Source organism: Methylibium sp. Root1272 (assembly GCF_001425905.1).
Lineage (GTDB): Bacteria > Pseudomonadota > Gammaproteobacteria > Burkholderiales > Burkholderiaceae_C > Methylibium.
Genome location: NZ_LMDY01000013.1, coordinates 384396 through 494693, shown reverse-complemented (window position 1 = coordinate 494693; position 110298 = coordinate 384396). Strand labels below are relative to the sequence as shown.

Here is a 110298-nt window from a genome sequence, read left to right as displayed (position 1 = left end):
GTGAACACCAGCCACTGCACGCCCACCACCCAGGCCGTCAGCAGCGCGGCGACGCCGAACAGCCCGGCGGCGTTCAGCAGCTTCGGCCCGATCGCGCTGACCGAGCCCGGCTGCGTGCGCTGCGACAGCTGCAACAGCGGTTGCGCGAAGCTGCGCAGCACCAGCACGACCAGGCCGCCGAGTCCGATGCCGCCGAGCACCCAGCGCTCGCCGCTCTGGATCTCGACCAGCAGCCACCAGCTCAGCAGGTCGAGCGCACCGAGCAGCAAGCCGCCCGCGGCCGCCAGCGTGACGATCCGCAGCGTGAAGGTATAGCGGTGGCGCAGCCGCGCCACCGCCAGCGAGCGCGTCTCGCGCGTCGTGACCAGCCGCACGTGAGCCCAGGCCAGACCCGCGGCACAGGAAGAGAACGCCAGCAGCGCCAGCACCGAGGCCTTCAGCGACGCCGTCAACCCCGGCAGGGGCGGGCGGGCCACCAGCCACATCAGTGCGACCACCGCGCACAGCAGCAGCACGAAGACGATGTCGCGCCACGGCACCGGCACGCGCTTCTCGCCGGGGTCGGCGCTCTCGCGCGCGACCCAGTAGCCGGTCATCAGGCCGGGCGCGGTGGCCGCCCACCACGCCGCGGCGAGCGGCCACCACAGCGTGCCCCAGGGCCGCCATGCGGTCGCGCTCGCGGCGCCGTCGCTGCCGGCCGACAGCGTGCTGACGGTGTGCCACAGGTGCGGGCCGATCACCAGCAGCGCGAATGGCAGGCTCACCGCCACGAACTCGCCGTGGATCGCGAGGAAGGCGCGCAGGTAGGTCACCACCGCGATGCCGATGTCGCGCGAGCCCGACGGCGTGAGGTAGCGGCCGTTGCGGCGCAGCCAGGCCAGCACCGGCGAGTCGTTGGCGCTCAGCAGCGCCTGGGCGCGCGCGATGCCGACCATCGCCACCAGCCGGCCGAACATCGCGCCGATGTAGCCCCCGCCGGACACCGTGGACAGATAGTCGACGCGCGGCAGCTGACCGCGCTGCGCCAGGCCGCGCAGCAGGCCGAGGCCGAAGGTCGCGCTGCGCACGCCGCCGCCCGACAGCGCGAGCCCGACGGTCGGCGCGTCGTCCGGCACGCCGGCCAGCACGCGGCGGCGCTGCAGCAGCACGCGCTCGGTGTCGGCCAGCGGCCGGGGCTCTTGCGGAGCCGTTGCGGGATCTGGCATGCAGTGGTCTCCCTGCGGCGCAGCCGCGCAGCGATCGTGCGCCGAACCGGGTCGCCGCCCCATCCCACGTCCCGCGTGTCCCCCCTCACCCCCGCCCTCTCCCCCCGTGGCCGGTGGAGAGGGAGCCAGCCCATCGACACCGCGCAGCGCCGTCCCCCTCTCCCGCCTGCGGGAGAGGGCCGGGGTGAGGGCCACCTCCCGACAGCCGCGCCCCGCTCAGGGGCCGATGCTGACCGTCACGACCGCGCTGTCGCCACGCTGTCCGCCGCCGTCGACCGCGCGGGCGAAGTACTGCACGCTGCCCGCGGCATTGGCGGGCACCGTCGTGTCGAGCTGGTAGGGCGGCAGGCCGTCGAAGCCCAGCAGCGTGGAACCGCTGCCGTCGATCCGGTAGAACTCGACCAAATCGACGCCGTAGTCGTCACTCGCCGCGGCCACCAGCCGCAGCGTGTCGCCGGGCGACGCGCTGGTGGGCGACACGGCCAGCGATGCGCTGGGCCGATCGTCGTCGCCGAAACCGAAGCCCAGCGAGACGCTGCCGCCGCAACCGGCGAGCGCCAGGACCGCGAGCAGGGCGGCGGCGCGGCGCCTCGCACACGCCGAGAGGAAGGAGACCATGCCGCAGCCTAGCGCGAGGCCCGGAGCCGATCAACCCGAAGGGTCGTCGGGCGTCCGTCGTCAAGCGGCCGGCCGCCGCGCCAGCTCTTCCCGCACCAGCCGCACCACCAGCCGGTCGAGCGACTCGACAGAGTAGTTGCCCACGTCGTGCGCCGTCTCGCGGCCCGGGCCGCTGGACGGTTCGTCGGCCTTCGCATAGGTGAGGAACACGAAGCGACCGCCGGTGTACTGCGCAGCCTGGCGGAACACGTACTCGCCGGTCGGGTCGAGGCCGCTGGCGCCGACCGCGAACAGCTTGATGCCGCGCGCCAGCGCGCCCTGCATGTCGTCGTCATACCAGGGTGCGCCGTGGTCGAGGTGGGGCGGCGCGTCGGCCACCAGCACCACCAGCCGCGTGGCACCGTCGCCGCGCCAGGACAACCGGTGCACGGTGGTGTGCAGCGCCTCGTTCAGCGCCTCGGGGTAGTCGCCACCGCCACCGGCCTGCAAGGCACCGAGGCTGCGCTGGAAGGCGTCGAGGTCCTTGCCGAAGTCGTGCGCGCGCACGAAGAACGCGTCGCCGCGGTCGCGGTAGGCCACCAGCGCGAAGCAGGTGTCGGGGCGGCTCGGCAGGCGGGCGATCTGGTCGGCCATCGACCGCATCGAGCGCTTGAGCTTGTCGATCTCGTCGGCCATCGAGCCGGTGGCGTCGACCAGGAACACGAGGTCGAGACGGGCGCGCTGCACCGGCAGGTCGCGGTCCAGCCGCACCTGCAGCGCATCGCGCTGGCCGCGCTGGAGCAGCGCGCGGCCCACGGTGCCGCCCTTGCGCACCTGCACTTCCATCAGCGACGGCGCGCCGCCCTGCATCACGCCCGGATGCAGCCACACCTGGCCACCGGCGTCGGTGCGGGCCCACAGCGGCAGCGAGCGGCCGTCGGCGTGCAGGCTGACCTGCGCATCGGCGACCGGCCGGCCGGCGGCGTCGTGCACCGTGAGCCGGTAGCGCTCCTGCACGTCGCGGGCGCGCACCGGCAGGTGCTCGTTGCGCGCGCGGTAGGCGAGGTAGGCGCCGAAATCGGCGTTGTCGTCGACGACGCCGGCCGAGACCGGCTCGTCGCGCGGCCGACGCGGCGTGGGTCCGGCCGGCGAACGCTCGTCGGCCTGCGCCACCGGCGGCGTGGCCGGCGCGCTGTTGCGCACCGCCGCCACGCTCTCCGAAGGCGCACCGCCGGTCGCCGCCGCCGATTCGGCCGCGGACTTGGCGGCGCCATGGCGGTCGGCTCGGCGGTCGCTGTCGTCGCGCTCCGCGTCGCCGCGGTAGCGCTCGCGCCGCTCGCGGCGGGCGGCCTGGCCGTCGCCCGGGCCGTCGAGCTCGATCGCCTGCGGCGAGCGGTCGCAGTCGCGCGCGTCCGGGCTCGCCGGTGGCCCGGACTGCGGGCCGGCCCACAGCGCGGAGGCCCAGCCGGGGCCGGTCGGTCGGGGCAGCGGACGCACAACCTCGGAGCGCGCCGGCGCGGGCGACACCCAGTCGTGCGCCTCGCTCCAGCCGACGCTGCAGGCGCTCAGCAGGCTGACGGCGGCCAGACCGGCCGGCCGCAGCCAGCCCGGGTAGAAAGTGGAAAGCAGGAACATCGACGACTCCAGTCGGTGAACAGAAAGAGGCCCGCGATCCGTCGCGCACCCAGGCTGGCTGATACGGCCGAGCCGCGCGAACGGGGTCAACGAAAGGGATCGAGCCGACCGTTCAACCCCGTTCGGTCCCGTCGCACGTAGAAGCCCCACCCGCCGCGATGGCAGACTGAGCAGGCCCATGTCCGACCCCACGCCCGAGCCCTCCGACGACACGCTGATGCAGGCCTTCGCCGGCGGCGACGCGCGCGCCTTCGAGCGGCTGTACGCGCGCCACCACGTCGCGCTCTACCGCTTCGTGCGCCGGCTGCTCGGCGGCGCCTGCGCGGCGCAGACCGACGAGGTGTTCCAGGACACCTGGCTGCGCGTGATCGATGCGCGCACCCGCTGGGCCCCGCGGGGTGCGAGCTTTCGCACCTGGCTGTTCACGCTGGGCCACCACCGCGCGATCGACTGCCTGCGCAAGAGCGGCCGCGAGGTGTCGGTCGATGCGCCGGGGCCCGACCCTTGGGAACCCGAGGGCGAGCCCTGGACCCGCTGGCCGGCCGCCCATGGTGCCGACGCACAGGGCGTCGACGAACTGGCCTTCTGGCGCGCCGCCGGCCAACGCCTGCTGGACTGCCTGGACGGTCTGCCGGCCGCGCAGAAGGCGGTGTTCCTGCTGCACCACGAGGACGGTCTGTCGTTGGCCGAACTCGCCGCAGCGCTGGAGCTGGGCTTCGAGACCGCCAAGAGCCGGCTGCGCTACGCGATGAGCAAGCTGCGCACCTGCATGGGCGCCTACCTGCCCGGTGCCGGCGTCGGCGCAGTGACCGTGCGCGAGGGGAGCGCATGAACCACCCGCATCCGCCCGAGCCGGCCGGCCACGACGACGACCTGGCGCGCGACGCCCACCTGCGCGCGGCCCTGCGGCATGCGCCGGACCGCGACGCCCGCCCGCCGGCCGAGCTGAGCCGGCGCATCCTCGACGCCGCGCGGGCCGCCGCGCTGTCCTCGGCGAAGACGACGGCGCGACCGGCCACCGGCTCGTGGGCGCGTGCGCGCGCCTGGCTGGCCTCCGGCATCGAAGGGCTGCGCCATCCGGGCGCGACGGCGGCGTTCGCGAGCCTGATGCTCGCCACCGTGATCGGCGTGATGTGGCGCGACGGCCCGCCGTCCGAGATCGAACCGGTCCACGACAGAGCCGCCCCTGCGGCGCCGTCGACCGAATCGCCGGCCTCCCAGGCGCACGCCGTCGCGCCGCCCGCTGAGCCGACAGCGGAAGCCCGCGACGCATCGGCCGCAGCGGCCCGGCGCGACGACGAGGCCCGGCGCGAGGCGGCCCCTCCACGGCCGCGCGCGACGGCCCCCAGACCGGCCGTCGCCCCCGCCGCGAAGGCGACGGCCGAAGTGGCCGGCCCCCCGCCCCCCGTCGCGCCGCCGGCACCTTCGATCGCGGCACCGGCAGCCGCACCCACCGCGCCCTCGGACCGGGCTCGCGCCACGGCGCAGAACCAGGCGGCCGCGCCGGCCGGGGGTGCCGCCGCAGAACGCGGGGCCGCCGACGAGCGGCGGCTCTCCACCGCGGCGCCCGAACACGATCCGCTGGCTGCGCCGATCGCCGCGCTGCGCGGCAGCAGCGGCGCAGGTGCGCCGGCACGGCTGGCGCGCCGCGCCGAGGCCGACGCGGCGGCGCCGTCGTCCGCGGCAGCGGTGCTACCGAGCGCCCTCGCGTGGTTCGGCGAAGCGCAGGCACTGACGCGCGGCCAGTGGCGTCCGGTGACCGCCGACACGTCGGCGGCCCGGCCGGCGGCCTGGACCGAGGCGCTATCGGCCGACGGCCACCCGCTGGGCCTCGTGGCGATCCTGGACGGCGCGCTGTGGTGGCAGCCCGCCGGCGAGGACGGCCGCACCTGGCGGGCGCCGCTGCCGGCCGGCAGCGCGGCGCAACGCCTGGGCGAGGCGCTGACCTCGGGCGCCCTGGACCGGCTGCCGCCCCGACCCTGAGCGCCTGCGCGCGAACGGTCGGCCCCGCATAATGGCGGGTTGCCCTGCACGCCTGCGGGGCTAGGGCCTGTTAACGCTACCGGAGGGCTCGCGTGACCCATGAAACGGACGCCATCAAGGCGCACAGCGCAGCCGGGGTCGGCCCCCGGCGAGCGTGGGCAACGCCGAGGGCGCCCGTTTCCTGGGATCACCCTTCGGGCCCGTGCTGCGCAGACCGCAGGGAGGCGTTGCTCAGTCGTTGCGTGCAACAGCACGCCGCCTCCTTCGCGCCTACCCCTGCGGCCTGCGCAGCACGGGCGCGAGCCCTCCGGTAGCGTTAACAGGCCCTAACCCACCATGCTGGACACGCCCCCACCCGATCGCGCTGCCGCAGCCTCAGCCGCCGACGAGCACGAGGCCCCGTCGCGCCGCCTGCCGGCCGCCGAGCCGGCCGCGATGATCCGCGTGCGCGGCGCACGCACGCACAACCTGAAGAACATCGACCTCGACATCCCGCGACTGCAGCTGGTGGTGATCACCGGCCTGTCGGGCTCGGGCAAGTCGAGCCTGGCGTTCGATACGCTGTATGCCGAGGGCCAGCGCCGCTACGTCGAGAGCCTCAGCGCCTACGCGCGGCAGTTCCTGCAACTGATGGACAAGCCCGATGTCGACGTGATCGAGGGCTTGTCGCCGGCCATCAGCATCGAGCAGAAGGCCACATCGCACAACCCGCGCTCCACCGTCGGCACCGTCACCGAGATCCACGACTACCTGCGCCTGCTGTACGCCCGCGCCGGCACGCCGTTCTGCCCCGACCACGAGCTGCCGCTGCAGGCCCAGAGCGTGAGCCAGATGGTCGACGCGGTGCTCGCGCTGCCCGCGGACACGCGGCTGATGATCCTGGCGCCGGTGCTGCGCGAGCGCAAGGGCGAGCACGGCGAGCTGTTCGAGGACATGCAGGCGCGCGGCTACGTGCGCTTCCGGATCGACGGCACGGTGCACGAGATCACCGACCTGCCCAAGCTGAAGAAGAACGAGAAGCACGACATCGACGTGGTGATCGACCGGCTCAAGGTGCGGCCCGAGATGGGGCAGCGCCTGGCCGAGAGCTTCGAGGCGGCGCTGCGCTTCGCCGACGGGCGAGCGATCGCGTGGGAGATGGACTCTGGCCAGGAGCATCTGTTCTCCGCCAAGTTCGCCTGCCCGATCTGCAGCTACTCGCTGGCCGAGCTGGAGCCGCGGCTGTTCTCGTTCAACTCGCCGGTCGGCGCCTGCCCGAGCTGCGACGGCCTCGGCGAGGTGACGGTGTTCGACCCGGAGCGCGTGGTCGCCTTCCCGTCGCTCAGCCTCGCCAGCGGCGCGATCAAGGGCTGGGACCGGCGCAACGCCTACACGCACTCGATCCTGGAGAGCGTGGCGCGGCACTACGGCTTCGACACCGACACGCCATTCGAGCAGCTGTCGGCCGAGCATCGGCAAGTGCTGCTGCACGGCTCGGGCGAGACCGAGATCGCCTTCGTCTACGCCAGCGAGGCCGCGAGCGGCAAGAAGCGCAGCGTGAAGCGCTCGCATCCGTTCGAAGGCATCATCCCGAGCTTCGAGCGGCGCTACCGCGAGACCGATTCGGTCGCGGTGCGCGAGGACCTGGCGCGCTACCAGGCCGCCAAGCCCTGCCCCGACTGCCACGGCACCCGGCTGCGGCGCGAAGCGCGCCACGTGAAGCTGGTCGACGTGGCGAGCGGCACGGCGCGGCCGATCTACGAGATCGCGCACGCGACGCTGCGCGAGGCGCAGCAGGTGTTCGACGGCCTGCGGCTGCAGGGCGCCAAGGCCGAGATCGCCGACAAGGTGGTGCGCGAGATCTCGTCGCGGCTCAAGTTCCTGAACGACGTGGGGCTCAACTACCTGAGCCTGGACCGCAGCGCCGACACGCTGTCGGGCGGCGAGGCGCAGCGCATCCGCCTGGCCAGCCAGATCGGCTCCGGCCTGACCGGCGTGATGTACGTGCTCGACGAGCCCAGCATCGGCCTGCACCAGCGCGACAACGACCGGCTGATCGCAACGCTGAAGCACCTGCGCGACATCGGCAACAGCGTGCTGGTGGTCGAGCACGACGAGGACATGATCCGCGCCGCCGACCACGTGATCGACATGGGCCCCGGCGCCGGCGTGCACGGCGGGCGCGTGATCGCGCAAGGCCGCTTCGCCGACGTGTGCGCGGCGCCGGAATCGCTGACCGGCCAGTACCTCGGCCGCGCGCTGCGCATCGCGGTGCCGCGGCATCGCACGCCATGGCGCAGCGACGCGGCACCGCGCACCGACGGCGACGCCGCCGCGCCTGGCGTGCCGCCACGCAAGGCCGGCAAGAATGAACCCACGCCCGGCCAGCGCGCCTGGGCCGAGCGTGGCGCGATCACCGCGCTGCGCATCGCCGGCGCGCGCGGCAACAACCTCCGGGGCGTGAGCGTCGAGATCCCGGTCGGCCTGCTGACCTGCGTGACCGGCGTGTCGGGTTCCGGCAAGAGCACGCTGGTCAACGACACGCTGTACGCCGCGGTGGCGCGCAAGCTCTACCAGAGCCACCTCGACCCGGCACCGCACGACGAGATCGACGGCATCGAGCACTTCGACAAGGTGATCAACGTCGACCAGAGCCCGATCGGCCGCACGCCGCGCTCCAACCCGGCCACCTACACCGGCCTGTTCACGCCGATCCGCGAACTGTTCGCCGAGGTGCCGGCGGCGCGCGAGCGCGGCTACGGACCGGGCCGCTTCAGCTTCAACGTGGCCGGCGGGCGCTGCGAGGCCTGCCAGGGCGACGGCGTGCTGAAGGTCGAGATGCACTTCCTGCCCGACGTCTACGTGCCCTGCGATGTCTGCCATGGCAAGCGCTACAACCGAGAGACGCTCGAGGTGCTCTACAAGGGCAAGAACATCACCGAGGTGCTGAACCTCACGGTGGAGGACGCGCACGCCTACTTCAGCGCCGTGCCGAGCATCGCGCGCAAGCTGCAGACGCTGCTCGACGTGGGCCTGGGCTACATCACGCTGGGCCAGAGTGCCACCACGCTGTCGGGCGGCGAGGCCCAGCGGGTGAAGCTCGCGCTCGAGCTGAGCAAGCGCGACACCGGCCGCACGCTCTACATCCTCGACGAGCCGACCACCGGCCTGCACTTCGCCGACATCGACCTGCTGCTGAAGGTGCTGCACCAGCTGCGCGACGCCGGCAACACCATCGTCGTGATCGAGCACAACCTCGACGTCATCAAGACCGCCGACTGGCTGATCGACATGGGCCCCGAAGGCGGTGCCGGCGGCGGCCAGGTGGTCGCGGTGGGCACGCCCGAGGAGGTGGCCGCCAACCCGGCGAGCCACACCGGGCGCTACCTGCGGCCGCTGCTGGGCGAATAGCGCTCCGTATGCGGCCCCCTCTCCTGCACGCGGGAGAGGGCCGGGGTGAGGGTCTCCCCAGAATCACTCCACCAACCGGATCTCCACGCGACGCGCCTCCGGCGCGGCACCGTCGCCCAAGGTCACGTCGGGCTTGCGCAGCGCGATGCGCGCGGCGTCCACGCCCTCGGCCACCAGCGCCGCACGCACGGTCTTCGCACGCTCCTTGGCGAGCTCGGCGTTCAGTGCCGCGGCACCGCTCGCGTCATGGAAGCCCGACAGCACGACGCGGCGCTTCGGCTCGTCCTTCACGGCCTGGATCGCCTTGTCCAGTGCGACGAGCGCGCCATCCGGCAGCACCGACTGGCCCACCGCGAAATAGACCGTGCCGACCACGTCGCCTTCGAGCGGGCCGTCGACGAAGGTCAGCGCTTCCGCGCCCGCCGTCGCACCGGCTTGCACGCTGCCGCCGCCCGCGGCGGCATTCATCGCCCGGATCGACAGCCCGCCGATCAGGCCGGCCACCACCAGGAACACCACGGCCAGGGCCGTCCAGACGCCGATGCGCGTGCCTTCGTCTTCTTGATCGAACATGTTCGTCCTGCCTTGCGTGTAAGTTGTTGAGCGACGCGCGATTCTAAGAAGCGAAGGTGACACGCCCTGCGCGACGCCCAGAATCCCGCAAACGGCAACACCGCGACGAAGGGCCACTCGCACATCCCTCCGCAGGGATCCGAGGCTGCCTCTAGACTCGAACCACAGGCGCCCGAGCGCCGGCCCATTCCTTCTCGAGCGGAGACCCCCATGCGCCCCACCATCGACTACTACCTGGCGCCGCAGTCGCCGTACACCTACCTCGGCCACCTGCGCTTCTGGGACATTGCCCGCAAGGCCGGCGCAACGATCCGCGTGATGCCGGTCGACCTGGGCGGCAAGGTGTTCCCGGTCTCGGGCGGCCTGCCGCTGGGCAAGCGCGCGCCGCAGCGTCAGGCCTACCGGCTGGTGGAGCTCAAGCGCTTCAGCGAGTGGCTGCATGCACCGATGAACCTGGAGCCGAAGTACTTTCCGGTCAACGGTGACGATGCGGCTCGGCTGATCATCGCGGTCGACCTGCACGACGGCGCCGATGCCGCGATGGCCATCGCCGACAGCATCCTGCGCGCGGTGTGGGTCCACGACCGCAACATCGCCGACGAGGCGGTGCTCGCGTCGCTGCTGGTCGAGCGCGAACTGCCCGCGGCGCGGCTCGAAGCCGCTCACTCGCAGGCGGTGCAGGAGCGCTACGAGGCCGATTCGCAGGCGGCGGTCGATGCAGGCGTGTTCGGCGCGCCGAGCTACGTGGTGCAGGGCGAGATCTTCTGGGGCCAGGACCGGCTCGATTTCTTCGAGCGGCGGCTGAAGGCCGGCTGAACGCCGCGCCGACGGCCGAAGCTGCGGCGACGACGCCACAATACGCGGGCCCGCCCCGCGACACCATGCCGATCCCCTTCCATCCCCGAGAGGCGCAGCGCCTGGCGCTGCTGCGCGAGCTCGGGGTGCTCGGCAGCCCGGCAGGTGCCGGCCTCGACGCGCTGACCGCTTGCGCGGCGCGGCTCACCGGAGCGCCGCTGGCAGCGATCTCGCTGGTCGACGAAGACGCGCAGTGGTTCCTGTCACGCAGCGGCTTCGAGCTCGCCCAGATCCCGCGCAGCCAGGGCTTCTGCTCGCACGCGATCCTCGGCGAGGGCCTGTTCACCGTGCCGGACCTGGCCCGCGACCCACGCTTTCGCGACAGCCCACTGGTCACCGACGGCCCGCGCGTGCGCTTCTACGCCGGGCAGCCTTTGACCATCGACGGGCTGGCGGTCGGCACGCTGTGCGTGCTCGATCTGCAGCCCCGCACGCTCGGCGCCGGCGAACGCGAAGCACTGGCGCAGCTGGGCCGTGCCGCGGTCGAACTGCTGCAGTCGCAGCAGCGCCTGCGAGACGCCTCTCGACTGCGCGAGCGCCTGTTCGACTTCGCGCGCGCCGGCGGTGACTGGATGTGGGAGAGCGATGCGCAGCATCGCTACCGCTGGCTGTCCGAAGCCTTCCAGCCGATCACCGGCATCGACCCGCGCCAGCAGCTCGGTGAACCGATCACCGATGCCCAGTTGCTCGACGCCGACGGCAGCCCGCGGGTCCCGGCGCAGTACTACCGGGCGCTGCTCGGCCGCCAGGAGCCGTTCGCACGGGTGCTGACCGCCAAGCACACTCCGCGCGGGCTGCTCTACCTGTCGCGCAGCGCGGTGCCGGTGTTCGACACGGCTGGCCGCTTCGAGGGCTATCGCGGCACGGTGCGCGACGTCACGTCGACGCTGGCCGCTGCCAATGAGGCACGCCGCGGCGAGGTGACGCTGCGCGAGCTGGCGGCGCAGGTGCCGGGCATGCTGTTCACCTTCGAGGAACATCCCGACGGCCGGGCCGGCTACCCCTTCGTCAGCGACGGCGCCGAACGCGTGCTGGGCATGCCGGCAGCGACACTGCAGGCCGATGCGCTGACCTTCTTCCGCCACGTTCACCCGCCTGATCTCGCGCCGCTCGGCAAGGCCCTGGCCGAGGGCGCGGCGCGGCTGACACGGTTGGAGCACAGCTTCCGGATGGCCTTGCCCGATGGCTCGCTGCGCTGGTTCGAGATGCGTGCGGCGCCGACGCGCCTGGGTGACGGCGGCACGCTGTGGCACGGCTTCACCGCCGACGTGACTGCGCGCAAGGCGATCGAGGAAGCGCTGCAGGCACATGAGGAGCGCTGGCAGATCGCCGCCGACGCGGCGCGCATCGGCATCGCCGAGTTCGTGCTGGCCACCGGCCTCGTCAGCCTCGATCGCCGCGCCTGCGTCAATCACGGCCTTCCGTTCCCGCACGGCCGGGTGACGCTCGACGACTGGATGGCACAGATTGATCCCGCCGATCGCGACGCCGTGATGGCCGGCATCGGCGAGGCGCTGGCCGGCGAACGGCCCTTCGAGGGCCGTTACCGGATCCGCCGGCCCGACGGCAGCGTGCGCTGGCTCGAGTTCGTGGTGCGTGCCACGCGCGACGAGGCCGGCGCACCGACCGGCGTCATCGGCACCTGCCGCGACGTGCACGAGCAGCAGCTGGCCGACGAGTTGTCGCGCGGCATGCAGGAGGCCGAACGGGCGAGCCGCGCCAAGAGCGAATTCCTGTCGCGGGTGAGCCACGAACTGCGCACGCCGCTGAACGGCATCCTCGGCTTCACGCAGCTGATGGCACTGGACGAGGACCACCCGCTGGCGGCCCCGCAGGCGCAGCGCCTCGCGAGCGTGCAGCGCGCCGGCAACCGGCTGCTGAACCTGATCAACGACGTGCTGGAGATCAGCCGCATCGAAAGCGCCGAGGTCGCAGTGCGTACGCTGGCGGTCGATCTCGACGCCGCGCTGCACGCCAGCCTGAGCCTGGTGCAGTCGCTGGCGCGCGGGCGTTCGATCACCATCGAGCCGACGCCGCCGAGCGGGATGTGGGTCAGCGGCGACGAACGCGCGCTCGAGCAGGTGCTGGTGAACCTGCTGTCCAACGCCATCAAGTACAGCGGCGAACAGAGCCCGGTGGTGTTGGGCCTGCAGCGCCGGGACGGGACAGTGAGCATCGCGGTGCGCGACCGGGGCGTCGGCCTGACGACCGAGCAGCAGGCGCGGCTGTTCCAGCCTTTCGACCGACTGGGCGCCGAACGGCGCCGCATCGAGGGCAGCGGCCTCGGCCTGGTGATCGCACGCCAGTTGGCCGAGGCGATGGGCGGCCGCATCGATGTCGTCAGCGTGCCGGGTGCCGGATCGACCTTCACCTTGCAATTGCCCGAGGCAGAGGAACCGAGCGGCAGCGCCTACCTCGCCACGCAGCCCGCGGCGCTGCTGCATGAGCCGCCCGCGCCGCGGCGCACGCAGCGGCAGGTGGTCTACATCGAGGACGAGCTGCTCAACCAGGTGCTGCTGCAGGAGGTGTTCCGCGCCCGCCCGGACTGGCAGCTGCACATCGCCGACGACGGCGCCAGCGGCCTGCGGCTGGCGCGCGAGCTCTCGCCGCACCTGATGCTGATCGACATGAACCTGCCCGACACCAACGGCCTGGCGTTGGTGCAGGCGCTGCGCGCCGATCCGTCGACGCGGGCGCTGCGCTGCATCGCACTGTCGGCCGACGCCATGAACGAGCAGATCGTGGCAGCGCGCCGCGCCGGCTTCGACGATTACTGGACCAAGCCGATCGACGTGGCGCAGGTGCTGGCCGGGCTCGACGCCGTGCTGGACGGCGCGGCTTAGGGCCTCTTCACGCCGCGTCACGGCTCCGGTCTCGCCCCACGGGGGCCCTCGGCCCGGTGCCCCCGCGGGGCCGACCTCGGGGCGATGGTCGCTGCGCCCGGCCGCGACGACATTGAAGGCACACGCTCAACGGAGGCCTTCATGATGCTCAGCTTCAACTTCACCCCCCGCCTGTTCGCCCGCAAGACCTCGGCGCTGGCCCTGGTGCGGGCGCGCCGCGCCGCGCTCGAGGACGACGGTGCAACGGCCGCCGAGGATGGCCTGCCGGCCTGCGGCTGGTTCGATTCGAGCTACGAGTTGCGGCGCGGCCTCGCGGTCACCGAGCACGGCGGCCTGGAAGACGGCGCGACGGTGGCACTGGCCGTCGCGGTGTGGTTGCACTGAAGGCGCCGGACGGCCCCCCGACAGGCATGATGCGCGCCGAGGAGTTCATCGCATGAGTCCATCGCTTCCCGCCGGCCTGTTCGACACCGCGACCGACGGCGCGCCGCGCTGCACCTGGTGCGCGGCCACGCCGGCCTACCAGCACTACCACGACCACGAATGGGGCTTCCCGGTCATCGACGACCGGCGGCTGTTCGAGAAGCTCTGCCTCGAAGGCTTCCAGGCCGGCCTGAGCTGGCTCACCATCTTGAACAAGCGCGAGAACTTCCGCGCCGCGTTCGCCGACTTCGACGCCGAGCGGTTGTCTCTTTACACCGAGCGCGATGTCGAGCGGTTGCTGGGCGACGCCGGCATCGTGCGCCACCGCGGCAAGATCGAGTCGACCCTCAACAACGCCCGCCGCGTGATCGAACTGCGGGCCGAGTTCGGTTCACTGGCGGCCTATGCCTGGCGCCACGAACCGGCACCCGCCTCGCGCCCCCGCCGCATGACGCTCGAGGCGCTGAAGACGCAGACCACCTCGCCCGAATCGGTGGCGATGAGCAAGGACCTGAAGCGGCGCGGCTGGAGCTTCGTCGGCCCGACCACGGTCTACGCGTTCATGCAAGCGATGGGGCTGGTCAACGACCACCTCGACGGCTGCCACGTGCGCGAACGGGCGCTGCAGTCGCGGCGCGCGCTGCAGCTGCCGCGCTGACGGGCCCTGACCCGCTCAGCCGGGCTGCCGCAGCCGGTGCAGATCGGCCCGGGTGTAGAGGGCGTCGCGATCCGACAGCGCCTTGGCCAGCCGCTGCACCATGCCATGCGTCCCCGAAGGCGCGGCGACCACCGGCATCAGCGTGAGCCAGCCGGCCAGCGCCAGCACCAACCAGTGCTTCGGCAGCGGCGGCGGATGGCGGGTCTCGAGCATCAACGCGACCGCGCTCGCCGCCCCACCCACCGCAAACCCCAGCACGACCTCGGACACCGAGTGCGCGCCGATGACGACCCGCGACAGCGAGATCACCACGGCCAGCGCATAGCCAGCGGCGATCGCCCAGCGGGGCGGCACTGCGGCCGGGCTGGCCAGCGTGCGCGCCAGCACCGGGTAGATCGCGGCGGCCAGCATCGCATGCCCCGACAGGCCGGTGAAGTCGAGGGCCACGATGCCCAGACCCCATCCCATGAACGCGACCTTGGTCACCAGAGTCAGAAAGGCCGCGGAGCCCAGCAGCAGCAGCCACGCGAACAAGGGCCGCCGGCTCGGCGTCGCCCACCACCACCACGCCGCGGCCAGCAGCGCCATCGGAATCACGATGCCGGATTCGCCGAATCGGGTGAGCCAGTGCCAGGAAGCGTATGCGAATGTCATCGAGGAGCAGGTGAGGATCGATCGAGCGGCGCCGGTGCGAGGTTCCACGAAAAACAAACGGGCCGTACCGCAAGGCACGGCCCGCTCGAGACGCGACGCAAGGATCGCGCCGCGCTCAGATGCCGAGAATCTTCTTCGCGTCGCCCAGCGCCTTCATCGATTCGTCGTGCTTGCCGGCCTTGTGTGCGGCCTCGCCGTCACTGCGCAGCGCCTTGACCTTGGCGAGGTCGGCCTCGCCGAGCTTCGGTGAACTGGCGAGCTTGGCGTCGATCGCCTTCATCTCGTTCGGACAATTGTGGGCCATGGCGGCACCGGCCGCGATGACCAGCACCAGGGGGAGCAGCTTCTTCATCGTCGGGTCTCCTTTGAATGAGCAATAGGCCACGGTCGAGGCCTGCCGGCACTTTAGTCCTGCCGTGGTATCCGTGCCGACAGCCGGGAGACGGCACGGCAGGGGTCCTCCCTAGAATGCCCGCAATGACCGCCGTGCCTCCCGTTGCGCCCGTTTCGACGACGGCCCGCCCTGCCTACCGGCGCAAACTGTTCTGGGTGGCCCTGCTGTACTTCAGCGAAGGCCTGCCGCTGGGGGTGTTCTTCGATCTGTTCCCGGTCTACTTCCGCCAGCAGGGCGTGAATCTCGCCGACATCGGACTGCTGTCGCTGCTGGGCCTGGCCTGGACGGTGAAGTTCCTGTGGGCGCCGATGGTCGACTGGGCGCGCCGGCACCGCTGGTGGGTCGCTGCCGCCAACCTCGGCATGGCCGCCGTGATGACCACCTTCGCCGTGTTCGGGCTCGCGCTCGGGCCGTGGGTGTGGGTGGCGATCGGCTGCTTCACGGTGCTGTCGGCCACCAACGACATCGCGACCGACGGCTACACGATCGAGCTGCTGGATCAGCGCGAGTACGGCCTGGCGAACGGCCTGCGCATCGGCTTCTACCGCGCCGGCATGCTGACGGCCGGGGTGCTGCTGATGGTGTCGGGCGCGCTCGGCTGGAGTGCGGCCTATGCGCTCGGGGCGGTCGTGTTCGGCCTCAACGCCGGCATGGCGCTGCTGGCCCCGGCGGAGCGGCCGCGCGTCGGCGCGCCGCCCAGCAGCGTCGGCAAGGAGCTCGGCCTGCTGCGCACCCAACCGGGTTTCCTGGTCGCGCTGGCGTTGGTGCTCATCGGCCTGCTCTGGCCGGTGCTGGGGCCGCTGTCCCGGGCGCTGCAGTGGAGCGCCGTGGAAGCGGTGAGCGCGACCTGGTGGTTCCGCGGCGCGCTGCCGGTCGGACTGATGTTCGCCGGCTCGGCGTTGCTGGTGCGCGCGGCGCGCGCGCCGCAGGCGCTGGCGCTGCGCGACGGGCCGGTGTTCGGCGCCTGGGTCGAGCTGCTGCTGCGGCCCGGCATGGTGGCGGTGCTGGCCTTCATCCTGCTCTTCAAGCTCGGCGACGCGGCGATGGGCTTCATGGTCAAGCCGTTCTGGGTCGACGCAGGCTTCACGGCCGGGCAGATCGGCTTCGTGAGCGTGAATCTCGGGCTGGCGCTGTCGATCGCCGGCGGGCTGGTCGGCGGGTGGTATGTCGACAAGCGCGGCATCTTCCGCGGCCTGTGGGTGCTGGGTCTGTGGCAGGCACTGTCCAACCTCGGCTACGCCGGCGCCGCCTGGGCGGTGCCGCTGCTGACACCGGGTGCGGCGGCGACGATCGGTGTCGAGCCGCTGCACCAGGCCATCGTCTACTCGGCCAGTGCGCTCGAGAGCTTCACCGGCGGGCTGGGCACCGGCGCCTTCCTGGCCTTCCTGATGGGCATCACCAGCAAGGCGCGCGCGACCACGGAGTACGCCATCCTGTCGAGCATCTTCGCCTTCAGCCGCGCGGTGGCCGGCTGGGCCGGCGGCATCGGAGCCCAGGAGCTGGGGTATGCCGTCTATTTCTTCCTGACGTTCTGGCTGTCGTTCCCGGCCTACCTGCTGTTGCCGTCGGTGCGCCGGATGCTGGAACGCGAAGCGGCCCCCGGAGTCTCAGTGCCATGAGCCCGTTCATCTCGCCCCCCCGCTACCACTGCAGCCTGTGCGCCGCCTTCGCGAGGCTGAGCGCGCCGGAGGACGCCGTGGACACCGCCCCGCCCCGCCCCGGGCGTCGCCGCTTCAACGCCGCGCTGGCCGGCGCCGGCGCCGCGCTGCTGCTGCCGGCCGCCGGCGCGCGCGAGGGCGTGGATGTGGGCAAGCAGTCGAGCTTCTCGAAGCTGGTGCCGGCCGAGCAGGTCGAGCAGGCCGCGACGCAGCAGTACGCGCAACTGCTGCAGGAGGCCCGCAACAAGAACGCGCTGGTGGGCGCCGACGACACGCAGACGGTGCGACTGCGCGCCATCGCGCGGCGCATCATCCCGTTCACGCCCGAATGGAACGGGCGCGCGCCCGGCTGGAAATGGGAAGTGAACCTGCTGGCCAGCAAGCAGATCAATGCCTTCTGCATGCCGGGCGGCAAGATCGCCTTCTACACGGGCCTGATCGAGCAGCTCAAGCTGACCGACGACGAGGTCTCGATGGTGATGGGCCACGAGGTGGCGCACGCGCTGCGCGAGCATGCCCGCGAGCGCATGGGCAAGTCGACCGCCACCAACATCGGCCTGGAAATCGGCGCGGCGCTGCTCGGGCTGGGCAATGCCAGCCGCACCATCGCCGGCATGGGCGCGCAGCTGCTGCAGCTCAAGTTCAGCCGCGACGACGAGTCCGAAGCCGACCTGGTGGGCATGGAACTGGCCGCACGCGCCGGCTACGACCCGCGCTCCGGCGTGAGCCTGTGGACCAAGATGGGCCAGGCTACCGGCGGTGGCGGTGGTGGCGGCGGCAACAAGCTGGCCGAGTACGGCTCCACCCACCCGCAGGGGCCGACCCGCATCCGCGACATCGAGGTCAACCTGCCGAAGGTGCTGCCGCTGTACGAACGCGCGCCCAAGCCCTCGCAACGCTGGGACGCCGGCCTGACCGACAGTGGCGACCGCAAGGCGACCAAGCCCGCCACGCCGCCGCGCGAGCAGTCGCGCTGAGCGCAGGGGCCCGACCGCGGGCGCTCAGACGTCGCGCACGTAGGGGTTGTGGCGCCGCTCGCGGCCGAAGCTGCTCTCCGGCCCGTGGCCGGGGATGAATACCACGTCGTCGCCGAAAGGCCAGAGCTGCGTGCGGATCGCAGCCACCAGCGTGTCGTGGTCGCCCTGCGGAAAATCGGTGCGCCCGATGCCGCCGGCGAACAGCACGTCGCCGACGAAGGCCCGCTGCGCCTCGCGCGAGACGAACACCACGTGTCCCGGCGTGTGGCCGGGACAGTGCCGCACCTCGAACTCGCAGTCACCCAGCGTCACGCGGTCGTCCGCGCCGTCGGGGCAGAGCCAGCGGGTCGGCGTGAACGGCTCGCTGGGGGGAAAACCGAACATCCGGCTCTGCTGCGCCAACCCGTCGATCCAGAATTGGTCGGCCACGTGCGGCCCGATGATCGGCAGCGCGTCCTCGCGGGCGAGCTGCGCGGTGCCGCCCGCATGGTCGATGTGCGCATGGGTCAGCCAGATCGCCTCGAGCGCGAGCCCCAGTCGCTGCACCTCGGCCCGCAGCCGCGGCAGCTCGCCGCCGGGATCGATGATGGCCGCGCGGCGCGTGGCGTCGCACCACACGATGGAGCAGTTCTGCTGGAAGGCGGTGACGGGGACGGTGAGGTAGCGCAGCATGCCGCGTCGGCTCTCACTTCCTGCCGACCAGACCAGCCACGAGCACCAGCCCGCCCACGCCGAGCAGCAGGTAACCCACCACCGGCGCAGGCTTCTTGTGGTCGGTGGTGGTGATCTCCAGCGGGCCGAGCTTGGCCACGGTTTCCTCCCTGTCGAAGCTCAGGATGCCGGCCGAGATCAGCCCGCCCGCCACGAGCAACAGAACGCCGACGATCAGGGCAGTGGTGCGCATGAGCAATCTCCTGGGAAAACGCCGTGCAAGCTCACAGCGAAAGTTCGTATTCGACGGTCAACGGAGCGTGGTCGGAAAAGCGCTGCGCCTTGTAGACCGACGCCGTGCGCGCCAGCGCGGCGAGCGCCGGGGTCGCCAGGTGGTAGTCGATGCGCCAGCCGACGTTGTTGGCCCAGGCCTGGCCGCGGTTGCTCCACCAGGTGTAGGCCTCGCCGGTGTCGTCGGGCCGCAGCATGCGGTGCACGTCGACCAGGCCCAGCTCGTCGAGCGCCCGGCTCATCCACGCACGCTCCTCGGGCAGGAAGCCGCTGTTCTTCTGGTTGCTCTTCCAGTTCTTCAGGTCGATTTCCCGGTGTGCGATGTTCACGTCGCCCACCAGGATGAACTCGCGGGTGGCCTTCAGCAGCTCGAGGTAGGGGTAGAACAAGGCCAGGAAACGGAATTTGGCCTGCTGCCGCTCGTCGGAGCTGGAGCCGCTGGGGAAGTAGCAACTGATGATCGACAGCTTGCGCTGCGGCGTGTCGAAGCGGGCCTCGACATAGCGCCCTTCGGCATCGAACTCGGGCTCGCCGATGCCGGTGATCACGTCGCTCGGCGTGCGGCGCGTGTACAAGCCGACACCGGAGTAGCCCTTCTTGTCGGCGTAGTGGAAGTGGCCTTGAAGGCCGGCCACCTGGTCGAAGCGCCCGCCCAGGTCGGCCGCCTGGGCCTTGAGCTCCTGCACGCCCATACAATCGACGGCGCTTTTCTCGGCCCATTCGACCCAGCCCTTGTTGGCCGCGGAACGGATGCCGTTGAGATTGAGCGAGACCAGACGCAACACGACGCACCTTCCTATTCCAGATGTCCAGATGAGCACGATCGGCGGCCCGAGCACTGCGGCGCGAGACGACCTCGCACAGGACTTCGTGGCCTTCGCGGTCGAGGCCGGCGTGCTGCGCTTCGGCGAGTTCAAGACCAAGGCCGGGCGCCTGTCCCCGTATTTCTTCAACGCCGGGCTGTTCGACGACGGCGCCAAGCTGGGCCGCCTCGCCGAATTCTATGCACGCCGGATGCAGGCGTCCGGTCTGGCGTTCGACATGATCTTCGGCCCGGCCTACAAGGGCATCACGCTGGCCGCCGCCGTGGCGATCGAGCTGGCTCGGCTCGGCCGCAACCTGCCGTATGCGTACAACCGCAAGGAAGCCAAGGATCACGGTGAGGGCGGCAACCTTGTCGGCGCAAAGCTGCACGGCCGCGTTGTGATCATCGACGACGTGATTTCGGCCGGCACCTCGGTGCGCGAGTCGGTCGCGATGATCCGGGCCGCCGGTGCCGAGCCGTGCGGCGTGGCCATCGCGCTCGACCGCCAGGAGCGGGCCACCGAAACCACTCAAGACGGCGTCCGCGATGCCGATCACTCCGCGGTGCAGTTCGTGCAGCGCGAGCTCGGACTGGAGGTCTGTGCGATTGCGACGCTGTCGGACTTGCTGCAGTATCTGGCGCGCCAGGCCGACCCGGCGCTGGCCCAGCATCTGCCACGGGTGCAGGCCTACCGGGATCGCTACGGCGTCTGAGACATGAAGGAACGGGGAGCGGGCGGGATGAGGATCTGTCATGTGCGCGGACTGAATGCGGCCCTGCTGCTCGGCGTGCTGGGGTCGCTGCCGGTGAACGCCTCTTCGCAGGAGGTCAAGCAGGGGAGTGCCATCTACACCTGCACCAACGCCGCCGGTCGCACGCTCACCCGCGACCGCCCGATCGCCGAATGCCTGGACCGCGAACAGCGCGTCCTCAACAGCGATGGTTCGCTGCGCACCGTGCTGCAGCCCAGCCTCACGTCCGACGAACGCGCAGCGCAGGAAGAAGCCGACCGCCGCAAGGCGCAGGAACGCGCGAACAAGCAGGAAGCGATCCGTCGCGACCGCAACCTGCTGGCGCGCTTCCCGAACGAGGCCGCGCACAACAAGGCCCGGGACGCCGCCCTGAACGCGACGCGCAGCGGCATCCAGACGTCGGAGCAGCGCCTGGCCGACCTGCAGAAGGAACGCAAGCCGCTGCTCGACGAGGCGGAGTTCTACAAGGGCAAGAACCTGCCGGGCAAGCTCAAGGGCCAGATCGAGTCGGTCGACGTGAGCATCGAGGCGCAGCGCGCGCTGATCGTCAACCAGCAGGCCGAGGTCGGGCGCGTCACGGCGCTGTTCGACGCCGAACTGGCCCGGCTCAAGCGGCTGTGGGGCGGCGCCGATCCGGGGTCGCTCGGCCCGCTGCCGCAGTCGGCGCTGGCCGGTCAGGCCGCGCCGCCGCCCAAGCCCTGAGCCGCGGCGGCCCCCGGCCGCCGATTGCCGTCAACCGAGCTTCTTCTTCAGCAGCTCGCTGAGCTGCGTGGGGTTCGCCTTGCCCTTGCTCGCCTTCATGGCCTGCCCGACCAGCGCGTTGAAGGCCTTGTCCTTGCCGGCGCGGTACTCGTCCACCGACTTCGGATTCGCGGCGAGCACGGCGTCGACGATGGCGGAGAGTTCACCGCTGTCGGACATCTGCTTCAGGCCCTTGGCGGCGATGACCGCGTCGACATCCGTCTCGCCGCTCCACAGCGCATCGAACACCTGCTTCGCGCCGTTGTTGGAGATCGTGCCGTCGGCGATGCGGGCGATCAGCGCTGCCAGCGTCGCCGGGCTCACCGGGCTCGCGTCGATGCCGCGCTCCTCGGCGTTGAGCCGCCGCGACAGCTCGCCCATCAGCCAGTTCGCCGCCAGCTTGGCCGGCGCACCGGCCGCCTTCGTGGCCTCGTAGAAACGCGCCACCGCCAGGCTCTGCGTCATCATCGAGGCGTCGTAAGGGGCCAGGCCATCGTCGCGCTCGAAGCGTGCCGCCATCACGCGCGGCAGCTCCGGCATCTCGCCCGTCACGCGCGCGATCCACTCCGGCGCGATCACCAGCGGCGGCAGGTCGGGGTCGGGGAAGTAGCGGTAATCGTGCGCATCTTCCTTCGTGCGCATCGCTCGCGTCTCGCCGCTGTCTGCATCGAACAGCACGGTGGCCTGCCGAATCGCGAGCCCGTCTTCGACCTGGTCGATCTGCCACTGGATCTCGTAGTCGATCGCCTGCTGCAGGAAGCGAAAGCTGTTGAGGTTCTTGATCTCGCGCCGCGTGCCGAACGGCGCGCCGGGCCGGCGCACCGAGACGTTGGCGTCACAGCGGAAACTGCCTTCCTGCATGTTGCCGTCGCAGATGCCCAGCCACACTACCAGCGCGTGCAGCGCCTTCGCGTACTCGACCGCCTCCTTGCTGGAGCGCATGTCGGGCTCCGACACGATCTCCAGCAGCGGCGTGCCAGCCCGGTTGAGGTCGATGCCGCTCAGACCGTCGAAGGCATCGTGCACCGACTTGCCGGCGTCTTCCTCAAGATGGGCCCGCGTCAGCCGCACCTGGTGGGGCACGTCGGCCAGATAGAACTCCACCGTGCCGCCCTGGACCACCGGCAGCTCGTACTGGCTGATCTGGTAGCCCTTGGGCAGGTCGGGATAGAAGTAGTTCTTGCGCGCGAAGATCGACAGCGGCGCGATCTGGCCACCCACGGCCAGGCCGAAACGGATCGCGCGCTCGACCGCGCCGCGGTTCATCACCGGCAGGCTGCCGGGCAGCGCCAGATCGACCGCGCAGGCCTGGGTGTTCGGCGCCGCACCGAAGGCGGTGGGAGCGCCGGAGAAGATCTTCGACGCGGTGGACAGCTGGGTGTGGGTCTCGAGGCCGATGACGACTTCGTAGCCGCGGATCAGCGCGGGAGCGACGTTCATGTCAGACCTCCCGCCGGGCCGCCCCAAGGGAGGTCTGCGCCCCCTTGGGGGGCAGCGAACAACGTGAGCGTGGGGGTCGTCATGCGTAGCCCTCCGGCGTGCGGAGGTGGAAATCGGTGGCCTGCTGGAAGCTGTGGGCGGCGTGCAGCAACTGCGCCTCCTGCCAGTAGTTGCCGATCAGCTGAAGGCCGACCGGCAGGCCGCCGACGTTGTCGGTGTAAGCGAAGCCGGCCGGCAGGCTCATGCCTGGCAGGCCCGCCAGGCTGGCCGGCAGCGTGAAGATGTCGGCCAGGTACTCGGCGACCGGATCGGTCTGCGAGCCCAGCCGGCGCGCGACGGTCGGCGCCACCGGGCCGGCGATCAGGTCGCAGTGGGCGAACGCGGCCTGGAAGTCGTCGGCGATCATCCGGCGCAGCTTCTGCGCCTGCAGGTAGTAGGCGTCGTAGTAGCCATGGCTCAGCACGTAGGTGCCGATCATGATGCGGCGCTTGACCTCGGCGCCGAAGCCTTCGCTGCGGCTCTTGCGGTACATGTCGAGCAGGTCGCCGTACTGCGCGGCGCGGTGCCCGTAGCGCACGCCGTCGAAGCGCCCCAGGTTGGAACTCGCCTCGGCGGGGGCGATGATGTAGTAGACCGGGATCGACAGCTCGGTGCGCGGCAGGCTCACGTCGACCAGCGTGGCGCCGAGCTTCTCGACCTCGGCCAGCGCGGCACGCACCGCCTGCGTCACGTCGCCGGCCACGCCGGCGCCGAAGAACTCCCGCGGCAGGCCGATGCGCACGCCGTTCAAAGGCCGGCCGGCACTTGCACCGTCGCGCGGGGCCCTCAGCAGCGCGGCGAAGTCGGGCACCGGCTGCTGCGCCGAGGTGGCGTCGCGCTCGTCGAAGCCGCTCATCGCACCCAGCAGCAGCGCGCAGTCCTCGGCACTCTTGGCGATCGGGCCGGCCTGGTCGAGGCTGGATGCGAAGGCGATCATCCCGTAGCGCGAGCAGCGCCCGTAGGTCGGCTTGATGCCGGTCACGCCGGACAGCGAGGCCGGCTGGCGCACCGAGCCGCCGGTATCGGTGCCGGTGGTCGCGGGCACCAGCCGCGCCGCCACCGCCACCGCCGAGCCGCCCGACGACCCGCCCGGGATGCGCTCCGTGTCCCAGGGGTTGCGGACCGGCCGGATCGCCGAGTTCTCGTTGCTGCCGCCCATCGCGAACTCGTCGCAGTTGAGCTTGCCCAAGGTCACGGTGCCGGCCGCTTTGAGCTTCGCGACGACCGTCGCATCGAAGGGCGAGCGGTAGCCGGCCAGCATCTTCGAGGCCGCGGTGCTGGGAAAGTCGGTCGTGACGAAGATGTCCTTGTGGGCCAGCGGCACGCCGTCGAGCGCGCCGAGCGCCTCGCCGCGGGCGCGCCGCTCGTCGGCCGCGCGGGCCTGCTGCAGCGCCAGCTCGGCGTCGGTGCACAGGAACGCCCCCAGGTGTTCATGCGCGGCAACGCGCGCAAGCAGGTGTGACGTGACTTCCGCGCTCGATACCGCCTTGGCGGCGAGCAGGGTCGACAGGTCGGCCACGCCGAGCTGATGCAACTCAGCGCTCATTCGATCACCTTGGGAACGAGGTACAGCCCGGCCTCGACAGCCGGCGCGCTGCACTGGTTGGCCTGGCGCTGGTCGACCTCGGTGACCGCGTCCTCGCGCAGGCGCAGCGCGACCTCCTGCACCGCCGACAGCGGCGTGTACAGCGGCGCGACGCCGGTGGTGTCGACGGCGCGCATGCGCTCGACGATGTCGAAGAAGCCGTTCAGCTGGCTGAGCATCGCGGACTGCTCCGCCTCGCTGAGTTCGAGCCGGGCCAGCAGGGCGATGCGGCTCACGTCGGTGGGGGTCAGGGCCATGGGAGGGGCGAAATGGAGGGGGCGCAACGGCTCTGCGCCCGAGAACTGCCGCGTTTCGGCACCGCTTTTCGCAGGTGCCGCGCTGGGACCGTGCGGTATTATCTTCGGAGTTCCTCACCCGGACGGGATGGAGGCGTTCACTACGCGACAAGCGCAGTGTGGGCGCAGACATCACGACCGGCCTGCTGGCCCAGATCGCCTCGAACACCGCCCCTCCCCATACCCAGGCGGCGCAGCCCTCGTAGCCCCCGGCTTCCTTGCTGCGGCGCCCTGCAGAAACGCCAAGACATGTTCGCCTCCCTGCGACGCTATTTCTCCACCGACCTCGCGATCGACCTCGGCACCGCCAACACGCTGATCTACGTGCGTGGCAAGGGCATCGTGCTCGACGAGCCCTCCGTCGTCGCGATCCGCCACGAAGGCGGCCCCAACGGCAAGAAGACCATCCAGGCCGTCGGTGCCGAGGCCAAGGCCATGCTCGGCAAGGTGCCGGGCAACATCGAGGCCATCCGCCCGATGAAGGACGGCGTGATCGCCGACTTCACCGTCACCGAGCAGATGCTCAAGCAGTTCATCAAGATGGTGCATCCGCGCTCGGTGCTCAAGCCGAGCCCGCGCATCATCATCTGCGTGCCCTGCGGCTCGACGCAGGTGGAGCGCCGCGCGATCCGCGAGTCGGCGCTCGGCGCCGGCGCCTCCGAGGTCTACCTGATCGAGGAACCGATGGCCGCGGCCATCGGCGCGGGCCTGCCGGTCAGCGAGGCCACCGGCTCGATGGTGGTCGACATCGGCGGCGGCACCACCGAGGTCGGCGTGATCTCGCTCGGCGGCATGGTCTACAAAGGCAGCATCCGGGTCGGCGGCGACAAGTTTGACGAATCCATCATCAACTACATCCGCCGCAACTACGGCATGCTGATCGGCGACCCGACCGCCGAGGCCATCAAGAAGCAGATCGGCTCGGCCTTCCCGGGCTCCGAGGTGCGCGAGATGGAGGTCAAGGGCCGCAATCTCAGCGAAGGCGTGCCGCGCAGCTTCACGATCAGCAGCAACGAGATCCTCGAGGCGCTGACCGACCCGCTGAACAACATCGTCTCCAGCGTCAAGAACGCACTGGAACAGACACCGCCGGAACTCGGCGCCGACATCTCCGAGCGCGGCATGATGTTGACCGGCGGCGGCGCGCTGCTGCGCGACCTGGATCGCCTGCTGGCCGAGGAGACCGGCCTGCCCGTGCTGGTGGCCGAGGACCCGCTGACCTGCGTGGTGCGCGGTTGCGGCATGGCACTGGAGCGCATGGAGCGCCTGGGCAGCATCTTCACCTCCGAGTGATCCCGCCCCGGCTCGCGTCACCGATGCAGTCCCGAAGCCGGCGCGTGCCCCACGTGGCCGGCTTCTTCGTTCACCGCCGAGCGCCATGCCTCTAGGCACCCTCGATCGCACCCCGCCGCCGTTCTTCAAGCAGGGCATGTCGGCCCTGACGAAGCTGGTGTTCTTCTCCGCGTTCGCCCTGTTCCTGATGGTGGCCGACACGCGCTTCAAGCTCACGCTGCCGCTGCGGGCGGCACTGGCCACCGCGCTGCACCCGGTCGAGCGCGTGCTGCTGGTGCCGGTCCGTGCCTGGGACACGGTGCACGACTACTTCACCGGCATCGCCGACGCGCGCGAGCGCGAGACGGCAGCGCTGGTGCGGCTGGCCGCCCAGGCCGAAGTGGCGGCGCGCGTCGGCCCGCTGACCGAGGAAAACCAGCGACTGCGCGAACTGCTGGCGCTGCGCCCGCAGTTCACGGTGAACACCGAGGCGGCCGAGGTGCTGTACGAGGCCGCCGACCCTTACACGCGCAAGATCGTCATCGACCGCGGCGCGACACACGGCGTGGCACCTGCCTCGCCGGTGATCGACGCCGCCGGCGTGTTGGGCCAGGTCACGCGCGTCTACCCGCTCGCATCCGAGGTGACGCTGCTGACCGACAAGGACGCCGCGATCCCGGTGCTGAACGTCCGCACACAGGCCCGCGCGGCCGCCTACGGCGATCCGTCCACCGTGGCCGCCGGCGCCGGCATGGAGCTGCGCTTCCTCGCCAGCAATGCCGACATCGAGCCGGGCGACGTGCTGAACACCTCGGGCGTCGATGGCGTCTACCCGCCCGGCCTGTCGGTGGCGAAGGTCGTCTCGGTCGACCGGCGCGCCGGCACCACCTTCGCGAAGGTCACGCTGGCACCGGCGGCACGGCCCGACAGCGTGCGCCACGTGCTGGTACTGCAGCCGCTCGGCCTGCAACTGCCGCCCCGCCCCACGGAGCCGGCGGCCAGCGAAGCCGCGTCACGCCGCCGGCCGGGAGCGCGCCGATGATCATGCCGCGCAGTTCCGACCAGCTGCTGCTGCCGGTCAACCCGGTGTTCATGTGGGGTTCGCTGCTGCTGGCCCTCACCTTCAATCTCATCCCCTTCGGTCGCGTCAACGCGATGCCCGACGTGCTGGCGCTGGCGCTGGTGTTCTGGAACGTGCACCAACCACGCCGTGTGGGCATCGGCGCGGCCTTCGTGTTCGGCCTGCTGATGGACGTGCACCAGGGCGCGCTGCTGGGCCAGCACGCGCTGGCCTACACCCTGCTGAGCTTCTTCGCCACCACCATCCACCGCCGTCTGCTGTGGTTTTCGGTGCTCGGGCAGGCGCTGCAGGTGCTGCCGCTGTTCGTCGCGGCGCACGCGGTCTCGGTGCTGGTGAGGCTGGCGGCCGGCGGCGTGTTTCCCGGATGGAACCTGGTGTTCGCCCCGGTGATCGAAGCGCTGCTGTGGCCGGTGGCCGCCGTGCTGCTGCTGGCACCGCAGCGCCGCGCGCCGGACCGGGACGAGAATCGGCCGCTGTGACCGCAGCGCGGCATCGCCGGACAGGACCGTGACCGAACTCAAGAACGTCGATCAGGAGCTGGGACGCTTCCGGCTGCGCCTGATTGCCGCCGGCGCGCTGGTGCTGTTCGGCTTCGGGCTGGTGACTGCGCGCCTGGTCACCCTGCAGGTGCTGCGCCACGACGAGCTGTCGACGCGCGCCGAGAGCAACCGCATCACCGTGCTGCCGATCACGCCGAACCGCGGCCTGATCCTCGACCGCAACGGCGTCGTGCTGGCGAACAACTACTCGGCCTACACGCTGGAACTCACGCCGTCGAAGATCGACGACCTGGAAGGCACCATCGACGCCCTGCAGGAAGTGATGGACATCACGACACGCGACCGTCGCCGCTTCAAGCGCATGATGGACGACGCCAAGAGCTTCGAGTCTCTGCCGATCCGCACCAAGCTCAGCGACGAGGAGGTGGCGCGCTTCACCGCGCAGCGCTTCCGCTTCCCTGGCGTCGACATCAAGGCGCGGCTGTTCCGCAACTACCCCTACGGCGAGCTCGGCAGCCATGTGCTGGGCTACATCGGCCGCATCAACCAGGCCGAGAAGGACGCGATCGACGAGACCGACGACGCGGCCAACTACAAGGGCACCGACTACATCGGCAAACTCGGCATCGAGCAGAAGTACGAGGCGGAGCTGCACGGCGCCACCGGATTCGAGGAGGTCGAGACCAGCGCCTCGGGCCGCGCGGTGCGGCGCCTGCGGGCCAGCCCGCCGACGCCGGGCAACACGGTCCGGCTGTCCATCGACATCAAGCTGCAGGCGATGGTCGAGCAGCTGTTCGGCGACCGGCGCGGCGCGCTGGTCGCGATCGACCCGCGCTCCGGCGAGGTGCTGGCCTTCGTCAGCAAGCCGACCTTCGACCCGAACCTGTTCGTCGACGGCATCGATTCGGAGAGCTGGAAGGAGCTCAACGAGTCGCTCGACAAGCCGCTGCTGAACCGCGCGCTGCGCGGCACCTACCCGCCGGGTTCGACCTTCAAGCCCTTCATGGCGATCGCGGCGCTGGAATCCGGCAAGCGCACGCCGCAGCAGACCACCTATGACAACGGGGTCTTCATGTTCGGCAACCACCGCTTCCGCAGCCATGGCGACGGCGGGCTGGGCGTGGTCGACATGAACCGCTCGATCGTCAAGTCGAGCAACGTCTACTACTACCAGCTGGCCGCCGACATGGGCGTGGATCTGATCCACGAGCAGCTCGAGCCCTTCGGCTTCGGCCGCCGGACCGGCATCGACATCAACGGCGAGGTCTCCGGCGTGCTGCCCTCGACCGAGTGGAAGCGCAAGTACTACAAGAAGCCGGAGCTGCAGAAGTGGTACGCCGGCGAGACCATCTCGCTCGGCATCGGCCAAGGCTACAACAATTTCACGATGCTGCAGCTCGCCGCCGCCACGGCTACGCTGGTGTCGGGCGGGCAGCGCTACGTGCCGCGGCTGGTGCGCGAGATCGAGGACGTGGCGACCCGCGAGACCCGGCTGGTATCGGCCGAGGCGCTGAGCCCGCTGCCACTGCAGCCCGATCACGTGGAGGTGGTCCGCAAGGCGCTGCACGGCGTGACGCAGGAAGGCACCTCGACGCGCGTCTTCCTCGGCGCGAGCTACCCGAGCGGCGGCAAGACCGGGACGGCGCAGGCCGTCGGCATCCGCCAGGACCAGAAATACGACAAGAGCAAGATGGCCGACTACCTGCGCGACCATTCGCTCTACACCGCCTTCGCGCCGGTCGACAACCCGCAGGTGGCGCTGGCGGTCATCGTCGAGAACTCCGGCTTCGGTGCCGAGGCGGCCGCACCGATCGCGCGGCGCGTGCTCGACTTCGTGCTGACGGGACGCTATCCGAATGCCGAGGACATCGCGCTCGTGCAGAAGGGCCAGGCCGGTCCGCCGGTCGGCACGCCGCGGCTCGCCGCCGAAGTGCCGCTGATGCCGTTCACTCCCGGCGCCGTCACGACCGCGGGCGACGCCGCCGCAGCGCCTGCCGCCCCTGCCGCCCCTGCCTCCCAGCCCGCTCCGGCGGCGTCAGCGCCCGGGGGCGCGACGGCGGCCCCGCCCGCGAAGATCGCCCAGGCGCCGGCGCCGGCGGCACCGACCGAAGCCGCGAATCGATGAGCACCGTGTTCGACAAGCGCCCGTGGTGGCAACGTGCCGCCACCGTGTTCATGGGCTTCGACGGGCCGCTCGCGCTGGCCATCGTGCTGCTGGCGGCCGCCGGCCTGCTGACCATGTACTCGGCCGGTTACGACCACGGGACGCGCTTCGTCGACCACGGCCGCAACATGCTGCTGGCCGCCGGCGTGATGTTCGTCGTGGCGCAGCTCTCGCCGCAGCGCCTGGCCCAGCTGGCGGTGCCGCTCTACGTGCTGGGCGTTGCGCTGCTGATCGGCGTCGAGCTGTTCGGCGTGACGAAGAAGGGCGCCACGCGCTGGCTCGACCTGCAGGTGCTGGTGATCCAGCCCAGCGAGCTCCTGAAGATCGCCACGCCGCTGATGCTGGCGTGGTGGTTCCAGCGCCGCGAGGGCCAGTTGCAGGCGCCGGACTTCGTGGTGGCCTTCGTGCTGCTGGTGGTGCCGGTGGCGCTGATCGTCAAGCAGCCCGACCTGGGGACCGCGATCCTGGTGCTGTCCGGCGGGCTGTACGTGATGTTCTTCGCGGGCCTGAGCTGGGCACTGATCCTGCCAGTGTTGGGGCTGGGGGCCATGGGCGTCGCAGGACTGGTGTGGTTCCAGACGCAGATCTGCGAGCCCGGCGTCGACTGGGTGCTGCTGCACGAGTACCAGAAGCACCGCGTGTGCACGCTGCTCGACCCGACGACCGACCCCCTGGGCAAGGGCTTCCACATCATCCAGGGCATGATCGCCATCGGCTCCGGCGGCGTCACCGGCAAGGGCTTCATGAACGGCACCCAGACCCATCTGGAGTTCATCCCCGAACGCACCACCGACTTCATCTTCGCGGCCTTCTCGGAGGAGTTCGGCCTGGCCGGCTGCATCGCGCTGCTGCTGGGCTTCACCTTCCTGATCTTCCGCGGCCTGATGATCGCGTCGGACGCGCCGACGCTGTTCTCGCGGCTGCTGGCCGGCGCGATCACGCTGAGCTTCTTCACCTATGGCATGGTGAACATGGGCATGGTGACCGGCATCCTGCCGGTGGTCGGTATCCCGCTGCCCTTCATCAGCTACGGCGGCACGGCGATGGTCACGCTGGGCCTCGCACTGGGCATCCTGATGTCGGTGGCACGCAGCAAGCGGCTGATGCAGAGCTGAACGGAAGACGGCCGGCTCAGCGCGGCGGATCGCGGTGGCGCGAGCGCTTCATCCAGCGCGACAGAAGAGACGGCAACCGGCGCCGCGCCGCGGTGGACGGTGCGGGCACCGATGGCAGCGCGTCCGGCAATGCCTCGGCTGTCGCCACCGACTCGTCGACCAAGAGCACCGGCGCCGCGTCGGCGGGGGGATGCGCAGCGCGCGCTCGCGCAGTTCGCCGCTGACCATTGCGGGTCGGTTTCTCGAGGAAGCTGCGCTCCACGTCAAGCGTCGAGCGCACGCCGATGTCGTCGCGGTGCTTCTTCAGCCACTGGGCGGCGGCTTGGCGCCCGAGCTCGAACAGGCCGTCGAGAAATACCCGGTCGGTGTTGAACTTGCTGCTCGCGTTGAACGGCGCCAGGCCTTCGTCGTCGGCGATCATGTGCAGGCGCAGGTCCTTGTAGCGGCCGGCATCCAGCCGGCCTTCGCGGACCAGCCGCGACACGAAGGCGATCGCGCGCATCTCGGCCACCAGGCTGGCGTTGAAGGTGATCTCGGACAGGCGGTCGATGATCTCGACGCTGCGGGTCGGAGTGCCCTCGTGCTGCAGCGGGTTGATCTTCACCAGCAGGATGTCGAGCGTTTCGGTGTTGTAGATCAGCGGGTAGATCGCCGGGTTGCCGGTGTAGCCGCCGTCCCAGTAGGCCTCGCCGTCGATCGTCACGGCCTGGAAGATGAACGGCAGGCAGGCCGAGGCCAGCAGCGCATCGATCGACAGGTCCTTGCCGGTGAAGACGTGCGCCTGGCCGCTGCGCACGCTGGTGGCCGTGATGAACAGCGGGATGTCGCAGCGGCGCAGCGCGTCCTCGTCGACATGCCGCCGGGCCACGTCGCGCAGCGGGTTCAGGTTCAGCGGGTTGAACTCGTAGGGACTGAAGGCACGAAAGAAGCTGTTGAGCCACTGGTAGCTCGGCAGCTTGTCGAAGTTGAAGCTGCTGCCGGCCGCGCTGGTCTGGCTCAGCGAGAACGGCGAGAAGATCTGGCTGCTGGTGCTGACGTCGTGCCAGAAGGCCGTGAGCGCCGCGCGCGCGCCGGCGCGTCCGCCACGGGCATGCCCGGTCGCCAGCACGGCGGCGTTGAGCGCGCCGGCACTGGTGCCCGAGATCGCGGAAATCTCGACGGCATCGTCCTCGAGCAGGCGATCGAGCACGCCCCAGGTGAAGGCGCCGTGGGACCCTCCGCCCTGCAGTGCAAGATCGACACGGCGCGGCGCGACCGACGGGCGGGCTTTCGGGTGTGACGGAGTCTCTGGCATGGCATCTCCCGGCTGAGGGCCAGTCTACGCCGGAGCCTCCATGAATGCTGCATTGCAGCAAACAACCCTTCCGGGCTTCGGCCGCTAGGTCGGGCCGGAGAACTCGGTGGCGACGGGGCCCGCGTGCGGCTGGCGGTCGGTCGGCCAGGCGGCGAAGCGCACCGTGAAGCGTGCGCCGGGACTGCCGCCTTCGGACACGGGGCCTTCGCGGGTGTCGCCCAGCGTCAGCGAGGCGCCATGCTGGCGTGCGATCTCGGCGACGATCGCCAGGCCCAGCCCGGAGCCGTCGACATTGGTCCCCAGGGCGCGGTAGAAGGGCTGGAACACCAGTTCGCGCTCGGCCGCAGGGATGCCGGGACCGGAATCCTCGACCTGCAGCACCACCACCTGGCCGAAGGGGTCGCCGACCACTCGCACCGTCACCGTGCCGCCGGCCGGCGTGTAGTGCAAGGCGTTGTCGACCAGGTTGCGGATCATCTCGCGCAGCAGCAGCGCGTGACCGAGCACGCTGCTGCGCTGCGGCTCGGTCGTCTCTCCGTCGGCGCCCGGCCCCTCGTAGCCGAGGTCGATTCGCTTCTCCAGCGCGCGCGGCACGAAGTCGCGCACGGTCTCCGTCGCCAGGCGCGCCAGCCGGACCTCGGCGACGCGGGCGGCCAGTTCGCGGTCTTCGGCACGCGCCATCGCCAGCAACTGGTTGACCATGTGCGCGGCACGCTGACTCGCCAGCGCGATCTGCTGCAACGAGCGCTTCAGGGCCTCCGGTTCGCGCTCACCCGCATCGATCTCGCGCTGCGCGATCTCGGCCTGGGTGCGCAGGCCGGCCAGCGGCGTCTTGAGCTGGTGGGCCGCATCAGCCAGAAAACGCCGCTGGGTCGCCAGCGAGCGATCGAGCCGCTCCAGCAGGTCGTTGATCGCGCGCACCAGCGGCGACACCTCCTCCGGCGCCTCCATTTCGTCGATGGGGCTCAGGTCGTCGGCCGCGCGGCGGCGGATGCGCTGCTGCAGCTCGTTGAGCGGCGCGATGCCGCGCGCCAGCGCCAGCCACACCAGCAGCACCGCGAGCGGCAGGATCACGAACTGCGGCAGGATTACGCCCTTGATGATCTCGGTGGCCAGCTGCGAGCGCTTGCCCAGCGTCTCGGCCACCTGCACCAACGCCGGCGATGCGGCGCCCGGATTCAGCGGCACGCCAGGCATCGCGACCCACAGATAGGCCACGCGCACGGCCTCGTTGTGCACCTCGTCGTCGCGGTAGCGCACATCGCCGACCGCGGGCACGTCGTCTTCGCGCGGGACCGGCAGCGTGTGATCGCCGCCGACGTACTCGCCGCGCGCGCCCAGCACCTGGAAATAGATCTGATCGGCTTCGTCGGCCCGCAGCACCTGGTCAGCGCCGGGCAGCAGCGAGAAGGTGACGCGGCCCTGGTCGACGCTGACCTGCTGCGACAGCGCCCGCGCCATCTCGCCCAGCGCCCGGTCGTAGGGACGGTTGGCGATGTTCTGCGCCACCAGCCAGGTCAGCGCGACGCTCATCGGCCACAGCAACAGCAGCGGCGCGAGCATCCAGTCGAGGATCTCGCCGAACAGCGAGCGTTGACCGCGCAGCGTGTTCATGCCCGGGGGCGCGCGCCGCGCAGCATGCCGGGTCAGCCCGCGATCTTCTCGAGACAGTAGCCCAGGCCACGCACGGTGGCGATGCGCACCGGGCCCTGCTCGATCTTCTTGCGCAGCCGGTGGATGTAGACCTCGATCGCGTTGTTGCTGACCTCGTCGCCCCACTCGCACAGGCGCTCGACCAGCTGGTCCTTGCTGACCAGCCGGCCGGCGCGCTGCAGCAGCACCTCGAGCAGCGAAAGCTCGCGCGCCGACAGCTCGATCATCTGGTCGTTCAGGTAGGCCACACGGCCGGTCGCGTCGAAGGACAGCGGGCCGTGCTTGATGATGGCCGAGGCGGTGCCGAGGCCGCGCCGCGTCAAGGCCCGCACGCGCGCCTCCAGCTCCTGCAGCGCGAAGGGCTTGGCCATGTAGTCGTCGGCGCCCAGGTCCAGACCCTTCACGCGCTGTTCCACGCTATCGGCCGCCGTCAGGATCAGCACCGGCGTGACGGTGCCGCGTGCGCGCATCTTGCGCAGCACCTCCAGTCCGTGCAGCTTGGGCAGGCCGAGATCGAGGATCACCAGATCGAACTCGTGGTCGGCCAGTGCCGCATCGGCTTCGCTGCCGCTGCCGACCTGGTCGACCGCATAGCCGCCCTTGCGCAGGGTGCGCAGCAGGCCATCGGCCAGCACCTGGTCGTCTTCGGCGATGAGGATCCTCATGGACGTGTCTCCCTCGGCGGCGTCCTGGGTTTCGTTGTCGTCGACGCCGGCTTCATTGTAGGGAGAGCCTTTGGAACGCCCACAAACTACTGTACAAATAACCAGTTTCGACCATAATCCCGACCAACCCGGAGGCTCAGCATGGATGCAAGCGTCAAGACATTGAACACCGAAAAGGCCAAGGCCCTGCAGGCTGCGCTCGCGCAGATCGAGAAGCAGTTCGGCAAGGGCACGATCATGCGCCTCGGCGAAGGCGAGGTCATCGACGACATCGAGGTGGTGTCCACCGGCTCGCTGGGCCTGGACATCGCGCTCGGCGTCGGCGGCCTGCCGCGCGGACGCGTCATCGAGATCTACGGCCCCGAGTCCTCGGGCAAGACCACACTGACGCTGCAGGTCATCGCCGAAATGCAGAAGCTGGCCGGCACCTGCGCCTTCATCGACGCCGAGCACGCGCTCGACTCCCAGTACGCCCAGAAACTGGGCGTGAGCCTGCAGGAATTGCTGATCTCCCAGCCCGACACCGGCGAGCAGGCGCTCGAGATCGTCGATGCGCTGGTGCGTTCCGGTTCGGTCGACTTGATCGTCGTCGATTCGGTCGCCGCGCTCACGCCCAAGGCCGAACTCGAGGGCGAGATGGGTGACTCGCTGCCTGGTCTGCAGGCGCGCCTGATGAGCCAGGCGCTGCGCAAGCTCACCGCGACGATCAAGAAGTCGAACTGCATGGTGATCTTCATCAACCAGATCCGCATGAAGATCGGCGTGATGTTCGGCTCGCCGGAGACCACCACCGGCGGCAACGCGCTGAAGTTCTACGCCTCGGTGCGGCTCGACATCCGCCGCATCGGCAGCATCAAGCGCGGCGAAGAGGTCATCGGCAACGAGACCAAGGTCAAGGTCGTCAAGAACAAGGTCGCCCCGCCGTTCAAGACCGCCGAGTTCGACATCCTGTTCGGCGAAGGCGTGTCGCGCGAGGGCGAGATCATCGACCTGGGCGTCATCGCCAAGGTGATCGACAAGTCGGGGGCCTGGTACGCCTACAACGGCGAGAAGATCGGCCAGGGCAAGGACAACAGCCGCGAGTTCCTGCGCGAGAACCCCGAACTGGCCCACGAGATCGAGAACAAGATCCGTGCATCGCTGGGCGTGGCCCTGCTGCCCAGCATCGAGGTCGAAGTCCCCAAGGGCAACAAGCAGACGGCCGCCGGCGCCTGAGGCGCGGGAGGCTCCGCGGGCTCGGGGCGGACGGAGGCGCCTCGTGGCCCGTTCCGCGCTCTCCCTCAAGGCCAAGGCGCTGACCTATCTTGCGCAGCGCGAACACAGCCGCATCGAGCTGCGACGCAAGTTGCTGTCCCACATCGATCGCCAGCGCAGGGCGGCTGCGTCATCCCCGTTGTCGGCCGCCGCGCCGGCATCGGCGCTGCCGACCGAGCAGGAGGTCGACGAACTGCTCGACTGGCTCGCTGCGAAGGACCTGCTCAGCGCCGACCGCTTCGTCGAGACCCGCGTGAGCGCCCGTGAGATTCGCTTCGGCAACCTGCGCATCCACCAGGAGCTCGCGCAGCACGGCATGGCTCTCGACGCAGAGACAGCGCAACGGCTCAAGGACAGCGAGCTCGCGCGCGCCCGCGCCGTGTGGGCCAAGCGTTTCGGCACCCCGGCCGTCGATGCCGCCGATCGGGCGCGGCAGATGCGCTTTCTGAGCGCCCGCGGCTTCAGCTCGGAAACCGTGCGTCGCGTGGTGCGGACGGCTGGGATGGACGACTGAGCCGCTCACTTGCGGCGTGGCGTCTCGCAGATCACAGGCCGAGCATGAGCCCGATGTTCTGCACCGCAGCCCCCGACGCGCCCTTGCCCAGGTTGTCGAGCCGCGCCACGAGCACGGCTTGGCCGCGATCCTGGTTGCCGTAGACCCGCAACTCCAGCCGGTTGCTGTCGTTGAGCGCTTCGGCCTCGATCTTGCCGCCCGGCTCCGCCGTCACTACCTGAACCCACTGCTGCCCGGCATAGCGTGACTGCAGCGCCGCCTCCAGATCGGCTGGCTTCGGGTGCCCGTTCAGCAGATCGAGGTGCAGCGCCACCTGCACCAGCATGCCTTGGCGGAAATTACCGACGCTCGGCACGAAGATCGGCCGACGATCCAGACGGCTGTACTGCTGCAGTTCGGGCAAGTGCTTGTGTTCGAGACCGAGGCCGTAGAGCTCGAAGGACGGCGCACTGCCCGCTTCGTAAGCCTCGATCATCGCTCTACCGCCACCGGAGTAACCACTTACAGCGTGCACTGCCACCGGATAGTCTGACGGCAGCAAACCCGCATCGACCAAGGGGCGCAGCAACGCGATGCCACCGGTCGGATAGCAGCCGGGATTGGCAACGCGGCGTGACGCCGCCACGGCCGATGCCTGCTCCGGCACCAACTCCGGAAATCCATAGGCCCAGCCAGGCGCCACGCGATGGGCCGTGCTGGCGTCGACGATCTTCGGCCCCCCGCCCGGCAGACTGTCTGCCAGGGCCACCGATTCGCGCGCGGCGTCGTCGTGCAGGCACAGCACCACCAGGTCCACGCCGGCCATCAGCTCGCGTTTCGCGCCCGCATCCTTGCGGCGAGCGGGGTCGATGCTGACGAGCTCGATCCCGCCCGTCCCGGCCAGTCGTTCGCGGATACCCAGCCCGGTTGTGCCGGCTTCGCCGTCGATGAAGATGCGGGCCGGGCGGGTGCTCATGGTGTGGAAGAAAGGACGGGAAGAGGAACATCGATGGTAGCAACGCCGGGCGTCAGCTGCATGTCATCAAGGGTTCCCGTGGGGTTCTTGGTGCAATGCAGCATGCTAAAGTCGATTGGCTTTTGCCGGCGTGCCACCCGCGCCGTACCGCCCGCGGGCGGGCGCCGATCCGTCCGACTTCTTCGACTCGAACCACCCACCTTCGAACACAGCGCGACCATGAAGATCCACGAATACCAAGGCAAAGAGATCCTGCGCCAGTTCGGCGTCCCGGTGCCTCGCGGCTATCCGGCGTTCACTGTGCAGGAGGCCGTCGAGGCCGCCCAGAAGCTCGGCGGCCCGGTGTGGGTCGTGAAGGCGCAGATTCACGCAGGCGGCCGCGGCAAGGGCGGTGGCGTGAAGCTCGGCCGCAGCCTCGACGACGTCAAGGCGCTGTCCGGCGAGATCCTCGGCATGCAGCTCAAGACCCACCAGACCGGCCCGGACGGCCAGAAGGTGCGTCGCCTGCTGATCGAGGAAGGCGCCGACATCAAGAAGGAATACTACGTCGCCGCCGTCACCGACCGCGCGACGCAGAAGGTCGCCATCATGGCCAGCTCCGAAGGGGGCATGGACATCGAGGAGGTCGCGCACGCGACGCCCGAGAAGATCATCAAGGTCTTCGTCGACCCGGCGACCGGCCTGACCGAGGCGCAAGGCGTCGAGCTGGCCCAGGGCATCGGCGTGCCGGCGGCCAGCCAGGCTCAGGCGATCGACGTGTTCAGGAAGCTCTACCAGTGCTACATGGCCACTGATTCGTCGCTGGCCGAGATCAACCCGCTGATCCTCGAAGGCAACGGCAACATCAAGGCGCTCGACGCGAAGTTCAACTTCGACGCCAATGCGCTGTTCCGCCATCCCGAGATCGTCGCCTACCGCGACCTCGACGAGGAAGATCCCGCCGAGATCGAGGCCAGCAAGTTCGATCTCGCCTACATCCAGCTCGACGGCAACATCGGCTGCCTGGTCAACGGCGCCGGACTGGCGATGGCAACCATGGACACCATCAAGCTGTTCGGCGGTTCGCCGGCCAACTTCCTCGACGTGGGCGGCGGCGCGACCGCCGAGAAGGTGACCGAGGCCTTCAAGATCATGCTGAAGAACCCCGAGGTGAAGGCCATCCTGGTCAACATCTTCGGCGGCATCATGCGCTGCGACACCATCGCCGAGGGCGTGATCACGGCCTGCAAGGCGGTCAACCTGAACGTGCCGCTGGTGGTGCGGATGAAGGGCACCAACGAGCAGATCGGCAAGAAGATGCTGGCCGACAGCGGCCTGCCCATCATCGCCGCCGACACCATGGCCGAGGCCGCGACCGCCGTGGTCGCCGCCATCAAGAAGCAGTGAGCCGAGGAAGAACCGCATCATGAGCATCCTGATCAACAAGGACACCAAGGTCATCACGCAGGGCATCACCGGTAAGACGGGCCAGTTCCACACCCGCGGCTGCCGTGACTATGCCAACGGCAAGAATTGCTTCGTCGCCGGCGTGAACCCGAAGAAGGCCGGGGAAGATTTCGAGGGCATCCCGATCTTCGCCAGCGTGCAGGACGCGGCCCGGAACACCGGCGCGACCGTGAGCGTGGTCTATGTGCCGCCGGCGGGCGCTGCCGCGGCGATCTGGGAGGCCGTCGAGGCCGACCTCGACCTGGTGATCGCGATCACCGAGGGCATTCCGGTCAAGGACATGCTCGAGGTACGCAACAAGATGAAGGCCAAGGAGACCGCCGGCGGCAAGAAGACGCTGCTGCTGGGCCCCAATTGTCCGGGGCTGATCACGCCCGACGAGATCAAGATCGGCATCATGCCGGGCCACATTCACCGCAAGGGCCGCATCGGCGTCGTCAGCCGCTCCGGCACGCTGACCTATGAGGCGGTCGCGCAACTCACCGAACTGGGTCTCGGCCAGTCGAGCGCGGTCGGCATCGGCGGCGACCCGATCAACGGCCTGAAGCACATCGACATCATGAGGGCCTTCAACGACGATCCGGACACCGATGCGGTGATCATGATCGGCGAGATCGGCGGCCCGGACGAGGCCGAAGCGGCCCGCTGGTGCAAGGCGAACATGAAGAAGCCCATCGTCGGCTTCATCGCCGGCGTCACCGCGCCCCCCGGCAAGCGCATGGGCCATGCCGGCGCGCTGATCTCGGGCGGCGCCGACACGGCCGACGCCAAGCTGGCGATCATGGAGGAGTGCGGCTTCACGGTCACGCGCAATCCGTCGGAGATGGGCAAGCTGCTCAAGGGGCTGCTCTGACCCCACGACCCGGCGCGCCGTGGCGCGCCGACCCAGCCACAAGGCCGCCCTCGGGCGGCCTTGTTCGTTCAGCAACGGCCGGCCGTCGAATGCGTAGTCTCCGCAAGCCAAGCTGGGGTGGCGGGCCTCTACACTGCCCGAGGTTCGTGGGCTCTGCCCGCACAGCGCATCAGAAGGAAGCCAGATGGAACAGTTCATGACCCCCGACTTCTGGGTCGCGGTGGGGCAGATCATCCTGATCGACATCGTGCTCGGCGGCGACAACGCCGTGGTCATCGCGCTGGCCTGCCGGCAGCTGCCGCCGGCGCAGCGGACCAAGGGCATCCTGTGGGGCACCGCCGGCGCCATCATCCTGCGCGTCATCCTGATCTTCTTCGCGCTGACGCTGCTGGCGATCCCCTATCTCAAGCTGGTGGGGGCTGCGCTGCTGGTGTGGATCGGCGTGAAGCTGCTCGCGCCGGATCATGAGGACGGCCACGGCAACATCCAGGGCAGCGACAAGCTGTGGAGCGCCGTCAAGACCGTGATCGTCGCCGACCTGGTGATGAGCATCGACAACGTCATCGCGATTGCCGGGGCCGCCGAAAGCGCCGGCGGCGATCACAAGATGCCGCTGGTGATCTTCGGCCTGCTGGTCAGCATCCCCATCATCGTCTGGGGCAGCCAGCTGGTGCTCAAGCTGATGGACCGCTTCCCGATCATCATCACGGTCGGCGGCATGCTGCTGGGCTGGATCGCGGGGACCATGGCGGTCACCGACCCCGCCGTGACGCACCTGATCGCGCAGACCGACACCCTCAAGTACGCCGCCGGCCTCTCCGGCGCGCTGCTGGTGCTGGCGATCGGCAAGTGGGTGGCGCGCGGCCGCACGCCGGCGCCGAGCGCCTGAAGCGGCGCGGGGCCTGCTAACGTTCGGGGATGGCACTGACCATTCCCCCCGCTGAGACGCCTCGTTTCCCCCACCGCGCACCGGGCGGCTGCCTGAAATCAGCCTGCCGGGCGCCTGCCGCGGCGGCACGGGCGGCATGACTGACCTCTTCTGGATGGGGCTGGCGCTGGGTGCGGCGGCCGCGGCCGGCCTGCTGTGGGCTTGGCGCTACCGGCAACGCAAGGCACCGGCGCAACGCCGGTCGGATCGGGCGCCGGGCTTCAACTTCGTCAGCACCCAGCTCGACACGGTGGCCGATACCGTGCTCGACCCGCGCGTCCTGGACGCACAACAGCGCCGCATCGGGCCGTACGTGGTCGAGCGCGACATCGGCCACGGCGCGATGGGCGCCGTGCTGCGGTGCCGTGACGAGCGCACCGGCGAGGCGGTGGCACTGAAGACCATGGCGCTCGGCCGCGAATTCCACGGCGACGCGCTGAAGGACGCCCGCGAGCGTTTCTTCCGCGAAGCCGAGATGGCCGGCCGGCTGCACCACCCCGACATCGTGTCGGTCCGCGAGGCCGGCGAGCAGGACGGTACCGCCTACATCGCGATGGAGCTGCTGAGCGGCCGCGATCTCAGCGAGTTCACCCAGCCCAGCCGGCTGCTGCCGGTACCGGCTGTGCTGGGCATCATCGCCCGCGTGGCTCAGGCGCTGGCTCACGCACACCGCCAGGGCGTGACCCATCGCGACATCAAGCCGGCCAACATCATGGTCGAGCTCAAGAGCGGCATGGTCAAGGTCACCGACTTCGGCATCGCCCGCATCATCGACTCGACGCAGACGCGGACCGGGATCGTGCTGGGAACGCCGTCGTTCATGTCGCCGGAGCAGATGGCGGGCGCCCGCGTCGACGGACGCAGCGACCTCTATGCCCTCGGCGTCACACTGTTCCAGCTGCTGACCGGCACGCTGCCGCACCGACCGGAGTCGATGGCCGAACTGATCCGATCGATCGCCAACGACGTGGCGCCCGACGTGCGCACGCTGCGCCCCGAGCTGCCCGCGGCGCTGGCCGACATCGTGGCCCTGGCGCTGGAGAAGCGCCCGGAGATCCGCTACGCCGACGGCGACGCGATGGCCACCGACCTGCATGCGGTGCTGGCCCAGCTGCGGGAACAGGCACGGGAGCCGGCGGCAGCTGGCGCTGACGTGGCTTCCGGCGGTGCCGGCCCGGCGCCCGCAGCGCCAGAAGCCGGGCACAATCCCTAGTGTTCACGCGCACTGGCGCGCTCAGTTGCTTTCCGATGCCCACGCTCCCGACCCCCCCCGCCCTGCGTTTCGAGTTCGTCAGTGCCACGGACACCGGCCGATCGCGCAACAACAACGAAGACGCGGTGGTGATCGACGAGGCCGCCTGCCTGGCGGTCCTGGCCGACGGCATGGGCGGCTACAACGCCGGCGAGGTGGCCAGCAGCATGGCCACCAGCTTCATCAAGGCCGAACTCGGCCGCTGGCTCAGCGAGGCCAGCGCCCAGGCCACCGATACCGACGTGCGGCGCGCCATGGACATCTGCGTCGACAACGCCAATCGCGCGATCTTCAACGCCGCCAACTCCAACCCGCAGTACGCCGGCATGGGCACCACGCTCGTGGTGGCCGTGCTCAGGGACTCACGACTGCTGCTCGGACACATCGGCGATTCGCGCGGCTACCGCTGGCGCGAGGGCGAGCTGTCGCAGGTCACCCGCGACCATTCCCTGCTGCAGGAGCAGCTCGATGCCGGTCTGATCACGCCCGAACAGGCGGCCGCCTCGAACAACAAGAACCTGGTCACCCGAGCGGTCGGCGTCGAGGACACCGTGCTGCTGGAAACCCATCTGCACCAGACCCAACCCGGCGACTGGATCCTGCTCTGTTCGGACGGGCTGTCGGACATGATCGACGACGAGCAGATCGCCGCCGTGTTGCGCCAGCACGACTCTTTGCCACAGGCCGCTCAGGCGCTGGTGCAGGCTGCCAATGACGCTGGCGGACGGGATAACATCTCGGTCATTCTGGTGCGCGCTTCGGGCACCGCGCCGGTATCGCGGGCCTGGTGGCCGTTCCGCCGCTGAGGGGCAGCGCCCGGACATTCAGGCGCGCAGCAGGTCGTCGGGTTCCACCACATCAGAAGTCAGACGCACGGGGTCACGCATGGGCAAGCTGGTCGTATCGCTGGACGGGGTCGTCATCAAGGAAGTCCAGCTCACCAAGGACAAGACGACACTCGGTCGCCGGCCCTACAACGACATCGTGATCGACAACCTGGCCGTCAGCGGCGAGCACGCGGTGCTGCAGATGGTGGGCCAGGACGTCTTCATCGAAGACCTCAACAGCACCAACGGCACCTACATCAACGGGAAGGCCGTGAAGAAGCAGCTGCTGCAGCACAACGACACCGTCGAGATCGGCAAGTACAAGATCAAGTACCTGAGCGTCGAAAGCTCGGACTACGAGAAGACCATGATCATCAAGCCGGGTGCGGCGGCCACCGCGCCGAACTTCCAGCACACGGCGCCGATGAGCAACACCAACTTCGCAGCGTTGACGGGCACCAGTTCGGCCTTGATCAAGGTGCTCAACGGAGCGGCGGTCGGCCGCGAGGTCGCGCTGACCAAGGTGGTCACGACTGTCGGCAAGCCCGGCGTGCAGGTCGCCTCGATCACCAAGCGCCCGGGCGGCTACGTGTTCGCCCACGTCGAGGGTGGCAGCCGCCCCACCGTCAACGGCAGCGAGGTCGGCAGCGACCCCGTGCACTTGAAGAATGGTGACGTGATCGAACTCGCCGGCACGCAAATGCAATTCGTGCAGAACTGAACGCGAAAGGCCTCGGCGCCTCGGCTGCCCGAGATGCCGCTGCAGGCATTAATGCCGCCGCGCACCCGCTTTGCGACGCGCCCCGTCGCGCCGGCTGCCGGCCCGTGAGGCATCGCACAGCCAGGCGCTTGCCCGCCAATCGGCCCGGCGGCACCATGCGAGTGTGACGTTCCTCGTTTTCCAGATCCTTGCCACCGCGGCGTTGCCGGTGCCGAACCCATGAGCCGCCCCCCGGTGCGCCTGCAGGTGCTCGGCTGCTCCGGCTCCATCGCCTCGGGCAGCCGCACCACTGCCTTCCTGCTCGACGACAACGTGCTGATCGACGCCGGCACCGGCGTCGGCGACATGGCCCTCGACGCGATGGCCCGCGTCGACGACATCCTGGTCTCGCACTCCCATCTCGATCACGTGCTGGCGATCCCGCTGCTCGCCGACAGCGTGATGAAGCTGCGTCTCGCCCAGCCCGAGCGCGGACCGATCCGCGTGCACGGCCTGCCCGAGACGCTGGCGGCGCTGCGCGCCCACCTCTTCAACGGCCAGCTCTGGCCCGACTTCACCAGCATCCCGAGCGCGGCTTATCCGATCCTCCGGTTGCTGCCCTTTGCCATCGGTGACACGCTGCGCTTCGGCCACGGCGATGCCGAGCGGCGCGTGGAGGTGTTGCCCGCATCGCACACCGTGCCGGCCTGCGGCTTCGCCGTCGACAGCGACGAAGGCTGGTGGGTCTACAGCGGCGACACCGGCCCCAACCCCGCGCTGTGGGCAGCCCTGAAGGGCCGGCGCATCGCCCACCTGATCATCGAGACCGCCTTCGGCGACGATGAGCGCTGGCTCGCCGATCTGAGCGGCCACCTCGCGCCGAGCAGCCTGGCCACCGAGCTGGCCCAGCTGGACGGCAGCGTGCCGGTGCACATCACCCACCCCAAGCCCGGCGAGGTGGCGGCGGTGGTGGCGCAGATCCGGGCAATCGACACAGCACACCGGGTGGAGCCGTTGGTGAAGGGGTTGGTGTTCACGCTGTAGCATCTTGCCCTTCAAGATCAGCTGCACGCGCTGAATCGCCGTTGTAGACCAAGCACAAGCTGGCACCTCTCTCCATGGCCGACAAGCTCTCACCGCACGAGGTGGCGTTCCAGATTGACCGCCACGGCGTTCTGCGCGTCCCCGGATTGCTATGGGTTGCACTGGCGCTTCTCGCGCGTCACTGGGTACTGCTTGTGTTGATCGTCGTTTCTGCTCGCCGCGAAGGGTCGTCAGTGCTGCTGCTCGGCGACGGGGGCGTGCCTTGGGTTGCGCTGAGCATGGAAATCCCCATCGTGCTGCTGGCCCTGGCCGCCTTCCACCGACAGCCCTCCGCCGGAACACCGACCCGAATGCTGTGGCGCCGCGGGCGTGAGATCGTGGCGCTGACGGCGGCAGCGAACATCGGCTGGACGGTGAACCTACTGCTAAAGTCGGATTACTGGCTGCCTTGGCCGGAGTTGTTTCTCATCAGCTGTGCCGTGCTGGACGCAGCGATTGCTTTGAGCTTGTACACGACGCCGTACTACCGCCAGCTGTTCAGCGAGTTTCCCGCCCGGCCCGCCGCGAAATCAACGCCAACATGATCCGAGTGTTCATCGGCTTCGACGCTCGAGAGACGGTTGCATGGCACGTGCTGTCGCACAGCATCTTGGCCAGATCATCGGAGCCCGTGAGCATCACCCCGCTGGCGCTGGGCAACCTGAAGAACGTGTTCTGGCGCGAACCAACAGCGCTGCAGTCGACCGACTTCTCGTTCACCCGCTTCCTCACGCCTCACCTGAGCAGCTACGAGGGTTGGTCGCTGTTCATGGATTGCGACATGCTGATGCGCAAGGACGTTGCCAATCTCTGGGCGCTACGCGATGACCGCTATGCAGTGATGTGCGTCAAGCACGACCACCGCCCGTCCGAAAACACCAAGTTTCTCGACAAGCCCCAGACGGCGTACGGCAAGAAGAATTGGTCGAGCGTCATGCTGTTCAACAACGCTCGATGTCGCGCGCTGACTCCGGAGTTCGTCAACACAGCGACCGGCCTTGAGTTGCATCAGTTCAAGTGGCTTGCCAGCGACGACTTGATCGGAGCACTTCCTCACGGATGGAACCACCTTGTGGGCTACGACGCGCCAGAGGCAGACGCATTCAACGTGCATTTCACCATCGGTGGGCCCTATTTCAAAGAGTACGCCGCATGCGAGCATGCGGCGGAGTGGTTCGCGGAGCGGGACGCCATGCTGAGTGTCGACCAACGACCACCGAAAGCGCTCACCTGATTTTGCCCATCGTGTAAGCCGGCGATTCGCACTCAATGAGTCACGGAATTGAGCACTCGAATATTGTTGATCAGTAGCGGCCGATTCACATTGGCACGCATGATCTGCTCTACACCATGAAACGATCGCTCTGTCTTCGGAAATGAAAGCAGCCGATTCGGAAGAAACTCGATCGTGTTGACTCGATCGAAAAATTCCCTCGCATGGTGAGGGCCACCCCAGCAAGTGAATGCGGGATCCTTGGGTCGATAGACCGAAGTACCCAACTCGCGCATGGACGCGTCCTTTGGCAGGTAGAACAGAAAAGTCACCAGTCTGTGCGGCGCATCCGTGTGTGGGCCGATCGCGTAATTGGTCTGGTCGTTCACCAGAAGAGCGTCGCCACGTGCCTTGAGCACGCCATCGGCAGCCATGATGCGATCGAGTCGCGGCTCGAGGTACAACGCAAACTTCTGCACGAAAAAATTCAGAAACTGGTCGCTGTACATCCACCCGGCAAACTCACGCCAAAAACGCTGCTGATCGGGCGTTATGCGGGAGAACTCCTCGTCGGTGAACAACACGACGTTGCGTTCGCGATATGCGTCAACCGGCACACGCTTGGTGTCACCAATCGGACGCAAACTGTCCGGGGTCGGAAAGTGCTCGAGCATCTCTGCGTAGTAGTCTGACGGGAACACGTCGTCGACCACCAAGTACGGAAAAGGCTGTTCCGTCGTGACGGCTTGAGCCACTCTGCCCAAGACATGATTCATCACGAGCCGGCCCTGCTGCTGTCGAGGAACGCCAATCTTGAACGTCTTGTTGAAGTCGATCGTATTCGTCGATCGGCGGCTGAAGACGAACTCGCCAACGCCCTCAAACAGCCCATCCTTTCGCAGAGCACCCCGAACTTGCAAGGGATCGAACGTGAAGCCGACTGATTGCAGCATCTCAATCACGGCGTTGTGCTCTTCCAAGTGGGTGTTCAATTCGACAATAAGCCCCTTAACACCGACATTTGCAAGTGTCTTGCGGGCACCCGCCAGCACCTTGTGCTCGATTCCATCGACATCGAGCTTGATGTAATCCGGAACCGGGATCGCGCCACTGTCCACCAGCTGATCCAGCGTGACGCTGAACGCGCCTTGAGCAAAAGCCGACTTTCGAGGCTTGAGATCGAAGCCCACCTTATCGGCAAACGAGTGGCACGAACCGCCGCCCGAGAACTCGGACAAATACAACCTGTCGAGTTGCATGCTGTCCGACAACGCCAGCGGAAACGCCAGAACTTGCTCCGACAAACCGTTGTCGGCGATGTTGGCGTTCAGTAACGCGTAGTTCTGCGACTCTGGTTCGAAGGCGAAGACCTTTATGTTGCGTACGATCGCCGAGAACACGCTGTACATGCCGACGTTGGCGCCGATGTCCACCAAAGTACTGCCCGGCACCATCTGTTCGATCCAGCGGATCGTGTCGGGCTCCTTCTCGAACAAGGTCTTCACCCGCCAGGCTGTCATTGTGTTCGGCGTATTGAACACGATCCGCTTCCCCTGGTACTTGAGCACCATCTGGGGCGGGCCTGCGTTGGACGAGTCCTTTCCTATCACCGCGGTCGAGGCGCTCTTCGACGACTCGGGTGCGATCAATGCCCTCAGCTTCGATGGGCGCGGCAACTGAGTTGAAGACTGCAACGACCGAACGACAACGACGAAGCCGCTCTGGATCGGCTGCATGTCGTACACCTCGAACCGCTGCTTGAACCGTGGCAGCCACCAGTCCGGCCCTTGCTGGGTGAGGTGCGCGTTTCGCCCATCAGACAGCACCTTCACGGCCGGTCCGGAGTGCACCGTGAAGAATCCGTACGGGTCGCACAACTCGGCCAGATGGTCCAGCACGTTGTCCAGCAACGTCGGTTCTATGTGTTCCAGCACATCGATACAGCAAACCAACTCAGCAGGGAGCGGAGCACCTGCGTAGTCCGGAATGGCCGGGTCATAACCTTCGTACGCAATCGTCTCCGGCGGGTTAAGGGCCTGAAGCAGGCTGCGCTTGCTGCCGCACCCGTAATCGAGAATGGACGTGGCACCCGTGCTGTTCAACAGGCCCCAGACAAGTTGACCGTACTGTAGGGCGGCCGTACCGTAGTTGCCCTTCGCGTGTAGTGCAGCCTGCTCGGCTCGATACTGGTCGGTAATCAACATGCCAAACCTCTTCAGTAGTGCCACGGTTCACAAGCCAGTTTAGCTGTCATCCGTCGATCCAGCGCAGGCTCAGGACAGGCGCTAGATTTCTGCGTAAGCAAGCCGCGAAAACGGCTCGCACCCGCGTCGGCGGCCGCTCGGGCCGCCGCCACGAACTTTCGCTTCTTGCGGCGGGGCTCCGCACTAATTTTTGCAAATGGACAAATCGCTGCGGACGATGCAATAGTTCGTCGCCAGCCCACTCCGGCGCGGATGTAGGGAACTGGGTTCCGAGTTTCGCGTTCGTAGAAGCACTTGATCAGCTTCCCGATTTTTACCCGAACCATCCCATCGCCAATGAAGAAAATTGAGCAGCAATTCGTGCAAGGATCGGCCGGTAAGACCGTGTCAGTCTCGACCGATGCGACGCCTCGCTGGAAGCAGACACCCGGTCTGGTGCAAGCCAGCTCCGAGGAGCTCGAGGCTTCGGCCGCCGCCCGGGTTGAGTTCGATCAGGGACGTGTAGAGGATGCTCGGCGGTTGCTTGTGCCGCATACCGAATCGGCTCGAATTCCGGCTACGCTGGTGACTCTCGGGCGCATCTGTATTGCCGAAGCACAACTGGACGAAGCGGCGCAATGGCTCGCTCGGGCCGAGAAGCATTTTCCTGAAGACCCGCAGGTTTGGAAGGCGTGCGCCGTCCTGTTCAGACTTCTGCAGCGCCCAGAGGATGAGCTTTCTTATCGTCGCAAGCTCGTCTTCCTGGTGCCGCGGCCGAGCGCCGCGGCCCTGCTCGCTTTCGTGCAGGCCTTCGCGAAGGTCCATGCCGGGCCGGTCGACCCTCCCCTCGGCGAACTCCAATTTGTTTCCAGGAAGCTAGAAGAATTGCCGACTGCTCATGCAGCGACGGCACCCATGCGGCAAGAGATTGCCCAGCATTTGTATCAGTTCAAGGCCCTTCAGTCCTACGCCCGCAGGCATCTGGAAGCGGTACAGCCGTGCCCTAGCGGATCGCGCGACGTGAGTGCCGCATGGCTGTCGATGCTTCAGTGGTGCAGCCGCTCGGACATCCCGTGCCGGCGAGCCGTGGAGCTTGGCAAGCCCGGCCGCAGGCCCTTGCTTGCCAAGCTAGCTCGCGTCGCGGTCATGCCCACACTTGGCTGGATTCCTCTGCTCGACGAGGAGAAAGTCATTCTCGACGGCTTCGGCACGCGCCGACCTTTGTTGGACCATGAACTTGCAGGCAGTCCATTCCTGCTGAATCGCGCAGGTCGTCGGACGGAATTGCGCATGCCGCGCGAACTGCCCCTGATCGACACGCCCGCATTGCTGGTCGGGGGCGCGCCGGACTACGACGGCTTTCTCCTCGATAGTCTTGGGGCACTGGCCATCGCCGAGACCCTGGAGGCTTCGGCTGAGTTGCCACTGGTGGTCAATGGCGATCTGACGCCGCAGCAAAACGAGCTGCTCACGATGCTCGGCAAACCCGAGGCGAGCCGTATTCAAGTCAAGCCAGAGCAACCCGTTCGATTTGCCGAACTCTGGGTGCCATCGAAGGCCGTGTCTGCTGGGGGTTGGGTAGATCCTCTTCTGCCGCGATGGTGCCGACAGCGACTCGCTCCGGCGCTGTCGCGCGACGCGCCTCCTAGCAGGATCTGCTTTCTGGGGGGGTCTCTGAAGGGTTGCCAAATCGCGAACGAAACACTCTTGGTGGAGCTATTGACCTCGTGGGGCTACGAAATTATCCGGATGGACAGTCTTGGCCTATCCGAGCAGATCCGACGGATTGTTACGGCCGGCTACATCGTTTCAGCGGCAGGATCAGGCCTCGCCGCGATGATCTTCGCTCCTCCTGGCGCGAAGATCGTGGCACTCGCCGATCAAGTCACCATGCGAAGCGTCACCGACCGACGGTTCGATTCGTTGGCTACTGCTTGCGAGCATGAGCTCAGCTGGCTAGAGTGCGCTCCGAGCGGCCGTTCGGCCATGACCCTGCCATTCGAGGCCACCATCACGGTCGATCTTGCCCAGCTAATTTCGACACTTCGCCGGCAGCACATCGACTCCTGAGGACGGCAGGCCTAGGCTTTCGGTGCTTTTCGACTCACGTGGACGATCACGGCCTCGGTCGCAAAATCGACAAAATCTTTTTGGTACCCCATTTCAGTCAGCTCCCAGCGAAAGCTGTTCCCGAGCTTGGCCTTTCCCAGCCACCCCAGTCTGTTGGCGACCTGGAACTCCACGGCCTTCTGGCAGGCATCCTCCATGATTCGGGTCAACCGATTGACGGAGGGACGCTTGCCCGATTGCTGGTCCAGAGCAGGCGGATAGCGCTTGCCGATGTCTTGGGCTAGTGATCTGGCAAATGCCGTCACCGGAGAATTGGATCGAAGTGCTGAGAAAAGTCCCATGAGGTCACCTGAACGCGATAGTGACAGTGTGCCGAAAAAACAAGAGGCGCCGAAGCGCCTCTTGTAGGGTACGAGACAGCGAGGGCCTGTCAGGTACCGCGGCACGTCGCCGGCATCAGACGCAGCGGAGCGCCCGTACAGCTCCAGTCCGCTGTGTTGCCGTTCCAGCTCGGGGTCAGCGCGACCGAAACACCAGTGGTGCCGACGGCCGTGGTACCGGAGACATTGATGATGCCGGCAGCCGAGATCGCCGAGCTAGCAATGTACTTCGTCGTGCTGATGACGATAGCTGCAGTGTTCAGACCACCACAGCTGTTGGCGTTCTGACAATGCTCGGTGATCGACGTACGGGCGGACGAAGCCCCGAGGATGATCTCCGAAACGCGAGCACGGATCGTGTAGTCTTGATACGCTGGCAGCGCGACCGCCGCCAGGATACCGATGATGGCCACCACGATCATCAGTTCGATGAGCGTGAAGCCTTGTTGGAGGGATCTCTTCATGCAGGGGCTCCTAAGCGGAATGAGAAAGTACGCAGAGCTGCTGGCGCAAGCATCGTGCCGACGCTGAAAGTGACAGGAAACGTCGCTGCCGCGTTACCGGGTGTGAAAGTCATCACATCCAGAGTTCGGAACGACGGCCCACGTTGACCCTGTGCGTCACCTAATAGATGCCGGATTCGACCTTCGGCTTGGCTGGATCACCAACAAAAAGAGGCGCCGAAGCGCCTCTTGTCGGGTACGAGACAGCGAGGGCCTGTCAGGTACCGCGGCAGGTCGCCGGCATCAGACGTAGCGGAGCGCCCGTGCAGCTCCAATCCGCGGTGTTGCCGTTCCAGCTCGGGGTCAGTGCAACCGACACGCCCGTCGTGCCAACGGCCGTGCGGCCCGACACGTTGATGACGCCTGCAGCCGAGATCGCCGCACTGCCGATGTACTTGGTTGTTGAGATCACGATGGCCGCGGTATTCAGGCCGCCGCAGCTATTGGCATTCTGGCAATGCTCTGTGATTGATGTACGGGCAGACGATGCCCCGAGGATGATCTCTGACACGCGAGCGCGGATCGTGTAGTCCTGATACGCCGGCAGCGCGACCGCCGCCAGGATACCGATGATGGCCACCACGATCATCAGCTCGATGAGCGTGAAGCCTTGTTGGAGAGATCTCTTCATGTAGGGGCTCCTCAGAAAGTGACTGTCAGAAACCTGACGCAGTCGTTAATTCAGCAATTGCCGTGCCGTCAAGCTCTGCGACAAAATTTGTCGCAGTCCGAGTTTCATATATAACTTCAGTCGTCCTGCGTGAATCTCGCGAGCTCTTCACTCACCACTTCTAGTACGGACGGCCAGTTCTCGGCCTCGGTCTGACGAAAGATGCGCGAACTCGGATACCAGGGAAGTACCTTCGAATGAAGGCCGTACCGCCACTCTGGCACTTTGGGTGCCATGACCCACACGGGGCGATCCAGAGCGCCTGCGTAGTGCACCGTAGTATTGCAAACCGTTATCACAAGATCGAGCGCCGTGATCAGCGCCGCGAAATCATCGAGATCCTTGATCGATTCGGGCCAATACTGCAATGTCAGTCCGGCTTCGTTGGCCTTCGCGAGGTCAGCCCCCACTTCACCATATTGCAGACAGACCCAGGTGGCAGTGCAACGCTCGGCGAGCGGCGCCAGCCGCTCGACGTCGAGCGTTCGCAAGCCCCGACGGGTGGACTCGATGCCGCCTCGCCACGACAAGCCGATGTATGGGCCTTGTCCTGCTCGTTCCAGCTGGTTGCGCCAATGCTGGACGCGCGCGGGCTCTGCGCAGAGATATCCCCGGTGCGCCGGAAAATCCGCATGGCTGCGGCGAAAAACTCGCGGCAGATCGCCGATTGGTGCAAAGTAGTCAATAGCACCCAGGCCGCGGACCCAGTCGAACGAATTGTCCTGCCGCGTCGGAATGATCTGACATTGCGGAAACGCTCTGGCAATCGTCGGTGCAACCCTATCAACGACTTCCACGATCGTTCGAGCTGGACCCAGTTCAAGCAGATCGGGAAGGCAGGACGCGAACATCACCTGATCGCCAAGCCCCTGCTCGGCCAACAGGAGAATGGTCTTGCCTTCCAGGCGTTCACCGCTCCACATCGGGAACGGCAGCATCCTTAGATGCTTGACCGAACTGAGGGTCCGCAAAGCATAGTCATCCCATCCCTCCGCGTAGCGCTCATTCAGGAGATGAATAGTCGCGCGGGGAAAGCGACGAATGGGCTCGTGAGGATAATCGGCCACCGCCTTGTCCAGGATCGGCAGGGCCTCATCGTGACGCCCGACATTCGTCAGTGCATAGACGCGCAATGCGAGGAACTCGTCGGCCGCTCCGGGAAACTCTTCCAAGATCTCATCGATCCGATCCAGCGCCTCCTGATACCGGTACCGCGTCACCAGACTGGCGATGTATCGCCCCTTGATATTGGGGCTGGGATCAAGCGCATAGGCACGATCGACCAACTCACCCGCTTCTGCAAAGCGATCCTGCTCCTCTCGAATATCGGCCATCGCCAGCAGCAGATTCACGTCGCCCGGGCGCGCGGCCAATGCGGTCTCGACGAACGGCTTTGCCAGACGAAGCTCCCGCTCCTTGACGAGTGCGCAACCTAGCTCCGAAACGACAGCCATGTCAGTCGGGTTGCGCGAATGAAATGCCTGCAGTGCGTCGATCCCGGTCTGCGTGTCTCCTTGCTCCTTGTACAGCCTGAAGAGTTCGATGACAAAGAGACCTTCATCGGGTTCGCAGATGCACAGTTCTTCACAGGCGTCGATGGCCCGGGCAAGACCTTCAGCATGGTAGAGCGAATGCACAACATCCAGGCGAGGATTTCCGCTCACCCTGTCGGATTCAGTCGGCGTACTCACGCCACCGTGGTCGGCGATATCCTGCTCCAGAAGAGCAAGGTTGCTTCGTGCGCTGTCGAACTGTGGGTCGATCTCCAATGCCCGCTTGAAGGCCGTGCGTGCAGCTGGAACATCGCGCCGCGCTCTCGCAACGATGCCAAGATTGTTCCAGGATGCCTTATCCAGCGGATCGAGCCGCGTGGCCCGAGCGAGGGCTGCAGTTGCCATGGCAAAGCTGCCGCGCCGTATGTGACACAAGCCGAGTTGCGCGCTGAACCGCGGCTCGGAGCCCCCGTTCACGGCAAACTGGGCGTGAAGGACAGCCAGTTCGTGCTGGCCTCGTTCGCCGAGCACCAGCGACAACCCATATTGAGCATCGGCCAGCCCCGGGGCCTGCTCCAAGGCTTGGCGAAACATCGCTTCCGCGTCGGCATCGCGATGCTCATGAAAAGCGATCTCACCCTTGAGGCACATAGCGATGAGTTCGCGTTGCGGGGTCGACTCCACCAGCAGGTTGGCCGCGTCGGACGCCTCCCGCAATCTGCCGCGAGAGATCAGTTCCCTGACCTCGGCGGGAGTCCACCGCTGCCGACTTCGGCTACCGGGCCTGAGGTTGCGCAACAAGCTCCCGATCATCCCCATGGCATCTCTTCCGTCGCATCAATGTCGCTTGACACGCGAGCATAGCGGCAGGACTTGCCTGATGGCACTGCCATCAAACAATGCAGCTTTCAGTGCGGCTCACCCTGATGCCAAATCTCGGCGAACACATACGTCGTTAGCATTCGTGCCTCGCCAACAACTTCCTCGTGATGGCACGAACGGATTCGACCATGGCCGCGATTTCGTTGCTTGCCATCTTCCTGCCGCTGTTGTCGGCCACTGCCACCGTTCCCGACTCGGTCTTCTACAACCAAGTGCTTGCCGCCACAGGCTGGGGTCTATGGCTGTTATCGATGCCCTGGACGGCAATGGGAACGGATTCGCAAGCCAAGAGTGCCAGACCGACCCTGCTTGCTGCAACGGCGGCCCTCGCCCTGTGTCCTGTGTTCGCGTTGCTTCGCCTCGACCACGGCCAGGGCGCGCCCGCACTGGTGCTGTGCGCGTCGGTCGCCGTGCTGTGGGCGTCGAGCGGAAAGCTCGGGCGGCACGGCGTACCCGCTATGGCATGGGCCTGGCTGCTTGCCGGACTGGCCTGCGTGCTTGTGGCGATGGTTCAGTACTTCGCCCCCTCGATGGCCGACGGCTGGTTCGTGGCACCCGCGGGTGCCGCCGGCCGCTCCGTCGGCAACATGCGCCAGCCCAATCATCTGGCCACCGCCCTGTTGTGCGCGATCGTCATGACCACGTGGCTCTGGCACGCCGGCCGCCTGCGCGCACCCTGGGCTGCCGTCTCGCTCTTCGCCATGGTGCTGGCGGTGGCGCTCAGCGCCTCGCGGACCGGCGCGCTGTCGCTCGGCGTGCTGCTGCTGTGGGCCGTGGTCGATCGCACGCTGCCACGCGCCGCGCGATGGACGCTCGCGCTGGCACCTGTGGCCTATCTCCTCTGTTGGGCCGGCCTGGCCGAGTACGCCGCGTGGCAGCACGCCCACTTCTACGCTGCAGAACGCCTGCAGGCCAACGGCGACATCAGCAGCTCGCGCTTCGCGATCTGGCGCAACGCGCTGACGCTGATCGCACAGAACCCGTGGGCCGGCGTCGGCTGGGGCAATTTCAACTTCGCCTGGACCTTCACGCCCTTCCCGGACCGGCCTGTCGCGTTCTTCGACCACACGCACAACCTGCCCCTGCAACTGGCGGTCGAGATCGGCCTGCCCGCCACGGCTTTGGTGCTGGGGCTGTTCGGCTGGGCGTTATGGCGGGCGCGTGGCGCCTGGCGGGTGGCGGGTGAACAGCCGGGCCATCCGGCGCGCGCGGTGTTCGTGATGCTCGCGGTATTGGGCGTTCACAGCCTGCTCGAGTATCCGCTCTGGTACGCCTATTTCCTGCTGCCGGCGGCCTGGGCGCTGGGCGTGTTTCTCGGGTCGGCGCCGACGAAGGAGCCTGCCTCCAATCTCCATGCACCGGCGAGCCCGGTGGCCGCCACCGTGGCGCGATGGTCGACCTTCCCTCTGCGTGCAGCCGGTGCGTTGATGATCATCGGCGCCGCGTATGCCGCGTGGGATCACCGCCGCGTCGAGGTGATCTTCGCGCCGCCGGCCGGTGCAGGCTCGTTGGCGGAACGCATCGCCGCCGGACGCGAGAGCGTGCTGTTCGGCCACCACGCCGACTACGCTGCCGTGACCAACGAGCCGAAAGATCAGGCGCTTGCGAGCTTTCGCCGTCCGTTGCACCACCTGGTCGACGCGCGCCTGCTCGTCGCCTACATCGAGGCCCTGAAGGCCAATGGCCATGACGCCGAGGCGCTGTACGCGGCCCAGCGGCTGCGGGAGTTCCGGCGCGACGACGCTCAGGCCTACTTCAAGGAGTGCACCGCCGACAACCCGGCGCCGCCATTCCAGTGCCGCACCGAGCCGGTGGCCTTGACCTGGCGCGACCTGGAGCCGTGAGCCGACGTCACCCGTCAGCCCGCGGCATCGGCAACGAACGAACCCGACTTGCCCCCATGCTTCTCGAGCAGCCTCACCCCCTCGATCACCATGCCCCGGTCGATGGCCTTGCACATGTCGTAGATGGTCAGCAGACCGATTTGCACGGCCGTCAACGCCTCCATCTCCACGCCGGTGGGCCCAAGCGTCTCGGCCGTCACGCGGCAGGCGATGCGAGTGGCGGTCTCATCGATCTCGAACTCTGCGGCCACACGCGTCAGCGGCAGCGGATGACACAGCGGGATCAGTTCCGCCGTGCGCTTCGCCGCCTGGATGGCCGCGATGCGCGCGATGCCGATCACGTCGCCCTTCTTGGCGCCGCCCTGCGCGATGACCTGCAGCGTGGTCGGCAGCATGCGGATCCAGCCCTCGGCCACCGCCATTCGATGCGTCGCCGCCTTGGCGGACACGTCGACCATATGAGCCTGGCCCTGTGCGTCGAAGTGGGTCAGCCCGCTGGCCGGTGAAGATGACTCGGGGGTGACGCTCATGGCTGCGGCAACAATGGGAAACAAGGCTGCGGCATCATAGACGCACGCTTGCTGAACTGCCTTGCTGCGCGAGAGTCACACCCGGGACCCGCCTCCCACCTGCCCGATGGATCAGACTTTCCCTTCTCCCGCTTCGCCGCCTCCTCCAGCGCGCGGCATCGCATTCGGCTCCCGATTGCGCGCGGCCGGCATTCACGCCGGGCTGAGCGCATTGGTGGCGGCCTTGGCGGCCGCGCTGGTGTTCGGGCTCTGGTATCCGACGCCGTTCCGCGAGATCTCCGGGGGCCGCGAATTGTTCTTCATCGTCGTGGCCGTCGACGTGGTCCTGGGCCCGCTGATCACGTTAGCCGTATTCGATCGGCGCAAGCCTTGGCGCGAACTGCGAAGAGACTTGGCCATCGTGGCCCTGCTGCAGCTAGGCGGCTTGTTGTACGGCCTGCACACGGTCTACGAAGCCCGACCGGTCGTGCTGGCGCTCGAGGTGGATCGCCTGCGTGTCGTGCGAGCGATCGACCTGGACGGCACCGAGCTCGCGAAGGCCCCGCCAGAATGGCGGAAGCTTCCATTCTGGGGACAGCAGGTACTGGCCGCTCGGCTACCGCATGCCGACGAAAAATTCGAAGCAATCACCCTGGGGTTGCAAGGCATCGATATCGGCATGCGGCCCCAGTTCTGGCAACCTGCCACCGAGACCAAGGCCGCCTTGCTCCAAGGTGCCAAACCACTCATGGTGCTTCAGCATCGCCTGGGAGCGCGCGCCGCGGAACTACAGCCCTACATCGCGGCGACCGGCCGCAGCGACGAGCAACTGAAGTTCCTGCCCCTGTTCGCGCGCCGTACCGACTGGGTCGCATTACTCGACGCCGGCAGCGGCGAACTGGTGGGCTACGCGCCTTTCGATGGCTTCTGAACGCCACCGCCGCTGGCCGCGCGCCCTGCCGCTGGCCTTGAGCCTGGCCCTTGCCGCACAAGGCCTGGCGCCCGCCGCCCTGGCGCAGCAGGGCAGTCCTGGCTCGCGCAACAACTTGCCGGCCCTGGGCGACAGTGCGTCCGACGACATCTCCGTGCCGAACGAGCGGCGCATCGGCGACCGCATCATGCGCGACATCCGTCGCGATGCGGATTACCTCGACGACCCGATCCTGCTCGAGTATGTGCAGACGATGATGAGCGCGCTGATCGTGTCGTCGCGCGAGCGCGGCAACATCCCGACCGAGCTGGACGAGCGCTTCGCATGGGAGGCCTTCCTCGTGCGCGACCGCACGGTGAACGCCTTCGCGCTGCCGGGCGGCTACATGGGCGTGCACCTGGGCCTGATGGCCATCACGGCGACGCCCGCCGAACTGGCGTCGGTGCTGGCACACGAGCTGTCGCACGTGACGCAGCGCCACATCGCGCGCAGCGTGGGCGCGAACAAGCTCACCTCGCTGGCGGGAATCGCCGGGCTGATCCTCGGCGTGCTCGCGGCCAGCCGCAGCCCGGAGGCTGCCAACGCGCTGATCACCGGCGGGCAGGCCGTGGCCGTGCAGGGGCAATTGAACTACTCGCGCGACGCCGAGCGCGAGGCCGACCGGGTCGGCTTCAACGTGCTGACCGGCGCCGGCTACTCGCCGGCCGGCATGCCGGCGATGTTCGAGAAGCTGCTGCAGGCCTCGCGCCTGAACGACAGCCAGAACTACCCCTACCTGCGCAGCCACCCGCTGACCACCGAGCGCATCGGCGAAGCCCGCTCGCGCCTCGGCGTGGCCAATGCCGCGCCGCCACCCAGGCCGCTGCTGCACGTGTTGATGCAGGCCCGCGCCAGGGTGCTGATGGACACGCGCGACAGTGCGCTCCAGCGCGCCCAGGACTTCGACACCGAGCGTGCCCTGGCCACCGTGGCCACTTCCGCCGACCGGCTGGGTGTGCTGTACGGCAGCGCGCTGGCGTCGATCCTGCGGCGCGATTTCTCGCGTGCCGACGCGGCGCTGAGCGCCGCGCGGCTCTTGGCGGACGGCGACAGGGACGCCACGAACGCCTTGGCGCTGTTGACGCTGCAAGGCCTGCTGGTGCGCAGCGATGGCATGCGCGCCGACGCCGTGCTCGGCAGCCTGCTCGCCGCACCGGGAGGGCAGGACTCACGCACGCTGCTGCTTGCGCAGGCGCAACGCGCGCTGCTGCCGGGCAGCACGCCCGAGATGCAGCGTGCGGCCGTCGACCGTTTGCAGACCTGGGTGGCTGTCCACCGGCAGGACGCGCTGGCCTGGGGCAGCGCCGCGCAACTGTGGGAACGGCTGGGTCAGCGCCTGCGGGCGGTGCGCGCTGACGCCGAGTCGCGCGCCGTGGTCGGCGACGTGCAAGGCGCCGTCGAGCGGCTGCGCGCCGCGCAGAAACTGGCCCGCACGGCGACCGGCAGCGACTTCATCGAAGCGTCAGTGCTCGAGTCTCGGCTGCGCGAGCTCGAGCTGCAGCGCCGGCAGATCATTGCCGAGGAGCGCGGCGAGCTTTGAGGCCGGCAAGTCGGAGCGGCACGCCCCATCGGCGCCTCAGCGGCTGAACAGCCGCTCCATCGCCGCATCGATCACCAGTCCGCACACGCTGTAGATCAGCGAGCCGACCAGGGCGGCACCGAAGCCGCGCACGCTGAAGCCGTCGAGCACGCTGGCGGCGAAATAGAACATCAGCGCGTTGATGACGAACAGGAACAACCCGAGCGTCAGCAGCGTGACCGGCAGGGTCAGCAGCACCAGCAGCGGGCGCAGCACGGCGTTGAACAGGCCGAGCACCAGCGCCGCGATCATCGCGGCGCCGAAGCTCTGCACCACCACGCCCGGGTAGAGATGGGCCACCAGCAGCAGCGCGGCCGCCAGCAGCAGCCATCGGACGAGGATCTTCATGGCGCGCAGGATACACGGCGAGCCGGGGACCCTGCGCGGATGCCGTCCGCGTCAGACCACGCTCAGCCGCACCTCGATGTTGCCGCGCGTGGCATTCGAATACGGGCACACGCCGTGCGCCGCCTCGACCAGCGCCTCGGCGTCGGCCTTGGCCATGCCGGGGATGCTGATCGCCAGGTCGACCTCGATGCCGAAGCCCTGCGGGATCAGGCCGATGCCGACCTTGCCGGTCACCGTGGTGTCGGCCGGCAGTGTCTGCTTCTTCTGGCCGGCCACGAACTTCATCGCACCGAGGAAGCAGGCCGAGTAGCCGGCAGCGAACAGCTGTTCGGGGTTGGTGCCCGGGCCGCCGCCACCGCCCAGTTCCTTCGGCGTGGACAGCTGGATGTCGAGCACCTTGTCCGACGACACGGCGCGGCCTTCGCGGCCGCCGGTGGCGGTGGCCTGGGCACGGTAGAGCACGTTCTCGATCTTGTTCATGGTCAGTCCTTTCAGGAGCGGAGGGTGGAATGCGGCCTTCTGTCGTTCAGGCCGCGGCGGAAACTTCGGTGTCGTCATGGAGTGCCGCGCGCAGTTGTAGCAGCGTCGCGGTCAGCGCCGCCAGCTCGCCGGGCGAGCTGGCGGTGGCCTCGGCCAGCGCAGCCGGGACGCCGAGCGCGCGCCGTCGCAGCGTGCGGCCGGCAGGTGTCAGCGTGACGACGACACGGCGCTCGTCGTCGGTGGCGCGCTCGCGCGTCAGCAACCCGGCGGCCTGCAGCCGCTTGAGCAGCGGCGTCAGCGTGCCGGAGTCGAGGAACAGGCGTTCGCCGAGCGAGGAGACGCTCGATCCGTCGTGCTCCCACAGCGCCAGCATCACCAGGTACTGCGGGTAGGTGAGCCCCAGGGAGCCGAGCATCGGCCGGTAGCGCTTGGTCATCGCCAGCGAGGCGGAGTAGAGCGCGAAGCACAGTTGCGCGTCGAGCGCCAGCGCGGGCCCGGCCGGCGCCGGCGCGGAGCGCGCGCGCCGCACCGGCCGCCGGGCGGTCGCGCGCGCCGCGCTGTCGAGCAGCGGTCTTGACGGGGAACGGTTCGTGACCATGGACGAACTTTAGCGCCGATCTCTCAATTGAATTGCACACAATACAATTGCCAACAGTCTTAAAAGGGGCTTCTCCCAGCGGTGAAAGGGCCTCGTTCCGCGCGGTCGATGCGGCGTTGCATCATGGCTCGCAGCGTCCCAAGTGATGCCCTGCAGCGACAGAACGGCCCGCAGAGCCGCAGCAATGCGCGTTTTCAATGGACAAACTGCTTCTCAATGCAGCACACGCGCAGTACCATCCGCGCCGCAGGGTCGCTGTGAGAATGAGAGCTCATGCGGCTATCGCCCGGGGCCCAGCACATCAACAACTTTTGATGGAGTGATTCAAATGGCAACTGCGAAGAAGGCCGCCGCCAAGAAGGCGCCGGCAAAGAAGGCCGCTCCGGCCAAGAAGGCGGCACCGGCAAAGAAGGCCGCTCCGGCCAAGAAAGCGGCACCCGCCAAGAAGGCTCCTGCGAAGAAGGCCGCTCCGGCCAAGAAGCGCACGCCGAACGCCGCCTTCATGAAGGCCCTGACGCCCAGCGCTGCGCTGGCCGCGATCGTCGGCGACAAGCCGCTGCCGCGCACCGATGTGACCAAGAAGATCTGGGAATACATCAAGAAGCACAAGCTGCAGGACGCCGTTCAGAAGCGCGTGATCGTCGCCGATGCCAAGCTGAAGGAAGTCTTCGGCAAGGCCAAGGCCGACATGTTCGAGATGACCAAGCTCGTCAACAGCCACCTCAAGTGAGCTGCCGGTCCTCGTGACCGCATCGGAAGCCCGGCTCCGGCCGGGCTTTTTTGTGGGCGCCTCACCGAGGCCTCCCACCGCGCCGCGTCAGCCGAACGGCCGCACGCCGATCAACGCGCCGTGGGCCCAGAACGCGAACACCGCCCACGCCACGGTACCGACCACCACGGTGATCGCCGTCGCGCTGGCACGGCCGGGCGGGTAGGACACCCCCGCGGCGCGGTCTCGGCCGCGGGCGGCGCGGAAGCTCAGCGCGGCCCAGACCAGGAAGCCGCCGAACAGCAGCACGTCGGCCAGCGTGCCGTTGGCCAGCAGGTGGGCGAAGGCCCAGACCTTGACGCTCAGCACCATCGGATGGTGCAGCTTCGCCTTGAGGCCGTTACCCGGCACGTAGGCGGCGGCCAGCAGCACGAAGGACAGCAGCGTCAGCAGCGCGGCGATGTGGCGCATCGCGACCGGCGGCGTCCACAGCAGCACCGGCTGCTGCCGGGCCAGGCCGTAGCCCCACGCCAGCAGCACGAAGCCGATCAGCGACACCACCGCATACACGCCCTTCCAGCGCGCCTCACCCGCGCGTGCCAGCGTGCGCGTGCGCCAGGGCTCCGCAAAGATGCGCACCGAGTGCGTGCCGAGAAAGAGAACAAGGCCGAGGATCAGAACGAGCATGACGGGCTCCGGTGGTTGCGCGCGAGCGTAACGCAGCGTCGGCCGCCTGCGTGCCACGGTTAGGATCACCGCGAACCCACCGAAAGCCCCCGATGACGACCCTAGACTGCGTCGAGATCCAGACCACCGACCAACCGACCGCCAGCGTCATCGTGCTGCATGGCCTGGGCGCCGACGGCAACGACTTCGTGCCGATCTGCGAGGAGCTCGACCTCGATGCCATCGGCGGCGCGCGCTTCGTCTTCCCGCACGCGCCGACCCGGCCGGTCACGATCAACGGCGGCTACGTGATGCGCGCCTGGTACGACATCCTCGGCACCGACGGGCCGCACCGCGAGGACGAGGCCGGGCTGCGCGCATCGCTGGAGCTGGTGCGCGCATTGATCGAACGCGAGAACGCGCGCGGCATCCCCAGCTCGCGCATCGTGCTGGCCGGCTTCTCGCAGGGCTGCGCGATGACGCTGCTGAGCGGCCTGCGTCACGGCGAGCGCCTCGCCGGCCTGGCCGGCCTCTCGGGCTACCTGCCGCTGGCGCCGACCACCGCCGCCGAGCGCAGCGCGGCCAATGCCGACGTGCCGATCTTCCTGGCCCACGGCCGCGTGGACCCGGTGATCCCGCTGCAGCGCGCCACCGCCTCGCGCGACGCGCTGCAGGCGCTGGGCTATGCGGTGGAGTGGCACGAGTACCCGATGCCGCACTCGGTGTGCCCGGAGGAGATCGTCGACCTGAACCGCTGGCTGCTGCGCGTGCTGGCCTGAGGCCGCGCGGCGGCGGCGGTTGATGCGCCGGTCAGAACACCTCTTCGGTCGTCACCTCGAAGCGCAGCAGCTGGTTCTGCCCGAAGGCCATCGTGATCGGCACGTCGCCGGCGTCGCGGCCGCGGCCCATCACGATGCGGCCGATGCGCGGCTGGTTGTGGCGGGCGTCGAAGGTGTACCACTGCTCGCCGAGGTAGACCTCGAACCAGGCGCTGAAATCCATCGGATAGGGCACCGGCGGAATGCCGATGTCGCCGAGGTAGCCGGTGACGTAGCGCGCCGGGATGTTCATGCAGCGGCACAGCGTGACGGCCAAGTGGGCGAAGTCGCGGCACACGCCGGTGCCTTCGCGGTAGCCCTCGAGCGCGGTGCGGTTGGCGCGCGCGCGCTGGTAGTCGAAGCGGATGTGCCCGTGCACGAAATCGCAGATCGCCTGCACGCGGGCCCAGCCCAGCGGCGTGTGGCCGAACTGGTTCCACGCGAAGTTCAGCAGCTCGCTGTCGACCTCGCAGTAGCGGCTGGGCAGCAGGAACTGCAGCGTCGCCACCGGCAGGTCGCGCGGGTCGTGCTGCCAGGCGCCGTAGGCCACCGGGTCGGGCAGGCCGGAGTCGCGCACCACCGCGTCGTTGGTGAAGCGCACCGAGCCCACGCCCGGCGGCACGTTGACGCGCCCGCAGTGGTTGCCGTAGCTGTCGATGTATTCGTCGTTGCCGAAGAAGGGCGTGATCCAGAAGTTCTCGGGCGTCACCAGGTCATCGCGCCGCGTCGGGTGCACATGCAGCAGGTGGATGAGCGCCATCGGCGACGCGACGGACAGCTCGATGTCGAACCCGATCTTGATCAGCACGGCGTGGCTCCTGAGGAAGGGACGCCGGGAGATCGAGCGCCTGTCGGTCGAGTGTGCGCCGCATGCAGCGCGCTCACCGCAGTAAATGACGCAAGGCGTTGTGAGACGGCACGCCGCGTCGCTGTCGGACGCGCACCAGAGTGCGACGCTAGGGCGCCTTCGAGGTGCACACCCAACGCTCGACCTGCCGAGCGACCCATGCGCCGTCGTCGAGCGGCAAGTCATGGCCCGCGGTCGGATGCTCGGCGATCGGCAGCGCCCACGCCTGCGCCAGCCGGCGCGAGCACTGCGGATCGACCAGCGCATCGCGTGTGCTCGCGAGCACCAGCAAGGGCACCGGAGGGCGGGGCGGCGGCGCACGAAAGCGTGCGGCGGCGAGCAGTTGCCGCAGCGCATTGGCGCGAGACACAGGACACTGGCGCCGCCACGCCGTCCACGCACCCAGCAGCGCGTCGCGTTCCGCCGTGCCGAACCGGCGCCGGCTGGTCAGCGCCAGGATGCTGCGCTCCCATTCGGCCGCGCCGGGGTCGCTCAGCGCCAGCCGCAGCAGCGTCGCGTACCTCGACGGACGCAGCCGCTGGTGAAAGGCGCCGAAGGGCCGCAGGCTGGTGTTGATCAGCACGGCCGCGGCCAGCTCGCGCGGCTGCGCGTGGGCCCAGGCCACGGCCACCATCGCCCCGAGCGACATCGCCAGCACGCGGTAGGGCGGCGCCACGTCCAGGGCCTGCAGCGCGGCGCGGCAGTGCGCCGCCATCGCCGGCACGCTGGCCGGGCTGCGCTGCGCATGCAACGCACCGTTGCCCGGCAGGTCTAGCGCGATGACCGGCGCGCCGGGCTGCACCGCGCGCAACTGTGCCGGAAAGTCCCCCCAGTGCCGCGTCTCGCGCGTCAGTCCGCGCAGCAGCACCCACGGCAGGGTGTCATCAAGACTCACCGCCGCAGCCCCCGGTACCAGCGTGCCAGCGCCTGCTCCTGGTGCTGCTCGCGCGCTGCACCCTGCGGCAGCCAGGCGGCGTGGCCGCAGGCCGCGCGGGCGATGAAGTCCAGCCAGGCCACGTGCCGCCGCAGCACGCGCTGCTGGCGGTGCTGGATCAGCGGGTTGAACAGGCCGTGCCGCGTGAACAACTGGCGCGGGTTCTTCTTGACCCACAGCCACGAGCCCATCTCCAGCGTCAGCGGCAGGAAGACGCGCTCGGGATGCTGCTCGCCGGCGCGCAGGTAGAGGTGATCCCACAGGTCGCCGTGCGCCAGGTACTGGCGGCTCTGCGGCTCGAACACGTAGCGGTGGTGGGTGTGAGCGTGGTCGAGCAGGGCGTTCAGCGCATGCATCTCCGGCAGGTGCGGAATCGGCCGTGCGGTGTGCGCATAAGGAAACCAGATGCGGTCGTGCAGCCCGAAGCCCGAGTGGCAGTCGACCGCAACGCTGAAGCGTCGCGTCAGCAGCTCCTCCTCCACCACGCGACACAGCGCCTGGCTCTCGGCCTCCATCGCCGCTCCCAGCGCGCCGCGGTACCACGGCAGGCCGGCGCTGAGCCGCTGGCCGCCGACCAGGAAGGGCGCTCGGTCGTCGGCGTCGACCGGCGCATTGCGCATCAGGTCCACGCCTTGCGGGTTGGCGCGCGTTCCGCGCCACAGGCCGCCGGGGTTGACCAGCGGCATGAAAACCAGGCGCAGCATGTCGAGCTGGCGGTGCAGCAGCACGTCCCACGACAGGCGGTTCACCACGCTGCGCAGGCAGGCCAGCACCACCTCGGCACCGATGCGCTCGAGCCCGTGCACGCCGCCGAAGAAGCCGACCGCCGGCAGCGCCGGATCGGGGTTGCCCAGCGTGATGGCGTGGACCGGGAAGCGTCGTTCGCCGACGCTCACCTCGCACACCACACGCTGCTGCAGGTGCGCCCCGCCTTGCTCGACGATGCGCTGCAGTTCGGCGAGTTCGGCCAGCTCGGGAGGCATCACGCGGCACGGTCCGGCATCAGGGGCCCCAGGATAGCGGCGCAGGTCCGTCGGCGCGGCCTTCTTCACGCGCCGCGGCGGGCTTCATCGTGATGCCATCAAGGTGTCACATGTCGTCGCTAGCGTGCATCGACACGGGCCCGTCCCGGGTCTCGCGCAACGCAGGGAGTTCCCATGAACAACGGTCGCACTCGACGCCAGCCTTTCGGCCTTCCGGCGCGCGCCCTCGGCAGCGCGCTGTTGTGGGGGGCGGTGGAGTTCGTCGCGTTGTGCCGCTCGCGCTGGATGGGGCGGGGGTTGCGCAAGGCCTGAGGCGGCAGAGGCGCTCGCCCCGCGGGCGATCTACCAGTCCTTCAACCGCCGCTTGAGCTTCTGCACCACCACCGCGTGCATCTGCGACACGCGCGAGGGGCTGACGCCCAGCGACTCGGCGGCGTCCTGGTGGTCCAGGCCGCGCTCGTAGATCATCTTCATCATCAGCTGCTCGCGCTCTTCGAGCGTGTCGAAGGCGGCGTTGAGGGCCGACGTGCGCTGGCGGCGTTGCAGGGCGGCCAGCGGGTCGGCGTGGTCGTCCGCGGTGGCGTGCAGGTCGTCCTCGGCGCCGTGGGCCGAGGCCTCGTCGGCAAGGCCGTCGAGCGGCGCGTCGCCGGCGCGCTGGCCGGCGGCGCCGGCGTCGACCAGACGCTGGTGCAGGCGGGCCAGCGACCAGCCGAGCTCGCTGGCCACTTCCATGGCGCGCGGCGGGCGCAGCAGGCGGTGCTCGAGCGCCTGCACCGCCGTGCGGATGGCGCGCTGGTGGGCGCGCGCATCGCGCGACAGGGTGTCGGCGGCGCGCAGGCTGTCGAGCATCGCGCCCTCGATGCGGCGCGAGGCATAGGTGTCGAAGCTGGCGCCGAAGCTTTCCTCGAAGCGGGTGATGGCCTCGTTCAGGCCGATCAGGCCGGCCTGCAGCAGGTCGTCCATCTCCACGTTGGCCGGCAGCCGCGCGCGCATGCGCTTGGCGATGCGGCGCACCAGCGCGCCGTGCTCGTGCAACTGCTCGTTGCGCACGGTGGCCGCGGCGTCGGCGGTGGAGGGACTCATGGCCGTGTTGTCGGCCGCGGGTGCAGGAACTTGAGGCCCCGGCTTGCGGGGCTTCACGGGCCGCTCTCCACCAGGCAGCGCCGCAGGGCGCTGCGCTGCGCCCGCTGCAGGCGGGCCAGCAGCGCATGGCTCACCGCACGCTCGGCCAGCTCGGCGGCAAAGCGGGCGCGCAGGTCGTCCTGCATGCGCAGCAGCAGGTGGGCGGTGGTCTCGGCATCGGCGAGCGCGCGGTGGGCGCGGCCGCCGTCGGGCAGCGCGTGCAGCTTCGCGAGCGTGCCCAGCCGGTGGTTCGGCGCCTCGGGGTAGAGGCGGCGCGCCAGCAGCAGGGTGCAGGCAAACGCATGGGCCCGGTCCTCGTCGCGGCCGGCGCGGGCGCGCTCGGCCTGCCAGAAGCCGCGGTCGAAGGCGGCGTTGTGCGCCACCAGCGGGCAGCCGGCGGTGAAGTCGAGCACCTCGCGCATCACCCGCTCGGCCGGCGGCGCGCGCTCCAGCATGCGGTTGCTGATGCCGGTGAGCTGCTCGATGAACGGCGGCACCCAGGCGCCGCTGTTCATCAGGCTCTGGTAGCGGCCGACGATCTGCCCGCCGCGCACCAGCACCGCGGCGATCTCGGTGGCGCGCGCGCCCTGGCCGGGCGAGATGCCGGTGGTTTCGAAGTCGATGACGGCGATGGTTTCCATGCGGTGGCAGCCGCGAGTGTCGCCGGAACCGGCGCCAGCGCCGCCGTCCGTCGGCGGCACGCGCCTTCCTCCTACAGCGCCGGCGCGCGGCGCTCGGTACAACCGAACGTCGTCTTTTCGTTCCCGCCATGAGTTCTGCTGCTGCCGCATCCCCGTTCTCCTTCAAGGTGCTCACCGTGAACACCCACAAGGGCTTCACCTCCTTCAACCGCAAGTTCATGCTGCACGAGCTGCGCGACGCCGTGCGCACCGTCGGCGCCGACGTGGTGTTCCTGCAGGAAGTGCAAGGCACGCACGAGCGCCACACCGCCCGCCTCGCCAACTGGCCGGCGGTGCCGCACTACGAGTTCCTGGCCGATTCGATCTGGCCGCAGTTCGCCTACGGCCGCAACGCGGTCTATCCGCACGGCCACCACGGCAACGCGGTGCTGTCGAAGTTCCCGATCCTTCGGCACGCGAATCTCGACGTGTCGATCAGCGGGCCCGAGCGGCGCGGCCTGTTGCATTGCGTGCTGCAGCTGCCGGGCCGCACCGCCAACGTGCATGCGGTGTGCGTGCACCTGGGCCTGCAGGAGTCGCACCGCAGCCGCCAGCTCGCGCTGCTGTGCGAGCTGGTCGAGCGCGAGGTGCCGGCCGACGCACCGCTGGTGGTGGCCGGCGACTTCAACGACTGGCGGCGCAGCGCGCACCGCGTGCTGGAGCACCGCGCCGGCCTGCGAGAGGTGTTCCTGCACTCGGGCGGCACGTCTGCCCGCACCTTCCCGGCGCGCTTTCCGATGCTGCAGCTCGACCGCATCTACGTGCGCAACGCGGCGGTTCACGCGCCGATGGTGCTGCCGCGCCGGCCGTGGTCGCACCTGTCGGACCATGCGCCGCTGGCCGCGGAGATCTCGCTGTGAGCGCCGCACGCTGGGTCGACGGCAACCGCTTCACGCTGCTGGAGAACGGCGAGGCCTACTTCCCGCGCGTGTTCCAGGCCATCGCCGCGGCGCGCCACGAGGTGCTGCTGGAGACCTTCATCCTGTTCGAGGACAAGGTCGGGCTCGAGCTGCATGCCGCGCTGCTGGCAGCGGCGCGCAACGGCGCCCGGGTCGACATCACGATCGACGGCTTCGGCTCGCCCGACCTCTCGCCGGCCTTCATCGGCGCGCTCACCGAGGCCGGCGTGCGCGTGCACGTCTTCGACCCCGGCACGCGGCTGTTCGGCTGGCGCACCAACCTGTTCCGTCGCATGCACCGCAAGATCGTGGTCGTGGACGGCGAGCGCGCCTTCGTCGGCGGCATCAACTACTCCGCCGATCATCTGGCCGACTTCGGCCCCGAGGCGAAGCAGGACTACGCGGTGGAGCTGGAGGGCCCGCTGGTGGCGCACATCCAGCGCTTCGCGCAGGAGGCCATCGTCCAGGGCCGCCCGGGCCGGCCTTCGGAGCGCCGCTGGTTCCGCCGCCGCGCACCGCAGGCGGCGCTGCCGTCGCAGGCCGCCGTCGGCGATGCGCAGGCGATGTTCGTCACGCGCGACAACCGCGAGCACCCGCAGGACATCGAGCGCCACTACCGCGCGGTGATCCGCGCGGCGCGCCACCGACTGGTGATCGCCAACGCCTACTTCTTTCCCGGCTACCGGCTGCTGAAGGAGCTGCGCCAGGCGGCGCGGCGCGGCGTGGAAGTCACGCTGATCCTGCAGGGCGAGCCCGACATGGCCATCGTCAAGAGCGCCGCGGAGATGCTGTACCACCACCTGCTGCGCGCCGGCGTGCGTATCTACGAGTACTGCGAACGCCCGCTGCACGGCAAGGTGGCAGTGGCCGACGACGAGTGGTCCACCGTGGGCTCCAGCAACCTCGATCCGCTGAGCCTGTCGCTGAACCTCGAGGCCAACGTGATGATCCGCGACCGCGCCTTCAACCGCCAGCTGAGCGAGCGGCTGGAGCACCTGATGGCCCACTGCTGCAAGCGCATCGAGGCGACCGACCTGCAGGAATCCAGCCTGTGGCGGCTGGTGCGCAGTTTCTTCGTCTTCCACTTCCTGCGCCGCTATCCGGCGTGGGCCGGCTGGCTGCCGGCGCATGCACCGCGGCTCACCTCGGTGTCGCACGCGCCGGCCGCCGGCACCGACCGGCTCACCGAGCCGGCCCGGAGCTGACGGCGATGGCGGCCGGGCCGGCCTCCGCAACGATGGCGCGGCGCACCGCAGGCCGGCCGGACCGCGCGACGGGCGGGCGGCGCGGCCTCACGTCGCGGCCCTGGTGGCCGTGGGCGAAACGCGGCCTGACCTTGGCCTTCTTCGCATTCGTCAGCTACCTGCTGGTGACCCAGGCCCGCACGGTGGAGTGGGGCGAGGTGACGGCGTCGGTCAAGAAGCTGCCCGCCGCCAGCCTGTGGATCGCCGCGGCGCTGGCCGCGGCCAGCTACGCGCTCTACAGCTGCTTCGACCTGCTGGGCCGCCACAGCACCGGCCACCCGCTCGGGCCCCGCACGGTGATGGGCGTCAATTTCGTCAGCTATGCCTTCAACCTGAACCTGGGTTCGCTGGTCGGCGGCGTGGCCTTCCGCTACCGCCTGTACGCGAGGCTGGGGCTGGACAACGAGGTGATCACGCGCGTGCTGTCGATCAGCATGCTGACCAACTGGCTCGGCTACCTGCTGCTCGCCGGCACGGTGTTCGTGCTGTGGCCGCTGGCGCCACCACCCGACTGGAAGCTCGATGGCCGGGCATTGAAGGTGCTGGGTGGAGTGCTGTTCGCGGTGGCGATCGCCTACGTGGCGCTGTGCGCGTTCTCTCCGCGGCGCACCTGGACACTGCGCGGCCATTCGCTCGAACTGCCCTCGGGCCGCTTCGCGCTGCTGCAGCTGGCGATGTCCAGCGCCAACTGGCTGCTGATGGCCACGCTGGTGTTCGTATTGCTGCAGCAGCGCATCGACTTCCCCACGGTGCTGGGCGTGCTGCTGGTCGCCGCGATTGCCGGCGTCGTGACGCACGTGCCGGCCGGCCTGGGCGTGCTGGAGGCGGTGTTCGTGGCGCTGCTGTCGCACGAGCTGCCCAAGAACGAGCTGCTCGGTGCACTGCTGGCCTACCGTGCGCTCTATTACTTGACGCCGCTGGCTGTGGCGACGCTGGCCTACGTGGCGATGGAGCTGAAGGCGCGCCGGCTGGCGGCCCAGCGCTGAATCAAAGACGACCCGTGCAATTCGGCGCACCGCAGCGGCAGCGCAGCCGGCCTTCGTGGTGGCTCTCGCCGTAGTCGACGCTGAGTTCCTCGCCCACCGCGATGTCGCGCATGGCGTAGAACTCCACGCGCCCCTGGCGGATGCGCAGCGAGGCGTTCGGTGCACAGGAGTGGTTGGTGAAGCGCAGCGGATCGGCCGACTGAGAGGCATCGATCGCCCGCCGCTCGGACACCTCGACGATCATGATGCGGGCCTGTCCCCTGGCGCGGCGGCGCGCCTCGCGCACGCTGATCGATTCGCCGCGGATCTCACCGATCTTGCGGCGCGCCGGAATGGCCTCGGCGGCGAACGCGCCCTGGCCGTCGATGCGGCTGGGCAGCACGCTGACGGCGAACTTCTGCGGGTCGGCCGGCACGCCCTTGACGCGCGACGGGACGGCGCGGGTTTCGACGGTGGGGGCGTTCGCGCTGATGCGTGGCATGGATCGATTGTCGCGTCAAGTCAGCGCGCTTCCAAAGCACGCGTCGGATGTCACGTTCGCACACAGCGGATGGAGAACTGGCCCGGCGAAAGCCTGCTTTTCCCCTTCATGTCGGGGGTGCGCGGCCGATAAGCTTCGTACCAGTCCCATCGACGTCAGCACACACCATGAGCTACGCATACACCAACACCGCCCGCCATCCTTCCTCGCTGCATGCCCTGCGCAGCCGCGATGCGATCGAATGGGAGGAGCTGCCCTCGTTCGCCGACTCGCTGACCCAGCGGCTCGTCGTGCTCGGTCAGCGCCCGCTGGGCGAACGCATCGACGCCGCATCGCCGCCGTGGGTCGAGACGATGGCCGCCGGCCTCGACCTGCTGCCCCCGTCGGAACCCTTCCGCGAAGCCTTCCAGGGCCTGCACACCCGTGAGGTGCACGAGCCCGAAGTGTTCCGCCTGTTCTTCGGCGACTGAACGAACACCCGACGCGGGGAGCGCGGCGCACGCCGCAGTCCCCGCGCCGTGTCGGACGTTACCGACACGCGCTCGCGCTCCCGCCCGACGGACGCGACACCACCCCCCTCCTATCCTTGCCTCATGACGCGCGCACGCGCGGCCGGCGCATCCGCGCCCCGGCCCGTGCGCAAGGAGCCGCTCATGCTGCGCAAGATCCTCGTGTTCACCCTCACGTCCGGCCTGGCCGTCCAGCTGGTTCGCGGCCTGTCGCGCCGCAAGGCGCAGCGCGACGCGCAGATCGACCGCGAGGCGGTCCGCACCTGGGAAGAGGAGGGCGGGACGGTGCGGCCTGCCGAGCCCGCCGCCCGGCGGCCGCCGCTCGCCACCACCCACTGAGCCACGACGGTGAGGCTGCCGCGCTGGGACCGCGTGGCGATCCGCGCGTGGACACTGTGGGCCGAGCAACGCATCGGCCGCACCGCCGCCGCGCTGGCGTTCTACACGCTGTTCTCGCTCGCGCCCATCCTCGTGATCGCCACGGCCGTGGCGGGCGCGGTGTGGGGTCGCGAGGCGGTGCAGGGTGATCTGGTTGCACAGCTCTCGAGCGTCCTCGGTGCCGAGGGCGGCCGTTTGCTGCAGGAAATGATCGCCAACGCCTACCGCTCGGCGAGCGGGGGCTGGGCCACGCTCGCCGCGGTAGGCGCCACGCTGTTCGGCGCCAGTGCGGTGTTCGCCGAGCTGCGCGCCGCCTTCGAGCAGCTGTGGCGACGCGACGGCACGCCGGATCTGCCGCTCGGCCGGCTGCTGACGGCGCTGGTCAAGGCCCGGCTGCGCGGCGTGGCGGTGGTGATCGGCATCGGCTTCGTGCTGCTCGCGTCGCTGGTGGTGAACTCGCTGCTGGTCTCGCTGGGCGGCTCGTTCGCACCGGTGCTGGCCGGTGGACTGTTGCAGGCCGGCTGGCTGCTGGTGCTGCCGTGGCTGGTGTCCTTCGCCGTCACGGTGACGATGGTGGCGCTGCTGCTGCGCGTGATGCTGCCGGTGCGGCTGCCGCGTCGGCGGCTGGGCGGCGTGGCGGTGTTCGGCGCGCTGGCCTTCGAGGCCGCCAAGGGAGGAGTCAGCTTCTACCTCGGCCACAGCGCGGTGGTGTCGACCTTCGGTGCCGCCGGCTCGGTGGCGATCCTGCTGGTGTGGCTCTATGTCGTGGCCTGTGTGGTGCTGCTGTGCGCGGTGCTGCTGCGCGCGATGTCGCACGATGCCACCCCGAAGTTCGCCGGCGCCGGCACGCCATGACGGCGGCGAGCTGGCACCGCGCCGCGTCTCAGCGCGTCGCCAGCTCGCCGATCGCGCGGGCGATGTCGCCGGACACTGCCGCCAGCGCCTCGACGTGGGCCGCGGCCAGCGCGTCGTAGCTGGCGTCCGCCGGCACCGCGCGACCGCTGCTGCGTCCGGAGCGCAGCTGGCCGTCGGCCACGCGCCGCACGGTCCACAGCAGCTCGTCGTCGACGGCGACGCCGCGCGTCGCGTCGAAGCGCTGCACGTTCAGCGTGACGCGAAAGGCCACGTCGGCCACCGCCAGCTGCGGGTAGGCATAGACGAGCGGCGTGCCGAGCGCAGCGGCGAGCTGCTCGGCGACCACGCGCCCGAGCGCGAAGCGCAGCGGCTCGGCCCAGCGATGCGCCTCCGAGACCTCGACGCGGCTGCCTGCGGCCAGCGTGACGATCTGCGGCCGGTCCACCAGTGCGGGCAGCGTCACGGCGCCCACAGTGACGACCGGGCCGTCGCCGGCCGCCGCCATGACCGGCACCGCGGTCGATGGCGCGACCGCCAGGCGGTAGAAGCGATCGGGCGGCGCGCTGGCGCAGCCCGCGGCGAGCTGCACCAGCGCGAGGGCGGCAACAACGAGCGCCAGCGTGCGCCGCCGCGGGCCACCACGCGCACCCACCGGCTTCGCGCCGCCGCCGCGCGGCCCGGGCTGTTTCATCGTCATCGCTTGCCGCCTTCCTCGGGCTCGCCGGGTTTGCCGCGCAGCAGGGATTCCGGGCGGCGTTGCACGTAGTCCGTCAGTTCGCGCATCGACTGCGCGGCGCGCGACACCTCGCGCAGCGCCTCGCGCAGCTCCTGCTGCGTCGGCGTGTCGCTGGCGAGCAGGTTGTCGGCCGACTTCATGGTGCGCCGCGTGTCGGCGATCGCCGCCTTCAACTCGGGCACCAGTTCGCCGAGCTGGCCGTCCAACCGGCCGATCAGCCCGTCGGTGTTCTTCAGCGTGCGATCGAGCGATTGCAGCGCGGTGCGCAGGTCGGCAGCGATCTCGTCGAAGGGCACGTTCTCGATGCGCTTGGCGATGCTGGTCAGCGTGGCCTGCAGATCCTCGAGGCTGCCGGAGATCGTGGGGATCTCGAGCACCGGAGCCTCGCCGCCGCCGGCCGATGCTTCGGCAGCCGGCGCGGCCGCCGGCTTGACCGGCCGCGCGCCGGGAAAGAAGTCGAGCGCTACATAGCGCTGGCCGGTCAGCAGGTTGGCGGTGCGCAGCTGCGCCCGCAGGCCGCGATCGATGGAGCGGCGCATCAGCACCGTCGGGTCGACCTGCGCCCGCTCGATCGCGGCGCTCACCTTGGAGCCGAGCCGGTCGCTGTACAGCACCATGCCGACCGGGAAGCTGAACTCCTTGCGCTCGCGGTCGTAGCTGACGTCGATCGACGTGACCTCGCCGACCACCACGCCGCGGAAGTCGACCTGCGCGCCCGGCGCCAGGCCGCGCAGCGACTCGGTGAAATGGGCCACCATCGGCGTCACCTCGGTGCTGGTGCGCTTCATCGCCAGGGCCTGGTTCTCGAACAGCGCGAAGCTGTGCTCCGCCTCGGCCGCCGCGCCCGGCGCGCCGGACTCCGGCGCGCCGAAGGCGATGCCGCCGAGCACGATGGAGATCAGCGACTGCGTCTGCAGCTTGATGCCACCGGCGTCGAGCGCGACGTCCAGGCCGCTGGCATGCCAGAAGCGCGTGTTCTCGGTCACGTGCCGCTCGTGCGGTGCCGACACGAACACGCGCAGCGTGACCCCGCGACCATCGGCGTCGAGCCGCGTCGCGGTGACCTTGCCGACCTGCACCCGGCGGAAGTAGACCGGCGAGCCGATGTCCACCGAACCGAGGTCCTCGCTGCGCAGGATGAACTCGCGCCCAGGCTCGTCGGCGGTGACGCTGGGCGGCACGTCAAGGCCGACGAACTCGCGGCGCGACTCGGCCGAGGTGCCGATGTCGATGCCGATGTAGGCACCCGACAGCAGTGTCGACAGGCCGGTGATGCCGCTGCCGGCGACGCGCGCCCGCACCACCCAGAAGCGCGTGTCGTCGAGCAGCAGCTTCTGCGCGCCCTGCGTCATCTCGGCGGTGACGACCACACCCTTGCCGTCGGGGGCGAGCGCGACCGACTTCACGTCGCCGATGTCGACGTTCTTGTACTTGATCTTGGTCTTGCCCGGCTCGATGTCCTCGGCGGTCTTGAACGTGATCGTGATCGTGGGTCCGGTCGCGAGCCAGGCGCGCGCACCCAGCGTCAGGCCGATCAGTGCCGCGAGGATGGGGATCAGCCACACCGCATAGCCGTGGCTGCGGCGGCGCGGCACGGCCACCGCGTCGGGCAACTCGGCGGCCGACGGCAGCGGCGCGGAGGACGGCGGGGGCGGCGGCGTGTCGCTCATGCGCTCCATTCTCGGTCGAGATGCGGCTGGCGCCGCGCGTCCTCCGCCGGCCGGTCGGCCGCGTCCCAGATCAGCCGCGGATCGAAGCTCAGCGAGGCCAGCATCGTCAACACCACGACGGCGCCGAAGGCCACCGCACCGGGCCCGGCGGAAATGGCGGCGACCGACTGCAGCTGCACCAGGCCGACGAGCAACGTGACCACGTAGATGTCGAGCATCGACCAGCGGCCGACGAACTCGATGCCGCGGTACAGGCGGGTGCGCAACCGGGGCCGGGCCGTGCTGCCGAGCTGCACCGAGACGGCCAGGAAGCTCAGCACCAGCAGCTTGGCCAGCGGCACCATGATGCTGGCCACGAACACCAGCACCGCGAGGAACCACGAGCCGTCGAGCCACAGGAACACGATGCCGGACCAGATGGTGTCCTGCTGCGCGCCGAACAGCGAGCTCGAGCGCATCACCGGCAGCGTGTTGGCCGGCACGTAGAGGATGAAGGCCGCGATCAGGAAGGCCCAGGTGCGCGCCAGGCTGGCCGGCTGGCGCAGGTGCAGCTCGCTGTCGCAACGCGGACAGTGCGATTGCAGCGGCGGCGGCGCCGGGCGGCTGATCTGCCTGCAGGTGTGGCAGACCCGCAGGCCGGCGCCGGCGGCGGTGAGGGCTGACGGCCCCTCGCCCGACGGGTACGCCGGGCGATCCCCCGAGGGGCTGCGGGCCGGCTTGGGAGCGGCCCGGCGCTCGTCCCGCGGCGGCCCTTCGCCCGACGGGGCCGTCATGCCGGCGCCTCCGCTTCGTCCATCTGGTCCCAGGCCTGCTGCGCGTCGAAGTTGGCGGCGGCGGCGGCGAACACGCAGATCAGGCCGCCGAAGGACCACAGCGAGATGCCGGGGATCACGCTGGCGATGTGTGCCAGCTTCACCAGCGCCACCAGCACGCCGAGCACGAACACCTCGACCATGCCCCAGGGCCGCAGCAGCAGCAGCGCGCGCAGCACCCACACGCCGCCCACCGGCCGCTCGCACAGCGCCAGCGGCAGCAGCAGCCACAGCATGGCGCCGAGCTCCAGCGTCGGCATCAGCACCGTGGTCACCGCGACCAGCATGGCCACCAGCTCGGCGTCCTGCCGCCACAGCGTGACGACCGCGCCCCACAGCGTGGTGCTGTGGTGCTGGCCCTGCATGTCGAGCTCGACGAGCGGGAAGGACAGCGCCAGCACGAACAGCGCCGCGGCCGCCAGCGTCAGCGCCAGCGTGCGGTCCATCGCGTGGTGGCGACCGCGGTAGAGCACCGCGTCGCAGCGCCAGCATCGGGCCACGCCGCCGGGCTCCAGCGCTACCTCCTGTTGCAGCGCATCGCAATCGTGACAGGCCTTCATGGCCGCCAGCCTAACAAACCGCCGCGGCTCGCGCGCGCAAGCCCTGCCGCCGCATGGGCCCACACGGCGGTGCGGACCGCGCCGAGGAGTAAGCTGACCCGACACGCTGGATGAGCGTCGCGCCGCCCGGCCCCCGCCGCGCTGACCCGGCCTCACCGGCCCAGGAAAGGATCCCCGACCATGTGGTTTCATGTCTCTGCAGCACCGCACGCGCTGCGCCCCGCCCCGATGGCCCTCGCGGCAGCGCTGCTGGTCGGCGGCTGCGCCTCCAACCCGGTCGATTCGCAGTGGATCGAGCCGCAGTTCGCCGGCCAGTCCCTGCGCGGCAGCAAGCTGCTGGTGGTGTGCGAGGCCGCCGACGAGTCGCTGCAGCGCAACTGCCTGGACCGCGCATCGGCCGAGCTGGTGGCCTACGGCGCCTCGCCGGTGACGCAGGCGCCGGTCCCGCCCGGCACGGCCCGCAGCTCGGCCGCCGAGCCCTACCTGGCCGCCGCGCGCGCCGCCGGCGCGAAGGCCGTGTGGCTGACCGCGGTCGGCCCCGACGCCACGCTGGTGCAGCCCGGTCCGTCGATCGGTGTCGGGCTGGGCGGCTTCGGCCGCTCGGTGGGCGGCGGGCTCGGCATCTCGCTGCCGATCGGTGGCGGCAAGACCAGCACCGCCTACGGCGCCAACAGCCAGCTCACCGACGTGGCCAGCGCGCGCCTGATGTGGACCGCCAAGACCCGTGCACCGAGCGACGACGACGCCAACGCGCAGGTGGCCGAGCTGGTGAAGTCCGCGGTGGCGGCGGCTGGCAAGGCCGGGTTCTTCTAGGGCCGACGGCCGCCGTCAGAGCGCCTGCACCGCGTGCAGCGCATCGAACACCTGCGCGCGCAGCGCGGCGAGCGACGCGCCGTTGCGCTCACGCGGGCGCGGCAGCGGCACCGCGATGTCCTCGCTGAGCCGGCCCGGCTGGGCCTCGAGCACCAGCACGCGGTCGCTGAGCAGCACCGCTTCCTCGATGTCGTGCGTGACCAGCAGCACCGTGATGCCGTGGCGCCGCGCCACGTCGACCAGCAGCTCCTGCAGCTTGATGCGCGTGAAGGCGTCGACCGCCGAGAACGGCTCGTCGAGCAGCAGCACGCGCGGCTGGGTGAACAGCCCGCGCGCCAGCGCGACACGCTGCGCCTGGCCGCCCGAGAGCTGCTTCGGCAGGGCCGCCTCGTAGCCGGCCAGCCCCACCTCGGCCAGCAGCGGCGCGACGCGGGCATGGCCCCGGCCGCCGCGGCCGAGGTCGAAGCTCACGTTCTCGGCGACCGTGCACCATGGGAACAGGCGCGGCTCCTGGAAGATGAAGCCGATGTCGCGCACCGGCTCGTCGAGCACGCGGCCGTCGAGCCGGACCGTGCCGCGGAAGTCGCGGTCCAGGCCGGCGATCAGCCGCAGCAGCGTGCTCTTGCCGCAGCCGCTGGCACCGACCAGGCTGACGATCTCGCCGGCCCGCAGCTGCAGTTGCAGCGCATCCAGCACGTGACGAGGCCCGAAGTGCTTGGCGCGCACGCGCACATCGAGCAGCGCAGGGGGTGAAGAAGCCATCGCGCGGGTCCTTTCTTGCCGTTCAGGCGCGGGTGTTGTCGAAGCTGTCGCGCCAGGCCAGCAGGCGGCGCTCCAGCGCCTGCATTGCGGTGTCGCTCGCCTTGCCCAGCACGGCCAGCAGCACGATCGCGGCGAGCACGATGTCGGCGCGGCTGGTCTCGCGGCCGTCGGTGAGCAGGTAGCCCAGGCCCTGGCTGGCGGCGATCAGCTCGGCAGCCACCATGAACATCCACGCCAGGCTCAGGCCGTTGCGCAGCCCGGTCAGCACCGCCGGCAGCGCGGCCGGCAGCAGCACGCGCCGCACCAGCGCGGCCTGCGACAACCGGTGCATGCGCGCCACCTCGACCAGCTTGCGGTCGACGTCGCGGAAGCCCGAGGCCACGCCCATGTACACGGGGAAGAAGGCGCCGATGGCGATCAGCACCACCTTGGACGCTTCGTCGATGCCCAGCCACAGCAACAGCAGCGGCACCCAGGCCAGCGAGGGAATGGCGCGTAGCGCCTGGAAGCTCGGATCGAGCAGGGCCTCGACGCGGCGCGACAGCCCGACCGCCGCGCCCACCGCCAGCGCGAGGCCGCCGCCGATCGCGAAGCCGGCCGCCACCCGCGCGCTGCTGGCCAGCACGTGCGTGGCCAGGCCCTGCGCGCCCAGTTCGAGCAGCGTGCGCAGCACGTCGCTGGGCGCGGGCAGCAGGTTGGGGCTGATCCAGCCCTGGCGCACCGCCACCTCGCCCAGCACCAACACCCCCAGCGGCAGGATCAGGCCCAGCAGCGGCAGCGGTACGCGCCGGGGCCGGGCGGCCGTGACCGGCGCTGCGGCCACGGCCGGTGCGCCCGGCTCCACGAGCTGCCCCAGTGCCCGGGGATCGACCGACATCGTTCGCCTCCGTTCAGGCCCGCAGCAGGCCCTGCGCGAAGCGCGTGTCCACCAGGCTCGCGATCGCCTTGTTCAGGTCGGTGCCCGGCTTCACGAGCTGCTCCTCGAGCAGGATCGGCGCGGCCGCCTGCAGCGCCTTCACGTGCTCGGCAGTCGGCAGCGGGTGGCTCAGGTCGGTGCGCAGCTTGATCTGCAGCAGCGCGACCTGCAGGCTGACCTTGGCCTCCTCCGACAGGATCTTCGCCGCCTCGGTGGTGTTGGCCAGGATCCACTGCCGCGCCCGCTCGTAGCCGGCGATCACGCGCCTGACCTCGCTCGGGCGCTGCGCCAGGAAGTCCTCGCGCACGTTGAGGAAGCCGTAGGTGTTGAAGGCGATGTTGCGGTAGATCAGCCGCGTGCCGCTGTCGAGCTCGCTGGCGGCAATGTGCGGGTCCAGCCCGGCCCAGGCGTCGACGCGGCCCTGCTCCAGCGCGGCACGGCCGTCGGCGTGCTGCAGCGCCACGTGCTCGATGTCGCTGCGCTTGAGCTTCACGGTCTGCAGCGCGCGCAACAGGAAGAGGTAGGGGTCGGTGCCCTTGGTGGCGGCGATCTTCTTGCCCTTCAGATCGGCCAGCGACTTGATCGGCGAGTCCTTGCTCACCACCAGCGCGGTCCATTCGGGGCGCGAGTAGATATAGGGCGCGGTGATCGGGTTGCCGTTGGCCTTGGCCAGCAGCGCTGCCAGGCCGGCCGACGAGCCGATGTCGATGCTGTTGCCGTTCAGGTACTCGAGCGCGCGGTTGCTGCCGGCACTGAGCACCCACTTGACGCCGGTGCCGTCGCGCTTGAAGTCCTCCTCGAGCCAGCCGAAGCGGCGCAGCACCAGGCTGGACGGCGAGTAGTAGGCGTAGTCGAGGCGCAGCTCCTTCAGCGGCTCGGCCGCGCGGGCCAGGCCCGGCAGCAGGGTGGGGACGGCCAGACCGGCAGCGCCGGCTCCGGTCCATTGCAGCAGCTGGCGGCGTTTCATGGGGGCGAGGTCTCCGAAGGGTGAGGGGCGGCGGCTCACAGCAGCACGTCCTTGAACACGGCGTCGCGGACCTGGACGGTGCGCGGGATGAGCTTGAGCTTGTAGAAGGTGTCGGCGATGCGCTGCTGCTCGGCCACGATGCCGGCGTCGACCGGCACCGCGGTGTAGCGGCGCCGCTCGGTCGCCAGGCGCAGCACGGCCGGCGGCACGCCGAGCTGCGGCGCCAGCTGGTCGGCCACGGCCTGCGGGTTCTTGTCGGCCCAGTCGTTGGTCTTGCGCAGCTCGGCGAACACGGTGCGCAACGCCGGCCCGTGCGCGGCCGCGTACTGCGGGTTGGCGATGTAGAAGGTGCGGTTGTTCGACAGCCCCTCGCCATTGCGCAGCACGCGCGGGTTCGAGGCGAGCTGGGCGCCGGCCAGGAAGGGGTCCCACAGGCCGACCGCGTCGACCTTGCCCGACTCGAACGCGGTGCGCGCGTCGGCGGCGTTGTTGACCCAGGCGGGCTGGATGTCGTCGAAGCTCAGGCCGGCGTCCTCCAGTGCGCGCACCAGCAGGTACTGCACGTTCCAGCCGCGCCCGATAGCGACCTTCTTGCCCTTCAGCTCGGCCACGCTCTTCAGCGGCGAGTCCTTCGGCACCAGGATCGCGATGCCCTGCGGGTAGGGCTGCTCCGCCGCCAGGTAGACCGCGTTGACACCAGCCGCCTGCGCGAAAACCGAGGGCGTGTCGGCCGCGTGGCCGAAGTCGATCGAGCCGGCGTTCAGCGCCTCCAGCAGCACCGGCCCGGTCGCGAATTCGAACCACTGCACGCCGTAGCCCAGCGGCTTCAGTGCGGCCTCGAGGCTGCCCGCGCCCTTCAGGATGTTGAGCGTGTTGAACTTCTGGTAGCCGATGCGCAGCAGCTTGGGCTCGGCGGCGTGAGCGCCCCGGCCGATCGCGGCGGTGCCGACGGCCAGGCCGAGCTTCAGCGCGCCTTCGAGCAGCGCACGGCGGGAGGGGGTCGATGTCGATCGGGTCATGGCAATCCTCGGGAAACGAAAGCAGGAAGACGAAGTGAGCGGCCGGCGCCGGCCTCAGGCCGCCGCGGCCTCGGGCGACAGCCGCAGGTGGCGCGCGGCGTGCTGCGGCGCGAGCCGCGCGCCGCGGCCGAACAGCTTGTGGCGCAAGGGGCCCGGGGTGTACTCGGTGACGTAGCGACCGCGCCGCTGCAGCTCGGGCACCACGAGCTCGACCACGTCGCGCATCGTCTCGTGGGCCAGCGCGTAGGTGAGGTTGAAGCCGTCGATGCCGGTCGCGTCGACCCAGCGCTCCAGCTCGTCGGCCACCTGCTGCGGGCCGCCGACGATCACCGGACCGCGACCGCCGAGGCCGATGAACTCGGCCGCGTCGCGCACCGTCCAGCGCCGCGCCGGGTCGGCCTGGCTGAAGGCGGCGAGCGCGCCGCGGCCGGCCTCGGTGTCGAGGTACTCGATCGTCGAATCCGGCGCATGGCGCGCGAAGTCGACGCCGGTCCAGCCCGACAGCAGCGCCAGCGAGGCTTCGATGTCGATGTGCTCGCGGTACCCGGCGTGCTTGACTTGCGCGTCGGCCTCGGTCTCGCCGGTGATCACCAGCGCCTGCGCGTAGATCAGTACGTCGTCGGCCGGCCGGCCGGCCGCGACCAGCGCGCCGCGCAGGCCCTGTGCCGAACGCCGCACCGCCGCCTCGCTCGGCCCGCTGATGAACACGCACTCGGCGTGCTTCGCGGCGAAGCCCAGGCCGCGCGACGAGCTGCCGGCCTGGTACAGCACCGGCGTGCGCTGCGGCGAGGGCTCGCACAGGTGGATGCCGGGCACCTGGTAGTGCGGACCGTGGTGGCGGATGGGGTGCACCTTGGCCGGGTCGGTGAACACGCGGTCGGCCTTGTCGCGCCGCACCGCGCCGTCCTCCCAGCTGTGTTCCCACAGCTTGTAGACCACGTCGAGGTATTCGTCGGCCAGGTCGTAGCGCTCGTCGTGTGCGAGCTGCTGCGCGAGCCCCAGGTTGCGCGCCGCGCTGTCGAGGTAGCCGGTGACGATGTTCCAGCCGATGCGCCCGCGCGTCAGGTGGTCCAGCGTGCTGATGCGGCGCGCGAACGGATAAGGGTGCTCGTAGGTCAGCGCGCAGGTGACGCCGAAGCCCAGGTGTTCGGTCACGCCGGCCATCAAGGGCACCAGCGCGAGCGGATCGTTCAGCGGCACCTGCACGCCATGGCGCAGCGCGGCATCGGCGGCGCCCTGGTAGACGTCGTAGACGCCCAGCACGTCGGCCAGGAAGATGCCGTCGAAGCGGCCGCGCTCCAGCAGTCGCGCCAGCTCGATCCAGTGCTCAGGGTCGGTGTAGCGGTGCGCCGCGTCGCGCGGATGCGTCCACAGCCCGGGCGACTGGTGCCCGACCGTGTTCATCTGGAAGGCGTTGAAGCGGATCGGCCGCGACATGGCGCTCACGAGTACGAGGTCGGGTCCGGCACGCGGCCGTCGAGCTGGTGGCGGCCGAGGTCGCGCAGCTTGTAGTCGACCGGGTCGTGCAGCGTGTGCACCCGCGCGTTGCGCCAATAGCGGTCGAGCCCGTGGCGCGCCGAGGTGGAGCGCGCGCCGGTCAGCTCGAACAGCTGCGAGCTCACCTCGATGGCGGCGCGGTGCGACAGCACCTTGGCCTCGGCCACGGCGATGGCCACCTCGCCGCGGTCGGCGGCGCCGAGCGACTCGCCCTGGCGCAGTGCGAGATCGAGCCGCGCGGCGGCGGCGTCGGCCACGGCCACCGCCGGGCGCACCAGCAGCCACAGCTCGCCGTAGCGGTGCTGCACATAGGGGTCGTCGGCGGCGGCGGCCACGCCGGACGCGAACCACGGCTGCGACTGTTCGCGCGTGTAGCGCCGCGCCTCGTCATAGGCACCGAGGGCGATGCCCAGGTAGAGATTGGCCATGATCAGTTGCGCTACCTGCGAGCGCAGCGTCGCGCGCGGCGTCTGCACCGTGCCGGGCGCGACCAGCACGTCATCGTGCGGCACGAAGACGTCGTCGAACTCGACCGTGCCGCTGTCGGTCTGCTTCTGGCCGAAGGCGTCCCAGTCGCTGAGCACGGCGACGCCCTCGCGCTGCGTGGGCAGCACCGCGATCAGCAGGCTCTGCGTCTCGGCGTGCCAGCCCGAGACCGTCAGACGGTCCGATCCCACCGCGCCCGAGCAGAAGCTCTTGGGGCCGTTCAGGCGCCAGCCGCCGTCGGTGGGCGTGGCCAGCGCGCGCTTGTCGGCCGGATTCAGCGCATTGCCCCAGAACAGCGAGCCGGCCGTGGTCTCCTTCAGCACGCGCTGCTGCTGCGCCGCGCTACCGTAGAGCAGCAGGCCGGCGACCTGCAGGTGATGGAAGCCGAACAGGTGCGCGAGCGCGCTGTCGGCCTGCGCCAGCCGGCGCAGGCTGCGGTAGTACACCGGCCAGTCGGCGCCGAGCCCGCCCAGCTCGCGCGGGATGGTGAGCGCGAGCAGGCCGCTGGCGCGGATCAGCTCGCGCTCGTGCGCAGCGTGACCGCCACGGCGGTCGCGCTCGACGGCGGTGGCCGCGAGCTGCTGCGCGAGCGTCTCGGTGGCCGCGACGATGTCGTACGCGGCAGGTTCGTCACTCGGGAGGCGTGCGGCCGGCGCGCGGCGTTGCAGTGGAAGAACCTGGGTCATGAGCGCACGGCGGACGGCAGAGACGGGATCTCAGTCTCTGCGGCCCGCCGCGGCGCGCCAACGAAGGAAACCGCGTGTCGATCTGCGGCGAACGCGATTGCGGACGAGCGTCGTGCTCGCGCACTCGCTCGCCGTCGTGCGTCAACTCCCCGCGTAGACCGCCGGCTCGGCCGACAGGCCCTGGCGCACCTGACGGCTGATCTCGTCGGCCAGTACCTCGTAGCCGCCGGACTCGAGCACCGCGAAGGCCTGGCGCACCACGTCCTCGGGCGCGGACTTCGCGGCGTCGACGCCGCGGACCATGTCGGTGTCCATGTAGCCCACGTGCAGGCCGACGACCTGCGTGCCCTGCGCGCGCAGCTCGTTGCGCAGGCCGTTGGTCAGCGACCATTCGGCCGCCTTCGACGCACAGTAGGTGCTGACGCCCGGCATGCTGATCCAGCTCAGCACCGACAGCACGTTGAGGATGGCGCCGCCGCCGTTGCGCGCGAGCACCGGCGCGAAGGCCTGGCTCAGTTGCAGCGGGCCGAAGAAGTGCGTTTCCATCTCGGCACGCGCCGCCTCCACCGAGCCGGCTTCCAGCAAGCCGGCGCCGCGCAGGATGCCGGCGTTGTTGATCAGCAGCGACACGTCGCCGAGCTCGCGGGCCAGCGCCACGGCCTGCTGCGCGTTCGTCACATCCAGCTTGACCGGCGTGACGCCGGCAAGCGTGACGCTGGCCGGATCGCGCGCAGCGGCGTAGACCTTGCGGGCGCCACCGGCCAGCAGCGCGGCGGCGAAGGCACGGCCGAGGCCGCGGTTGGCGCCGGTGACCAGCGCGACGGAGTCCTTGATCTTCATGAGGTGTCCTTCCAGGAGATGAGCGGGTGAATTCGCATGACGACCGTCATGCGTCGGACGAAAGCCGGGTTGCGCCGCCTGCAGATCGGCGGTCAACCCCGGCGGTGTTTCAGGGACTGCCGGCAGGCCTCTCGCAACGCCCGCGACAGACGCGGATCGTCGACGGCGCGCGCCAGCGACATGGCGCCGACCAGGCTGCCGACCACGGCCATCGCCTCGGCACGGGCCTCGGGCGCGCTGCGCCCTGGCAGCAACTGCGCCACCAGGTCGATCGTCTCCTTCAGGCGGCGCGTCGCGGCAGCACGCACTTCGGGCGCCTGGCGCGGTGTCTCGCAGGCCAGCGCCGCCAGCGGACAGCCCAGCTCGGCCGACTTCAGGTGCGCGTCGGACAGGTAGTGGTCGATCAGCGCGTCCAGCGCCTGCGCCGGCGGCAGGCCTGCGACCACGCCCCGCAGATGTGCGGCGCTGTCGGCTCCGGCCCGGTCGGCCGCCTCCGCCAGCAACGCGGTGCGCGACGCGAAGTGGGCGTAGAAGCCGCCGTGCGTCAGGCCGGCTTCCTTCATCAGATCGGCCACGCCGGTGCCGTCGTAGCCACTGCGGCGGATGGCGCGCGCGGCCGTGCCGACGATGCGCTCGCGCGTGAGGTCCTTGCGCGACGGCTCGGTCGACGGCGGGCTGCTGCGACGGGCGGACGGCTTGGACTGCGCTTTCATATGACGGTCATCATATTCAATCCGTTTCTCCCGCATCGCGGCAGGGCCATGACCCGCCTCGCCGGTCGCGGCGGCCTGCAGCGCGGCGCTCGCCGCTGCAGCGACAATCCGCCACCGACCCTGCCCCGCCGCCTCACCGTGTCCGATCACCCCCTGCCGCCCACCGAGAGCGATGCCCCTGCTGCCGCCCCGACGGACGAGACACCGGCCGCACCGGCCGCAAGCACGCCGACCGCTTCGCCCGCCGCGACGGCCGCGCAACTCGCCCCCTTGTTTCCGGCCGCCTTCGGCCCCGGCGTGTTCCTGCCGCTGAAGCTCGGCATCCAGGCCGACATCCAGCAGCGGGCTCCGGGCGTGTTCACCAAGAAGTCGCTGTCGGCCTTCCTGCACCGGCACACGACCAGCACCGCCTACCTGAAGGCGCTGGTGGGCGCCGCGCAGCGCGTCGACCTCGACGGCCAGCCGGCCGGCGACGTGGCCGATCTGCACCGCACGGCCGCCACCGGCGAGCTGGAACGCCGCCGCGCGCTACACGACGCACGCCGCGCGGCGGAGCGCCAGGCGCAGCGCGCGGCACACGACGAAGCCCGGCAGGCTCACAGCGCGGCCGAGGCGGCGCAGCGCGAGCGCGCGGCGCTGTTGCGGGCCTACGAAACCAGCACGCTGACGCGGGCCAACTTCTGCGCGCTCAAGGGGCTCACGGAAACGGACCTCGACGCCGGGCTCGCCCTGGCGCGCGAAGAGCGGGACCGGCGCGCCTCGCAGCCGCAACCGCAACGGCCGCCCCAGCAGCGACCGCAGCCGGGCGACGCCGCGCGGGGCGATCGCGATCCGCGCGGCGCACGGCCTTCCGGCGCGCGCCGCCGGCCGCCCGGGCCCGGCCGGCCGGGCCGCTGAGACCGGCTCAGCGCGCGGCCTTCGGCGGCGCGCGGCGTGCTGGCGCAGCCGAGCGGGCCGGTGCCGCCTTGGTCCGCGCGACCCAGACCTTGTAGGCATTGGGCGTGAGCTCGCGCTTGAGCAGCTGAACCAGCTCGCCGTGCGACAGGCCGTGCTCGCGCAGCACCGCGCTGAACGGCGGCCGGTCGTCCCATGCGGTGGCGATCACGCGCTGGATTTCCGCGGCGGTCAGACGGGGGATGGGTTTCGCCATGGCAGCGATTGTCGGCCGCCGCAGCGAGCGCCGTCCGACACGCGCCGGGCGCGTCGTCCGACAGACCGTGCGGCGGCCGCCGGAGAGCATGCGCCCATGCCCTGTTTCCCCATCCTTCCCACGCGACCGCCTCGAACCTGGCCGTGCGTCATCGCCGCGCTCGGCCTCCTGCTCACCGCACCGTCCTTCGGCGCAGCAGACGCTCCCGACGGAGCCGGTGCCGAGTTGCGCGATCGCACGACCGAACCGCCAGCGCCTGAACCTGCTGCCAGCGCCGCCAGCGCCGCCAGCGCACCCGACAAAAGCTACGTCATCCCGGCGCTGCAGATCATCGGCTTCGACTTCCTGCTGAACCGCTACAACCGGCGCTTCAGCGGCACGTCCGATTACGACGTCAGCCGCGCGTCGATCCGCCGCAACCTGCGCGGGCCGTGGGTGGTCGACAACGACCCGTTCGACATCAACCAGTTCGCCCACCCCTACCAGGGCTCGCTGTACCACGGGGCGGCCCGCGCGAGCGGCCTGAGCTATTGGGAAGCCGCCGGCTACACCTTCGCCGGCAGCGTGGGCTGGGAGATTCTCGGCGAGCAGACGCCGCCGTCGTACAACGACCAGATCGCCAGCGGCATCGCCGGCAGCTTCCTGGGCGAACCGCTGTTCCGCATGGCCCATCTGGTGCTCAACGGCCCGGGCGGCCTGTCGCGCCCCTGGCGCGAGGCGATCGCCGCCGGCATCTCGCCCTCGCTGGGCTTCACGCGCCTCACCTTCGGCTCGCGCTTCGAAGGCGCCTTCGTCGACAACGACCCGGTCTACTACAGCCGGCTGCGCCTCGGCGTCGCCCGCGCGGCGCAGGACAACCTGGGCAGCTCGCGCGACCTGGAACGCGACGAGGCGGTGATCGACTTCGCGCTCGACTACGGCTTGCCCGGCAAGGACGGCTACACCTACCGCCGCCCGTTCGACTACTTCAGCTTCCACGCCGCCGCCTCCAGCGCCAACGGCGTGGAGACGCTGGCCACCCGCGGCCTGCTGTTCGGCACCGACTACGCGATCGGCGACAACGTCCGTGGCCTGTGGGGCCTGTACGGCAGCTACGACTACCTGGCGCCGCAGATCTTCAATCTCTCGACCACCGCGCTGTCGCTCGGCACGACCGGGCAGTGGTGGGCCTCCGAGCGGCTGGCGCTGCAGGGCACGGTGCTCGCGGGCCTGGGCTACTCGGCCGCCAGCACGCTGCGCCGCACCACCGAGGACCGCGACTACCACTACGGCATGGCGCCGCGCCTGAGCCTCGCGCTGCGGCTGATCGCCGGTGACCGCGCCTCGGTCGACCTGCAGGCGCAGAAGTACTTCCTCGGCAGCATCGCCAACCGCGCGGCCGGGCGCGACGACATCACCCGCGTCGACACCGCCTTCAACTGGCGCCTCCACAAGCGGCACGCCGTGGGCGTGAAGTACGTCTGGTCGCACCGCGACGCCAACTACCCCGGCGTCGGCGACCGCACGCAGACGCTGGGCACCGTGGGCCTCTACTACACGCTGCTCGGCGCCGATGGCTTCGGGGCGGTGGAGTGGCGGGAGCCGTCCGCGCACTGAGTGCGGCATATCTCAACTCGCTGCCGTCGACGGCAACCTCGATCGATATCTCCGCACCCATTCCGGGGCCGGTGAAAGGCCTCACACCATCGCCACCTGCGACACCCGACTCGGATAGGAGACCAGTAACTTCCCGGGCGCACGAAGCGTCGACGACGCCTGGCGCGCAATCGGCGCCACCAGACGAGAGAGACTGGCGCACGGATGGAGTCCCCTTCAAAGCAGCTCGCGAACTGAGCCCTGTTCGGATGCCGCTGAAGAAGCTCTTCCGGAGCTCTTCGCGGCGCCGGTATCGGTGCGGCAAAGGCGAGCCCGGGCAGGCGGCCTTTGCTGAGCCGCAGTGGTGTTCGACCCGCAGGCCACCGGTGGTGGTGGTCGCGGCAGGCGCTGCCCGCTTGGGGCGATGTCTGGGGCGACGAGAAGCACAGCGTCAGGGTCGGCGCGCGCCAGCGCGCTTCGTGAACTGACTTGCCGCAGTTGTCTGAACGGAGCGCCCGCAGGGCGCGCAGTGAGTTCTGCGGCACGACCCTGGCGCGAGCATCGCAGTGCAGTCGGCCTGCAAGGCCGACCGCCCCAGCCTGAGCCCCCAGCGGGCAGCGCCTGCCGCGACGCGCGCGCGCGGCACGAAAGCAGACCTCTGCGGACTTCAACCCATGGCCGACGCGCCGCAGTCGAGCTGCATGCGCAAAGTACCTCGGGGGCAGCATCGCCAACCGCCCGGCCGTGAATGACCCCGACCCACCGCGCTGTTCCGGCCATCGCCGCGGCGCGATCGCGGCGAACATGGACCGATGCACGCAGTCATCCAGCTCCACGTCGACGCGCCGCCGAAGCCGGCCGCCGGCCAGCCCTGCAACGGCTGCGGCGTCTGCTGCGCCAGCGAGCCTTGCCCAGCCGGCGTGCTGGTGAGCCGCCGCACCCGGGGCGCCTGCGCCGCACTGCTGTGGCGCGAGGCCGGTGACGGCGACGTCGGCGGCGGGCTCTACCGCTGCGGACTGATCGAGCAGCCGTCCCGCTTTCTGCCGAAGGCGGTGCGCTGGCTCGCCCCGGCGCTCGGGCGCTGGGCCCGGCGCTCGATCTCCGCCGGGCGCGGCTGCGACTGCAACCTCAGCGTCGGCTAGGGCCCGACGCGGGTGAGCCCCGTCCTCGACAATCGAGGACTCTCCCTTGCCACCCTTCCGAGGCTGCCCATGACCGAAGCCCCTGCCACGCCCGCCTTGCCCGACCGGCTGTCCGTCGACCCGTCCAGTCCGCACCATGTCGCGGCCGTGTTCGAACACGAGATCGGCATCCGCCTGAACGACAAGGAGCGCTTCGACGTCGAGGAGTACTGCCTCAGCGAAGGCTGGGTCAAGGTGCCGGCCGGCCGCACGCTGGACCGCAAGGGCAAGCCGCTGATGATCAAGCTCAAGGGCAAGGTGGAGGCGTTCTACCGCTGAGTCGCGGCGAGGCCCGCAACCGGGTTAGGGTCCGGCTTCCCCGTGGCCCTCGACAAGGCGCACCATGAAGTCGGTCCTGCTGTTCGTTCTGTTGTTGGCCGTGGCGCTGTGCGCCTACGCGCTCTGGACGCCCGACAAGGAACGAAGCCAGCTCGAGTCCAGGTACCTCGCCGAGCCCGGCGACCTGATCCCGCTGGCCGGCTGGCGGCTCCATGTGCGCGACACCGGCCCACGCGAGGCGCCCGCCGTCATCCTCGTCCATGGCTTCGGCGCGAGCCTGCACACCTGGGAGCCGTGGGCCCACGGCCTGAGCACCACGCACCGGGTGATCCGCTTCGATCTGCCCGGCAGCGGCCTGAGCGCGCCGGACCCCACCGGCGACTACACCGACGCACGCAGCATCGAACTGCTGTTGGCGCTGATGGACCACCTCGGCCTGCAACGCACCCACCTCGTGGGGCACTCGATCGGCGGGCGCATTGCCTGGACCTTCGCCGCCCGATATCCCGAGCGCGTGGACCGGCTCGTGCTCGTGTCGCCGGACGGATTCGCGAGCCCGGGCTTCGCGTACGGCACGCCGGCCACGGTGCCGGCCGCGCTCGGGCTCATGCGCTGGGTGCTGCCCAGGCCGCTGCTTCGCATGAACCTGCAGCCGGCCTACGCCGACCCGAACGCGCTGACCGACGAACTCACCACCCGCTACCACGACCTCATGCTGGGGCCCGGCACGCGGCTGGCCTTGCTCGCGCGGCTGCGGCAGACGGTGCTGGTCGACCCGGGTCCGCTGCTCGCTGCCATCCGGGCTCCGACGCTGCTGATCTGGGGCGAACGCGACGCGATGATCCCGTTCGCGAACGCAGCCGACTATCTGAAAGTCGTGCCGGACAGTCGCCTGGTCTCGCTGCCCGACGTGGGCCATCTCCCGCAGGAGGAAGCCGCCGCGGCGTCGCTCGTTCCGCTGAGCGCCTTTCTTCTCGAACGAGGGGGTGGGGCCCGTCCTCCCGCGCCGAGCAGGCCTATGCACTAACCATAGTTCCCAATCCGCCCCCGACCGCCTAGGCTCCCGGCTCCCGCCACCCCCTGGAGCCGCCCGATGAGCGACCGCCCTCCGCTGAAGTTCGAGACCCTGGCCGTGCACGGCGGCTACAAGCCCGACCCGACCACCAAGGCGGTCGCGGTGCCGATCTACCAGACCGTCGCCTACGCCTTCGACAGCGCGCAGCACGGCGCCGACCTGTTCGACCTGAAGGTGCCGGGCAACATCTACACGCGGATCATGAATCCGACGCAGGACGTGCTGGAGCAGCGCGTCGCGGCGCTCGAAGGCGGCATCGCCGCGCTGGCGCTGGCCTCGGGCCAGGCCGCGGTCACGTACGCCATCCTCACCATCGCCGAGGCCGGCGACAACATCGTGGCCTCGAGCGCGCTGTACGGCGGCACCTACAACCTGCTGGCGCACACGCTGCCGCAGTACGGCATCACGACGCGCTTCGCCGACTACCGCGACCCGGCCTCGTTCGAGCCGCTGATCGACGGCAAGACGAAGGCGGTGTTCGTCGAGTCGCTCGGCAACCCGCAGGGCAACATCACCGACATCGCGAAGATCGCCGAGGTGGCGCACCGCCACGGGGTGCCGCTGATCGTGGACAACACCGTGCCCTCGCCCTACCTGAGCCGGCCCTTCGAGCACGGCGCCGACATCGTGGTGCACTCGCTCACCAAGTACCTGGGCGGCCACGGCAACAGCGTGGGCGGCGCGATCGTCGACTCCGGCAAGTTCCCCTGGGCGCAGCACAAGGAACGCTTCAGGCGCCTGAACGAGCCCGACGTCAGCTACCACGGCGTGGTCTACACCGACGCGCTGGGCCCGGCGGCCTACATCGGCCGCGCGCGAGTGGTGCCGCTGCGCAACACCGGCGCGGCGATCTCGCCGTTCAACGCCTTCCTGATCCTGCAGGGCATCGAGACGCTGGCGCTGCGCATGGACCGCATCTGCAGCAACGCGCTGGCGGTGGCGCAGTACCTGCAGCGCCACGCCAAGGTGGGCTGGGTCAACTACGCCGGGCTCGAGGACCACCCCGACCACGCGCTGGTGCAGAAGTACCTGTCGGGCAAGGCCTCGGGCCTGCTGACCTTCGGCATCAAGAGCCCGGCCGGCGGCGGCCGCGAGGCCGGCGCGCGCTTCCTCGACGCGCTGGGGCTGTTCACGCGGCTGGTGAACATCGGCGACGCGAAATCGCTGGCCACACACCCGGCCTCGACCACCCACCGGCAACTCTCGCCGGAGGAGCTGGTGAAGGCCGGCGTCGGCGAGGACACGGTGCGGCTGTCGGTGGGCATCGAGCACCTCGACGACCTGCTGGCCGACCTGGAGCAGGCGCTGGCGCGCGTGTAGGTGAATCCCCTGCACCCGCAGGCGGTATGCGCCGCCAGCGGGTCGCGTGGGCGGCCGTCTTCGGCCGCCCGGGCGCGATGCCGTTAACAAAAGCGTACGACACGCTTCCGTGTCCGCCTTCCGGGGACCGCCTCATGATCAAGCTCATTCCCGTCGCGCAGCTCAAGCCCGGCATGTTCCTGCACGCGCTGAACGACTCGCGCCGCGATCACCCGCTGTGGCGCAACGAGTTCCTGCTCGAAGGCGATCACGTGCAGATGATCTTGGACAGCGGCGTGGCCGAGGTCTGGATCGACGAGAGCCAGGGTCTCGACGCGCCGGGCGGTCAGACGCGCGAGGCGGTGCAGCAGGCGGTGGAGCTGGAGCTGTTCTTCGCGGTGACGGCGCCGCTGCCGCTGATCGACCCGCCGCCGTCCGCGCCGGGCCCGGCCTCCGAGCCCCTGCCGATGATGCGACTGGACTGGCAGGCCGCCCCGCCGGCCCCGCCCGTCGAGCCCCGCACCGCGACCCGTCCGCCGCTCAACCTGCAGCGCGCCACGGCGCTGTGTCTGCACGGCCAGGCGGTGCTGCGTGCGTTGTTCCACGACGTGCGCCTGGGCCGCGAGCCCGACTACGCCGACTGCATCCAGCTCGTGCACGACATCGACGCCTCGGTGGTGCAGGACCCGGGCGCGTTGATCAGCGTGGCGCGTGCCCACCGCCAGACCGAGTGCACCTTCGTGCACCTGGTGTCGGTGTGCGCGCTGATGCTGTCGCTGGCGCGCAAGATGGGCTTCAACCCGCGACAGACGCACCAGGCCGGGCTGGCGGGCCTGTTGCACGACATCGGCAAGGCCTTCATTCCCTCGCACATCCTCGACAAGCCGGACCAGCTGTCGGCGGCCGAGTACGACATCATCCGCACCCACGCCGCGCGCGGCCACGAGGTGCTGACGCACAGCGCCGGCCGGCTGCCGCCGATGGTGCTGGCCGTCTGCCTGCAGCACCACGAGCGCATGGACGGCCGCGGCTACCCGAACCAGCTCGAGGGCCTCGAGATCTCGCTGTTCGCGCGCATGGCCTCGGTGTGCGACGTGTACGACGCGCTGACCTCGCACCGCCCCTACAAGGACTGCTGGGATCCGGGCGAGACGCTGCGCCAGATGGCGCAGTGGAAGGGCCAGTTCGACCCGGTGGTGTTCCAGGCCTTCGTGCAGACCGTGGGCCTGTACCCGATGGGCACGCTGGTGCGGCTGGACTCCGGGCTGCTGGCGGTGGTGGTGGCCCAGAACGACGACCAGCCGCTCAAGCCCAAGGTCAAGGTGTGCCACTCGCCGCGCGACACCCGCAACATCGACATCTGGGACCTGGACCTGGCCGCGCGCTGGTGCAAGGACCAGATCGTCGGCGTCGAGAACCCCGACGCTCCGGCGGCCGGCCCGATCGAGCGGCTGTGGGCGGCGACCTCGGTCTGCGAAGCGCCCTGAGCGTCGACGCCCGGCGGCCTGGCCGGGCATGCTTGCTTCGCGCATAAGCAAGCGCGCTTTGATTGGTTCCGGTTCGCGCGGCGTCTCCGTACGCTGGCGTTCCTGTCCATGACCACCCAAGCGATCGCCGCCGTGCCGCCACGGCGGGTCCGCGTGAACGCCATGTCCGCTGTTCTCGAAGATGTTCTGTCCGGGCTGCCGGTGCTGGCCGCCGCTCGCCGGCAGGCCGATGAGGCCGACCTCCCCTATGCAGGCGGCGTGACGCCGCGCGATGCCTGGGCGCTGGTGCAGCAGGGCCACGCGGTGCTGGTCGACGTGCGCTCGGCCGAGGAGCGCAAGTTCGTCGGCCACGTGCCTGACAGCGTGCACGTGGCCTGGGCCACCGGCACCTCTCTGACGCGCAACCCGCGCTTCGCTCGCGAGCTCGAGGCCAAGGTCGGCAAGGACCAGGTCGTGCTGCTGCTGTGCCGCAGCGGCAAGCGCTCGGCGCTGGCCGCCGAAGCCGCGGCCAGGGCCGGCTTCACGCTGGCCTTCAACGTGCTCGAGGGCTTCGAGGGCGAACTCGACGCCGCGCAGCAGCGTGGCCATGCCGACGGCTGGCGCCACCACGGCCTGCCATGGGTGCAGGATTGAGCAGCACCGCAGCGGGCGTGCTGCAGGTCGACGCCGCACCGAGCTTCGACCTGGGCGCCGTCGTCGCGCAGCTGCGCGCCGCGCGCGAGCGCTGGCGCACCGGGCAACAGCGGCCGCGCGAGCCCGGCGGTCGCGAGCTGCCGTCGCGCGAGGCGCTGGAGGACATCGTGCAGGGTCTGCGCGGCGCGCTGTTCCCGATGCGCCTGGGCCCGCCCGACCTGCGCCAGGAGAGCGAGGACTACTACGTCGGCCACACGCTCGACACGGCGCTCAACGCGCTGCTCGGCCAGTTGCGGCTGGAGTTGCGTCACGACGCGCGCCAGCACGGCCGCCCCGACCTCGACAGCTATGCCCAGGCGCTGGCGAAGGTGCGCGAGTTCGCCGCGGCGCTGCCGCAGATTCGCAGCCTGCTCGACAGCGACGTGCAGGCCTCGTTCCGCGGCGACCCGGCGGCGCGCAGCGTCGACGAGGTGCTGCTGTGCTACCCCGGCATCGAGGCGATGATCCACCACCGCATCGCTCACCGGCTGTACCAGCTGGGCGTGCCGCTGCTGGCGCGCATCGTCGCCGAGCTGGCGCACGGCAAGACCGGCATCGACATCCACCCCGGCGCCGAGATCGGGCCGGGCTTCTTCATCGACCACGGCACCGGCGTCGTGATCGGCGAGACCGCGGTGATCGGCGAGCGCGTGCGGGTCTACCAGGCGGTGACGCTGGGCGCCAAGCGCTTTCCGACCGACGAGAAGGGCGACCTGCAGAAGGGCCTGCCGCGCCACCCGATCGTCGAGGACGACGTGGTGGTCTATGCGGGCGCCACGATCCTCGGCCGCATCACCATCGGCCGCGGCTCGACGATCGGCGGCAACGTGTGGCTCACGCGCAGCGTGCCGCCGGGCAGCAACGTGACGCAGGCCAACGCGCAGAACGAAGTGTCCGGCGAGGGCCGCGCATGAGCTCGCTGACCACCCATTTCGGCCGTGTCGTGCGGCAGCACCGCGAGCAGCGGCGCTGGTCGCAGGAGCTGCTGGCGCATCGCGCGGAGATCAACCGCAGCTATCTCGGCGAGGTCGAGCGCGGAGATGCGGTGCCGTCGCTCTCGACGATGAGCAAGCTGGCCACGGCGCTCGACGTGCGGCTGTCCAGCCTGCTGGCGCGCTGCGAGCAGGAGCCGCAGGCCCAAGGGGTTGTTGCCAGCTAGGCCGAGGCGGCCGAAACGGTCCTGTCGCGGCGCGATTGGTGGCTATAGCCGGTTGATGCTGCACCGCAACGCGGCGATATTCGTTCGGCGCATTTCCTTATTACCAATTCTCTCGTTCGCTCGATCAGGAGTTCCTCCATGGCTAAGAACCAGCCGGCTCAGCTGGCCCTCGGTGACAACGCGGCGCGGCAGCTTGCCAACGCCACCAAGACCGTCCCGCAGCTCTCGACCATCAGCCCGCGCTGGCTGACGCACCTGCTGCAGTGGATTCCCGTGGAGGCGGGCATCTACCGCCTGAACCAGGTCAAGAACCCGCAGGACGTGCTGGTCGCCTGCACCCAGCGCGACGAGGCCGAGCTGCCGACCACCTTCGTCGACTACGAGGAGCAGCCGCGCGAGTACTTCCTCAATGCCGTCAGCACGGTGCTGGACGTGCACACCCGCGTGTCCGACCTCTACAGCAGCCCGCACGACCAGATCAAGGAGCAGCTGCGCCTGACGATCGAGACGATCAAGGAACGCCAGGAAAGCGAGCTGATCAACAACCCCGACTACGGCCTGCTGGCGAGCGTGGCCGATGCGCAGCGCGTGTTCCCGCTGACCGGCGCGCCCACGCCCGACGACCTCGACGAGCTGCTGACCAAGGTGTGGAAGGAGCCGGCCTTCTTCCTGACCCACCCGCTGGCCATCGCCGCCTTCGGCCGCGAGTGCACGCGCCGCGGCGTGCCGCCGCCGACCGTGAGCCTGTTCGGTTCGCAGTTCCTCACCTGGCGCGGCGTGCCGCTGATCCCGAGCGACAAGCTGCCGATCGCCGACGGCAAGACCAAGATCCTGCTGCTGCGCGTGGGCGACAAGCGCCAGGGCGTGGTCGGTCTGTACCAGCCGGGCCTCGCGGGCGAGCAGAGCCCGGGGCTGTCGGTGCGCTTCATGGGCATCAACCGCAACGCGATCGCGTCCTACCTGATCTCGCTGTACTGCTCGCTGGCGGTGCAGACGCCCGACGCGCTGGCCGTGCTGGAGGACGTGGAGATCGGCAAGTACCACGACTATCCGGACACCTACAAGTAAGAAGGCGCCGCGATGTCCACGTCCGATGCCCTGAGCGGCCCGGTCGCGGCGGCGCAGCCTGCGTTGCCGCCCGGCCTGCCCGACCCCGCCACGCTCGCGCGGCTGGCGGGTGAGTTCTTCGCCGCGCTGCCGGGCGAGGGTGGCGCCCGCGGCGGTGTGCCGCTGCCAGCGCAGCCGGCTCCGCCCGGCCTGTCCTTGCCCAGCGTCCTGTCCGGCGGTCCGGCCACGCCCAATGTGCTGCCGCTCGGTGCCGCGGCACCCGGCGCCAATCTCGTGCCGAGCGCACCCCAGCACGCCGCGGCGCATGGCGCCTCGACCCCGGCGCTGGTGCCGCATGCGGCCGCGCCGAACGGGCTGCCCGAGCACGCAGCCACCGTCCCGCCGACGCTCGACGGCCGCCTCGGCAGTCACGCGCTCGGCGTGCCGCAGGTCGTGCCGGCCGCATCGCCGCTCGGCGGGCTGCCGTCGCACCCGCCGGCCGGCGGCGCGCCCACAGCGCCCGCAGCCGACGCCCCCTCACCGTTCTACTTCCTGTCGCACGCGACGCCCGGGCCGGGCGCGACCGAGGCGCGCATCGCGCCGCTCGGCAGCGCGCCGACCGGCCTGCCGCAGGACGCGGACCTGCGCTCGCTGCTGCGCAGCGACACGCCGGCGGCCGGCGGCGCCCCCGCGGCGGCCTCGCCGGGCGCGTTCTACTTTCTCGACGCTCAGCGCCATCCCGGCCCGCACGGCAGCCCTGCCGGCGCCGTCCCGAACGCGGCGGCCTCGGCCCATCCACCGTTCGACGTGCAGTCGGTCCGGCGCGATTTCCCGATCCTGCAGGAGCGCGTCAACGGTCGCCAGCTCGTGTGGTTCGACAACGCCGCGACGACGCACAAGCCGCAGTCGGTGATCGACCGCATCGCCTATTTCTACGCGCACGAGAACTCCAACATCCACCGCGCCGCCCACGAGCTGGCAGCGCGCGCCACCGACGCCTACGAAGGGGCACGTGAGAAGGTGCGCCGCTTCATCGGCGCCGGCTCGGTCGACGAGATCGTGTTCGTGCGCGGCACCACCGAGGCTATCAACCTGGTGGCCAAGAGCTGGGGCGCGCAGAACATCGGCGCCGGCGACGAGATCGTGGTCTCGCACCTCGAGCACCACGCCAACATCGTGCCGTGGCAGCAGCTCGCCGCCGAGAAGGGCGCGACGCTGCGCGTGATTCCGGTCGACGACAGCGGCCAGGTGCTGCTCGACGAGTACCGCAAGCTGCTCAACGACCGCACGAAGATCGTCTCGGTGACGCAGGTGTCCAACGCGCTGGGCACCGTGGTGCCGGTGAAGGAGATCGTCGAGCTGGCGCACCGTGCGGGCGCGAAGGCGCTGGTCGACGGTGCGCAGTCGGTCTCGCACATGCGGGTGAACGTGCAGACGCTCGACGCCGACTTCTTCGTCTTCTCCGGCCACAAGATCTTCGGCCCGACCGGCATCGGCGTGGTGTACGGCAAGCGCGAGGTGCTCGAGGACATGCCCCCGTGGCAGGGCGGCGGCAACATGATCGCCGACGTGACCTTCGAGAAGACCGTCTACCACGGGCCGCCGACGCGCTTCGAGGCCGGCACCGGCAACATCGCCGACGCGGTGGGTCTGGGCGCGGCGCTCGACTACGTGGAGCGCGTGGGCATCGAGAACATCGCGCGCTACGAACACGACCTGCTGGACTACGCGACGCACGCGCTGCGCCCGATCGCCGGCGTGCGGCTGGTGGGCACCGCGCGCGACAAGGCCAGCGTGCTGTCCTTCGTGCTCGACGGCTACACGACCGACGAGGTGGGCAGGGCACTCAACGAGGAAGGCATCGCGGTGCGCACCGGCCACCACTGCGCCCAGCCGATCCTGCGCCGCTTCGGGCTCGAGACCACGGTGCGGCCCTCGCTGGCGTTCTACAACACCTGCGAGGAAGTGGACCGCTTCGTCGCGGTGGTGCGCCGGCTGAGCGGCGCGCGGCGCGTTCCGGGACGCTGACGGTCGGGCTTTCCTGCCCGACGCAGAATCGGCACCGGGTCACGCCGTCGCACCCCATCGGGCGCGCGAGCCGGTGACCGGGAGCCGATATGTCCTACATGCTGCTGATCGTCGAACCGACCGGCCAGCGCCGCGAGCGCGGCGTCGAGGCCGGCAAACTGGCCTATGAACGCATGCTGCAGTTCGGCGCCGGCCTGCAGGCGCGCGGGGTGCTGGAAGCCAGCAACTCGCTGGCCTCCACCCGCGAGGCCGTGCGGCTGCAGGTGCGCGACGGCCGTCCCCAGCTGACCGACGGCCCGTTCGCCGAGGCCAAGGAGATGGTCGGCGGCTTCTTCCTGCTGAACGTGGCCACGCGCGACGAAGCGCTGGCGATCGCCGCCGCCTGCCCGGCCGCCGAGTGGTGCACGGTGGAGGTGCGGCAGGTCGGGCCGTGCTTCGAGTCGGCGGCCTGACCTCTCCCGCGCCCCGCCGCAATTTTCTGCATGTCCTGCAGCGGCCGCTGTCGATCCGGCCCGTCTTCGTTCGTCGTACCCCTGAGAGCCCGCGCAAGGCGCTCACCGTCACGACCGGGAGAACTTCGATGCGATTCATGATCATGGTGAAGGCCACGTCCGACACCGAGGCGGGCGCGATGCCCGACGACAGCCTGATGGCCGCGATGGTGGCCTACCACGAGGCCCTGGCGCAGGCGGGCGTGCTGCTCGACGCCGCGGGCCTGCAGCCCAGCCGCGCCGGATGGCGCATCCGCTATGCCGGAGGCCGGCGCACGGTGACCGACGGGCCCTTCGCCGAGAGCAAGGAGCTGATCGCCGGCTACACGCTGATCCAGACCCGCTCGCGCGAGGAGGCCGTGGAGTGGGCGCGGCGCTTCCCGGCGCCGATGGGCGCGCTGGCCGATGGCGAGGTGGAGGTGCGGCAGCTCTACGAGCTCGATGAGCTCCCACCCGGCGCGGCGCTGGAGCGCTTCCGCGCGCTGCAGGCTTCGCAGGGCTGAGGCGCCGCCTCGACCCCGGATCTCCCGAAAGGACTCACCATGCTCAAGACCCTCGGCCTCGCGGTGCTGGCAGCGCTGATCGTGCTGCTCCTCTATGCCGCCACACGGCCCGACCAGTTCCGCGTCGAGCGCAGCCTGCGCATCGAGGCGCCGCCCGAGCGGGTGTTCGCGCTGATCGAGGACCTGAAGGGCTTCAACACCTGGAACCCCTACGTGCGCAAGGACCCGGCGATGAAGCAGCGCTACGGCGATGTCACCCGCGGCCCCGGCGCCTTCTACGCGTGGGAGAGCAAGGAGGTCGGCGTCGGCAGCATGAAGATCACCGAGGTGCAGGCGCCGACCCGCGTGACGATCGCGCTCGACTTCGAGCAGCCCTTCACCGCCCACAACACCGCCGAGTTCACGCTGCGCCCCGACGGCGGCGGGACCCAGGTCACCTGGGCGATGCACGGTCCCGCCAATTTCATGTCGAAGTTGATGGGCGTGTTCTTCGACATGGACCGCATGGTCGGCACCGATTTCGAGGCCGGCCTCGTGAACCTGAAGACCGCGGCCGAGGCGCGCTGAGCGCCGCACTCCACCGCGCTGCCTCTCTCCCCTTTTCCACCCACCGTCTCCGCGAGGCCCGCCATGCACCAACAGATCTTCGTCAACCTGCCCGTCAAGGACTTGCCGCGCTCGATGGCCTTCTTCAAGGCCCTGGGTTACGGCTTCGATGCGAACTTCACCAACGACCTGGCCGCGTGCCTGGTGCTGGCGCCGAACCTCTATGCGATGCTGCTCACCGAGCCCTTCTTCAAGGGCTTCACCGACAAGCCGATCGCCGATGCGAGGCAGACCACCGAGGTGCTGGTGTGCCTGTCGTGCGAGAGCCGCGCCGAGGTGGACGCACTGGTCGCCAAGGCGCTGGCCGCCGGCGCCACGGTGCCGCGGCCACCGCAGGACCACGGCTTCATGTACGGTCACGGCTACGAGGACCTCGACGGCCACATCTGGGAGCTGGTGCACATGAGCGGCGATCCCTCGGCCGCGGGCGCGGCCTGAACGGCAAGCGGCCGGTGGCGACGACCGACACGCAGCGCGCGATCGATGCCGTCTGGCGCATCGAATCGGCCAGGATCGTCGCCGTCGTGGCGCGCATGGTGCGCGACGTCGGCGTGGCCGAGGAGCTGGCGCAGGACGCGCTCGTTGCGGCGCTCGAGCACTGGCCCGTCGACGGCCTGCCCGACAACCCCGGGGCCTGGCTGATGACCACCGCCAAGCACCGCGCGCTCGACCGGCTGCGGCAGGACGCGCTGCACGCGCGCAAGCAGCAGGAACTCGGCGCAGACCTCGACGCGCTGCAGGCCAGCGTGGTGCCGGACTTCGTCGATGCGCTCGACGCGGCGCGCCAGGACGACATCGGCGACGACCTGCTGCGCCTGATCTTCACCGCCTGCCATCCGGTGCTCGGCACCGAGGCGCGCGTGGCGCTCACGCTGCGCCTGCTGGGCGGGCTGAGCACCGACGAGATCGCGCGCGCCTTCCTGGCGCCGGAGGCGACGATCGCGCAGCGCATCGTGCGCGCCAAGCGCACGCTGAGCGCGGCCCGCGTGCCCTTCGAGGTGCCGCAGGCCCAGGAGCGCGCGCCTCGCCTCGCCTCGGTGCTGGAGGTGGTCTACCTGATCTTCAACGAGGGCTACGCGGCCACCGCGGGCGACGACTGGATGCGCCCGGCGTTGTGCGACGAGGCGCTGCGCCTGGGCCGCGTGCTGGCCGGGCTGGCGCCCGACGAGCCCGAGGTGCACGGCCTGGTGGCGCTGATGGAGATCCAGGCCTCGCGCACCGCGGCCCGCACCGATGTGCGAGGGCGGCCGGTGCTGCTGCTCGACCAGGACCGCGCGCGCTGGGACCCGCTGCTGATCCGCCGCGGCCTGGCCGCGCTGGAGCGCGCCACGGCGCTGGGCGGCCTGCGCGGGCCGTATGCGCTGCAGGCGGCACTCGCGGCCTGCCATGCGCGCGCGGCGAAGGCCGCCGACACCGACTGGCCGCTGATCGTGGCGCTGTACGACGCGCTGGCGCAGGTGGCGCCGTCTCCGGTGATCGAGCTCAACCGCGCGGTCGCGGTCGGCATGGCCTTCGGACCGGCAGCGGGGCTGGAGATCGTCGATGCGATCGCATCGAGCCCGGCGCTCGCCGGCTACCACTGGCTGCCCAGCGTGCGCGGCGACCTGCTGGCCAAGCTGGGCCGTCACGACGAGGCGCACGCGGAGTTCGAGCGGGCGGCAGGGCTGACGCGCAATGCGCGCGAGCGCGAGCTGCTGCTGGACCGGGCCGCTCAGTCGCGCGACGCCGGCCGCAGGTAGATCACCCAGTAGACCAGCGCCACCAGCACGCCGCCGCCGACCAGGTTGCCGGCGATCACCGCGAGCAGATTGCTTGCGATGTCGGCTGCGGCGAGCGGCGCGCCCAGCAGCAGCGCCAGCGGAAAGAAGTACAGGTTGGCGATCGAGTGCTCGAAGCCGGCGGCGACGAAGGCGGTGACCGGGAACACGATGGCCAGCAGCTTGTCGGTCACGCTGTGCCCGGCCAGCGCCATCCACACCGCCATGCAGACCAGCACATTGCACAGCACGCCACGGAAGAAGGCCTCGGCCAGTGGCAGCTGCGCCTTCGCGGTCGCGATACGGACCACGGTGCGGCCCACCTCTCCCTGCTGCAGCGCGCCGTGGCCCGACAGCCAGACCAGCAGCGCCAGGCCAGCCGCACCGACCAGATTGGCCGCGCCCACCAGCGCCCAGTGGCGCAGCAGCTCGAGACCGCCGATGCGCCCGCCGGCCCAGGCCATCACGAGCAGGTTGTTGCCGGTGAACAGCTCCGCACCCGCCACCACCACCAGCATCAGGCCGAGCGAGAACACCAGCCCGCCGAGCAGGCGCGACACCGCGAAACCCAGCGTGGCATCGCTCGCCACCAGCGTGGACATCATGGCGCCCAGGCCGATGTAGGCCCCGGCGAGCACGCCCAGCAGCGCCAGCGACAGCCCCGGCAGCCGCGCCTTGGCGACGCCGATCTCGCTGACGCGCGCGGCGATCTCCTTCGGCGCGTAGGCGTCGAGCCCGTACAGGTCGCTCATGCGCGGTGCCGGCGGGGCACGCGGGTCTGCATGCTCAGTGCACCATCAGCACCGGCAGCGTCATCGAGCGCAGCACCGTGCGCGTCACGCCGCCCAGCACCCACTCGCGCGCCCGGCCGTGGCCGTAGCAGCCCATCACCAGCAGGTCGGCCTGCAGGTCCGCCGCCTGCGACAACAGCAGTTCGCCCAGCCCACCGCTCGGCCGCACGCCGCGGTGCAGCGTGGCCGCGATGTCGTGGTGCTGCAGGAAGGATTCGATCTCCAGCGGCGTGCGCGCATCGGGGTCTTCCCATTCGTCCCAGGCGATTACGTGCACCTGGCGCGCCCGCCGCAGCAGCGGCAGCGCCGCGGTGACGGCACGCGCCGACTCGCGCGTGGGCTTCCACGCCACGAGCACGGTGTCGCCGAGCGCTGCGCCGGTGTCCACGTAAGGCAGCACGAGCGCCGGCTTGCCGCTGTCGACCAGCACCGAGGTGGCGAAGTGGGGCGGCGCGCCGCTCCGGCCCTCGGCGTCCGGATCGTGCTGACCCAGCACCAGCAGGTCGGACGCCCAGCCGCGGCGGACGATGGCAGCTACCGGTTCGCCGCGCGCCTCGTGCCAGCTCACCCCGGGCAGGCCGCCGGCGCGGGCCCGGGCGTGCTCGAACACGCTGCGCGCGCGTTCGCGCTGCGCGGCCTCCGCGCCGATCAGCAGCGAGGCCGCGCCTGTCTCGACGGTGAAGGCATACGGGTTCTGCAGCACCGACGGCGTCACCGCGTACAGCGTGTCGAGCCGGGCCCCGTGCGCGGCGGCCACGCGCTGCGCCGCCTGCAACCGCCGCGCGCAGCCGTCGGCGTCGTCGTCCAGATGAACCAGGATCGATGTCAGATCGTTGCTCATCGCCATGCTCCTCATGCCCGCCCTCCCGACACCGTAGGCCACGATCGCCCGGCACGGCTTGATATCCATCAACCAGGGCACACGGCGGCTGCCCATAATCGACCGCATGCCCGTCGCCCCGCCATGACCGCGCAACATCCCTCGCCACCCTTCGACACCTGGCTGTGGATGCAGGCGTGGAGCGAGACCTGGTGCGCCGGGCTCGACCCGGCGGGCGCGGGGCAGCGCCTGCACGGGCAGCGGCTGTCGCGGCTGATCGACGCCACGCTGCGCGGCTCGCCGTTCTATCGCCGGCGCCACCCCGACGCGCGCGAACTCGCCGACTTCCGGCCGGTGAGCAAGGCCGAGCTGATGGCGCACTTCGACGACTGGGCCACCGACCGGCGCATCAACCGCGCCGCCGCGCAGGCCTTCGTGGCCGACCCGCAGTGCATCGCCGACGCCTGGCTCGGCGACTACCTGCTGTGGACCAGCTCCGGCACGAGCGGCGAGCCGGGTGTGTTCGTGCAGGACGCGCGCAGCCTGGCGGCCTACGACGCGATCGACGCGCTGCGGCTGCGCGGCGCGGGACCCGGCCAGGCCTCGCTGGGCAGCTGGGGTGCGCGCCAGCGCTTCGCTTTCGTCGGCGCCACCGGCGGCCACTTCGCCGGACTGGTGAGCATGGAACGGCTGCGCCGCCTGGTGCCGGCCGCGCTGGCGCCGGAGATCCGCGTGCTCTCGGTGCTCGAGCCGCTGCGCGACGTGGCGCAGGCGCTGCAGGCCCTGCAACCCAGCGTGCTGATCACCTACCCGAGCTGCGCCGCCGCGCTGGCGCAGTTGCAGCAGCGGCCGGAGGGCAGCGCCCAGCTGCGGCTGACCCTGAAGGAGGTCTGGATGGGCGGCGAGCAGCTCTCGGCCGAGCAGCGCGAGCAGATCCAGGCCGCCTTCGGCTGCCCGGTGCGCAACAACTACGGCGCCTCCGAGTTCTTCACCATCGCCTGGGAGTGCGCCCACGGCGAGCTGCACCTGAACGACGACTGGCTGGTGCTGGAGCCGGTGGACGAGCAGCTGCAGCCGCTGCCGATGGGCGAGATGTCGCACAGCACGCTGCTCACCAACCTGGCCAACCTGACGCAGCCGCTGCTGCGCTACCAGCTCGGCGACCGGGTGCGCCGCGTGGCGGAGCGCTGCAGCTGCGGCAGCGCCTTCCCGCTGATCGAGGTGCAGGGCCGCGCCGACGACACGCTGCGGCTGCGCGACGCGCAGCACCGGCCGGTGACCATCCTGCCGCTGGCGCTGGAGACCGCGATCGAGGAGGGCGCGCACGTCACGCAATTCCAGGCGCTGTGCGGCAGCAACGGTGATTCGATCGAACTGCGCTTCGAGGCCTCGGTCGGCGACGCGCGCGCGGCGTTCACGCAATCGCGGCGTGCGCTCGCCGCCTTCCTGGCGCACCACGGCGTGAGCGGTACCCGCATCTCGATGAGCGCGGCCGAGCCGCTGCGCCAGCGTGCGAGCGGCAAGCTGCGCCGCGTGGTGGTGCTGCCCGCTGCGCCGGTGCGTCGCAAGCCCCCGGCACGCGGGCCCGCACGGCGCTGAGGCAACCGCCTCTAATCGCGCCGCGCGATCAGCAACCCGAGCAGCAGGCCCACGCCGGCAGCCACGCCGATCGCCACGTAGGGGTGCTCATGCACCGCGTGGTCGGCCTTGCGTGCGGCGCGCCGGCCACGGTACAGCGCCTCGTCTTCCAGGCGGCCCAGCTCCCGGCGCGCGCGGCGCAGTTGCGCCTCGAGCTTCTCGCGGGTGCTGCCGATCTGCTCGCTGCCGGCACGCTGCGCGTCCTTCAGCAGGTGATTGGCTTCGTCGACCATCTGCTGCAGGCCGTGGGCCAGCCGTTCGCGGGTGGCGTGCTCGGGGGTGGAAGTGGTGGTCGAGTCCATGCAGTGCTCCTTGCCGTGGGGACGCGAGGCCGCGGGGCCAAGCGCCCAGGATGGGTGAAGAACCATCCTAGGCGCCTGACGAGGCCGCCCGTTGACCAGGGTCAATTGCAGCCGGCGGCTCGCCCGCTCAGGCGCGAACCAGCGGACCGGCCGCGCGGCGCCCGTCGAAGCCGATGCTGCCGGTCCCGAGCGCCGCCACCAGCAGCAGGCCGCCGGCGACCGACACGTTCTTCATGAACAGCAGTTGCTGCACGAAGGCCTGGTCGGCCGGCAGCGACCAGAAGGGGTGGAACAGCACGCTGGCCAAGAGGGTGAAACCCGCCAGCGCCAGCGCCGCCCAGCGCGCCTGGAAGCCCACCGCCAGCGCCAGCCCGGCGATCAGCTCGAACAGGCCCACGGCGACCGCGACCGCCGAGGCGAACGGCACGCCGCCGCTGGCGATGTAGCCCGCGGTGCCCGAGATGTCGCCGAGCTTGCCGGCGCCGGCCAGCACGAACATCAGCGCCAGCAGGATGCGGCCGACCAGGGCCAGGGGGGATTTGAAGGTGTCGAGCATGAGAATTTCTCCGTGAGGTTGCAAAGATGCGGTTCGGCTTCGAAACCGGCTCCTCACTGCGCTGGCCACACGGGCCGGGGAACGGGTTTCTCGATGCAGGAAGCTTAGGCGCGCCGAGGCGCGCCGGGAGTGGCCGGACGTGAAGGCATCGTTCAAAACGGCTGAGGGCCCGCCGGCCGAAGCCCGGCGTGCGCGGCGTCCTGTGACTATTTCTTCGCCGGGTCGCGGTGCGCCGGTTTGCTGCCGGCCGCGGCGTCGTCGGGCTTCTTGACGTCCCCGATCACGCTCTTCAGCGGGCAGACCGAGAAGGCCGGGCACTTCTTGCAGCCGACGGCGACGGCGATGGGGCACAGGGTCATGGTGGTGTCCTCCTCGGACCGCAGGCGAAGAGAGACTCGGCGCGCCTGCTTCGGATCAATAGACCACGCACCACGCGCTCGCGCAAGGGCGTTTGCGCCGGTGGCGCAGGCCCGCCGTGCGGGGCGGTCGGTCGCGACGCTAGGCGGCGACCGGCGCGCGTGCCGCCAGGAACTGATGAATCATCGCCACTGCCGCGGCGCCCTCGCCGATGGCACCGCCGACGCGCTTGACGGAGCCCGAGCGCACGTCGCCCACCGCGAACACGCCGGGCACGTTGGACTCCAGCGCGGCCGGCCGGTAGCCGTCGCCGGCCTCACCTTCGATCGCCTGCCCGGTGCGTACGAAGCCGTGCGCGTCGACCGCCACGCCGCAACCCTGCAGCCAGGCCGCCTCCGGATCGGCGCCGACGAACAGGAACAGGTGGCGGATGCGGCGCGCCTCCTCGGCGCCGCTGCGGTGGTCGCGCCAGGCCAGGCCCTCCAGGCCCTCGGCGGTGCAGCCGTCCAGCCGCGACAGCTCGGTGTGCGGGCGCAGGTGGATGTTGGGCGTGGCCTCGATGCGGTCGATGAGGTAGCGCGACATGCTGGCCGCGAGTCCAGGGCTGCGCACCAGCATGTGCACGGCCACGGCGTGCTGGGCCAGGAACACCGCGGCCTGGCCCGCCGAGTTGCCGCCGCCGATCAGCGCCACCTCGGCCTGCGCGCACAGGCGCGCCTCGACGGCCGAGGCCCAGTACCAGACACCCCGGCCCTCGAACTCGGCCAGGCGCGGCACGGCCGGGCGGCGGTAGCGGGCGCCGCTGGCCACGACGACGCTGCGTGCTCGCAGCCGCCGCCCGTCGGCGAGCTTCACCTGCAACTCGGCAGCCGGTCCGTCTTTCGCGCGGCTGCAGTCCAGACCGACGGCCTGCGCCGGGATCAGCATCTCGGCGCCGAACTTCTGCGCCTGCACGAAGGCCCGCCCGGCCAGCGCCTGCCCGGAGATGCCGGTGGGGAAGCCGAGGTAGTTCTCGATGCGCGCGCTGGCGCCCGCCTGGCCGCCGTAGGCGCGGCAGTCGAGCACCACCACGCTCAGGCCTTCCGAGGCCGCGTAGACCGCGGTGGCCAGGCCCGCCGGGCCGGCACCGACCACCACCACGTCGAACAGCTCGTCGCGCTCGGCCGTGTCGACCATGCCGATGCAGCGCGCCAGCGCGTCCTCGCCGGGGTTGAGCAGCACCGAGCCGTCCGGGCAGACCACCACCACCTCGTCCGCGGCCGCGCCGTACTGCGCGATCAGTGCCGCCGCGTCGGCGTCCTTGCGCGCGCAGACCATCTGGTAGGGCTGGCCGTTGCGGCGCAGGAAGGCCTGCAGGCGCAGCATGTCGGGCGCGGTCGACGGGCCGATCAGCACCGGGCCATTGGCGCCGGACTCGATGAGCGACACGCGCCGCAGGATCAGCGCGCGGGTGATGCGCTCGCCCAGCTCGGCCTCGGCGACCAGCAGTGCGCGCAATTGACCGGGCGGCACCAGCAAGGCCTCCACCGCCTCTTCGGCCGTGCCGTCCACCAGCGCCGGGCGGCCCGAGAGCTGCCCCACCTCGGCCAGGAACTCACCCGGCCCCTGGCGCACCAGCGGCAGCACGTGGCCGAGGCCGTCGCGGTGCGTGACCGACACCACGCCGGCCAGCAGCACGAACATGCCCGGCCCCACTTCGCCCGATGTGAACAACCGCTCGCCGCGCGCGTAGCGGCGCACGCTGCCGAAGCGGCTGATGCGCGCGATCTCGGTGTCGCTCAGCACCGGGAACATCTGGTGGCGGCGGTTGTTGCCGCCGCTGGCGCTGCCGGGCGAGAGATCTGCGTGAATCGGCACGTCGTCTGCTGCGCTCATCGTCGTCGTCGCCTCCTGCGGGCGCTTCGACGAGACAAGGCGGGCCGGGAGGGCCGAAGCGCGCTTCGATTCTGGACCGGATCGCCAGCGCGCAGCGCCACGCCCTCACCGCTTGGTGACCACGATCTCCAGGTACTCGCTGGGTGCGACCATCGTGCCGTCCTCGGCGCGGTTGTAGCGGCCCATCAGCGCCATCAGGTCGGCTTCCAGCCGGGCCTGCGCCGCGGGCTCGAGTGCGGCAAAGGCCTTGAGCACCGGGCCGTACCAGCTGCGGAACACCTCCAGCCAGTGCGCCGGCGAGCGGTAGCGGAACACGAAGTGGCGCGGCTCGGCGCGGATGTGCGAGGCCTGCGCGGCGAACAGCTCGTCGATGCGCGCGGTGGTGCCCCACAGCGCCGGCGACTCGATGCCCGCCGGCGGCGGCACGTGCTTGCCGATAGTCTTGAAGAGCTGGCCGATGAAGCCGTCGGGCGTCCAGTTGGCCAGGCCGATGCGGCCCCCGGAGCGGCACACGCGCAGCATCTCGGCGGCGCTGCGGCGCGGGTTGGGCGCGAACATCACGCCGAAGGTGGAGAGCACCACGTCGAAGCGGCCGTCGTCGAACGGCAGAGCCTCCACGTCGGCCTCCTGGAAGGTGATGGGCAGCCGCTCGGCGGTGGCCCGCTCGCGGCCGCGCGCCAGCAGCTCGGGCACGTAGTCGGTGGACACCACCTCGCCCCAGCGGCGCGCGGCCGCGAGCGAGGCGTTGCCGTTGCCGGCGGCCACGTCGAGCACGCGGGCGCCGGCGTGCAGGTCGACCGCCTCGCACAGCGACTCACCCACGATCTGCAGCGTGGTGCCGACCACGGCGTAGTCGCCCGAGGACCAGGCGGCGCGCTGGCGCGTCTTGATGGCGGCGAAGTCGGGTGTGGGCGGCGTGGTGGTGGTGGGGGGCGTGTCGATCAGGGTGGACAATGAATTCATGGTGGGGCTCCAGTAGTGGATAGGTCGGCAGCTCGGCATCGGGACCGTCGGTGAGCGGCCCGCTGCCGGGGCGCTCGCAGGCACTGTCCGGCCCCGGCGTGGAAGCAGGCGTGGAAATCAACGTGGAATCGCTCGTCGACCCCCGGCTCCCCCTCACTCCGCAGTTGCGCCTGCTGGGGCCGATGGCGATCGAGCGCGACGGCGTGCCGCTGGCCCTGCCGTCCTCTCGCAAGGTGCGTGCGTTGATCGCCTACCTGGCGCTGGCCGCGCGCCCGCTGGCGCGCGACGCGCTGTGCGAGCTGCTGTGGGACCTTCCGAACGACCCGCGCGGCGAGTTGCGCTGGTGCCTCAGCAAGGCGCGCGCGCTGCTCGACGAGCCGGGCCACCCACGCCTGCTGACCGAGGGCGACACGGTGCGGCTGGACATCCGCGCGCTGCGCGTGGACGCGGCGGAGATCCTGGCCGCGGTGCAGGCCGGCGTGGCCACGCTCGAGCCCGAGCGCCTGATGGCGCTGGAGGCGCTGTGGGTGGGCGGCGATTTCCTGCAGGGCCTGGAGATCGAGCGCAGCGCCCCCTACAGCGCCTGGCTGCTGGCGCAGCGCCGGCGGCTGCGGGCCGCGCACGTGGCCATCCTGGACCAACTTGTGCACGGCGATCAGCCGCCGGGGCCGGAGGCAGAGGCCCGGGTCATTGCTCGCCTGGAGCAATGGCTGGCACTGGCGCCTTTCGACCGGCGCGCGCACGAAGGCCTGCTCGACGCGCTGGCCCGCGGCGGCCGGCTGCACGAGGGCGACGAGCACCTGGACGCCACCGCGCGCCGCTTCGAGGCCGAAGGGCAGGACTGGGCGCCGATCGGCCGGGCCTGGCAGGCCGCGAAGGCGCGCCACGCCATGGCGGCGGCGAGCGCACCGCCGGCGCGTGCCCCCGCCAGCCCGGTGGGCGCCGATGCAGCATGGCTGCGGCTCACCGGCAGCGAGGCCGCGCCGCCCCCGGCGGCCACCGAGCCCACCCCACGGCGCGCCTCGGTGGCCGTGTTGCCGTTCTCCGAGCACGGCAGCAACGGCGCCCCCGGCATGCTGCGCGGCGGCCTGGCCGACGGGCTGGTGCACGACGTGATCACGCGGCTGGCCAAGCTGCGCAGCCTGTTCGTCATCGCCCAGGGCACGGTGTTCGCGCTGGACGCGCAGCGCGTGGGCCCCGACGAGGCCGGCCGCGCGCTCAACGTGGACTACGTGGCCAGCGGGCAGCTGCAGCGGCGTGGGATTGGTGGCACGGGGCCGCACCGCGGCTTCAGCGTGAGCGTGCAACTGACCGAGACCCGCAGCGCGCGCATCGTTTGGGCGGACGAGTTCACCGCACGAGATGGCGCGCAGACCTTCGAGGTGATCGAGCAGATCGGCAACCGCATCGTCGCCGCGATCGACCAGCAGATCGAGGCGGCCGAGCGCAACCGCGCCATCCTCAAGCCCCCGAGTTCACTGGACGCGTGGGAGGCCCACCACCGAGGCCTGTGGCACATGGTGCGCTTCAACCGCGAGGACAACGACCAGGCACGCCACTGGTTCGAGGCCGCGATCCGGCTCGACCCGACCTTCGCGCGGCCCTATGCCGGCCTGTCGTTCACGCACTTCCAGAATGCCTTTCTCGGCTGGGGCGAGCGCGAGCCCGCGGTGGAGCAGGCCTACCGCATCGCTTCACAGGGGCTGATGACCGACGAGCGCGACCCGGCCGTGCACTGGGCGCTGGGCCGTGCGCTGTGGCTGCGCGGGCGAATCGGCGAATCGCTGGCCGAACTGGACACCTCGGTGGCGCTGAGCCCCAACTTCGCACACGGCCACTACACGCTGGGCTTCATCCACTCGCAGTCGGGCGATGCCGCGACCGCCCTGCGCGAGGCCGATCACTCGCGCGAACTCAGCCCCTACGACCCGCTGCTGTTTGCCATGCAGGCCACGCGCGCGATGGCGCTGATGCGCCTGGGCCGCCATGCCGAGGCCGCCGAGTGGAGCCTGAAGGCCGTGGCCCGGCCGAACGCGCACGCGCACATCCTGGCCATTGCGGCGCACTGCCTGGCGCTGGCAGGGCGCGGCGACGAAGCGCGCGCGGTGAGCGCCGAGCTGCAGCGGCGGCTGCCGGGGTACCGGGTCGATGACCTGTTGGGGGCCTTCCGGTTTGCGCCCGACGTGGTGGGCGTGCTGCGCGGCGTGTCCGCGGGGATCGGCCTCGGGTGACTGACTGATTGACGGATGGGCTGAGCGGCCGGCCGGCTGTGTGGGGCAGCGCACGGACAAACCGGCGCAGGGCGCGTAGACACGGCATTCCTACAACCAGGACGAAAGCGACCGACCCGTGTCCAAAGCCACTGCAGCCCACAAG

The 110298-nt window shown here is 70.1% G+C and carries 112 protein-coding genes (1 of these 112 cut by a window edge); 60 read left to right on the top strand and 52 right to left on the bottom strand.

The window, feature by feature from the left end:
• The 3 genes from ASC67_RS20805 to ASC67_RS11390 all read right to left on the bottom strand — a co-directional run.
• On the bottom strand, positions 1–1205 hold the 5' end (the start) of the coding sequence (locus ASC67_RS20805) for a patatin-like phospholipase family protein (RefSeq protein ID WP_056320029.1). It extends 2341 nt beyond the left edge of the window; the window shows 1205 of its 3546 coding nt (coding positions 1–1205); it begins with the start codon at positions 1203–1205; its stop codon lies beyond the left edge, outside the window.
• A gap of 216 nt (positions 1206–1421) precedes the next feature.
• Entirely contained in the window at positions 1422–1823 is a 402-nt protein-coding gene (locus tag ASC67_RS11395) for an Ig-like domain-containing protein (protein ID WP_056320027.1), read from the bottom strand.
• 60 nt (positions 1824–1883) lie between these two features.
• Positions 1884–3437 (bottom strand): VWA domain-containing protein, encoded by a 1554-nt coding sequence (locus ASC67_RS11390; RefSeq protein WP_056320022.1) that lies wholly within the window; start codon positions 3435–3437, stop codon positions 1884–1886.
• A gap of 178 nt (positions 3438–3615) precedes the next feature.
• Here ASC67_RS11390 and ASC67_RS11385 point away from each other — a divergent pair, with 178 nt between their 5' ends.
• The 3 genes from ASC67_RS11385 to uvrA all read left to right on the top strand — a co-directional run bounded on the left by ASC67_RS11385 (position 3616) and on the right by uvrA (position 8810).
• Positions 3616–4269, top strand: coding sequence for a sigma-70 family RNA polymerase sigma factor (locus tag ASC67_RS11385; protein ID WP_056320015.1), 654 nt, complete (start codon positions 3616–3618; stop codon positions 4267–4269).
• Positions 4266–5420, top strand: a complete 1155-nt coding sequence (locus ASC67_RS11380) for a hypothetical protein (RefSeq protein ID WP_056320012.1) — start codon at positions 4266–4268, stop codon at positions 5418–5420. The genes ASC67_RS11385 and ASC67_RS11380 overlap by 4 nt, the downstream gene beginning before the upstream one ends.
• 435 nt (positions 5421–5855) lie before the next feature.
• On the top strand, positions 5856–8810 hold the full coding sequence (gene uvrA / locus ASC67_RS11375; RefSeq protein ID WP_235566306.1) for an excinuclease ABC subunit UvrA: 2955 nt from the start codon (positions 5856–5858) through the stop codon (positions 8808–8810).
• Between the two features lie 63 nt (positions 8811–8873).
• Here uvrA and ASC67_RS11370 read toward each other — a convergent pair whose 3' ends face one another.
• On the bottom strand, positions 8874–9383 hold the full coding sequence (locus ASC67_RS11370) for an OmpA family protein (RefSeq protein ID WP_056320005.1): 510 nt from the start codon (positions 9381–9383) through the stop codon (positions 8874–8876).
• A 210-nt stretch (positions 9384–9593) separates the two neighbouring features.
• On the opposite strand from ASC67_RS11370, the gene ASC67_RS11365 reads away from it, so the two are divergent.
• The 4 genes from ASC67_RS11365 to ASC67_RS11350 all read left to right on the top strand — a co-directional run bounded on the left by ASC67_RS11365 (position 9594) and on the right by ASC67_RS11350 (position 14162).
• Positions 9594–10199, top strand: a complete 606-nt coding sequence (locus ASC67_RS11365) for a 2-hydroxychromene-2-carboxylate isomerase (protein WP_056320002.1) — start codon at positions 9594–9596, stop codon at positions 10197–10199.
• 65 nt (positions 10200–10264) lie between these two features.
• Positions 10265–13081 (top strand): ATP-binding protein, encoded by a 2817-nt coding sequence (locus ASC67_RS11360; RefSeq protein WP_056319996.1) that lies wholly within the window; start codon positions 10265–10267, stop codon positions 13079–13081.
• Between the two features lie 141 nt (positions 13082–13222).
• Positions 13223–13465 (top strand): hypothetical protein, encoded by a 243-nt coding sequence (locus ASC67_RS11355; protein WP_056319992.1) that lies wholly within the window; start codon positions 13223–13225, stop codon positions 13463–13465.
• Between the two features lie 52 nt (positions 13466–13517).
• Positions 13518–14162, top strand: coding sequence for a DNA-3-methyladenine glycosylase I (locus ASC67_RS11350; RefSeq protein ID WP_056319989.1), 645 nt, complete (start codon positions 13518–13520; stop codon positions 14160–14162).
• Positions 14163–14177: 15 nt separating this feature from the next.
• Here the strand turns inward: ASC67_RS11350 and ASC67_RS11345 are convergent, their stop codons facing one another.
• On the bottom strand, positions 14178–14816 hold the full coding sequence (locus tag ASC67_RS11345; protein ID WP_056319985.1) for a phosphatase PAP2 family protein: 639 nt from the start codon (positions 14814–14816) through the stop codon (positions 14178–14180).
• A gap of 115 nt (positions 14817–14931) precedes the next feature.
• Positions 14932–15168, bottom strand: a complete 237-nt coding sequence (locus ASC67_RS11340) for a hypothetical protein (RefSeq protein ID WP_056319982.1) — start codon at positions 15166–15168, stop codon at positions 14932–14934.
• A 125-nt stretch (positions 15169–15293) separates the two neighbouring features.
• Between ASC67_RS11340 and ASC67_RS11335 the strand changes: the two genes are divergently transcribed.
• Positions 15294–16829 (top strand): hypothetical protein, encoded by a 1536-nt coding sequence (locus ASC67_RS11335; RefSeq protein ID WP_056319975.1) that lies wholly within the window; start codon positions 15294–15296, stop codon positions 16827–16829.
• Complete coding sequence (locus ASC67_RS11330; protein WP_056319963.1) at positions 16826–17845, top strand: M48 family metallopeptidase; 1020 nt, start codon at positions 16826–16828, stop codon at positions 17843–17845. Before ASC67_RS11335 ends, ASC67_RS11330 begins: the two co-directional genes overlap by 4 nt.
• 24 nt (positions 17846–17869) lie before the next feature.
• Here ASC67_RS11330 and ASC67_RS11325 read toward each other — a convergent pair whose 3' ends face one another.
• Genes ASC67_RS11325 through ASC67_RS11315 form a run of 3 tightly spaced genes read right to left on the bottom strand, consistent with a single transcriptional unit; the run spans position 17870 to position 19572 of the window.
• Entirely contained in the window at positions 17870–18517 is a 648-nt protein-coding gene (locus ASC67_RS11325) for an MBL fold metallo-hydrolase (protein ID WP_056319960.1), read from the bottom strand.
• 13 nt (positions 18518–18530) lie between these two features.
• Positions 18531–18749 (bottom strand): hypothetical protein, encoded by a 219-nt coding sequence (locus tag ASC67_RS11320; RefSeq protein WP_056319957.1) that lies wholly within the window; start codon positions 18747–18749, stop codon positions 18531–18533.
• Between the two features lie 31 nt (positions 18750–18780).
• A complete protein-coding gene (locus ASC67_RS11315; protein WP_056319949.1) occupies positions 18781–19572 on the bottom strand; it encodes an exodeoxyribonuclease III in 792 nt (263 codons plus the stop codon).
• Positions 19573–19600: 28 nt separating this feature from the next.
• On the opposite strand from ASC67_RS11315, the gene pyrE reads away from it, so the two are divergent.
• Both pyrE and ASC67_RS11305 read left to right on the top strand, forming a co-directional pair.
• The gene (pyrE, locus tag ASC67_RS11310; protein WP_056319946.1) at positions 19601–20305 is read left to right on the top strand and encodes an orotate phosphoribosyltransferase; all 705 of its coding nucleotides are present in this window, start codon (positions 19601–19603) and stop codon (positions 20303–20305) included.
• 27 nt (positions 20306–20332) lie between these two features.
• The gene (locus ASC67_RS11305) at positions 20333–21046 is read left to right on the top strand and encodes a hypothetical protein (protein ID WP_056319943.1); all 714 of its coding nucleotides are present in this window, start codon (positions 20333–20335) and stop codon (positions 21044–21046) included.
• A gap of 30 nt (positions 21047–21076) precedes the next feature.
• Here the strand turns inward: ASC67_RS11305 and gatB are convergent, their stop codons facing one another.
• The 3 genes from gatB to gatC all read right to left on the bottom strand — a co-directional run bounded on the left by gatB (position 21077) and on the right by gatC (position 24406).
• Positions 21077–22525 carry an Asp-tRNA(Asn)/Glu-tRNA(Gln) amidotransferase subunit GatB gene (gatB, locus tag ASC67_RS11300; RefSeq protein ID WP_056319939.1) on the bottom strand — a complete coding sequence of 483 codons (1449 nt, stop codon included), beginning with the start codon at positions 22523–22525 and terminating at the stop codon, positions 21077–21079.
• Between the two features lie 79 nt (positions 22526–22604).
• Positions 22605–24110, bottom strand: coding sequence for an Asp-tRNA(Asn)/Glu-tRNA(Gln) amidotransferase subunit GatA (gene gatA, locus ASC67_RS11295; RefSeq protein WP_056319934.1), 1506 nt, complete (start codon positions 24108–24110; stop codon positions 22605–22607).
• Entirely contained in the window at positions 24107–24406 is a 300-nt protein-coding gene (gene gatC / locus ASC67_RS11290) for an Asp-tRNA(Asn)/Glu-tRNA(Gln) amidotransferase subunit GatC (protein WP_056319930.1), read from the bottom strand. The genes gatA and gatC overlap by 4 nt, the downstream gene beginning before the upstream one ends.
• 288 nt (positions 24407–24694) lie before the next feature.
• On the opposite strand from gatC, the gene ASC67_RS11285 reads away from it, so the two are divergent.
• The 5 genes from ASC67_RS11285 (at position 24695) to rodA (ending at position 30577) form a co-directional block, all read left to right on the top strand.
• Complete coding sequence (locus ASC67_RS11285; RefSeq protein WP_011827684.1) at positions 24695–25738, top strand: rod shape-determining protein; 1044 nt, start codon at positions 24695–24697, stop codon at positions 25736–25738.
• An 85-nt stretch (positions 25739–25823) separates the two neighbouring features.
• Positions 25824–26759, top strand: coding sequence for a rod shape-determining protein MreC (gene mreC / locus ASC67_RS11280; RefSeq protein ID WP_056319924.1), 936 nt, complete (start codon positions 25824–25826; stop codon positions 26757–26759).
• On the top strand, positions 26756–27277 hold the full coding sequence (mreD, locus tag ASC67_RS11275) for a rod shape-determining protein MreD (RefSeq protein ID WP_011827682.1): 522 nt from the start codon (positions 26756–26758) through the stop codon (positions 27275–27277). The genes mreC and mreD overlap by 4 nt, the downstream gene beginning before the upstream one ends.
• Before the next feature lie 28 nt (positions 27278–27305).
• Positions 27306–29423: a penicillin-binding protein 2 gene (mrdA, locus tag ASC67_RS11270; protein ID WP_056319918.1), complete on the top strand. Its 2118-nt coding sequence runs from the start codon at positions 27306–27308 to the stop codon at positions 29421–29423.
• On the top strand, positions 29420–30577 hold the full coding sequence (gene rodA, locus ASC67_RS11265; protein WP_056319913.1) for a rod shape-determining protein RodA: 1158 nt from the start codon (positions 29420–29422) through the stop codon (positions 30575–30577). Before mrdA ends, rodA begins: the two co-directional genes overlap by 4 nt.
• A gap of 16 nt (positions 30578–30593) precedes the next feature.
• Here rodA and ASC67_RS11260 read toward each other — a convergent pair whose 3' ends face one another.
• The 3 genes from ASC67_RS11260 to ASC67_RS11250 all read right to left on the bottom strand — a co-directional run bounded on the left by ASC67_RS11260 (position 30594) and on the right by ASC67_RS11250 (position 34189).
• Entirely contained in the window at positions 30594–31871 is a 1278-nt protein-coding gene (locus tag ASC67_RS11260) for a patatin-like phospholipase family protein (RefSeq protein WP_056319906.1), read from the bottom strand.
• An 84-nt stretch (positions 31872–31955) separates the two neighbouring features.
• Entirely contained in the window at positions 31956–33485 is a 1530-nt protein-coding gene (locus tag ASC67_RS11255) for a sensor histidine kinase (protein WP_056319901.1), read from the bottom strand.
• Positions 33486–33517: 32 nt separating this feature from the next.
• Positions 33518–34189 carry a response regulator transcription factor gene (locus ASC67_RS11250; RefSeq protein WP_011827677.1) on the bottom strand — a complete coding sequence of 224 codons (672 nt, stop codon included), beginning with the start codon at positions 34187–34189 and terminating at the stop codon, positions 33518–33520.
• Between the two features lie 141 nt (positions 34190–34330).
• On the opposite strand from ASC67_RS11250, the gene recA reads away from it, so the two are divergent.
• On the top strand, positions 34331–35404 hold the full coding sequence (recA, locus tag ASC67_RS11245; protein ID WP_056319897.1) for a recombinase RecA: 1074 nt from the start codon (positions 34331–34333) through the stop codon (positions 35402–35404).
• A gap of 43 nt (positions 35405–35447) precedes the next feature.
• Positions 35448–35957 carry a RecX family transcriptional regulator gene (locus tag ASC67_RS11240; protein ID WP_056319892.1) on the top strand — a complete coding sequence of 170 codons (510 nt, stop codon included), beginning with the start codon at positions 35448–35450 and terminating at the stop codon, positions 35955–35957.
• A gap of 31 nt (positions 35958–35988) precedes the next feature.
• Here the strand turns inward: ASC67_RS11240 and argC are convergent, their stop codons facing one another.
• Positions 35989–36912 (bottom strand): N-acetyl-gamma-glutamyl-phosphate reductase, encoded by a 924-nt coding sequence (gene argC, locus ASC67_RS11235; protein ID WP_056319889.1) that lies wholly within the window; start codon positions 36910–36912, stop codon positions 35989–35991.
• Positions 36913–37131: 219 nt separating this feature from the next.
• On the opposite strand from argC, the gene sucC reads away from it, so the two are divergent.
• The 9 genes from sucC to ASC67_RS11190 all read left to right on the top strand — a co-directional run bounded on the left by sucC (position 37132) and on the right by ASC67_RS11190 (position 45235).
• Entirely contained in the window at positions 37132–38298 is a 1167-nt protein-coding gene (sucC, locus tag ASC67_RS11230; RefSeq protein WP_056319886.1) for an ADP-forming succinate--CoA ligase subunit beta, read from the top strand.
• Between the two features lie 19 nt (positions 38299–38317).
• The gene (gene sucD, locus ASC67_RS11225) at positions 38318–39211 is read left to right on the top strand and encodes a succinate--CoA ligase subunit alpha (protein ID WP_056319883.1); all 894 of its coding nucleotides are present in this window, start codon (positions 38318–38320) and stop codon (positions 39209–39211) included.
• Between the two features lie 184 nt (positions 39212–39395).
• Positions 39396–40100: a TerC family protein gene (locus ASC67_RS11220; protein ID WP_056319878.1), complete on the top strand. Its 705-nt coding sequence runs from the start codon at positions 39396–39398 to the stop codon at positions 40098–40100.
• A gap of 136 nt (positions 40101–40236) precedes the next feature.
• Positions 40237–41352, top strand: coding sequence for a serine/threonine-protein kinase (locus tag ASC67_RS11215; RefSeq protein WP_235566291.1), 1116 nt, complete (start codon positions 40237–40239; stop codon positions 41350–41352).
• A gap of 35 nt (positions 41353–41387) precedes the next feature.
• Entirely contained in the window at positions 41388–42197 is an 810-nt protein-coding gene (locus ASC67_RS11210) for a Stp1/IreP family PP2C-type Ser/Thr phosphatase (RefSeq protein ID WP_056320855.1), read from the top strand.
• Positions 42198–42276: 79 nt separating this feature from the next.
• Complete coding sequence (locus tag ASC67_RS11205; protein ID WP_056319874.1) at positions 42277–42939, top strand: FHA domain-containing protein; 663 nt, start codon at positions 42277–42279, stop codon at positions 42937–42939.
• 219 nt (positions 42940–43158) lie between these two features.
• Positions 43159–43962 carry a 3',5'-cyclic-nucleotide phosphodiesterase gene (locus tag ASC67_RS11200; protein WP_082535962.1) on the top strand — a complete coding sequence of 268 codons (804 nt, stop codon included), beginning with the start codon at positions 43159–43161 and terminating at the stop codon, positions 43960–43962.
• A 74-nt stretch (positions 43963–44036) separates the two neighbouring features.
• Positions 44037–44546 (top strand): DUF2919 family protein, encoded by a 510-nt coding sequence (locus tag ASC67_RS11195; RefSeq protein WP_056319866.1) that lies wholly within the window; start codon positions 44037–44039, stop codon positions 44544–44546.
• A gap of 86 nt (positions 44547–44632) precedes the next feature.
• On the top strand, positions 44633–45235 hold the full coding sequence (locus tag ASC67_RS11190) for a glycosyltransferase (protein WP_235566290.1): 603 nt from the start codon (positions 44633–44635) through the stop codon (positions 45233–45235).
• Positions 45236–45267: 32 nt separating this feature from the next.
• On the opposite strand, the gene ASC67_RS11185 is transcribed toward ASC67_RS11190, so the two are convergent.
• Positions 45268–47418 (bottom strand): FkbM family methyltransferase, encoded by a 2151-nt coding sequence (locus ASC67_RS11185; protein ID WP_056319857.1) that lies wholly within the window; start codon positions 47416–47418, stop codon positions 45268–45270.
• A 294-nt stretch (positions 47419–47712) separates the two neighbouring features.
• Between ASC67_RS11185 and ASC67_RS20290 the strand changes: the two genes are divergently transcribed.
• Positions 47713–49467, top strand: a complete 1755-nt coding sequence (locus ASC67_RS20290) for a glycosyltransferase 61 family protein (RefSeq protein WP_156466740.1) — start codon at positions 47713–47715, stop codon at positions 49465–49467.
• Between the two features lie 11 nt (positions 49468–49478).
• Here ASC67_RS20290 and ASC67_RS20605 read toward each other — a convergent pair whose 3' ends face one another.
• From ASC67_RS20605 to ASC67_RS11150, 4 genes are all read right to left on the bottom strand, one after another.
• A complete protein-coding gene (locus ASC67_RS20605; RefSeq protein WP_156466739.1) occupies positions 49479–49772 on the bottom strand; it encodes a hypothetical protein in 294 nt (97 codons plus the stop codon).
• A 125-nt stretch (positions 49773–49897) separates the two neighbouring features.
• A complete protein-coding gene (locus ASC67_RS11160; RefSeq protein ID WP_056319829.1) occupies positions 49898–50311 on the bottom strand; it encodes a pilin in 414 nt (137 codons plus the stop codon).
• Between the two features lie 256 nt (positions 50312–50567).
• On the bottom strand, positions 50568–50981 hold the full coding sequence (locus tag ASC67_RS21120; RefSeq protein WP_056319824.1) for a pilin: 414 nt from the start codon (positions 50979–50981) through the stop codon (positions 50568–50570).
• Positions 50982–51097: 116 nt separating this feature from the next.
• Positions 51098–53332, bottom strand: a complete 2235-nt coding sequence (locus ASC67_RS11150; protein WP_056319821.1) for a tetratricopeptide repeat protein — start codon at positions 53330–53332, stop codon at positions 51098–51100.
• A 191-nt stretch (positions 53333–53523) separates the two neighbouring features.
• On the opposite strand from ASC67_RS11150, the gene ASC67_RS11145 reads away from it, so the two are divergent.
• Entirely contained in the window at positions 53524–55239 is a 1716-nt protein-coding gene (locus ASC67_RS11145; RefSeq protein WP_162245628.1) for a PglL family O-oligosaccharyltransferase, read from the top strand.
• Between the two features lie 14 nt (positions 55240–55253).
• Here ASC67_RS11145 and moaC read toward each other — a convergent pair whose 3' ends face one another.
• Positions 55254–55769 (bottom strand): cyclic pyranopterin monophosphate synthase MoaC, encoded by a 516-nt coding sequence (moaC, locus tag ASC67_RS11140; protein ID WP_056319812.1) that lies wholly within the window; start codon positions 55767–55769, stop codon positions 55254–55256.
• 106 nt (positions 55770–55875) lie between these two features.
• On the opposite strand from moaC, the gene tfpZ reads away from it, so the two are divergent.
• The gene (gene tfpZ / locus ASC67_RS11135) at positions 55876–56679 is read left to right on the top strand and encodes a TfpX/TfpZ family type IV pilin accessory protein (protein ID WP_235566289.1); all 804 of its coding nucleotides are present in this window, start codon (positions 55876–55878) and stop codon (positions 56677–56679) included.
• On the top strand, positions 56669–58258 hold the full coding sequence (locus ASC67_RS11130) for a M48 family metalloprotease (RefSeq protein WP_056319809.1): 1590 nt from the start codon (positions 56669–56671) through the stop codon (positions 58256–58258). Before tfpZ ends, ASC67_RS11130 begins: the two co-directional genes overlap by 11 nt.
• Before the next feature lie 36 nt (positions 58259–58294).
• On the opposite strand, the gene ASC67_RS11125 is transcribed toward ASC67_RS11130, so the two are convergent.
• The 3 genes from ASC67_RS11125 to ASC67_RS11115 are packed head-to-tail and all read right to left on the bottom strand — an operon-like array spanning position 58295 to position 59723.
• Complete coding sequence (locus ASC67_RS11125) at positions 58295–58645, bottom strand: phage holin family protein (protein ID WP_056319805.1); 351 nt, start codon at positions 58643–58645, stop codon at positions 58295–58297.
• Positions 58646–58696: 51 nt separating this feature from the next.
• Complete coding sequence (locus tag ASC67_RS11120) at positions 58697–59125, bottom strand: organic hydroperoxide resistance protein (RefSeq protein ID WP_056319802.1); 429 nt, start codon at positions 59123–59125, stop codon at positions 58697–58699.
• Positions 59126–59171: 46 nt separating this feature from the next.
• On the bottom strand, positions 59172–59723 hold the full coding sequence (locus tag ASC67_RS11115; protein ID WP_082535959.1) for a MarR family winged helix-turn-helix transcriptional regulator: 552 nt from the start codon (positions 59721–59723) through the stop codon (positions 59172–59174).
• Between the two features lie 328 nt (positions 59724–60051).
• Between ASC67_RS11115 and ASC67_RS11110 the strand changes: the two genes are divergently transcribed.
• Positions 60052–60453: an SWIB/MDM2 domain-containing protein gene (locus ASC67_RS11110; RefSeq protein WP_011827657.1), complete on the top strand. Its 402-nt coding sequence runs from the start codon at positions 60052–60054 to the stop codon at positions 60451–60453.
• Between the two features lie 87 nt (positions 60454–60540).
• Here ASC67_RS11110 and ASC67_RS11105 read toward each other — a convergent pair whose 3' ends face one another.
• Positions 60541–61119, bottom strand: coding sequence for an NnrU family protein (locus ASC67_RS11105; RefSeq protein WP_056319796.1), 579 nt, complete (start codon positions 61117–61119; stop codon positions 60541–60543).
• Positions 61120–61211: 92 nt separating this feature from the next.
• Between ASC67_RS11105 and ASC67_RS11100 the strand changes: the two genes are divergently transcribed.
• A complete protein-coding gene (locus ASC67_RS11100; protein WP_056319791.1) occupies positions 61212–61877 on the top strand; it encodes an alpha/beta hydrolase in 666 nt (221 codons plus the stop codon).
• Positions 61878–61908: 31 nt separating this feature from the next.
• Here ASC67_RS11100 and ASC67_RS11095 read toward each other — a convergent pair whose 3' ends face one another.
• The 3 genes from ASC67_RS11095 to ASC67_RS11085 all read right to left on the bottom strand — a co-directional run bounded on the left by ASC67_RS11095 (position 61909) and on the right by ASC67_RS11085 (position 64680).
• Positions 61909–62724 (bottom strand): transglutaminase family protein, encoded by an 816-nt coding sequence (locus ASC67_RS11095; RefSeq protein WP_056319787.1) that lies wholly within the window; start codon positions 62722–62724, stop codon positions 61909–61911.
• A 148-nt stretch (positions 62725–62872) separates the two neighbouring features.
• Positions 62873–63658, bottom strand: a complete 786-nt coding sequence (locus ASC67_RS11090) for an alpha/beta fold hydrolase (RefSeq protein WP_082535958.1) — start codon at positions 63656–63658, stop codon at positions 62873–62875.
• Positions 63655–64680, bottom strand: a complete 1026-nt coding sequence (locus ASC67_RS11085; protein WP_056319782.1) for a M14 family zinc carboxypeptidase — start codon at positions 64678–64680, stop codon at positions 63655–63657. Before ASC67_RS11085 ends, ASC67_RS11090 begins: the two co-directional genes overlap by 4 nt.
• 174 nt (positions 64681–64854) lie before the next feature.
• Here ASC67_RS11085 and ASC67_RS20600 point away from each other — a divergent pair, with 174 nt between their 5' ends.
• Complete coding sequence (locus tag ASC67_RS20600; RefSeq protein ID WP_156466738.1) at positions 64855–64992, top strand: hypothetical protein; 138 nt, start codon at positions 64855–64857, stop codon at positions 64990–64992.
• Positions 64993–65022: 30 nt separating this feature from the next.
• Here ASC67_RS20600 and ASC67_RS11080 read toward each other — a convergent pair whose 3' ends face one another.
• A complete protein-coding gene (locus ASC67_RS11080) occupies positions 65023–65763 on the bottom strand; it encodes a sigma-70 family RNA polymerase sigma factor (protein WP_056319779.1) in 741 nt (246 codons plus the stop codon).
• 53 nt (positions 65764–65816) lie between these two features.
• The gene (locus ASC67_RS11075) at positions 65817–66443 is read right to left on the bottom strand and encodes a PolC-type DNA polymerase III (protein WP_056320833.1); all 627 of its coding nucleotides are present in this window, start codon (positions 66441–66443) and stop codon (positions 65817–65819) included.
• Positions 66444–66571: 128 nt separating this feature from the next.
• Between ASC67_RS11075 and ASC67_RS11070 the strand changes: the two genes are divergently transcribed.
• From ASC67_RS11070 to ASC67_RS11060, 3 genes are read left to right on the top strand one after another with little or no spacing between them, the layout of a single operon-like run.
• Complete coding sequence (locus tag ASC67_RS11070; RefSeq protein ID WP_056319773.1) at positions 66572–67342, top strand: endonuclease/exonuclease/phosphatase family protein; 771 nt, start codon at positions 66572–66574, stop codon at positions 67340–67342.
• Complete coding sequence (gene clsB, locus ASC67_RS11065; protein ID WP_056319768.1) at positions 67339–68586, top strand: cardiolipin synthase ClsB; 1248 nt, start codon at positions 67339–67341, stop codon at positions 68584–68586. Before ASC67_RS11070 ends, clsB begins: the two co-directional genes overlap by 4 nt.
• Before the next feature lie 32 nt (positions 68587–68618).
• Complete coding sequence (locus tag ASC67_RS11060; protein ID WP_082535992.1) at positions 68619–69611, top strand: lysylphosphatidylglycerol synthase domain-containing protein; 993 nt, start codon at positions 68619–68621, stop codon at positions 69609–69611.
• Between the two features lies 1 nt (position 69612).
• On the opposite strand, the gene ASC67_RS11055 is transcribed toward ASC67_RS11060, so the two are convergent.
• Complete coding sequence (locus ASC67_RS11055) at positions 69613–70092, bottom strand: SET domain-containing protein (RefSeq protein ID WP_235566288.1); 480 nt, start codon at positions 70090–70092, stop codon at positions 69613–69615.
• 167 nt (positions 70093–70259) lie between these two features.
• On the opposite strand from ASC67_RS11055, the gene ASC67_RS11050 reads away from it, so the two are divergent.
• From ASC67_RS11050 to ASC67_RS11040, 3 genes are all read left to right on the top strand, one after another.
• Positions 70260–70562, top strand: coding sequence for a hypothetical protein (locus tag ASC67_RS11050; RefSeq protein ID WP_056319765.1), 303 nt, complete (start codon positions 70260–70262; stop codon positions 70560–70562).
• Between the two features lie 183 nt (positions 70563–70745).
• Complete coding sequence (locus ASC67_RS11045) at positions 70746–70940, top strand: hypothetical protein (protein ID WP_156466737.1); 195 nt, start codon at positions 70746–70748, stop codon at positions 70938–70940.
• Positions 70941–70949: 9 nt separating this feature from the next.
• Positions 70950–71834, top strand: a complete 885-nt coding sequence (locus ASC67_RS11040) for a YihY/virulence factor BrkB family protein (RefSeq protein WP_056319759.1) — start codon at positions 70950–70952, stop codon at positions 71832–71834.
• 28 nt (positions 71835–71862) lie between these two features.
• Here the strand turns inward: ASC67_RS11040 and ASC67_RS11035 are convergent, their stop codons facing one another.
• From ASC67_RS11035 to ASC67_RS11020, 4 genes are read right to left on the bottom strand one after another with little or no spacing between them, the layout of a single operon-like run.
• Entirely contained in the window at positions 71863–72531 is a 669-nt protein-coding gene (locus tag ASC67_RS11035; protein WP_082535956.1) for a membrane integrity-associated transporter subunit PqiC, read from the bottom strand.
• Positions 72528–74249, bottom strand: a complete 1722-nt coding sequence (locus ASC67_RS11030) for an intermembrane transport protein PqiB (protein ID WP_056319754.1) — start codon at positions 74247–74249, stop codon at positions 72528–72530. Before ASC67_RS11030 ends, ASC67_RS11035 begins: the two co-directional genes overlap by 4 nt.
• Positions 74237–75013 (bottom strand): paraquat-inducible protein A, encoded by a 777-nt coding sequence (locus ASC67_RS11025; RefSeq protein WP_235566286.1) that lies wholly within the window; start codon positions 75011–75013, stop codon positions 74237–74239. Before ASC67_RS11025 ends, ASC67_RS11030 begins: the two co-directional genes overlap by 13 nt.
• Positions 75010–75612: a paraquat-inducible protein A gene (locus ASC67_RS11020; protein ID WP_056319749.1), complete on the bottom strand. Its 603-nt coding sequence runs from the start codon at positions 75610–75612 to the stop codon at positions 75010–75012. Before ASC67_RS11020 ends, ASC67_RS11025 begins: the two co-directional genes overlap by 4 nt.
• Before the next feature lie 180 nt (positions 75613–75792).
• Between ASC67_RS11020 and ASC67_RS11015 the strand changes: the two genes are divergently transcribed.
• Entirely contained in the window at positions 75793–76425 is a 633-nt protein-coding gene (locus ASC67_RS11015) for a hypothetical protein (protein WP_056319745.1), read from the top strand.
• A 15-nt stretch (positions 76426–76440) separates the two neighbouring features.
• Here ASC67_RS11015 and ASC67_RS11010 read toward each other — a convergent pair whose 3' ends face one another.
• The 8 genes from ASC67_RS11010 to ASC67_RS10975 all read right to left on the bottom strand — a co-directional run bounded on the left by ASC67_RS11010 (position 76441) and on the right by ASC67_RS10975 (position 84311).
• Entirely contained in the window at positions 76441–77187 is a 747-nt protein-coding gene (locus ASC67_RS11010) for an ABC transporter ATP-binding protein (protein WP_056319741.1), read from the bottom strand.
• 22 nt (positions 77188–77209) lie between these two features.
• A complete protein-coding gene (locus ASC67_RS11005) occupies positions 77210–78064 on the bottom strand; it encodes an ABC transporter permease (RefSeq protein ID WP_056319737.1) in 855 nt (284 codons plus the stop codon).
• 13 nt (positions 78065–78077) lie between these two features.
• Entirely contained in the window at positions 78078–79070 is a 993-nt protein-coding gene (locus ASC67_RS11000; RefSeq protein WP_056319733.1) for an aliphatic sulfonate ABC transporter substrate-binding protein, read from the bottom strand.
• Between the two features lie 35 nt (positions 79071–79105).
• Positions 79106–80089, bottom strand: coding sequence for a sulfonate ABC transporter substrate-binding protein (locus ASC67_RS10995; protein WP_056319729.1), 984 nt, complete (start codon positions 80087–80089; stop codon positions 79106–79108).
• Positions 80090–80143: 54 nt separating this feature from the next.
• Positions 80144–81526: an LLM class flavin-dependent oxidoreductase gene (locus tag ASC67_RS10990; RefSeq protein WP_056320813.1), complete on the bottom strand. Its 1383-nt coding sequence runs from the start codon at positions 81524–81526 to the stop codon at positions 80144–80146.
• A 5-nt stretch (positions 81527–81531) separates the two neighbouring features.
• On the bottom strand, positions 81532–82758 hold the full coding sequence (locus tag ASC67_RS10985) for an acyl-CoA dehydrogenase family protein (protein WP_056319724.1): 1227 nt from the start codon (positions 82756–82758) through the stop codon (positions 81532–81534).
• A 141-nt stretch (positions 82759–82899) separates the two neighbouring features.
• The gene (locus ASC67_RS10980) at positions 82900–83598 is read right to left on the bottom strand and encodes an SDR family oxidoreductase (protein WP_056319721.1); all 699 of its coding nucleotides are present in this window, start codon (positions 83596–83598) and stop codon (positions 82900–82902) included.
• Positions 83599–83690: 92 nt separating this feature from the next.
• Positions 83691–84311 (bottom strand): TetR/AcrR family transcriptional regulator, encoded by a 621-nt coding sequence (locus ASC67_RS10975; protein WP_056319718.1) that lies wholly within the window; start codon positions 84309–84311, stop codon positions 83691–83693.
• 48 nt (positions 84312–84359) lie between these two features.
• On the opposite strand from ASC67_RS10975, the gene ASC67_RS10970 reads away from it, so the two are divergent.
• The gene (locus ASC67_RS10970; RefSeq protein ID WP_082535955.1) at positions 84360–85208 is read left to right on the top strand and encodes a ProQ/FINO family protein; all 849 of its coding nucleotides are present in this window, start codon (positions 84360–84362) and stop codon (positions 85206–85208) included.
• Positions 85209–85215: 7 nt separating this feature from the next.
• Here ASC67_RS10970 and ASC67_RS10965 read toward each other — a convergent pair whose 3' ends face one another.
• Complete coding sequence (locus ASC67_RS10965; RefSeq protein WP_056319714.1) at positions 85216–85461, bottom strand: DUF2805 domain-containing protein; 246 nt, start codon at positions 85459–85461, stop codon at positions 85216–85218.
• Positions 85462–85557: 96 nt separating this feature from the next.
• Here ASC67_RS10965 and ASC67_RS10960 point away from each other — a divergent pair, with 96 nt between their 5' ends.
• The 16 genes from ASC67_RS10960 (at position 85558) to ASC67_RS10885 (ending at position 100602) form a co-directional block, all read left to right on the top strand.
• On the top strand, positions 85558–87057 hold the full coding sequence (locus ASC67_RS10960; protein WP_056319710.1) for a DUF3943 domain-containing protein: 1500 nt from the start codon (positions 85558–85560) through the stop codon (positions 87055–87057).
• Positions 87058–87848: 791 nt separating this feature from the next.
• Positions 87849–88178, top strand: a complete 330-nt coding sequence (locus tag ASC67_RS10955; protein ID WP_056319707.1) for a hypothetical protein — start codon at positions 87849–87851, stop codon at positions 88176–88178.
• Positions 88179–88247: 69 nt separating this feature from the next.
• Positions 88248–88496 (top strand): DUF3297 family protein, encoded by a 249-nt coding sequence (locus ASC67_RS10950; RefSeq protein ID WP_056319702.1) that lies wholly within the window; start codon positions 88248–88250, stop codon positions 88494–88496.
• Between the two features lie 64 nt (positions 88497–88560).
• Positions 88561–89523, top strand: coding sequence for an alpha/beta hydrolase (locus tag ASC67_RS10945; protein WP_056319699.1), 963 nt, complete (start codon positions 88561–88563; stop codon positions 89521–89523).
• Between the two features lie 66 nt (positions 89524–89589).
• Positions 89590–90891: an O-acetylhomoserine aminocarboxypropyltransferase/cysteine synthase family protein gene (locus ASC67_RS10940; RefSeq protein ID WP_056319696.1), complete on the top strand. Its 1302-nt coding sequence runs from the start codon at positions 89590–89592 to the stop codon at positions 90889–90891.
• 134 nt (positions 90892–91025) lie between these two features.
• On the top strand, positions 91026–92357 hold the full coding sequence (locus ASC67_RS10935) for an HD-GYP domain-containing protein (protein WP_056319693.1): 1332 nt from the start codon (positions 91026–91028) through the stop codon (positions 92355–92357).
• Between the two features lie 162 nt (positions 92358–92519).
• Complete coding sequence (locus ASC67_RS10930; RefSeq protein WP_056320806.1) at positions 92520–92990, top strand: rhodanese-like domain-containing protein; 471 nt, start codon at positions 92520–92522, stop codon at positions 92988–92990.
• The gene (gene epsC, locus ASC67_RS10925) at positions 92975–93943 is read left to right on the top strand and encodes a serine O-acetyltransferase EpsC (protein WP_056319690.1); all 969 of its coding nucleotides are present in this window, start codon (positions 92975–92977) and stop codon (positions 93941–93943) included. The genes ASC67_RS10930 and epsC overlap by 16 nt, the downstream gene beginning before the upstream one ends.
• The gene (locus ASC67_RS10920) at positions 93940–94188 is read left to right on the top strand and encodes a helix-turn-helix domain-containing protein (RefSeq protein WP_056319686.1); all 249 of its coding nucleotides are present in this window, start codon (positions 93940–93942) and stop codon (positions 94186–94188) included. Before epsC ends, ASC67_RS10920 begins: the two co-directional genes overlap by 4 nt.
• Before the next feature lie 138 nt (positions 94189–94326).
• A complete protein-coding gene (locus tag ASC67_RS10915; RefSeq protein ID WP_056319680.1) occupies positions 94327–95256 on the top strand; it encodes a family 2A encapsulin nanocompartment shell protein in 930 nt (309 codons plus the stop codon).
• A gap of 12 nt (positions 95257–95268) precedes the next feature.
• Positions 95269–97263, top strand: a complete 1995-nt coding sequence (locus tag ASC67_RS10910) for a family 2A encapsulin nanocompartment cargo protein cysteine desulfurase (protein ID WP_056319676.1) — start codon at positions 95269–95271, stop codon at positions 97261–97263.
• 89 nt (positions 97264–97352) lie between these two features.
• Positions 97353–97715, top strand: a complete 363-nt coding sequence (locus tag ASC67_RS10905) for a YciI family protein (RefSeq protein WP_056319670.1) — start codon at positions 97353–97355, stop codon at positions 97713–97715.
• Between the two features lie 128 nt (positions 97716–97843).
• The gene (locus ASC67_RS10900) at positions 97844–98257 is read left to right on the top strand and encodes a YciI family protein (protein ID WP_056319666.1); all 414 of its coding nucleotides are present in this window, start codon (positions 97844–97846) and stop codon (positions 98255–98257) included.
• 39 nt (positions 98258–98296) lie between these two features.
• Entirely contained in the window at positions 98297–98824 is a 528-nt protein-coding gene (locus tag ASC67_RS10895; protein WP_056319663.1) for an SRPBCC family protein, read from the top strand.
• 63 nt (positions 98825–98887) lie between these two features.
• Positions 98888–99301: a VOC family protein gene (locus ASC67_RS10890; RefSeq protein WP_056319660.1), complete on the top strand. Its 414-nt coding sequence runs from the start codon at positions 98888–98890 to the stop codon at positions 99299–99301.
• 14 nt (positions 99302–99315) lie between these two features.
• Positions 99316–100602, top strand: coding sequence for an RNA polymerase sigma factor (locus tag ASC67_RS10885; RefSeq protein WP_056319657.1), 1287 nt, complete (start codon positions 99316–99318; stop codon positions 100600–100602).
• On the opposite strand, the gene ASC67_RS10880 is transcribed toward ASC67_RS10885, so the two are convergent.
• Together ASC67_RS10880 and ASC67_RS10875 are read right to left on the bottom strand one after the other, a co-directional pair.
• Positions 100575–101372 (bottom strand): formate/nitrite transporter family protein, encoded by a 798-nt coding sequence (locus ASC67_RS10880; RefSeq protein WP_056319654.1) that lies wholly within the window; start codon positions 101370–101372, stop codon positions 100575–100577. The genes ASC67_RS10885 and ASC67_RS10880 overlap by 28 nt on opposite strands.
• 34 nt (positions 101373–101406) lie before the next feature.
• Complete coding sequence (locus tag ASC67_RS10875; RefSeq protein WP_056319651.1) at positions 101407–102252, bottom strand: universal stress protein; 846 nt, start codon at positions 102250–102252, stop codon at positions 101407–101409.
• A 123-nt stretch (positions 102253–102375) separates the two neighbouring features.
• On the opposite strand from ASC67_RS10875, the gene ASC67_RS10870 reads away from it, so the two are divergent.
• Positions 102376–103830: a phenylacetate--CoA ligase family protein gene (locus ASC67_RS10870; protein WP_056319649.1), complete on the top strand. Its 1455-nt coding sequence runs from the start codon at positions 102376–102378 to the stop codon at positions 103828–103830.
• Positions 103831–103841: 11 nt separating this feature from the next.
• Here ASC67_RS10870 and ASC67_RS10865 read toward each other — a convergent pair whose 3' ends face one another.
• From ASC67_RS10865 to ASC67_RS10850, 5 genes are all read right to left on the bottom strand, one after another.
• Complete coding sequence (locus ASC67_RS10865; RefSeq protein ID WP_056319647.1) at positions 103842–104171, bottom strand: YqjD family protein; 330 nt, start codon at positions 104169–104171, stop codon at positions 103842–103844.
• 127 nt (positions 104172–104298) lie between these two features.
• Complete coding sequence (locus ASC67_RS10860; protein WP_056319644.1) at positions 104299–104727, bottom strand: DoxX family protein; 429 nt, start codon at positions 104725–104727, stop codon at positions 104299–104301.
• 206 nt (positions 104728–104933) lie between these two features.
• On the bottom strand, positions 104934–105086 hold the full coding sequence (locus ASC67_RS20870) for a hypothetical protein (protein ID WP_164481709.1): 153 nt from the start codon (positions 105084–105086) through the stop codon (positions 104934–104936).
• A 139-nt stretch (positions 105087–105225) separates the two neighbouring features.
• A complete protein-coding gene (locus ASC67_RS10855; RefSeq protein ID WP_056319642.1) occupies positions 105226–106959 on the bottom strand; it encodes an FAD-dependent oxidoreductase in 1734 nt (577 codons plus the stop codon).
• Between the two features lie 105 nt (positions 106960–107064).
• Positions 107065–107922: a class I SAM-dependent methyltransferase gene (locus ASC67_RS10850; protein WP_056319634.1), complete on the bottom strand. Its 858-nt coding sequence runs from the start codon at positions 107920–107922 to the stop codon at positions 107065–107067.
• 50 nt (positions 107923–107972) lie between these two features.
• On the opposite strand from ASC67_RS10850, the gene ASC67_RS10845 reads away from it, so the two are divergent.
• Positions 107973–110153, top strand: a complete 2181-nt coding sequence (locus ASC67_RS10845) for a transcriptional regulator (RefSeq protein WP_235566285.1) — start codon at positions 107973–107975, stop codon at positions 110151–110153.
• Positions 110154–110298 lie beyond the last annotated feature (145 nt).

Bases quoted from the DNA above. Each gene is read 5' to 3' on its own strand.
- ASC67_RS11395 (WP_056320027.1), bottom strand. From the start codon at position 1,823: ATGGTCTCCTTCCTCTCGGCGTGTGCGAGGCGCCGCGCCGCCGCCCTG.
- ASC67_RS11390 (WP_056320022.1), bottom strand. From the start codon at position 3,437: ATGTTCCTGCTTTCCACTTTCTACCCGGGCTGGCTGCGGCCGGCCGGT.
- ASC67_RS11385 (WP_056320015.1), top strand. From the start codon at position 3,616: ATGTCCGACCCCACGCCCGAGCCCTCCGACGACACGCTGATGCAGGCC.
- ASC67_RS11380 (WP_056320012.1), top strand. From the start codon at position 4,266: ATGAACCACCCGCATCCGCCCGAGCCGGCCGGCCACGACGACGACCTG.
- uvrA (WP_235566306.1), top strand. From the start codon at position 5,856: ATGATCCGCGTGCGCGGCGCACGCACGCACAACCTGAAGAACATCGAC.
- ASC67_RS11370 (WP_056320005.1), bottom strand. From the start codon at position 9,383: ATGTTCGATCAAGAAGACGAAGGCACGCGCATCGGCGTCTGGACGGCC.
- ASC67_RS11365 (WP_056320002.1), top strand. From the start codon at position 9,594: ATGCGCCCCACCATCGACTACTACCTGGCGCCGCAGTCGCCGTACACC.
- ASC67_RS11360 (WP_056319996.1), top strand. From the start codon at position 10,265: ATGCCGATCCCCTTCCATCCCCGAGAGGCGCAGCGCCTGGCGCTGCTG.
- ASC67_RS11355 (WP_056319992.1), top strand. From the start codon at position 13,223: ATGATGCTCAGCTTCAACTTCACCCCCCGCCTGTTCGCCCGCAAGACC.
- ASC67_RS11350 (WP_056319989.1), top strand. From the start codon at position 13,518: ATGAGTCCATCGCTTCCCGCCGGCCTGTTCGACACCGCGACCGACGGC.
- ASC67_RS11345 (WP_056319985.1), bottom strand. From the start codon at position 14,816: ATGACATTCGCATACGCTTCCTGGCACTGGCTCACCCGATTCGGCGAA.
- ASC67_RS11340 (WP_056319982.1), bottom strand. From the start codon at position 15,168: ATGAAGAAGCTGCTCCCCCTGGTGCTGGTCATCGCGGCCGGTGCCGCC.
- ASC67_RS11335 (WP_056319975.1), top strand. From the start codon at position 15,294: ATGACCGCCGTGCCTCCCGTTGCGCCCGTTTCGACGACGGCCCGCCCT.
- ASC67_RS11330 (WP_056319963.1), top strand. From the start codon at position 16,826: ATGAGCCCGTTCATCTCGCCCCCCCGCTACCACTGCAGCCTGTGCGCC.
- ASC67_RS11325 (WP_056319960.1), bottom strand. From the start codon at position 18,517: ATGCTGCGCTACCTCACCGTCCCCGTCACCGCCTTCCAGCAGAACTGC.
- ASC67_RS11320 (WP_056319957.1), bottom strand. From the start codon at position 18,749: ATGCGCACCACTGCCCTGATCGTCGGCGTTCTGTTGCTCGTGGCGGGC.
- pyrE (WP_056319946.1), top strand. From the start codon at position 19,601: ATGAGCACGATCGGCGGCCCGAGCACTGCGGCGCGAGACGACCTCGCA.
- ASC67_RS11305 (WP_056319943.1), top strand. From the start codon at position 20,333: ATGAGGATCTGTCATGTGCGCGGACTGAATGCGGCCCTGCTGCTCGGC.
- gatB (WP_056319939.1), bottom strand. From the start codon at position 22,525: ATGAACGTCGCTCCCGCGCTGATCCGCGGCTACGAAGTCGTCATCGGC.
- gatA (WP_056319934.1), bottom strand. From the start codon at position 24,110: ATGAGCGCTGAGTTGCATCAGCTCGGCGTGGCCGACCTGTCGACCCTG.
- gatC (WP_056319930.1), bottom strand. From the start codon at position 24,406: ATGGCCCTGACCCCCACCGACGTGAGCCGCATCGCCCTGCTGGCCCGG.
- ASC67_RS11285 (WP_011827684.1), top strand. From the start codon at position 24,695: ATGTTCGCCTCCCTGCGACGCTATTTCTCCACCGACCTCGCGATCGAC.
- mreC (WP_056319924.1), top strand. From the start codon at position 25,824: ATGCCTCTAGGCACCCTCGATCGCACCCCGCCGCCGTTCTTCAAGCAG.
- mreD (WP_011827682.1), top strand. From the start codon at position 26,756: ATGATCATGCCGCGCAGTTCCGACCAGCTGCTGCTGCCGGTCAACCCG.
- rodA (WP_056319913.1), top strand. From the start codon at position 29,420: ATGAGCACCGTGTTCGACAAGCGCCCGTGGTGGCAACGTGCCGCCACC.
- ASC67_RS11260 (WP_056319906.1), bottom strand. From the start codon at position 31,871: ATGCCAGAGACTCCGTCACACCCGAAAGCCCGCCCGTCGGTCGCGCCG.
- ASC67_RS11255 (WP_056319901.1), bottom strand. From the start codon at position 33,485: ATGAACACGCTGCGCGGTCAACGCTCGCTGTTCGGCGAGATCCTCGAC.
- ASC67_RS11250 (WP_011827677.1), bottom strand. From the start codon at position 34,189: ATGAGGATCCTCATCGCCGAAGACGACCAGGTGCTGGCCGATGGCCTG.
- recA (WP_056319897.1), top strand. From the start codon at position 34,331: ATGGATGCAAGCGTCAAGACATTGAACACCGAAAAGGCCAAGGCCCTG.
- argC (WP_056319889.1), bottom strand. From the start codon at position 36,912: ATGAGCACCCGCCCGGCCCGCATCTTCATCGACGGCGAAGCCGGCACA.
- sucC (WP_056319886.1), top strand. From the start codon at position 37,132: ATGAAGATCCACGAATACCAAGGCAAAGAGATCCTGCGCCAGTTCGGC.
- sucD (WP_056319883.1), top strand. From the start codon at position 38,318: ATGAGCATCCTGATCAACAAGGACACCAAGGTCATCACGCAGGGCATC.
- ASC67_RS11220 (WP_056319878.1), top strand. From the start codon at position 39,396: ATGGAACAGTTCATGACCCCCGACTTCTGGGTCGCGGTGGGGCAGATC.
- ASC67_RS11215 (WP_235566291.1), top strand. From the start codon at position 40,237: ATGACTGACCTCTTCTGGATGGGGCTGGCGCTGGGTGCGGCGGCCGCG.
- ASC67_RS11210 (WP_056320855.1), top strand. From the start codon at position 41,388: ATGCCCACGCTCCCGACCCCCCCCGCCCTGCGTTTCGAGTTCGTCAGT.
- ASC67_RS11205 (WP_056319874.1), top strand. From the start codon at position 42,277: ATGGGCAAGCTGGTCGTATCGCTGGACGGGGTCGTCATCAAGGAAGTC.
- ASC67_RS11200 (WP_082535962.1), top strand. From the start codon at position 43,159: ATGAGCCGCCCCCCGGTGCGCCTGCAGGTGCTCGGCTGCTCCGGCTCC.
- ASC67_RS11195 (WP_056319866.1), top strand. From the start codon at position 44,037: ATGGCCGACAAGCTCTCACCGCACGAGGTGGCGTTCCAGATTGACCGC.
- ASC67_RS11185 (WP_056319857.1), bottom strand. From the start codon at position 47,418: ATGTTGATTACCGACCAGTATCGAGCCGAGCAGGCTGCACTACACGCG.
- ASC67_RS11160 (WP_056319829.1), bottom strand. From the start codon at position 50,311: ATGAAGAGATCCCTCCAACAAGGCTTCACGCTCATCGAACTGATGATC.
- ASC67_RS21120 (WP_056319824.1), bottom strand. From the start codon at position 50,981: ATGAAGAGATCTCTCCAACAAGGCTTCACGCTCATCGAGCTGATGATC.
- ASC67_RS11150 (WP_056319821.1), bottom strand. From the start codon at position 53,332: ATGGGGATGATCGGGAGCTTGTTGCGCAACCTCAGGCCCGGTAGCCGA.
- ASC67_RS11145 (WP_162245628.1), top strand. From the start codon at position 53,524: ATGGCCGCGATTTCGTTGCTTGCCATCTTCCTGCCGCTGTTGTCGGCC.
- moaC (WP_056319812.1), bottom strand. From the start codon at position 55,769: ATGAGCGTCACCCCCGAGTCATCTTCACCGGCCAGCGGGCTGACCCAC.
- tfpZ (WP_235566289.1), top strand. From the start codon at position 55,876: ATGGATCAGACTTTCCCTTCTCCCGCTTCGCCGCCTCCTCCAGCGCGC.
- ASC67_RS11130 (WP_056319809.1), top strand. From the start codon at position 56,669: ATGGCTTCTGAACGCCACCGCCGCTGGCCGCGCGCCCTGCCGCTGGCC.
- ASC67_RS11125 (WP_056319805.1), bottom strand. From the start codon at position 58,645: ATGAAGATCCTCGTCCGATGGCTGCTGCTGGCGGCCGCGCTGCTGCTG.
- ASC67_RS11120 (WP_056319802.1), bottom strand. From the start codon at position 59,125: ATGAACAAGATCGAGAACGTGCTCTACCGTGCCCAGGCCACCGCCACC.
- ASC67_RS11115 (WP_082535959.1), bottom strand. From the start codon at position 59,723: ATGGTCACGAACCGTTCCCCGTCAAGACCGCTGCTCGACAGCGCGGCG.
- ASC67_RS11110 (WP_011827657.1), top strand. From the start codon at position 60,052: ATGGCAACTGCGAAGAAGGCCGCCGCCAAGAAGGCGCCGGCAAAGAAG.
- ASC67_RS11105 (WP_056319796.1), bottom strand. From the start codon at position 61,119: ATGCTCGTTCTGATCCTCGGCCTTGTTCTCTTTCTCGGCACGCACTCG.
- ASC67_RS11100 (WP_056319791.1), top strand. From the start codon at position 61,212: ATGACGACCCTAGACTGCGTCGAGATCCAGACCACCGACCAACCGACC.
- ASC67_RS11085 (WP_056319782.1), bottom strand. From the start codon at position 64,680: ATGCCTCCCGAGCTGGCCGAACTCGCCGAACTGCAGCGCATCGTCGAG.
- ASC67_RS20600 (WP_156466738.1), top strand. From the start codon at position 64,855: ATGAACAACGGTCGCACTCGACGCCAGCCTTTCGGCCTTCCGGCGCGC.
- ASC67_RS11080 (WP_056319779.1), bottom strand. From the start codon at position 65,763: ATGAGTCCCTCCACCGCCGACGCCGCGGCCACCGTGCGCAACGAGCAG.
- ASC67_RS11075 (WP_056320833.1), bottom strand. From the start codon at position 66,443: ATGGAAACCATCGCCGTCATCGACTTCGAAACCACCGGCATCTCGCCC.
- ASC67_RS11070 (WP_056319773.1), top strand. From the start codon at position 66,572: ATGAGTTCTGCTGCTGCCGCATCCCCGTTCTCCTTCAAGGTGCTCACC.
- ASC67_RS11060 (WP_082535992.1), top strand. From the start codon at position 68,619: ATGGCGCGGCGCACCGCAGGCCGGCCGGACCGCGCGACGGGCGGGCGG.
- ASC67_RS11055 (WP_235566288.1), bottom strand. From the start codon at position 70,092: ATGCCACGCATCAGCGCGAACGCCCCCACCGTCGAAACCCGCGCCGTC.
- ASC67_RS11050 (WP_056319765.1), top strand. From the start codon at position 70,260: ATGAGCTACGCATACACCAACACCGCCCGCCATCCTTCCTCGCTGCAT.
- ASC67_RS11045 (WP_156466737.1), top strand. From the start codon at position 70,746: ATGCTGCGCAAGATCCTCGTGTTCACCCTCACGTCCGGCCTGGCCGTC.
- ASC67_RS11035 (WP_082535956.1), bottom strand. From the start codon at position 72,531: ATGACGATGAAACAGCCCGGGCCGCGCGGCGGCGGCGCGAAGCCGGTG.
- ASC67_RS11030 (WP_056319754.1), bottom strand. From the start codon at position 74,249: ATGGAGCGCATGAGCGACACGCCGCCGCCCCCGCCGTCCTCCGCGCCG.
- ASC67_RS11025 (WP_235566286.1), bottom strand. From the start codon at position 75,013: ATGACGGCCCCGTCGGGCGAAGGGCCGCCGCGGGACGAGCGCCGGGCC.
- ASC67_RS11020 (WP_056319749.1), bottom strand. From the start codon at position 75,612: ATGAAGGCCTGTCACGATTGCGATGCGCTGCAACAGGAGGTAGCGCTG.
- ASC67_RS11015 (WP_056319745.1), top strand. From the start codon at position 75,793: ATGTGGTTTCATGTCTCTGCAGCACCGCACGCGCTGCGCCCCGCCCCG.
- ASC67_RS11010 (WP_056319741.1), bottom strand. From the start codon at position 77,187: ATGGCTTCTTCACCCCCTGCGCTGCTCGATGTGCGCGTGCGCGCCAAG.
- ASC67_RS11005 (WP_056319737.1), bottom strand. From the start codon at position 78,064: ATGTCGGTCGATCCCCGGGCACTGGGGCAGCTCGTGGAGCCGGGCGCA.
- ASC67_RS11000 (WP_056319733.1), bottom strand. From the start codon at position 79,070: ATGAAACGCCGCCAGCTGCTGCAATGGACCGGAGCCGGCGCTGCCGGT.
- ASC67_RS10995 (WP_056319729.1), bottom strand. From the start codon at position 80,089: ATGACCCGATCGACATCGACCCCCTCCCGCCGTGCGCTGCTCGAAGGC.
- ASC67_RS10990 (WP_056320813.1), bottom strand. From the start codon at position 81,526: ATGTCGCGGCCGATCCGCTTCAACGCCTTCCAGATGAACACGGTCGGG.
- ASC67_RS10985 (WP_056319724.1), bottom strand. From the start codon at position 82,758: ATGACCCAGGTTCTTCCACTGCAACGCCGCGCGCCGGCCGCACGCCTC.
- ASC67_RS10980 (WP_056319721.1), bottom strand. From the start codon at position 83,598: ATGAAGATCAAGGACTCCGTCGCGCTGGTCACCGGCGCCAACCGCGGC.
- ASC67_RS10975 (WP_056319718.1), bottom strand. From the start codon at position 84,311: ATGAAAGCGCAGTCCAAGCCGTCCGCCCGTCGCAGCAGCCCGCCGTCG.
- ASC67_RS10970 (WP_082535955.1), top strand. From the start codon at position 84,360: ATGACCCGCCTCGCCGGTCGCGGCGGCCTGCAGCGCGGCGCTCGCCGC.
- ASC67_RS10965 (WP_056319714.1), bottom strand. From the start codon at position 85,461: ATGGCGAAACCCATCCCCCGTCTGACCGCCGCGGAAATCCAGCGCGTG.
- ASC67_RS10960 (WP_056319710.1), top strand. From the start codon at position 85,558: ATGCCCTGTTTCCCCATCCTTCCCACGCGACCGCCTCGAACCTGGCCG.
- ASC67_RS10955 (WP_056319707.1), top strand. From the start codon at position 87,849: ATGCACGCAGTCATCCAGCTCCACGTCGACGCGCCGCCGAAGCCGGCC.
- ASC67_RS10950 (WP_056319702.1), top strand. From the start codon at position 88,248: ATGACCGAAGCCCCTGCCACGCCCGCCTTGCCCGACCGGCTGTCCGTC.
- ASC67_RS10945 (WP_056319699.1), top strand. From the start codon at position 88,561: ATGAAGTCGGTCCTGCTGTTCGTTCTGTTGTTGGCCGTGGCGCTGTGC.
- ASC67_RS10940 (WP_056319696.1), top strand. From the start codon at position 89,590: ATGAGCGACCGCCCTCCGCTGAAGTTCGAGACCCTGGCCGTGCACGGC.
- ASC67_RS10935 (WP_056319693.1), top strand. From the start codon at position 91,026: ATGATCAAGCTCATTCCCGTCGCGCAGCTCAAGCCCGGCATGTTCCTG.
- ASC67_RS10930 (WP_056320806.1), top strand. From the start codon at position 92,520: ATGTCCGCTGTTCTCGAAGATGTTCTGTCCGGGCTGCCGGTGCTGGCC.
- epsC (WP_056319690.1), top strand. From the start codon at position 92,975: ATGGGTGCAGGATTGAGCAGCACCGCAGCGGGCGTGCTGCAGGTCGAC.
- ASC67_RS10920 (WP_056319686.1), top strand. From the start codon at position 93,940: ATGAGCTCGCTGACCACCCATTTCGGCCGTGTCGTGCGGCAGCACCGC.
- ASC67_RS10915 (WP_056319680.1), top strand. From the start codon at position 94,327: ATGGCTAAGAACCAGCCGGCTCAGCTGGCCCTCGGTGACAACGCGGCG.
- ASC67_RS10910 (WP_056319676.1), top strand. From the start codon at position 95,269: ATGTCCACGTCCGATGCCCTGAGCGGCCCGGTCGCGGCGGCGCAGCCT.
- ASC67_RS10905 (WP_056319670.1), top strand. From the start codon at position 97,353: ATGTCCTACATGCTGCTGATCGTCGAACCGACCGGCCAGCGCCGCGAG.
- ASC67_RS10900 (WP_056319666.1), top strand. From the start codon at position 97,844: ATGCGATTCATGATCATGGTGAAGGCCACGTCCGACACCGAGGCGGGC.
- ASC67_RS10895 (WP_056319663.1), top strand. From the start codon at position 98,297: ATGCTCAAGACCCTCGGCCTCGCGGTGCTGGCAGCGCTGATCGTGCTG.
- ASC67_RS10890 (WP_056319660.1), top strand. From the start codon at position 98,888: ATGCACCAACAGATCTTCGTCAACCTGCCCGTCAAGGACTTGCCGCGC.
- ASC67_RS10880 (WP_056319654.1), bottom strand. From the start codon at position 101,372: ATGAGCGACCTGTACGGGCTCGACGCCTACGCGCCGAAGGAGATCGCC.
- ASC67_RS10875 (WP_056319651.1), bottom strand. From the start codon at position 102,252: ATGAGCAACGATCTGACATCGATCCTGGTTCATCTGGACGACGACGCC.
- ASC67_RS10870 (WP_056319649.1), top strand. From the start codon at position 102,376: ATGACCGCGCAACATCCCTCGCCACCCTTCGACACCTGGCTGTGGATG.
- ASC67_RS10865 (WP_056319647.1), bottom strand. From the start codon at position 104,171: ATGGACTCGACCACCACTTCCACCCCCGAGCACGCCACCCGCGAACGG.
- ASC67_RS10860 (WP_056319644.1), bottom strand. From the start codon at position 104,727: ATGCTCGACACCTTCAAATCCCCCCTGGCCCTGGTCGGCCGCATCCTG.
- ASC67_RS20870 (WP_164481709.1), bottom strand. From the start codon at position 105,086: ATGACCCTGTGCCCCATCGCCGTCGCCGTCGGCTGCAAGAAGTGCCCG.
- ASC67_RS10855 (WP_056319642.1), bottom strand. From the start codon at position 106,959: ATGAGCGCAGCAGACGACGTGCCGATTCACGCAGATCTCTCGCCCGGC.
- ASC67_RS10850 (WP_056319634.1), bottom strand. From the start codon at position 107,922: ATGAATTCATTGTCCACCCTGATCGACACGCCCCCCACCACCACCACG.